The organism is Streptomyces yunnanensis, from assembly GCF_029011865.1.
Lineage (GTDB): Bacteria > Actinomycetota > Actinomycetes > Streptomycetales > Streptomycetaceae > Streptomyces > Streptomyces yunnanensis.
This window is the reverse complement of record NZ_CP095749.1, coordinates 797962-913304: the sequence shown is the minus strand read 5'-3', so window position 1 is coordinate 913304 and position 115343 is coordinate 797962. Positions and strand designations below refer to the sequence as shown.

General features: G+C 72.8%; 78 protein-coding genes and 4 pseudogenes (2 of these 82 only partly in view). 42 read left to right on the top strand and 40 right to left on the bottom strand.

The genetic code is table 11. The annotated features are described in order from the left end of the window. The 6 genes from MOV08_RS03700 to MOV08_RS03675 all read right to left on the bottom strand — a co-directional run. Window positions 1-548 carry the 5' portion of a Type-2Aa cytolytic delta-endotoxin gene (locus MOV08_RS03700; RefSeq protein ID WP_275306207.1) on the bottom strand. The gene continues 49 nt to the left of window position 1, outside the view, so only the first 548 of its 597 coding nucleotides appear in the window; its start codon is at window positions 546-548; the stop codon falls past the left edge of the window. Between the two features lie 146 nt (window positions 549-694). Continuing rightward, complete coding sequence (locus MOV08_RS03695) at window positions 695-1960, bottom strand: MFS transporter (RefSeq protein WP_275306206.1); 1266 nt, start codon at window positions 1958-1960, stop codon at window positions 695-697. After that, a complete protein-coding gene (locus MOV08_RS03690; RefSeq protein WP_275306204.1) occupies window positions 1957-2487 on the bottom strand; it encodes a MarR family winged helix-turn-helix transcriptional regulator in 531 nt (176 codons plus the stop codon). The genes MOV08_RS03695 and MOV08_RS03690 overlap by 4 nt, the downstream gene beginning before the upstream one ends. Before the next feature lie 146 nt (window positions 2488-2633). Further along, window positions 2634-2921, bottom strand: a complete 288-nt coding sequence (locus tag MOV08_RS03685; protein WP_338057130.1) for an HAD family hydrolase — start codon at window positions 2919-2921, stop codon at window positions 2634-2636. A gap of 54 nt (window positions 2922-2975) precedes the next feature. Continuing rightward, window positions 2976-3323, bottom strand: a complete 348-nt coding sequence (locus MOV08_RS03680; protein WP_039629471.1) for a hypothetical protein — start codon at window positions 3321-3323, stop codon at window positions 2976-2978. 156 nt (window positions 3324-3479) lie between these two features. Next, on the bottom strand, window positions 3480-3635 hold the full coding sequence (locus MOV08_RS03675; RefSeq protein ID WP_203232509.1) for a DUF6131 family protein: 156 nt from the start codon (window positions 3633-3635) through the stop codon (window positions 3480-3482). Between the two features lie 510 nt (window positions 3636-4145). Between MOV08_RS03675 and MOV08_RS03670 the strand changes: the two genes are divergently transcribed. Together MOV08_RS03670 and MOV08_RS03665 are read left to right on the top strand one after the other, a co-directional pair. Then, window positions 4146-5162, top strand: a complete 1017-nt coding sequence (locus MOV08_RS03670) for an AI-2E family transporter (protein ID WP_039629470.1) — start codon at window positions 4146-4148, stop codon at window positions 5160-5162. Window positions 5163-5245: 83 nt separating this feature from the next. Further along, window positions 5246-5929, top strand: coding sequence for a hypothetical protein (locus MOV08_RS03665; RefSeq protein WP_275306203.1), 684 nt, complete (start codon window positions 5246-5248; stop codon window positions 5927-5929). Between the two features lie 136 nt (window positions 5930-6065). On the opposite strand, the gene MOV08_RS03660 is transcribed toward MOV08_RS03665, so the two are convergent. The 3 genes from MOV08_RS03660 to MOV08_RS03650 all read right to left on the bottom strand — a co-directional run bounded on the left by MOV08_RS03660 (window position 6066) and on the right by MOV08_RS03650 (window position 8898). Beyond that, the gene (locus tag MOV08_RS03660; RefSeq protein ID WP_275306202.1) at window positions 6066-7244 is read right to left on the bottom strand and encodes a DUF2306 domain-containing protein; all 1179 of its coding nucleotides are present in this window, start codon (window positions 7242-7244) and stop codon (window positions 6066-6068) included. A 228-nt stretch (window positions 7245-7472) separates the two neighbouring features. After that, window positions 7473-8015, bottom strand: coding sequence for a helix-turn-helix transcriptional regulator (locus MOV08_RS03655; protein WP_275306200.1), 543 nt, complete (start codon window positions 8013-8015; stop codon window positions 7473-7475). Window positions 8016-8082: 67 nt separating this feature from the next. Further along, a complete protein-coding gene (locus MOV08_RS03650) occupies window positions 8083-8898 on the bottom strand; it encodes a DMT family transporter (protein WP_275306199.1) in 816 nt (271 codons plus the stop codon). Here MOV08_RS03650 and MOV08_RS03645 point away from each other — a divergent pair. Together MOV08_RS03645 and MOV08_RS03640 are read left to right on the top strand one after the other, a co-directional pair. Next, window positions 8897-9196, top strand: a complete 300-nt coding sequence (locus MOV08_RS03645; protein WP_275306198.1) for a hypothetical protein — start codon at window positions 8897-8899, stop codon at window positions 9194-9196. The two genes, MOV08_RS03650 and MOV08_RS03645, sit on opposite strands and share 2 nt — an antisense overlap. A gap of 31 nt (window positions 9197-9227) precedes the next feature. Next, window positions 9228-10196 carry a LysR family transcriptional regulator gene (locus tag MOV08_RS03640; RefSeq protein ID WP_275306197.1) on the top strand — a complete coding sequence of 323 codons (969 nt, stop codon included), beginning with the start codon at window positions 9228-9230 and terminating at the stop codon, window positions 10194-10196. Between the two features lie 58 nt (window positions 10197-10254). On the opposite strand, the gene MOV08_RS03635 is transcribed toward MOV08_RS03640, so the two are convergent. Then, on the bottom strand, window positions 10255-11475 hold the full coding sequence (locus MOV08_RS03635; RefSeq protein ID WP_275306195.1) for an FAD-dependent monooxygenase: 1221 nt from the start codon (window positions 11473-11475) through the stop codon (window positions 10255-10257). 162 nt (window positions 11476-11637) lie between these two features. Here MOV08_RS03635 and MOV08_RS03630 point away from each other — a divergent pair, with 162 nt between their 5' ends. Further along, window positions 11638-12288, top strand: a complete 651-nt coding sequence (locus tag MOV08_RS03630; protein ID WP_052286462.1) for a PadR family transcriptional regulator — start codon at window positions 11638-11640, stop codon at window positions 12286-12288. Window positions 12289-12593: 305 nt separating this feature from the next. Then, entirely contained in the window at window positions 12594-13100 is a 507-nt protein-coding gene (locus tag MOV08_RS03625) for a hypothetical protein (RefSeq protein ID WP_275306194.1), read from the top strand. Between the two features lie 49 nt (window positions 13101-13149). Here MOV08_RS03625 and MOV08_RS03620 read toward each other — a convergent pair whose 3' ends face one another. Further along, window positions 13150-13758, bottom strand: a complete 609-nt coding sequence (locus MOV08_RS03620) for an N-acetylmuramoyl-L-alanine amidase (protein ID WP_275306192.1) — start codon at window positions 13756-13758, stop codon at window positions 13150-13152. Window positions 13759-14063: 305 nt separating this feature from the next. On the opposite strand from MOV08_RS03620, the gene MOV08_RS03615 reads away from it, so the two are divergent. Then, entirely contained in the window at window positions 14064-14249 is a 186-nt protein-coding gene (locus tag MOV08_RS03615) for a hypothetical protein (protein WP_039629464.1), read from the top strand. Window positions 14250-14330: 81 nt separating this feature from the next. On the opposite strand, the gene MOV08_RS03610 is transcribed toward MOV08_RS03615, so the two are convergent. Continuing rightward, complete coding sequence (locus MOV08_RS03610) at window positions 14331-15593, bottom strand: sensor histidine kinase (protein WP_275306191.1); 1263 nt, start codon at window positions 15591-15593, stop codon at window positions 14331-14333. 297 nt (window positions 15594-15890) lie between these two features. On the opposite strand from MOV08_RS03610, the gene MOV08_RS03605 reads away from it, so the two are divergent. Further along, window positions 15891-16796 (top strand): SCO4651 family lipoprotein, encoded by a 906-nt coding sequence (locus MOV08_RS03605; RefSeq protein ID WP_039629462.1) that lies wholly within the window; start codon window positions 15891-15893, stop codon window positions 16794-16796. Window positions 16797-16847: 51 nt separating this feature from the next. On the opposite strand, the gene MOV08_RS03600 is transcribed toward MOV08_RS03605, so the two are convergent. Further along, window positions 16848-17387: a TetR family transcriptional regulator gene (locus tag MOV08_RS03600; RefSeq protein ID WP_275306189.1), complete on the bottom strand. Its 540-nt coding sequence runs from the start codon at window positions 17385-17387 to the stop codon at window positions 16848-16850. A 233-nt stretch (window positions 17388-17620) separates the two neighbouring features. Between MOV08_RS03600 and MOV08_RS03595 the strand changes: the two genes are divergently transcribed. The 4 genes from MOV08_RS03595 to MOV08_RS03580 all read left to right on the top strand — a co-directional run bounded on the left by MOV08_RS03595 (window position 17621) and on the right by MOV08_RS03580 (window position 21308). Then, a complete protein-coding gene (locus MOV08_RS03595) occupies window positions 17621-18019 on the top strand; it encodes a PPOX class F420-dependent oxidoreductase (RefSeq protein ID WP_275306187.1) in 399 nt (132 codons plus the stop codon). 64 nt (window positions 18020-18083) lie between these two features. Further along, window positions 18084-18908: an SDR family NAD(P)-dependent oxidoreductase gene (locus MOV08_RS03590; protein ID WP_275306185.1), complete on the top strand. Its 825-nt coding sequence runs from the start codon at window positions 18084-18086 to the stop codon at window positions 18906-18908. A 182-nt stretch (window positions 18909-19090) separates the two neighbouring features. Then, complete coding sequence (locus tag MOV08_RS03585) at window positions 19091-20449, top strand: alkaline phosphatase (protein ID WP_275306183.1); 1359 nt, start codon at window positions 19091-19093, stop codon at window positions 20447-20449. Between the two features lie 166 nt (window positions 20450-20615). Continuing rightward, window positions 20616-21308: an esterase/lipase family protein gene (locus tag MOV08_RS03580; RefSeq protein WP_420834122.1), complete on the top strand. Its 693-nt coding sequence runs from the start codon at window positions 20616-20618 to the stop codon at window positions 21306-21308. A gap of 42 nt (window positions 21309-21350) precedes the next feature. Here MOV08_RS03580 and MOV08_RS03575 read toward each other — a convergent pair whose 3' ends face one another. The 4 genes from MOV08_RS03575 to MOV08_RS03560 all read right to left on the bottom strand — a co-directional run bounded on the left by MOV08_RS03575 (window position 21351) and on the right by MOV08_RS03560 (window position 24801). After that, window positions 21351-22208 (bottom strand): DUF2127 domain-containing protein, encoded by an 858-nt coding sequence (locus MOV08_RS03575; protein WP_039629450.1) that lies wholly within the window; start codon window positions 22206-22208, stop codon window positions 21351-21353. Between the two features lie 223 nt (window positions 22209-22431). Further along, window positions 22432-23232: an alpha/beta fold hydrolase gene (locus MOV08_RS03570; RefSeq protein WP_275306180.1), complete on the bottom strand. Its 801-nt coding sequence runs from the start codon at window positions 23230-23232 to the stop codon at window positions 22432-22434. Between the two features lie 198 nt (window positions 23233-23430). Continuing rightward, complete coding sequence (locus tag MOV08_RS03565; RefSeq protein ID WP_275306179.1) at window positions 23431-24129, bottom strand: hypothetical protein; 699 nt, start codon at window positions 24127-24129, stop codon at window positions 23431-23433. Between the two features lie 261 nt (window positions 24130-24390). Beyond that, complete coding sequence (locus tag MOV08_RS03560) at window positions 24391-24801, bottom strand: hypothetical protein (RefSeq protein ID WP_039629446.1); 411 nt, start codon at window positions 24799-24801, stop codon at window positions 24391-24393. 154 nt (window positions 24802-24955) lie between these two features. On the opposite strand from MOV08_RS03560, the gene MOV08_RS03555 reads away from it, so the two are divergent. Beyond that, window positions 24956-25930 (top strand): ALF repeat-containing protein, encoded by a 975-nt coding sequence (locus tag MOV08_RS03555; protein WP_275306178.1) that lies wholly within the window; start codon window positions 24956-24958, stop codon window positions 25928-25930. 69 nt (window positions 25931-25999) lie between these two features. Here MOV08_RS03555 and MOV08_RS03550 read toward each other — a convergent pair whose 3' ends face one another. From MOV08_RS03550 to MOV08_RS03540, 3 genes are all read right to left on the bottom strand, one after another. Next, entirely contained in the window at window positions 26000-28222 is a 2223-nt protein-coding gene (locus MOV08_RS03550; RefSeq protein WP_275311688.1) for a HelD family protein, read from the bottom strand. A gap of 259 nt (window positions 28223-28481) precedes the next feature. Further along, the gene (locus MOV08_RS03545) at window positions 28482-30473 is read right to left on the bottom strand and encodes an elongation factor G (RefSeq protein ID WP_275306177.1); all 1992 of its coding nucleotides are present in this window, start codon (window positions 30471-30473) and stop codon (window positions 28482-28484) included. A gap of 217 nt (window positions 30474-30690) precedes the next feature. Beyond that, a complete protein-coding gene (locus MOV08_RS03540) occupies window positions 30691-30960 on the bottom strand; it encodes a GlsB/YeaQ/YmgE family stress response membrane protein (RefSeq protein WP_039629439.1) in 270 nt (89 codons plus the stop codon). 182 nt (window positions 30961-31142) lie between these two features. Here MOV08_RS03540 and MOV08_RS03535 point away from each other — a divergent pair, with 182 nt between their 5' ends. Next, window positions 31143-31580 (top strand): MarR family winged helix-turn-helix transcriptional regulator, encoded by a 438-nt coding sequence (locus MOV08_RS03535; protein WP_039629436.1) that lies wholly within the window; start codon window positions 31143-31145, stop codon window positions 31578-31580. 34 nt (window positions 31581-31614) lie between these two features. Here MOV08_RS03535 and MOV08_RS03530 read toward each other — a convergent pair whose 3' ends face one another. Continuing rightward, entirely contained in the window at window positions 31615-32214 is a 600-nt protein-coding gene (locus MOV08_RS03530; RefSeq protein ID WP_039629434.1) for a TetR/AcrR family transcriptional regulator, read from the bottom strand. Between the two features lie 109 nt (window positions 32215-32323). On the opposite strand from MOV08_RS03530, the gene MOV08_RS03525 reads away from it, so the two are divergent. The 3 genes from MOV08_RS03525 to MOV08_RS03515 all read left to right on the top strand — a co-directional run bounded on the left by MOV08_RS03525 (window position 32324) and on the right by MOV08_RS03515 (window position 34621). After that, complete coding sequence (locus tag MOV08_RS03525) at window positions 32324-33253, top strand: NAD(P)-dependent oxidoreductase (protein WP_275306176.1); 930 nt, start codon at window positions 32324-32326, stop codon at window positions 33251-33253. A gap of 224 nt (window positions 33254-33477) precedes the next feature. Beyond that, a complete protein-coding gene (locus tag MOV08_RS03520; protein ID WP_275306175.1) occupies window positions 33478-34140 on the top strand; it encodes a VC0807 family protein in 663 nt (220 codons plus the stop codon). A 136-nt stretch (window positions 34141-34276) separates the two neighbouring features. Next, entirely contained in the window at window positions 34277-34621 is a 345-nt protein-coding gene (locus MOV08_RS03515; protein WP_275306173.1) for a hypothetical protein, read from the top strand. Window positions 34622-34777: 156 nt separating this feature from the next. Here MOV08_RS03515 and MOV08_RS03510 read toward each other — a convergent pair whose 3' ends face one another. Further along, window positions 34778-35341, bottom strand: coding sequence for a glycoside hydrolase family 25 protein (locus tag MOV08_RS03510; protein ID WP_275306171.1), 564 nt, complete (start codon window positions 35339-35341; stop codon window positions 34778-34780). Window positions 35342-35961: 620 nt separating this feature from the next. Between MOV08_RS03510 and MOV08_RS03505 the strand changes: the two genes are divergently transcribed. The 3 genes from MOV08_RS03505 (at window position 35962) to MOV08_RS03495 (ending at window position 38540) form a co-directional block, all read left to right on the top strand. Continuing rightward, window positions 35962-36864, top strand: coding sequence for an AfsR/SARP family transcriptional regulator (locus MOV08_RS03505; protein ID WP_275306169.1), 903 nt, complete (start codon window positions 35962-35964; stop codon window positions 36862-36864). Window positions 36865-37123: 259 nt separating this feature from the next. Then, window positions 37124-37456: a hypothetical protein gene (locus tag MOV08_RS03500; protein WP_039629430.1), complete on the top strand. Its 333-nt coding sequence runs from the start codon at window positions 37124-37126 to the stop codon at window positions 37454-37456. A gap of 1 nt (window position 37457) precedes the next feature. Next, window positions 37458-38540 (top strand): M14 family metallopeptidase, encoded by a 1083-nt coding sequence (locus MOV08_RS03495; protein WP_275306168.1) that lies wholly within the window; start codon window positions 37458-37460, stop codon window positions 38538-38540. 72 nt (window positions 38541-38612) lie between these two features. On the opposite strand, the pseudogene MOV08_RS03490 reads toward MOV08_RS03495, so the two are convergent. Both MOV08_RS03490 and MOV08_RS03485 read right to left on the bottom strand, forming a co-directional pair. After that, window positions 38613-39452: pseudogene (locus MOV08_RS03490) on the bottom strand (DUF6424 family protein); the annotation flags it as partial. Window positions 39453-39937: 485 nt separating this feature from the next. Continuing rightward, window positions 39938-40516, bottom strand: coding sequence for a PadR family transcriptional regulator (locus MOV08_RS03485; protein WP_275306166.1), 579 nt, complete (start codon window positions 40514-40516; stop codon window positions 39938-39940). 194 nt (window positions 40517-40710) lie between these two features. On the opposite strand from MOV08_RS03485, the gene MOV08_RS03480 reads away from it, so the two are divergent. From MOV08_RS03480 to MOV08_RS03470, 3 genes are all read left to right on the top strand, one after another. Further along, a complete protein-coding gene (locus MOV08_RS03480; protein ID WP_275306165.1) occupies window positions 40711-41736 on the top strand; it encodes an alpha/beta hydrolase in 1026 nt (341 codons plus the stop codon). 65 nt (window positions 41737-41801) lie between these two features. After that, complete coding sequence (locus tag MOV08_RS03475) at window positions 41802-43100, top strand: aspartate aminotransferase type Ic (protein ID WP_420834121.1); 1299 nt, start codon at window positions 41802-41804, stop codon at window positions 43098-43100. A gap of 248 nt (window positions 43101-43348) precedes the next feature. Then, window positions 43349-43795 (top strand): hypothetical protein, encoded by a 447-nt coding sequence (locus MOV08_RS03470; protein WP_039629423.1) that lies wholly within the window; start codon window positions 43349-43351, stop codon window positions 43793-43795. A gap of 67 nt (window positions 43796-43862) precedes the next feature. Here the strand turns inward: MOV08_RS03470 and MOV08_RS03465 are convergent, their stop codons facing one another. Next, window positions 43863-45422: an ABC transporter family substrate-binding protein gene (locus MOV08_RS03465; protein ID WP_275306163.1), complete on the bottom strand. Its 1560-nt coding sequence runs from the start codon at window positions 45420-45422 to the stop codon at window positions 43863-43865. Between the two features lie 195 nt (window positions 45423-45617). Between MOV08_RS03465 and MOV08_RS03460 the strand changes: the two genes are divergently transcribed. The 7 genes from MOV08_RS03460 (at window position 45618) to MOV08_RS03430 (ending at window position 53003) form a co-directional block, all read left to right on the top strand. Then, window positions 45618-46601, top strand: a complete 984-nt coding sequence (locus MOV08_RS03460; protein ID WP_275306161.1) for an ABC transporter permease — start codon at window positions 45618-45620, stop codon at window positions 46599-46601. 10 nt (window positions 46602-46611) lie between these two features. Continuing rightward, complete coding sequence (locus MOV08_RS03455; protein ID WP_275306160.1) at window positions 46612-47562, top strand: ABC transporter permease; 951 nt, start codon at window positions 46612-46614, stop codon at window positions 47560-47562. Then, window positions 47559-49811, top strand: coding sequence for a dipeptide ABC transporter ATP-binding protein (locus MOV08_RS03450; protein ID WP_275306159.1), 2253 nt, complete (start codon window positions 47559-47561; stop codon window positions 49809-49811). The genes MOV08_RS03455 and MOV08_RS03450 overlap by 4 nt, the downstream gene beginning before the upstream one ends. A 95-nt stretch (window positions 49812-49906) precedes the next feature. Beyond that, complete coding sequence (locus tag MOV08_RS03445; protein ID WP_078875368.1) at window positions 49907-50836, top strand: MetQ/NlpA family ABC transporter substrate-binding protein; 930 nt, start codon at window positions 49907-49909, stop codon at window positions 50834-50836. Beyond that, window positions 50833-51693 (top strand): methionine ABC transporter ATP-binding protein, encoded by an 861-nt coding sequence (locus MOV08_RS03440; protein ID WP_275306158.1) that lies wholly within the window; start codon window positions 50833-50835, stop codon window positions 51691-51693. The genes MOV08_RS03445 and MOV08_RS03440 overlap by 4 nt, the downstream gene beginning before the upstream one ends. Continuing rightward, window positions 51690-52355 carry a methionine ABC transporter permease gene (locus MOV08_RS03435; protein WP_275306156.1) on the top strand — a complete coding sequence of 222 codons (666 nt, stop codon included), beginning with the start codon at window positions 51690-51692 and terminating at the stop codon, window positions 52353-52355. Before MOV08_RS03440 ends, MOV08_RS03435 begins: the two co-directional genes overlap by 4 nt. 123 nt (window positions 52356-52478) lie before the next feature. Then, window positions 52479-53003 (top strand): hypothetical protein, encoded by a 525-nt coding sequence (locus MOV08_RS03430; RefSeq protein WP_275306155.1) that lies wholly within the window; start codon window positions 52479-52481, stop codon window positions 53001-53003. A 3-nt stretch (window positions 53004-53006) separates the two neighbouring features. Here MOV08_RS03430 and MOV08_RS03425 read toward each other — a convergent pair whose 3' ends face one another. The 7 genes from MOV08_RS03425 to MOV08_RS03395 all read right to left on the bottom strand — a co-directional run bounded on the left by MOV08_RS03425 (window position 53007) and on the right by MOV08_RS03395 (window position 58559). Next, window positions 53007-53762 carry a dienelactone hydrolase family protein gene (locus MOV08_RS03425; RefSeq protein WP_039640052.1) on the bottom strand — a complete coding sequence of 252 codons (756 nt, stop codon included), beginning with the start codon at window positions 53760-53762 and terminating at the stop codon, window positions 53007-53009. A gap of 301 nt (window positions 53763-54063) precedes the next feature. Beyond that, on the bottom strand, window positions 54064-54843 hold the full coding sequence (locus MOV08_RS03420) for an NUDIX hydrolase (protein WP_275306154.1): 780 nt from the start codon (window positions 54841-54843) through the stop codon (window positions 54064-54066). Between the two features lie 619 nt (window positions 54844-55462). Further along, a complete protein-coding gene (locus tag MOV08_RS03415) occupies window positions 55463-56164 on the bottom strand; it encodes a hypothetical protein (RefSeq protein ID WP_275306152.1) in 702 nt (233 codons plus the stop codon). A gap of 350 nt (window positions 56165-56514) precedes the next feature. After that, the gene (locus tag MOV08_RS03410) at window positions 56515-56838 is read right to left on the bottom strand and encodes a hypothetical protein (protein WP_039629406.1); all 324 of its coding nucleotides are present in this window, start codon (window positions 56836-56838) and stop codon (window positions 56515-56517) included. Next, complete coding sequence (locus MOV08_RS03405; protein WP_052286454.1) at window positions 56829-57260, bottom strand: TrmH family RNA methyltransferase; 432 nt, start codon at window positions 57258-57260, stop codon at window positions 56829-56831. Before MOV08_RS03405 ends, MOV08_RS03410 begins: the two co-directional genes overlap by 10 nt. Beyond that, window positions 57212-57571 carry a hypothetical protein gene (locus MOV08_RS03400; RefSeq protein ID WP_275306150.1) on the bottom strand — a complete coding sequence of 120 codons (360 nt, stop codon included), beginning with the start codon at window positions 57569-57571 and terminating at the stop codon, window positions 57212-57214. The genes MOV08_RS03405 and MOV08_RS03400 overlap by 49 nt, the downstream gene beginning before the upstream one ends. Before the next feature lie 88 nt (window positions 57572-57659). Continuing rightward, window positions 57660-58559, bottom strand: coding sequence for a LysR family transcriptional regulator (locus tag MOV08_RS03395; RefSeq protein WP_275306148.1), 900 nt, complete (start codon window positions 58557-58559; stop codon window positions 57660-57662). 94 nt (window positions 58560-58653) lie between these two features. On the opposite strand from MOV08_RS03395, the gene MOV08_RS03390 reads away from it, so the two are divergent. Further along, window positions 58654-59418, top strand: a complete 765-nt coding sequence (locus tag MOV08_RS03390) for a CTP synthase C-terminal region-related (seleno)protein (RefSeq protein WP_275306146.1) — start codon at window positions 58654-58656, stop codon at window positions 59416-59418. Window positions 59419-59686: 268 nt separating this feature from the next. Here MOV08_RS03390 and MOV08_RS03385 read toward each other — a convergent pair whose 3' ends face one another. Further along, the gene (locus MOV08_RS03385) at window positions 59687-60121 is read right to left on the bottom strand and encodes a 5-carboxymethyl-2-hydroxymuconate Delta-isomerase (RefSeq protein WP_275306144.1); all 435 of its coding nucleotides are present in this window, start codon (window positions 60119-60121) and stop codon (window positions 59687-59689) included. A gap of 275 nt (window positions 60122-60396) precedes the next feature. On the opposite strand from MOV08_RS03385, the gene MOV08_RS03380 reads away from it, so the two are divergent. Together MOV08_RS03380 and MOV08_RS03375 are read left to right on the top strand one after the other, a co-directional pair. After that, entirely contained in the window at window positions 60397-62166 is a 1770-nt protein-coding gene (locus MOV08_RS03380; protein ID WP_275306143.1) for a hypothetical protein, read from the top strand. 46 nt (window positions 62167-62212) lie between these two features. Then, window positions 62213-62458, top strand: a pseudogene (locus tag MOV08_RS03375) (phosphohydrolase); the annotation flags it as partial. Between the two features lie 76 nt (window positions 62459-62534). Here MOV08_RS03375 and MOV08_RS03370 read toward each other — a convergent pair. Beyond that, window positions 62535-63113 (bottom strand): LppU/SCO3897 family protein, encoded by a 579-nt coding sequence (locus MOV08_RS03370; protein ID WP_275306141.1) that lies wholly within the window; start codon window positions 63111-63113, stop codon window positions 62535-62537. A gap of 151 nt (window positions 63114-63264) precedes the next feature. Between MOV08_RS03370 and MOV08_RS03365 the strand changes: the two are divergent. The 3 genes and pseudogenes from MOV08_RS03365 to MOV08_RS03355 form a co-directional block, all read left to right on the top strand. After that, window positions 63265-63540 (top strand): annotated as a pseudogene (locus tag MOV08_RS03365) (MerR family DNA-binding protein); the annotation flags it as partial. Continuing rightward, window positions 63537-63899: a thioredoxin family protein gene (locus MOV08_RS03360; RefSeq protein ID WP_275306139.1), complete on the top strand. Its 363-nt coding sequence runs from the start codon at window positions 63537-63539 to the stop codon at window positions 63897-63899. The pseudogene MOV08_RS03365 and the gene MOV08_RS03360, both read left to right, overlap by 4 nt. Window positions 63900-64189: 290 nt before the next feature. Then, a complete protein-coding gene (locus tag MOV08_RS03355) occupies window positions 64190-64570 on the top strand; it encodes a peptidase inhibitor family I36 protein (RefSeq protein ID WP_039629389.1) in 381 nt (126 codons plus the stop codon). Window positions 64571-64833: 263 nt separating this feature from the next. On the opposite strand, the pseudogene MOV08_RS03350 reads toward MOV08_RS03355, so the two are convergent. Both MOV08_RS03350 and MOV08_RS03345 read right to left on the bottom strand, forming a co-directional pair. After that, window positions 64834-65598 (bottom strand): annotated as a pseudogene (locus MOV08_RS03350) (TerD family protein); the annotation flags it as partial. A gap of 121 nt (window positions 65599-65719) precedes the next feature. Next, complete coding sequence (locus MOV08_RS03345) at window positions 65720-66370, bottom strand: thiopeptide-type bacteriocin biosynthesis protein (RefSeq protein WP_275311686.1); 651 nt, start codon at window positions 66368-66370, stop codon at window positions 65720-65722. 118 nt (window positions 66371-66488) lie between these two features. On the opposite strand from MOV08_RS03345, the gene lspA reads away from it, so the two are divergent. From lspA to MOV08_RS03330, 3 genes are all read left to right on the top strand, one after another. Beyond that, window positions 66489-67091, top strand: coding sequence for a signal peptidase II (lspA, locus tag MOV08_RS03340; RefSeq protein ID WP_052287335.1), 603 nt, complete (start codon window positions 66489-66491; stop codon window positions 67089-67091). 212 nt (window positions 67092-67303) lie between these two features. Continuing rightward, on the top strand, window positions 67304-68170 hold the full coding sequence (locus MOV08_RS03335) for a dienelactone hydrolase family protein (RefSeq protein WP_275306137.1): 867 nt from the start codon (window positions 67304-67306) through the stop codon (window positions 68168-68170). Window positions 68171-68286: 116 nt separating this feature from the next. Further along, window positions 68287-68583 carry a hypothetical protein gene (locus MOV08_RS03330; protein WP_275306135.1) on the top strand — a complete coding sequence of 99 codons (297 nt, stop codon included), beginning with the start codon at window positions 68287-68289 and terminating at the stop codon, window positions 68581-68583. On the opposite strand, the gene MOV08_RS03325 is transcribed toward MOV08_RS03330, so the two are convergent. The 4 genes from MOV08_RS03325 to MOV08_RS03310 form a co-directional block, all read right to left on the bottom strand. Then, entirely contained in the window at window positions 68571-68837 is a 267-nt protein-coding gene (locus MOV08_RS03325) for a DUF6207 family protein (RefSeq protein ID WP_229922323.1), read from the bottom strand. The two genes, MOV08_RS03330 and MOV08_RS03325, sit on opposite strands and share 13 nt — an antisense overlap. 51 nt (window positions 68838-68888) lie before the next feature. Further along, entirely contained in the window at window positions 68889-69626 is a 738-nt protein-coding gene (locus tag MOV08_RS03320; protein ID WP_275306134.1) for a 4'-phosphopantetheinyl transferase family protein, read from the bottom strand. An 84-nt stretch (window positions 69627-69710) separates the two neighbouring features. Next, window positions 69711-71528, bottom strand: a complete 1818-nt coding sequence (locus MOV08_RS03315; protein WP_275306133.1) for an ABC transporter ATP-binding protein — start codon at window positions 71526-71528, stop codon at window positions 69711-69713. Beyond that, on the bottom strand, window positions 71506-73260 hold the full coding sequence (locus MOV08_RS03310) for an ABC transporter ATP-binding protein (protein WP_275306132.1): 1755 nt from the start codon (window positions 73258-73260) through the stop codon (window positions 71506-71508). The genes MOV08_RS03315 and MOV08_RS03310 overlap by 23 nt, the downstream gene beginning before the upstream one ends. Before the next feature lie 297 nt (window positions 73261-73557). Here MOV08_RS03310 and MOV08_RS03305 point away from each other — a divergent pair, with 297 nt between their 5' ends. The 3 genes from MOV08_RS03305 to MOV08_RS03295 form a co-directional block, all read left to right on the top strand. Beyond that, window positions 73558-74592 (top strand): GDP-mannose 4,6-dehydratase, encoded by a 1035-nt coding sequence (locus MOV08_RS03305; protein WP_039629376.1) that lies wholly within the window; start codon window positions 73558-73560, stop codon window positions 74590-74592. Window positions 74593-74773: 181 nt separating this feature from the next. Beyond that, window positions 74774-103327, top strand: coding sequence for a type I polyketide synthase (locus tag MOV08_RS03300; protein WP_275306130.1), 28554 nt, complete (start codon window positions 74774-74776; stop codon window positions 103325-103327). Window positions 103328-103347: 20 nt separating this feature from the next. Then, window positions 103348-115343: the 5' portion of a type I polyketide synthase gene (locus tag MOV08_RS03295; protein WP_275306129.1), read on the top strand. The gene runs 4309 nt beyond the window's last position; the window shows 11996 of its 16305 coding nt (coding positions 1-11996); its start codon is at window positions 103348-103350; the stop codon falls past the right edge of the window.

Sequence of the window (115343 nt, the reverse complement as noted above, 5' to 3'; positions counted from 1 at the left end):
ATCGCGCACTGCGCGACGTCGTCGCTCGCGAGCGCACCGGCCTTGTCCGCACTCAGACCGATCGTCACGTTCACACAGAACGCGAGGGCGTAGACGAAGCCCTCGGTCTCCTCGTCGTGGAGCGCGAACAGCAGGTTGTAGTAGTAGCCCGTGCTGTCGGGCGCGTCACCGTAGAAGGACAGGTGGGTGCCCTCCTGGCGGCCCAGGCCGACGAAGACCTCGGTGAGCGCGGCCTCGGCCCGCTCCCAGAACGCGGGGTTGCCGAACGGCTGGCCCAGCGCCTGGCGGACGGCCTCCCGGAGCGACATCACCATGACGCCGACGGGCGCGGTCTCCTGGAGCCCCCAGCCCCGGACGATCTTCACGGTGGCACCGTCGGGAACGGCGCTCGCGGCCCGGCTGATCTCGCCGAAGTCGAAGTCGACGGTGGCCGGCGCGATCGCGTACTGGAACTTCTCGGCAAGGGCCTGCGCCTGCTCCAGGACGTCCGGGCGCACCTCGAAGACGGCCTTGAAGGTCGTCTTCGAGGTGGCGGGCTGGTCGGACATGACTGCTCCTCACATACGGGAAATCGCGTCGCGCCGACGGGCAGTATGCACCCGCCGCATCCGGCGGCGGCCACCACCCTCGCCCCGAACCGACCCCGACCGCTCCCGGGACGACCTCGACCGGCCCCGGGAGGAACCCGGCAGCTTCACGAACCGGCCGCCGTCGCACGTCCCCCCGCCGCATCCGCGGAGTCCCGGGAGCGCCATCCCAACCCTGGCGTCACGAGCCCCACCAGCACCACGGCTCCCACACACAACACCCCACCACTCACCAATGCCGCCACGCCCGACGTCGCGTCCGCCACCAACCCGCCCCGCATGTTGCCGAGGTCCGGGCCGGCCTGCCCCACGATCTGCTCGGCCGCACCGACCCGCCCGAGCATCTCGTTCGGGGTGTGCGACTGGACGAGGGTGTTCCGGGACACCACGGAGACCGTGTCGGCCGCGCCCGCCAGGACCAGACAGGCCAGCCCCAGCCACCTGTTGGGCGCGAGGCCGCAGAGCGCCAGCGCAAGTCCCCAGGTCACCGAGGAGCCGAGCATCACCAGGCCGGGTCGCGCACTCCGGGTGAACGTCCCGGAGAAGAGCGACGCACCGACCCCGCCGACCGCGATCGCGGACAGGAACAGACCGAGCGTGCGCGGACCGTCCCCGAACCGCTCGGCATTGATCAGCGGAAACAGACTGATCGGCATGGACAGCACGGTGGCCGCCAGATCCGTCAGCAACGCCCCGCGAACGACCGGCGTGCGGACGAGGAAGGCCAGCCCGTCCCGAACACCCCGCAGCCCCGGACGGCCACTCGCTTCCGCCTCAGCGACCCGCTTCGGCAACCCGAGCGCCCCGTACAACGCCGCGACAAAACTCACCGCGTCGATCGTGTAGCAGGCACCGGCGCCCAACGTGCCCAACACCAGTCCGGCCACCGCCGGCCCGACCAACATCGCACCCTGGAAGGAGATCCGCCGCAACGCCAGACCGGCCGCCAACTGCTCCCGCGGCAACAGGGCCGGAACGAACGTCTTCGACGCCGGCCCGCCCCCGGCCACGCAACAGGACTGCACGGCCACCAGCAGCACCACCACCCCGACCGGCACGCCGCCGACGTACGCCTGCACCGCCAGCACCACCGAACAGACGGTTTGCCCCGCCGTCATCGCCACATAGAACCTCCGCCGGTCCACGCGGTCGACGAGCGTCCCGGCGAAGAGCCCGAGTGCGATGAGCGGTACGGCCTGGGCCAGCGCGACCGCACCCGTCCACGTGGTGCTGTGCGTCAGCTGCCACACCTGGAACATCACGGCGACGACCGTCATCTGGCCGCCGAAGCCGGACAGCGTCTGCCCGACCCATAACCGCCGGAAGGCCGGCGACGCACGCAGCGGCGTGACGTCGATCAGCGCGTGTCTCATTCCCACGCGGGATCCTCCGCCAGCTTCTCCGCGATCCGGTCGTGGAAGCTCTTGCGCTCCAGCGCCCGCTCGATGTCGACGACGACCCGGCTGAGCGGATACGGAATCTCGGCCTCGATCTCGGCGACCGCGGCCTCGGTGGCCCGCCACTCCGCCGCCAGCCGCCCGATGACCCCCCGGGCCTGCTCCGTCAGCGTCACTTCCTTGCTCCGCGCATCAGCACCGGCAACGGTCTCGACCCAACCGGCCGCCCGCATCGCGGCCACCTTCTGGCTGAGCGCCGAATGCGTCCGGCCGACCGACTCCGCCAACGCGCCGATCGTCATCGGCCCACAGGCGTGCAGTCGCAGCAGCTCCCTCACGAAGCTCGGCTTCAGCCCCTCGATCCGCCGCTCCGCGTAGATGCGCGCGATCTCCGCATCCATCCCCTCCTGCAGCACCCGCAACGGCCGCCACAGACTCTCCCGGCTGGGATCACCCACGCCGGCGCCGGGATCTTCTTTCCGCGTCTCGCCCGTCTCAGCCATCCCGCCACAATAACAGCGCTTATGTAAGTGCCGTTATGTCACCGAAGTCATAAGGCAACCACGGCTTGGAGACACCTACGACGTGCGGGGGGCTGTGGCCCTCCGGCGCCGGCGCGGCCCCGGACGGCTAGGGCCTGTCCCCCGGGTCAGGACGCGAGTCGCGCGAGGCGCAGTACGGCCGCCAGCCCACGGTGCGAGCCGGGCACGGCGCCCGCCGGCAGGACGTAGGAACGCAGCCCCGCGCCGGCCGCGCCGCCGTCCTTCGCGGGGTGGTCGCCCACCATCAGCGCGGCTGCCGGCTCGACGCCGAGTTCCTCGCACGCACGGTGGAACAGCAGCGGATCCGGTTTCTCGGTGCCGTGTTCGTAGGAGTGCACCCAGGAGGAGAAGCAGTGGTCCAGCCGGTGGTGGGCACACACGGGGAGGCGAGGCATGCGGACTTTCTACCGCACGTCCCTGTCGGTGGTGGGTGTGCTGCCGGTGGTCGGTCAGCGGTCGACCATGATCTCCACATGGGCCGGCGGGGCGCCCGCCGCCGTGATGGTGAAGGTCGCGGTGCCGGCGGCGTCGCCGGCCGTGAGCCGCGGGCTCTCCGCGTAACCCTGCGGGTCGGTGAGGACGGTCACGGAGATCTCGCCGCCTTCGAACAGCGCCTGCTGGCTCATCGAATCCCAGACGAAGGTCACCGGCAGCTCGGCCACCGGTGCCTGGTCCTGGATGTCCACGACCCGGGCCTTCAGCGTGTGGGGGAAGGTCTGGTGGTGGCCGGCGTGCTGGCCGATTCCGCCGGCCGGCTGGATGGCGTACGTCCGGCCGTAGCCCGCTTCCGTGCTCATACCGTCTCCTACTGGCTACTGGCTACTGGCTACTGGCTACTGGCTACTGGCTACTGGACTACTGGCGACTGACCGTTCCTCTGGGCCCGTGAGCCGCTGCGGACCCGGACCGTGTTCCCGCCCTGCCCCGTTCCTTCGGCCGCCGTCCATGGGCCGCTACCAGTAGTGACGCCGTCCGCCGACCGCGTGCCCCATCACGCCGAGCAGCCACAGGACCGCCCCGACGAGGAGCAGGATGCTGCCGACCGTCACCAGAAAGGAAAGGCCGGCGACCAGGCCGATGACGAGCAGGATGATGCCGAGAACGACCACGATGTGCTCCGATCTCGTTCGAGCGTCCCCTTTCACTGTGTGCCCCGGTTGCAGTAACGGCAACTTCTGCTAGACGAGGGCTGCGGCAGGCGTAAAGGGCCAGGTCAGGGCCCAGATCACGGCTGACGGTCGCGGCCGACGACCGCCGTCCGTGATCGCCGCCCGTGGCCGCCGTCCGGCGACCGTCCACCGGCGCCCCGGGTGACCCGGCCGGGTGCCTTCGGGGGAATACCGGTTGGTTGTGTTCGATCCCCTCCCGGCGGTGATACCGCTCTCTTCGGGGCCCCGTGGCAGGAGGGTCCCCATGAAGGCCCGCGGGCGGGAGGAGGTGGCGGCGCAAACGTGCCGAACCGATCCCGCAGGGCCGGTCCCACCCGCAGACCGCGGGATGCCGCGTCCGCCGCACAGCGAGCCGTCCCGCATCGGCGTCGATGGCTCGTCGTGCGGCGGACCGGTGGGACGTCGGCCCCACGACCGCGCGAGGCCGTCGCCGTACCCAGGTCGCTGCGCATGGCTGCCGCGTACGGCTGGCGGCTGCTGGTCGTGGGCGCCGCCGTCTATGTGGTGTTCGTGGTGCTGGGGCGGTTCCACCTCGTCACCCTGGCGGTGTTCCTGGGACTGGTGCTCACCGCCTTGCTCGAACCTTTGACGAACCTGCTGGGCCGGTGGCTGCCGCGGGCCGGGGCGGTCACCGCCGGGCTGCTGTTAGGGATCCTGCTGCTGTTCGGCGTGCTGAGCCTGATGGGGGCCAACGTGGCCGATGAGTGGCCCGGTCTGCGCCTGGTGTTCACCGGGGGCGTGGCGAGGATCGAGCGATGGCTCGAAGGCCCGCCGTTCCACCTCCAGCCCGGCTCCCTCTCCCACCTCCAGGAGTGGATCTCCCACTTCGTGTCCACCAACCGCGCCAACCTCATCAACACCGCGGTGAGCGGCGTGGGCCGGCTGGCGGAGGTGCTGACGGTCGGTGTGCTGGCCCTGTTCTGCTCGGTCTTCTTCCTGCATTCGGGCGCCCGGATGTGGCTCTGGTTCGGCGGTCAGCTCCCGGAGCGCGGACGCCGGCCGGTCGGTACCGCGGGACGCGCGGCGTGGACCACGTTCACCGGCTACACCCGCGGCATCGTGCTGATCGCCGCCACCAACGCCGTCCTCGTGGGCGTGGCCCTCTTCGTACTGGGCGTGCCGCTGGTACTGCCGCTCGCGGTGCTGGAGTTCTTCGCCGCCTTCGTCCCGCTCATCGGCTCACCGGTGGCGCTGGCGGTGGCCGCGGTGGTGGCCCTGGCGGCCAAGGGGCCCCTGGTGGCGCTGCTCGTCATCCTGCTCATCGTGCTCATCGGACAGCTCGAAGGGCATGTACTGCACCCTGTGGTGATGAGCCGCGCGGTGAGCCTGCACCCGATGGTGGTGGCGCTGGCGGTGGTCTGCGGGGGCGTCACGGCGGGTGTTCTCGGGGCGGTGGTCGCGGTGCCGCTGGTGTCGGTGGTGTGGTCGGTGTACGGGGCGCTGCGGAGCCAGGGGCGACCCGGCTGACCCGCGCCCGTACCGGCGGCACCCTCGTACCGACCGCGGACCCGACGCTGACCCGTCGGACGCGCCCTGGCCAGGCTGTCGCCATGCTGTGCGCATCGGATCGCCAGGCGCTCGTGGACGCGGTGCGGGCCGCCCTGGAGCGCGACTGTCCCGCATCGCGGACGGTGCTGCTGGGCTCACTGGCGGCGGGCACCGCGGACGACTACAGCGACATCGACGTCGAACGGGTCGTCCCGGACCGCGAGTTCGGTGCGTGCCTGGTGCGGGCGGAGCAGGTCCTGCGAGGGGTGCGGCCGGTGGCGGCGCTGCGCTCCGATCCCGACTTCCGGCATTCCGATGGGCGTCGGTTGCTGTTCGTCCGCTTCGCCCAGGTGCCGCTCTTCTGGCGGCTCGACCTGTCCGTACGGGCGGAGTCCGTCGCCGACCACGAGGATGACGACCGGGACAACCCCCGGGCGCGCGCCCGTGAGGGGGAATGGTCGCGGCCGGCCAGTGCGCTGGCCAATGCCACCGGCGCGGTGAAGGCCCTGGCCCGGCACCGCCCCGACGAAGCCCGCGGCCTGCTCGACCGCGGATTCGCCCGCATCGGTGAGGAGCCCGCACAGCTGGAAGTGGCCGAAGGGGGTGCGGCGGGCCGGGCGGACGCGAGGTGGTCCGCGGCGATCGCCCGCCTGGCACGGGCCGCGGCGCGCCAGGAACCGCAGTTGGAGCCGCTGGCCGAAGAGGTCGTCCGGCTGTCCGAGGAATACCACGACGTGGGTCGTTGAGGCCCGGCACGCAGGCCGCCCCGCCCGCTCCCCGGCCTCGCAACCAGTCCCAGTCCCGGTCCCAGCCCCGCCTTGGCCATCTCTTCTCCGCCTCCCGTGTCGTCGCCGGCACCGTGCGTCCGAGGGGCAACGGGCTTCACCCCACCGGCGCCGGATCCCGGACCGGCCGCGGGGCGGCAGCCAGTCGCTCCCGTTTGAGCACCTCGCGTCCGACCATCACCCGCACGCTCACCACCGCGGTCGCCGCGAAGGCCAACATCCCGCAGCCGATGGCGATCCCCGCGGCCAGTGCCGTCGGCCGGTCGAGCCCCGCATAGTGCTCGAACAGCAGCCCCGCGGCGGCGGAGAACGGCGGAGCCAGGCACAGCGCGACCAGATGCAGCCGCCACTCCTCGCGCGCCCAGCTCCTGCCGTCCCGGCCCGCCCGCCGCTGGCAGACGAACATGGTGGCGTAGGCCGCGGCGAAGGGGACCAGATAGGCGGCCATCAGACGGGAACCGCCACTGCCCCACCCCATGGCGGACCTGACGAGCCAGCCGAGCGCCGACGCGCCGGCCACGTGGGCCGTGACCAGCACCGGCGTCGGCACCCAGGTGCCGCGGACCCCGGGTGACGCGTCCCGGTTGTCCATCGTGCGCGAGGCGACCAGGGCTCCGAAGGCGACGACGGCCCCGAGGTGCATGATCGCGACGCGGTTGACGTCCGCCATGGAGAGGCCGGGGAGGAACGCCGGGAGCGCGCCCCATTCCAGGCGCAGCAGCGGCGCGGTCATCAGGTAGGCGTAGCACAGCAGCATCCAACGCTGGTGCAGATCGGGGAAGTTGCCGATCGCCGCGAGGATGCCGAAGGTGACGCTCATGACGGTGCCGACCAGGATGGTGGCGAGCACGATCCAGAACGCCGGCCCGCTGAACGCGTCGCGCGGCGCGGTCCGCGCCAGGTAGATCGCCGCGCCCGCCATCGAGGCGTACACCGTCAGTGCGAACACCACGCCCAGGACGCGGTGCAGCCGCCTGCGCCGCCGGATCGCCGAGATCAACTGCGCGGGCCCGAGCAGCATCAGCACGCCGCCCAGCACCGAATGGAAGATCATCGCGGCCAGGCTGCGGCCGTACGGTCCGATGCGGGTGGCGAGGGCGTCCGCGACATAGCGCGGTGACACCGCCCGGCCCAGCAGCCATTCACCGAAGGCGGGGGCGCCCCGGTGCGCGTACGGCCACAGCTCGGTCATCGCGATCGGCGCGTACCCCACGCAGACGACGACCACGGCGATGGTGGCCGCGCGGCGCCAAGTGGCCCTCCTCGGACGGTTCATGGCGACTCCCTGGATCGCGGCCCTGTCTCCGACGGGCCCGGTGCCCGGCAATGGTCCTAAATGGATGGTCCTAACTGGACTGTCGAGAAGGTAGGGGTGATCCGGTCCGCGGTCAATGGCCGGCGCGGCTTCCGCGCCGCGTGCCGGCGCGAAGCGCATGTCCTTGGTGGGATATGGATGGATGTGCGCAGGGGGAGGGGGTGTGCGGGCGTCGCGCCCCGGCGCGGTCTACTCGCCCCGCTGGTCGCCCCGTTGCTCCACCCACTGCCAGAAGTCGATCATCATCCGCTCGTAGCGGATGCCGAACTCCAGCGCCTCGCGCTGCCCGCGCGTCAGCAACTCCCCTACGCTCTCGGCGAGTTCCTCGTACTCCGCCAACGTGCGGTGGTGTTCGCTGACCTGGACGGGGGAGTGGACCTCCGGCCGGCCGCCGAACCACAGCTTGAGGATGCTGCGCTCCCGCGCCTCGACCGGGACGAAGGTCGAGTCGGCGAGCCACTCCGCCAAGGCCGCCTTGCCCGCCGGAGTCAGCTTCAGCAACCGCCGGTTGCGCCCGCCCGACTGCCGGGATTCGGACAGCAGTCCCGCCGCGACGAGCCGGTCGCACTGCGCGTAGACCTGCGCATGCGGCATCGACCAGAACGGGGCCACCGTGCGGCCGGCCTCGACCTTCACGTCGTAGGGGGTGGCCTCGCCCAACTGGTCGATGAAGCCGAGCACGAGGAAGGACGGTGTGGTCAGGCGGGGATCGGCGCTGTGGGAATCAGCCATGCGGTGACGGTATCGCGGCGGGGCGCCCGCGCGGGCCGCCCCCGGAGGCGGCCGGGCCTCCGCCGCCTCACCCGGCTCCCCGCCGACGCTCCCGTGGCGTCCGGCCGGTGTGCCAGACGGCTGCGACCACCAGGGCGCAGCCCGCGGCCTGGGTCGGGGTGGGCCGCTCGCCGATCGCGACCCCCAACCCGAAGGCCATCACCGGCTGGAGCAGCAGCAGTGCGGCTCCGACGTTCGGTGCCAGCCTCGGCAGTGCGGCCGTGATCAGGAGCCAGGCGAGCACCTGCCCGACGAAGGCGAGCGTGATCAGCCAGCCCCACGCGGGCCAGCCCGGATCCAGATCGATCCCGGTCCACAGGCCGCCCAGCACGGCAGCCGTCGCGGCGGCCGCCGCGGTCGAGACGCACACCGGAGTGACGGTGTGCTCGCGTCCGCCGCCCAGTCGCATCAGGAACAGGTATCCCGCGTACGTCACCCCCGCCGCCGTCCCGAACGCCACCCCGGCGACCGGATCACTGCCGGCCTGCGGACGCCCGAGCGCCCCGCTCGCCAGCGCCACACCGGCCAACATCAGCGGGACCATCAGCACGAACCGTCCCGTCAGCCGCGTCCCCGACACCAGCCGGGCGAGCAACGGGAAGACCACGACCTGGACGTTGAGCAACACCGTGGCGACCGAAGCGCCGACGTCGAGGACGCTGGCCGCCCAGAACACCATGTCCACGCCGAGCAGCACGCCGGCGCCGATGTCCATCAGCTGATAGCGCAACGGCCGGGCGCCGACCCGTCGCACCTCCCGCCAGGCGAGCGGCACCAGCAGGAACAGCGCCAACGCGCAGCGCAGAAAGGCCGCCGTGCCCGCGTTCGTCCCGGAGAGCTTCATGAAGACGGCCGAGGCGGAGATGCACGCCGATCCCGCGATGGCCAGTACGACGGGACGCCCCGCCCGGCCGAACGGCGAAGACCGCCGGCTCGGTGCGCCAACGACGCCCGCCCGCACGCCTGTTGACTTCCCTCCCGATGTCGACCTTGGCGACGCCGGCTTTCCCGATGCCGGCTTTCCCGGTGCCGACTCTCCCGAAGCTGACGATCCTGAACCTGACTGTCCCGATGTCAACGACTCGTTTCCAGGCGTCATGTCATCCACTGTGCCTGGCCGCACCATAAACAAAAAGCAATGATTCAAGCCCAATAATCGGTAGCATCCCTAACGTGTTCAGTATTGATCGGCTCCGCGCGCTCGCCGCCGTCGCCACCCACGGATCGATCGCCCGGGCCGCCCGCGCCCTGCACATGACGCCCTCCGCGGTCTCCCAGCAACTGGCCAAACTGGAACGCGAAGCGGGTCACCCCCTCCTCCAACCGCACGGCCGCAGCGTCCGCCTGACCCACGCCGGCCGCGTCCTGGCCGGCCACGCCGATCGACTGATCGCACAACTGGCGTCCGCACAGGCCGACTTGGCCGACCTCGGCAGCGAGGTGCTGGGCCCCCTCCGCATCGGCGGTGTCGGAAGCGCGGTGCGCACCCTGCTGCCCGACGCGCTCGCCGCCCTCGCCGCCGAGCACCCTCGTCTCACCCCCACGGTCGTCGACGGCGAGGCCGTCGACCTGCTGCCCCGCCTCGTCGACGGTGAGCTGGACCTCCTCCTCGTCGAGAGTTGGACCACCCGCCCCCTCGCCGTCCCGGAAGGCGTCACGCTCCGCACCCTGATCGGCGAGGAGGTCTATGTCGCACTCTCCGCACACCACCCGCTCGCCGGGCGCTCGACCATCGACCTCGCCGCCCACGCCGATCTCCGTGCGCTCGCGGACACCGCCTGGGCCTGCTGCCCGCCCGGTACGGAGCCGCACGACACCCTCGTCCAGACGCTCCGCACCCGCGGCGTCGAGCCCGACATCCGCTACCTCCTCGCCGACCACCTCACCCAACTCGCCCTGGTCTCCCGCAATGTGGCCGCCAGTCTCACCCCGGCCATGTCGCGCCGCCCCGCGCCGCCCGACGTACGCTTCCTCGCCACCCGCCCGGCCCTCCGCCGCGACATCCGGGCCGCCTGGCTCGCCCGCGCGCAGAGCCCGCCGGTCCGCGCCTGCCTGAGCGTGATCGCGGCCGCGGTCGCGACCGCGGTGCCGGAGGTTCCGGAGGTGCCGGAGGTGCCGGACGGCGACGGCGAGGAAGGGTGACCGGCCGCTGCCGCCGCCACCGCGTACCCCTCGCGCGCCGCCGCTCAGCCGTCGCTCGTCACCTGCCGGCCGTCGTCACCGTCTCCTCCCAGGCGATCCGATGGAAGTGCAGCGCGCGGAGCATCTCCTCGGGCGCCCCGATCGCCGGCGCGGGCGCGGCGCTCTTGCCCGCCTTGACCTTGTTGACGGCCGCGGCGTTCTGCCCGATCGCCTCCACGCGCGGGCGCCGCAGTGCTTCGTAGGCGGCGAACGCCTCGCGGTGGGTGGGGAGATCGCGCAGACAGCGGGCCAGTTCGACCGCGCTCTCCATGGCGAGCGAGGCGCCCTGCCCGGAACTGGAGGAGGGCGCGTGCACCGCGTCGCCCACCAGCACCATCCGCCCCCGGTGCCAGTGCGGTACGGACGGCATCTGTTCCATCCGGCCGACGACCATCAGCGCATCGGGGTCGGTGTGCCGCAGCAGCAGCTCACCGGGGACGTGGCCGGCGTACAGGTCGCGCAGCCTGCTCATCCACTCGGTGGTGGGCACCCGCGCCAGCTCGTCCTGGCTCGGCGGGGTGTCCGTGGGCAGTCCGGCGAACCAGATCAGCCGGCCGTCCGCACCCCGCCAGTAGCCCATGAAGGCGCGACCGAACGCGAAGTACATCGTGCCTGGTTCGACCTTGACCTCGCTGTCGATGCCGCAGTCCGCCGCCGCGTAGCCGCCGAAGCTCAGCACGCCGCCGTACTCGGGCGCGGGTGCCTGGGGATCGATCACGGTGCGGACCGTGGAACGTATGCCGTCCGCCCCGATCAGCAGGTCGGCGGTGGCGGAGCTGCCGTCCGCGAAGTGGGCCGTGACGCCCTCGGGCGTCTCCTCGGCGTCGACCAGCCGCTTGCCGTACTCGAACCGGATGCCCTCGCCGGCCGCGTGATCGGCCAGTGCACGGAACAGCCGGTCGCGCGGCATCGTCATCGTCGGGGGCAGCTCGGGGAAGCCGTCGAAACGGGTGAGGTGGTTGCCGGCGCCGTCCGCCATCACCATCCCCGGGACCGGCTCGCCCACCGCGCGCACCGCCGCGTCGGCACCGACCGTCGCCAGCGCCGCCAGCCCGTTCGGCGCCAGGCCCAGCCAGGCCCCGACCCCGTCCGCGGCGGTCGGGTACGCCTCGTAGACCGTCGCCGCGATGCCTGCCCTGCGCAGCGCGAGTGCCGTCACCGGCCCCGCCACCCCACCCCCGATGACCAGTGCCGTCCGCGTCCGGGCGCCGTGGCCGCCGAGCCCGCCGTTGAGGTCCATAACCGCTCCCAGTTGAAGTGCGTGGATCGTTGTGATGTGCGTGGATCGTTCGCGTCGCACCGGCGACGGCGGTGCGTGCGCGCCGCCGTGCCGACGCCCTCCATAGTTGCAAAGCAACTAGTCTCAATGCAACTAGTTACGCCGTTGACTACGATGACCTGCATGACCGCCCCCGTGAAGAGCTCGCCGCTCGGCCTCACCGTGCTGGCGCTGCTGCACCACCGCCCGCTGCACCCCTACGGCATCCAGCAACTGCTCAAGGAGTGGGGCAAGGAGCAGGTGGTCAACGTCGGCCAGCGGGCCGGGCTCTACCGCACCATCGAGCGGCTGCAGACCGGCGGACTGATCACCGTCCGGCACACCGAGCGCGATCAGCAGTACCCGGAGCGGACGGTCTACGAGGTCACCGACGAGGGGCGGGCGGTCACTCGCCAGTGGCTGGAGCAGATGCTGGCGGTCCCCAAGGCGGAGTTCCCGGTGTTCCCGGCCGCGCTGTCGAACATGCTGATGCTCAGCCCGGACGAGGTGGCACCGATCCTGGAGCGGCGCCGGAAACGGCTCGCGGCCCAGCGCGCCGAACTGGAGCGCCAGAACGCCGCGGCCCCGGCCGGACTCCCACGGATCACGCTCATCGAGAACGAATACCTCCTCGCCGTCGTCGGCGCGGAGGAGCGCTGGCTCCAAGGAGTGCTCGACGACCTGCGGGACGGCAGCCTGACCTGGTCCCCGGAGATGCTGGAGGCGTTCCAGGACGCGGCGGAGCCGGGCGCGGACGCCTCCGCAGCGCACGAATCCACCGAGACCGCAGAATAGGGCCGGGAGAACGGCGAGTTGGGCGGACCGAGTCGGGTCCGCCCCGTTGTCCCTGCCGGCCCGATCGCAGCCGACCGTGCCGGACACCGCCCCGCGCCACCGCACGACCATCACCAGCGCACCCACGCAACGGCCGTCCGCACCGTGGCGGAACGAGACTCCGTGCGGTGCGGAGCGCAGCGGTGGCGCGCGACCGGTCGGACCGCGCGCCCGGTGCCATCACGCGCCCCCGCCCGGCCCATTGGACATGCCGCTGGCACAGGGCACTGTGCAGGGGTCCGAGATCGGCTCCGAAGGGATCCCGTATGACCTTGCGCAAGCTCACCGCGGTCGCGTCACTCCTGGCAGCCGGACTGCTCGCGGTCACCGCGCCCGCGGTGGCCGCCGCGCCGGCGAAGTACCCCCACGCCGCCGCGGCACAGCAGTTCCGGGAGGCCGGCGTCGCCTGGACCTCGTCCGGCCGGTGCAGCGACCGGAACAACCGGAGCTGCACGTCCTTCGAGCAGATCAACCGGACCACCGTCGCCGGCGTGATCGCGTTCAAGCGGGCGAGCCGGTGCGCGGTCACCGTCACCGCGGGCACCGAGAAGGGCCACCAGGAAGGCAGGTACAGCCACTGGAACGGCTACAAGGTCGATGTCCATGTGACCCCGTGCGTGGACAGGTACATCGCCGGCCACTTCCGCTACACGGGCCGACGCCCGGGTGACGGCGCCAAGACCTACAAGTCCCCGGCGGGCAACGTCTACGCCCGCGAAGTGGCACGGAGCGGCACCCACTGGGACATCACCTACTTCAACGGCAACCGCTGACCGAGGTGGGCCCGGGCCACCGGGCCCGCTGGCGTCCACCGGGCAGTGGTCAGAAGGCGGCGGCCACCAGCCGCATATAGCGGGGCCAGTCCCACAGCGGGCCGGGGTCGATGTGGTCGGCGCCGGGCACCTCGTTGTGGCCGATGATGTGGCGGCGGTCGACCGGGATGCCGTAGCGGTGGCAGATCGCGGCGGTCAGCGCGGCCGACCGCTCGTAGAGCACGTCGGTGAACCAGCGGGGCTCGTCGACCCGCCCCTCGTGCTCCACCCCGATGCTGCGCCAGTTGTACGTGCTGTTGCCGGCGTGCCAGGCGACGTCGTGTTCCTGCACGCACTGGGCGAGGAAGCCGTCCTGGGACCGCAGGGTGTAGTGGGCGGAGGCGCGGTAGCCGGGACGGCCGAACAGCATCAGGGTGTCGGGGAACGTCTCCTGCGTGACGTGCACGATCACCATCTGTACGGGATGACTGGCCGGCCGGTCGGCGGGGGTGAAGTTGGTGATGCTGGCGGGGACCCACTGCGCCTGCGGATAGCCCGGTGCCGCGCGGCTGGCGCCGGGCCCCGGGGCGCCCGAGCCCGAACACGCCGAGGTCGCGGCGAGCGCGGCCAGCCCCGTCACGAGATGCCGCCGGCCGAGTGCCCGCTCGTCGCGGTTCACCGGGGCCTCCACGGCGATGAGAAGAAGCGCGGACGCATGGTGGGTCGCTCCCTCCGGCCGCAATGCCTGACGCATGTGGAACGCGTGACTGAACGAGTGACTGTCCGTCCCGAAAGCTACCTGCGGGCCGCCGCACGTCCCGGCTTCGACACGGGGAACCGGTGGGCGGGGACGGCGGGCAGGGCGGCGTGGGACGCGGCGGTGTAAGGGTGTTGACAGGATGCGTAAGGTGGAAGCGCAGCACGCACCCCGGTCCGTTGGCCGGCCGGGCGTACCCGAGTGGGGGGAAGAAAGGTGCGTGCCCGATGAGCATCGGGCTCCTGTCTGCTGTTGGTGTCGCCCTGTATGCGGCGACGGTCTCGGTTCTCGCCTTCACCTCCGCCTTCGCGCGGCGCGAGGAACTACGGCGTGAGGCCCGGAGCACACTGTCCATCCTCGTCGCGTCCCGCACCGCGGAACGAGCGCTGCCGGCGGTGCCGGACGATCAGTGAGGCGGGGCGGGCGCGAGCCGGCGAGTCGGTGGCAGGGGGCGTTCGTCCCTGCCACCGACCAGCCGAGGAAGCCCGCGGACATCACGGTGCGTGCGGGAGGACGACGCGCATGTCGAGTCCGCCGCCTTCGCGGGGTTCGGCGGTGATGGTGCCGTCGTGGGCGCGGACCACGGACCGGACGATGGACAGGCCAAGGCCCACGCCCTTGTCGCTGCCGGTCCGCTCCGTACGCAGCCGCCGGAACGGTTCGAAGAGGTTCTCCACCTCGTACGCCGGCACCACCGGCCCCGTATTGGAGACCACCAGCACCGCACACCCCGGCTGCGGCTCCGTGGCCACCTCCACCCAACCGCCCTCGGGCACGTTGTACCGCACCGCGTTCTGCACCAGATTCAACGCGATCCGCTCCAACAGCACCCCATTGCCCTGCACGAACACCTGCTGCCGCACCCCGCGCAGCTGCACCCCCTTGGCCTGCGCCTCCTCACGCGTCTGATCCACCGCCTGCGAGGCCACCTCCGACAGATCCACCGGACGCTTGTCCACGATCTTGTTCTCACTGCGCGCCAACAGCAGCAACCCCTCCACCAACTGCTCACTGCGCTCATTCGTCGCCAACAGCGTCTTCCCCAGCTGCTGCACCTCCGGCGACGCCTGCGGATCCGCCAGCTGCACCTCCAACAACGTCCGATTGATCGCCAACGGCGTCCGCAACTCATGCGACGCGTTCGACACGAACCGCCGCTGCGACTCAAACGCCCGGTCCAACCGGTCCAACATCTCGTCGAAGGTGTCCGCCAACTCCTTCAGCTCGTCATCCGGACCACCCAGCTCGATCCGCCGATGCAGATCCGACCCCGCCACCCGCTGCGCGGTCCGCGTGATCCGCCCCAACGGCGACAACACCCGCCCCGCCATCGCATAACCAAACGCGAACGCCACGATCGTCAACCCCAACAACGCCAACAACGAACGGTTGAAGAACTGGCCCAGCGCCAGGGTGCGTTGGTCCTGGATGCAGGTGCTGATCGCCGTGTTGATCTCGTCGACGCTGCCGGACGCCGGCAGGATGGGGCAGTTGACGTTGCTGACCCTCAGGTTGCTGCCGAAGACCCTGAAGTCCGGAGTGCCTTCTTTGAGGGTGTCGGCCGCGAAGAAGAAGATGATCGTGAGCAGTACGACGCCGGCCATCAGGAACATGCCGCCGTACAGCAGCGTGAGCCGTATCCGGATGGTGGGGCGCAACCACGGCGCGGAGCGGTGGCGCGGATCGGGAAGTGGGCTTGGGACGGGCTTCGAGGGGAGGGGCCCCAGTGTCGCGGTGGATTGTGGGGAGTTCGCCATGGTCGTCAGCTCCGATGCTCCGCCGGGCCGGGTGCGGAGGCTGACATCGGGATGACGGGTGGGCGCACTGGTGGTCCTTTGATTCTTCCTCAGGTGTCCTGAGGCACACGAAAGTTGCCAAGACACACCCATAGTGCTCAAAGGAACCGTAAATCGGCAGTAAGGAAGGCGGCGATAAAGACGCCGGGGAGTCGGCGGGCGCGCACGGTACAGCCGGATCACCTCTTTCGATAAATGTCAGGCCAATGCGTTACGGTGCGTGCGTATTTCCCGGAGGCGGACAAAAAGGGGTGGGGCATGCAGAAGGGGATCGCGCGGCGCACCGGCGTCTCGCTCATGGCGGTGGCCGTACTGGCAGGGGTGGCGGGCTGCCAGCAGGGCGCGAAGAAGGCCGCGGGGGACGGCTCCGGCGGGGGCGCCGAGCGCACCCCGATCCAGGCGCTCACGGTCGCCTACAAGAAGACCGCGGCCGCGAAGTCGGCGAAGGTCACGATGAGCATGTCGATGCCGGCGGGGCTGCCGGACGGCGGCGAGACGAAGATGTCGGGCGTCATGGGATGGGACCCGATGGTCATGGACGTGACCATGAGCGAGAGCCCGCTCGGGGGCCGGGCGGGCGGCGCCGAGACGTCGCACATGGTGTGGCTCGACAACACCGTCTACGTGGACATGGGCAAGCGGACCGAGGCGTTCGACGGCAAGCGGTGGGGCAAGTTCGACCTCCGGGCCGCCGCCGCCGAGTCAGCCGACAACGCCCTCATGCGGCAGGTCACCGCCGGCCTGGACGACATGAACCAGGACCCCTCGCAGCAGCTCGCGATGCTGCTCGGCTCGCCGGACGTCAAGCACCTGGGCAGCGGCGAGGTCGACGGCGAGCACGCCGAGCACTACCAGGGCTCGCTGGCCGTCGAGGCGGGGCTCGGGTCGCTCAAGTCCGTCACCAACCTCACGGCCGAGCAGCGGGAGAAGCTCTTCGCGAACATCAAGAAGTCGGGCGTCAAGGGCTACGACTACGACGTCTGGGTCAACGGCCAGAACTACCCCGTGAAGATGGACGTGGACATCAAGACCCCGCAGGGCACGATCAAGACCAGCACGCGCTACTCCGACTACGGCGCCAAGGCGGCGGTGCAGGCCCCGCCCGCCGACGACACCGCCGACGTGCTGAAGGTGCTCAGGGACCTCATGGCGCAGCGCGACTGACCGGCGGGAACCGAGCGCGGGCGGGGTCGATCGGGTCGGTGCGGACCGGCGTCAGTTCGGCCCCAGCCCGGTGAGCAGGGACCGGGTCACGAGGTCGGCTCCCTGCGCGGGGGTCAGTTCGGGCATCTCGTGGGACGCCATGTTGGTGAGGTGCGTCAGCAGGGTGCGCGCCCAGCGGTCCGGGAGGCCCGGGCGGAGGACGCCGTCGCGGACGGCCCGCGCCATGAACGCGTCGAGGTCTTGGAGCAGCCGCTGAAGGCGTGCGGTTGCGGCCTCGTCCCGCGCCTGTTGGAGATCCACCGGCCATTTCCTGCTCACGGTGATGATGCCCTCGGCGTACCGGTGCAGTGCCACGGTCACGGGCGCCTCGGTCAGCCGGGCCTGCGCGAGGACTTCTTCGCAGGCGTCGAGTTTGGCGGTGTGGACGGCGGCCATCAGGGCCTCGCGGGTGCTGAAGCGACGGTAGACGGTGCGCCGGTCCACGCCCGCGGCGGTCGCGATCGCCGCGATGCTCGTCGCGGGATCGTGCGCCAGCAGGCGTGCTCCGGTCTGCAGGACCGCGTCCAGGTTGCGTGCGGCATCGGCTCTCATCGTGACGGGATCTTAGGCGTTCGCGAGGCCGATTGGCCAGAAAGTGCCACTAGGGGATTGCGATTCTCTCAATAACTGTCACATAGTTGTGTCAACTACTGCGGCCGCCGGTCGGCCGTGGTCGTCGCCGGCCGCCCGGCGTCGAGACCCCTCGGCGGGGTGCCTGGCTTCCCTCCTCACCTCTGGAGCGCTACGTGAGCCCAACCCGCATGCCCGCGAACGAGTCCGCGACCATGTCCGAGAAGTTGACGGGTGTCCTCGACTCCCCGGTCTTCGTGACGGTGGCGACCCTCCAACCGGACGGCAGTCCGCACCAGTCGGTGGTCTGGGTGGGGCGGAACGGCGGCGACCTGTTCTTCGTCACCGGCGTCGACAAGCGCAAGATCCGCAACCTGCGCCGCGATCCGCGGCTGAGCGTGACGGTCAATCCGCCGGACGAGCCCTACGGCTACGCCGTGCTGAGCGGCACCGCGCGGTTGGAGAGCGCGGGAAGTCGACAGCGGATGGACGAACTGTCCCTCAAATACACCGGGTTGACGTATGCCGAGCACAACCCGGAGACATCCGCCCGGCTGCCGGAGCTGGTCACCGTGCACCTCACCCCCGAGAAGATCGCGGCGCGGTTCCTGTGAGCCGGGCGCCGAGGGGTGGGCGAGGCGGCGCGATGACCGACGGCGTCGGAGAGCGAGGACGAGGATGAAGACATACGTCATCACGGGCGGCACGGACGGCATCGGCAAGGCGCTCGCCTTTCGGTATCTGAGGCAGGGGGAGGAGGTGGTGGTCGTCGGCCGCAGCGCGGAGAAGGGGACGGCGTGGCTCGCCGCGGCGCGGGAGCAAGGGGCCGCCGAGCGGGCGCACTTCGTGCCTGCGGACCTCGGTTCGGTGGCCGAGAACCGGGCGGTGATCGACGTCCTGCGCGCGTCCTTGGGCAAACTCGACGCCCTGGTGCTCTGCGCCAGGCACTTCCGGACCACGCGGCTGGTCACCGACGAGGGGTTCGAGAACACCTTCGCGCACTTCTACCTGAGCCGCTTTCTGCTGAGCCATGGACTGGTCGAGCTGCTCGAAGCCGCCGACGCCCCGGTGATCCTCAATGTCGCCGGCCCCGGCGGCACCGGGGAGATCGCCTGGGAAGACCTCCAACTCGCCCGGGCGTACGACGGGCAGCGGGCCCTGGCGCAGGGCGGGCGGCTCAACGACCTGCTCGGCGTCGGCTTCGCGGATGCCTGGCCGGCGGCGCGGACCCGGTACGTACTGGTCAACCCCGGTACGGTCAACACCAGTTTTTCCGGGCAGTACACCCCGGCCGTGCAGGCCCAGGTCGACGCCATCCGACGCTCCGCGCAGCCGGTCGAGGAAGCCGTACGGCCGCTCGCCGCGGTGTTGGACGACCCACCCCAGGCACCCCTGAGCGCCTTGGTGCAGGGGGCGCCGCTCCGGGTCGACGGCCCCGGTTTCGAGGTCGCTTCGGCGCGGCGGCTCCGGCGCGACACCGAACTCCTGCTGGGCGGCGCCTGAGCGAGCGGCGGCGGGCGAGGGGAGGGCCCCGGCCCCGTGCCCCTCCCCGCCTCCGCGCCGTCCCGTTACGCGGCGGCTGCGGCGCTGGCGGCATGACGTCACCTTTGGTTCACCAACGACTGGTGGGCTGGGGCGCGTTGGACCAGACGTCCACGTCCCACGGATCTTTAAGGAGACGTTTCATGCACAGACCCTCCCGCCGTCACGTCATGGCCGCCACCGCCCTGGTCGCCGCCACCGCGGCGGCCGCGGCCGTGACCACCGCGGCCGGCGCCTCCGACACCGTGCAGCAGGCCCAGCACGCCATCAAGGGCGGCAAGGCGAAGAACGTCATCCTGCTCATCGGTGACGGCATGGGGGACTCCGAGATCACGCTCGCCCGCGACTACGTGGTCGGCGCGGGCGGCCGGCTGAACATGGACGGGTTCCCGCTCACGGGCGCCTACACGACCTACGCGGTCCACGCCGACGGCACCCCGGACTACGTGACCGACTCCGCCGCGAGCGGGTCCGGCTGGGCGACCGGCCGCAAGACGGTCAACGGCCGTATCTCCAAGACCCCGGACACCGACAAGGCCGTCCCCACCATCCTCGAACTGGCGCAGCGAGGCGGCTACGCCACCGGCAGCGTCACCACCGCCGAACTCACCGACGCCACCCCGGCGGTGCTCGCCTCGCACGCCACGGACCGCTCCTGCCAGGGCCCCGGCGACATGGCCAAGTGCCCCACCGACACCCTCGCCAAGGGCGGTCCGGGCTCCATCGCCGAGCAGTCCGTCAACCACAAGGTCGACGTCCTCTTCGGCGGCGGGAAGCAGCGTTTCGACCAGAAGGTCACCGAGGGCAAGTACAAGGGCCTGACGGTCACCGAGCAGGCCCGGAAGCTGGGCTACCAGGTCGTCACCGACGGCGCCGGCCTGAAGGGCGTCAAGGCGGGCAAGCCGGTGCTCGGCCTGTTCGCGCCGGGCAATGTGCCGACCGAGTGGACCGGTAGGCCGGCGGCGGTCGGCGGGACCGACCCGCAGCGGTGCGTGACCTCCAACCCCCACCGCCCGTCGTCCACCCCGAGCCTCGCCGATTCGGCGACCAAGGCGATCCAGCTCCTGGAGGCCAAGCAGAAGCACGCCAAGAAGGGCTTCTTCCTCCAGATCGAGGGCGCGTCGATCGACAAGCAGGACCACGCGGCCGACCCGTGCGGTCAGATCGGCGAGACCGCCGCGTTCGACCGCGCGGTGAAGGTGGCCCGCGACTACGCGGCCAAGCACCCCGACACGCTCGTGGTGACCACCGCCGACCACGGCCACACCAGCCAAATCGTGCCGCTGGAGGCCACCCCGCCCGGCCTGAGCTCCACTCTCGTCACCAACGAGGGCCAGCAGCTCAAGGTCAACTACTCGACCAACACCCCGGGTCAGTCGCAGGAGCACACCGGCACCCAGGTGCGGATCGCCGCCCAGGGCCCGCAGGCGTACCGGGTCCTCGGCATCACGAACCAGACCGACCTGTTCACCACGATCCGCCGGGCGCTCGGCCTGAAGTAAGGGTGCACCAGGCGCGCAGGGGGAGACCGGCGATCGGTCTCCCCCGCACGTTTGGACTCCCGCGCACCGGACGAGAATTCCCTTCGCCCGCGCCACCTGTGCCACCCGTGTCGCCGGTGGCGCGCGTACCCGCACCGCCCGTTCGCAACCGTCGCGGAGGTCCCCAGTGCGCCGTATCACCGTGCCCGTCCTGTCAGCGCTGTTGTCCGTCGTCGTGGCGAGCGCACCGGCCGCGGCCGCGCCGGAGCGGGCGCCCGCGGGCGCCGACCGCCCGGTGATCTTCGTGCACGGCCGCAATGCCGGTCCGGGTGTCTGGGACAGCATGATCAGCCGGCTCACCGCGGCCGGGAGGCCGGCGGACCGGCTCTTCGCCTGGGACTACGACACCGCCCAGTCCGCCAACGAGACGCTCGCCCCGCGGTTCCAGGCGTACGTCGAGGAGGTGCTGCGGAAGACCGGCGCGTCACAGGTGGACGTCGTCGCGCACAGCCTGGGCAGCCTCACCACCCGTTGGTACGTCAAGTTCGGCGCCGGCGCGACCACGGTCCACCACTGGGTGTCCCTGGCCGGCCCCAACCACGGCACCCAACTGGCCTGGCTCTGCGCCCCGTACGACCAGGGATGCCGGGACATGACACCGGGCTCGTACGTCGTGAGTCGGCTCGACGAGGGCACCGAGACGCCGGCGCCGGTCCGCTACACCACCGTCTGGTCGCCCTGTGACGAGCAGATCGCCCCCGTGAGCAGCACCGCGCTGAGCGGGGCCCGGAACATCGAGGCGCCGTGCCTGAAGCACAACGAGCTGCTGACGGACGAGACGGTCGCGGCGGAGGTGCGAAGCGCCTTGGACTCCGACTGACGCCGGTGCGGCGGCCGGTGGAGGCACCCGTGCCGGTGGCGGTCAGTCGGCCGTCCGGGCGGGCGGCACCCGCTCCAGCGCTTCCCAACTGACGTCCCGTGCGCGCTCGGCGGCCTCGGCACGGCCGCCGCCGCGCACGCCGAACAGCCGCTTGGCGAAGAGCAGGTAGATCACCACCGCGAGGTTGACGAGCAGGGTGAGGACCTTGGTGACGGTCACCCGGGAGAGCAGCTCGTAGACCTCGGGGGCCAGCAGGACGGTGGTGGCGACGAACGTGAGGTACTCCGCCCACCGTCTGCCGAACCACAGTCCGACCGCCTCGACCCCCTCCAACAGCGCATAGGCGGCGATCACCAGACCGATCAGCCACAACGTCGACGAGCGCACCGCGAACGCCTTGGCCACCTCGCCGAGCAGCCCGCGGTCGGAGACACCCCCGGCCCCGCCCACCCCGTTCTGCAGCAGGTCCATGAACCGGTAGAACGGTGCCTGGAGGCTCGCGCGCTTGTCCGCGAAGACCAGGATGCCGGTGGCCAACGCCCCGAGCACCACGAAGTGCAGAAGCCGGTCCAGCGCGATCAGCCGCAGGACATAGCGGTCGCGCAGGGGCTTGCCGCGCAGCGGGAGGGCGATCTCGTCCCGGTCGGGTGGGTGCGGACGGTCCGGCTGCGGTCGGGGTGTCACCGGAACCCAGGCATCGCACCGCAGGCACCGGTGCCAGCGCAGTCCCGCCGGGTCCTCACGGACCAGCAGGCCGTCGGTCGGCCGCACCCGTTCCGCGCCCACGCCTTCGAGGTGGTGACCGTGCAGCGCGCAGCTCAGCAGTTCGTAACGCAACCGCCGCCGGTCGCCGCCCGTCCCGGGCACCGGAGCCGGTGCGTCGCCGTCCTCCTCCGCCATACGTTCCTCCGTCGCGACCGGGGCCTGGTTCCGCGGGTGCCTGCGCGGCGGTACCGGGGCGGTACCGCGCGGGCGTCCGGGGCCAGTCTGGGTCACGCGGGCCGGCGATCCCGGGAAATGCCGCGGGGCGGCGCGTACGGCAGGGGCGGCGGGCGGCGCGGCGCCCGTCCGCGCAGGACGCCCCACTCCTCGGCCAAGGCGCCCGCCGCTCCCACCGCCGTCCCTACAGCGTGGCGAGGAAGCCCCGGACCGCGGCGGCAAAAGCCTCCGGGACACCGGTGGGCAGCAGATGGTCGCCGTCCAGCCGGACCGCCACGGTGCCGGGGCGGCGGTCGACCATGCCGCGGACCTCGGCGGGCGACAGGTACCCCTTGGTGCCGTGGATCAGCAGGGCGGGGCAGCTGCTGGACGTCCAGTCGTCCCAGTAGACGCCGTGCACCTCCTCCTCGGACCGGAACATGTCGTCGGGATGGAACGGCAGCCGCCAACTGCCGTCCGGGCTCTGCCGCAGCCGGTCGGAGAACTGGGAGCCGGCCGGGCCCAGACCCGCGGCGAGCTCCTCGCGGGTGGCCGCCCGGCGGGGCAGGTCGAGCAGGAACGCGAGCGGGTTGGGACCGTCCAGTTCGAGCTCCACCGGGCCTTCGACGTTGATCAGCGCGCTGACGCGCTCAGGGTGGCGGGCCGTGAACTGGTAGGCGTTGACGGCGCCCATGGAGTGGCCGAGCAGCACCACCCGGTCCAGCGCCAGATGGTCAAGGAGGGCTCGGACGTCGGCCAGATATCCCTCACGGGTGTAGTCGTCGGCGCGTTCGGACTCGCCCTGGCCGCGTTGGTCAGGGGCGATCAGCCGCCACTCGGGCCCCAGTGCCCCGGCGAGGTGGGTGAACATGACGCCCTCGGATATGTGGCCGTGCAGCGCGACCAAGGGACGGCCGTCCCCGCCGAAGTCGAGGTACGACAACCGGCGCCCACCAATGGAGAGTTCGGACCGGACGGTGTGGTTGCCCAAGGTCGAGTCGGACATCGCCATCCCCTCATCTGACTGGCCTCTGCCGAGGCCGGCGCAACGGGACCGTCCCGAGCACCGGGTATCTGCTACCCGCTATTCGATCACCGGTACCCAGTAACCGGGCCTCGCATGGGGCCCGCGCCGGTCCGTCTGTCCTCGGCAGGCCGGGGAACGGCCCCGGCCGACCGCCGCTCGTCAGGCACCCGGCGTCGCTCAGGCATCCCACGCCAGGCGGTATTCGACCGCCCGCCGGGTCGTCGGCGCGAAGCCGAGCGAGACCAGGGCCGCCTCGAAGACCTCGTCCCCCGGCGCCACACACGTCTCGACCGCCGGGATCCCCGGGGCTTCCGCCGTCACCTGGCGCACCGCCAACGACACGAGCGCCGCGAGCGACGCGGCCGTCCCTTCCTCCTGCCGGTCGTGCACCAGCACCGCCCGGCCGTCGTCCACCTCGACATCGCACCAGGCATCGCCCACCCCGACCCGGAAGAGGGCGCCCCCGGCAGTCGGTGACCCGGGGCCCCGGTCGCCGGGCGCGGCGGCCGGTTCCGCCGCCAACTCCCTGCGCCACCAGCGATGGACCTCGTCCCCGGCGACCACACCCAACTGCTCCAGGGCGGCGGCAGCGGAGAGGGACAGCTCGCCCGTCTCCTCGACCCATCGAAGCGTCCGACCCCCGGCGTCCCGCACCACCGGCACCGCCGCCTCCACCAGCGGCACCCGGACCTCCCCCGGACCCGCCACGACTCCCACGAAGCGGAGGTCGGGGTCCGCCGCCCCCAGGTCGAGCACCGCGAACGACCCGACAACCGACCCGGCGTCGCGCCCCACCACCACCGCGAACGTCCGGTCGTCGCACCAGAGGTCGGGGACCGCCCCACGCTCCCGAAAAACCTGCACAGAAACCGACATACCGTGATCATTGCATGCCCTGATACACCGAAGCGAACTACTGTTCGGTTCGGCGTGGTGCGTCATGCACGTGTCTGGGGGCGGTGGGCAATGATGTCGGCCGGTGTCGTCACCGTCGGGGAACGTGTCGCAGATTGCCTGCAAACCTGGCCGGAATGACGAGGGTGGGCACCCGGAGAACTCGACTCGTGGTCCCGTACGACACCGGTGTGGCCCAACTCCCCGCCCTCGGCGACTCAACGCGGGCCGCCGGGCGGCGCCTCAGTGGACCGTGACGGTGATCGGGCGGGAAGTCGAGCGGGTCTTGGGGTGCTGGTCCTGGGCGGAGCGGCCTTCGAAGAGGGCCGCGCGCAGCTGGAGATGGCCGCGTTGCTTCACGCGCAGGGTGACGTTGACTGCGCCTCCGGCGTGCCGCGCGGGCTTGGAGCACGCGGCGTTGTGCCAGGCGGTGGCCGACCAGCGCTGCTGTACGCAGACCTTGTTGAACGTGGCGTTGTCGTCGCTGGCCTTGGCGGCGGCGCGGACGAGACCGCCCAGGCCGACCGAGCGGGGGCCGGCGGTGAAGGAGAGCGAGGACTTGGCCGAAGCCGGCCCCGCGGTGACCCCCAGCGAGGTGACTGCGACGGCGCCGATGAGCGCGCAGTGGAGGGTGCGGCGGTGGTGAGGGGTCATCCTTGTCTCCTCCATGGCCTGTCCGAATGTGAGGGCGTCCGGGGCGGGTCGACTGCCGCACCGCGGGAACACCCGGCTGATCACATCACCTTACGTCTGCTTTACCCTGTCGATGACAGTTTTTGGGTAGTTCTTAGTGAAGTAGGTGTACTGCGTGAAGTTGGCCCGCGTTTCGGCCGTGGTCGCCGCTGCGGCGATAGCCCCGGCCGTGCTGTTCTCCTCGCCGGCGATGGCCGCCGACCGTGGCGCGTCACCGGCCAACTCGGCCCCGGACGCCTCGCCGGAGACGAAGCCGGCGGAGTCGGCGGGGGAGGGCGATGCGGCCGCCGCCGAGCGGGACCGGATGGCGATCCTGCGGATGCTCGCGGACAAGAACATCGGCAAGGGGCTGGAGCGGGAGGCCCAGCGGGCGCTCGACGGCGGCCCGGAGGCCATGCGGCACTTCCTCGACGTCGGCCAGTACGCGGCCCGCGACGAGGACAACCGCTTCGCCATCCTGAAGATCCTCGCGGACAAGGGCATCGGCCGAGGCGTCGACGAAGCGGCACAGCAGGCGTTGAACGGCACCCCCGAAGACCGCGTGCGCTTCCTGGAGTCCGGTTGGCGCGCGGCCCGGGACGACGACGACCGCGTACATGTCGCGCAGCTCCTCAGCTCCGGTGGCCCCGAGGTGAGGGCGGCGGCCAACAAGGCGCTGGACGGCACGATGGCGGACATCCGCCGCTTCCTCGACGTCGGCCAGTACGAGGCCCGCGCCAAGGACGAGGCGAACGCCGAGGCCGAGGCCAAGCGCAAGGCCGAGGAGGAAGCGGCCAAGAAGAAGCCGACCCCCACCACCGGTGACGGTGGCGAGGACGGCCAGCGGGGCGACGGGACGGCCACCACCGCCGAACCCGCCAAGCCCGGCAGCGGCACCGGCGGCTCCGGCGGCGAGCGCACCGGCGGCGTCCGGCCCGCGGTCGCGTCCCCGCTCGGCACCGGCTCCGCCCCCTCGGCCGGCGATCGCCAACTGGCCGCCACCGGAGTCGGCCCGGCCACCCCGTGGGCGCTCGGCGGCTCGGCGCTCGCCCTCACCGCCGGCGCCGGGCTGGTCGTCGCCGCCCGCCGCCGCACCTCCGCAGGTCACTGACACACCGTCGGGCCCTCGTCGTGCCACCCGTACGACGAGGGCCCGCGCGGCTGTCCGCGCGGCTGCCGGTCAGTCCGCCAGCGCGGTCAGCCCGCGCGGCAGCGTCTGCGTGTGGAGCACGCCCAGCCGCTGGGTCGCCCGGGTGAGCGCGACATAGAGATCGCTCGTCCCGAACTCCGCCGGCTCCACGACCAGAACGGAGTCGAACTCCAGCCCCTTGGCCTGGCGCGGGTGCAGGATCACCACCGGGCGGGTCAGGTCGGGCGTGGGGCCGACGGAGGCCGTCGGCAGGGCGGCCGCCAGGGCGGCGCAGTGCTCGCGCGGGGCGATCACGGCGAGACGGCCCTGGCCGTCGCCCGCCGTCTCGCGGGCCACCGCCTCCGCGACGGCCCGCGGCAGGTCGTCGGTGCGCCGGGCCCACGGGGGGACGCCGGTGGAGCGGATCGACTTCGGCGGTACGAAGGACGCGTCGACCATCCGCGGGATCTCCGCCGCGGCCTCCATGATCTCGGTCGGCGTACGGTAGTTGACGCCGAGCCGGACGTGTTCCCAACGGTCCTCGACGTACGGCGCGAGGATGGTCTCCCAGGCACCGCAGCCACCCGGTTCGGAGGTCTGCGCGGGATCGCCGACCAGCGTCATGGAACGGGTCGGGCAGCGCCGCATCAGCAGTCGCCACAGCATCGGCGAGAGCTCCTGCGCCTCGTCGACGATGATGTGGCCGAAGGCCCAGGTGCGGTCCGCCGCGGCGCGTTCGGCGGCGGTGCGGTGGTCGGCCTCCTCCTGGCGGTCGGCGAGCCGGTCCGCGTCGATCAGGTCGTGTGCGGCCAGCACTTCCGAATCCTCGTCCTCCCGGTCCTCGAACTCCTGGGTGCGCGAACCGTAGGAGAGGTCCAGCACGCCCTGCGCGTAGGTGATGAGTTCCTGGCGTTCGGCCTCGGCGGCGGCCCGGGCGGCCGAGTCGTCCTCGCCGAGGAGTTCGGCCGCCTCGTCCAGCAGCGCGACGTCCGCCGGGGTCCAGTCGCCGCCGGTACGGCGGATCGCCGCCGCGTCGGCGTCCGGCAGGTGCACCGGCTCGGAGAGGAAGTCGGCGACCAGCTGCCGCGGGGTGAGCGACGGCCACAGTTCCTCGATGGCGCGGTGCACCTCGCCGCTGGTGGCGATGGCCTTGCCCAGCTGGGCGATGTCGTCCGGGCCGAGGAGGTTGGGGCCGCCGTAGGGGTCGGCGCCGATCCGCTCGGTGAGTTGGGCGGTGAGCGCGTCGATCACATGGAAGGCGAAGTGCGGGCGCGCCAGGTTGTGCGGCAGCAGGGTGGCCCGGGCCTGCCGGCGGGCCTCGTCCGCGATCGCCGCGTCCAGGCGCAGCTCGCCGTCCTCGTGGTCGATGACGAGCTCGGGGTCGGGGAGCAGCTGCTGGTCGGCCACGAAGCGCGCGAGGGCGTCGGCCATCGTCGCGCTGCCCTTGACCTCGGCGGCGCGCGGCGTGTCGGTGCCGGTCGCGGTCACCCCGGGGAACAGCTCGCCGGGCGTCGCCAGCAGTACGCCGGTCTCGCCGAGCGAGGGCAGGACCTGCCCGATGTAGCCGAGGAACGCGGGGTTGGGCCCGACGATCAGCACTGCGCGGCGGGCGAGTTGCTCGCGGTGCGCGTACAGCAGATACGCGGCCCGGTGCAGGGCCACGACGGTCTTGCCGGTGCCCGGACCACCCTCCACGACGAGGACGCCGTGGTGCGGGGCGCGGATGATGCGGTCCTGGTCGGCCTGGATGGTCTGGACGATGTCGTGCATCCGCCCGGTGCGCGCAGCGTCCAGCGACGCCAGCAGGATGGCGTCCGCGTCGGCCCCTTCGTGGCCGTTGCGTTCGGAGTCGGTGAGGTCCAGGATCTCGTCGTGCAGTGCGGTCACCCGGCGGCCCTTGGTGGTCAGATGGCGCCGGCGCCGCAGTCCCATCGGGGTGTGCCCGGTGGCGAGGTAGAAGGGGCGGGCGACGTCGGCCCGCCAGTCGATGACCAGCGGAGTGCGGTCGGCGTCGTCGCGCCGGATGCCGATCCGGCCGATGTGGTGGTCGCGGCCGTCCCCGAACGCCAGGCGGCCGAAGCACAGTCCGTGTTCCCCGGCCTCGAAACCGGCCAGCAGCTCGGCCTGTTCGGCGACCATCACATCCCGTTCCAGGCGTGCCTGGAAGGTTCCCCCGGCCTGCGGAAGGGCCTGTTCCATGGTCGTGCGTGCCCCGGATCGCAGGGTGTCGAGGCGCTCGTGCAGCAGGCCGATGAATTCCTGCTCCTTACGCAATTCCTCGTTTGACAATTCAGCTCCGCTCGAATATGCTGTGCAGCAGTGAGATTCTTTGGGTTGACTTCTTCGCAATATTCAAACGCTCAATATACGCGGAGAAATGCCCCGGTTGTCAAACCCCGTTCGCATCACGATGCGCCGGGGTTTTTTCATTTCCCGGATCCTGCCCGGCCACCGGTCGGAGCCGGCGGACGGACAGGTATTCCCGCCGTTGGACAGCGTTGGACAGCGTTGGACATTGCCCCGCGGCCGTCGATCAGCGCCCCGGTGTCTCGGCGGCCGAGCCGCTGATCGGCCGGTCTCCGCTGGGCCGGGACCACCACAGGGCCTCGCCGCGGGTCAGCCCCGGCAGCCGATGCTCCGCCGACCGCACCCGACTGGCCGGGATCACGCCCTTGACCAGCCACGAAGTCGTTCCGCCCGCGGTCTCCTCCAGGTCCGCCCCCAGGGCGGCGAGACATGAGGTGACGGCCGGCAGCGCGTCGAGCGGGATGTCCACGTCGAAGGCGTGGCAGGGCTCGTAGAGCTGGGTCCCGGCCCGCTCCAGGGCCTGCCCGAGCACCAGCGGGGTCAGGCTCCGGAAGTCGCCGGCGGTGCTGACCGGGCCCACGAAGCCCGAGCGGGTCAGGGTCACGGTGCAGTCGGTGACCGCCCAGCCGCGCGGACCGCTGCGGAGGGCGGAGTGCACGGTCTCCTCGATGGCGGTGTGGAAGGCGTGGGGGAGGGCGCCCAGTTCGGTTTCGTATCGGAAGGCGACCCCGGAGTTCCGTCGCGCGGGCTCGACGCGCAGCCCGACGGTGGCCCAGAAGCCGCTCGGACTCGGCGCCCGCCGCCCGAGCGACTGGTGCGCCTCGCCGACGCCCACCGGCCGCTCCAGGTAGACCGTCCGGCTGGCGGCGAAGACCGCCTCGATGCCGAAGTCGTCGGCGAGGGTCGCCGCGAGGATCTCCTTCTGGATCTCGCCGTACAGCAGGACCGAGGTGCTGCCCTCGGGGCCGGGAGCGGCATGGATGAGCGGATCCTGTTCGGCGAGGTGCCGCAGCGCCGCGTGCAGGCGGGCCGCGGCGCCCGGTACCTGGTCCCGGGGACGGACGAGCGTCCGCAGGGTGGGCGCGGGGAAGTGCGGCGGGCGCGGGCCGTCGTCCCGGCCGGCGGGGTCGGTCAGCCGGTCACCCACCCGGACCTCCGTGAGCCCACTGACCTTCCCGATGGTCCCGGGCGTCAACTGCCGGATGCCCGGGCCGCCGGCGAGCCCCGCGCTGCCGTTGCCGGGCCGGCCGACGACCTGGAGCGCGGTGATCTGGCCGGGGTACGTCAGGCGGCTGCCGTCCGGGCCGTTCCGGTGTAGGGCCACCCGTTGGCGCGCGGCCAGCGTTCCGGAGAACAGCCGCAGATAGGCGGTCTTCTTCCCGGAGGGTTCGCGCTCGACGGCGAAGACCGTGCCCCGTGGGCGCGCCGCGCCGGCCGGGTCCGTGCTGCGGCCGACGGGCGCCGGCCGGAGCAGGCCGGTGATCCCGTCGATGAGCGCTCCGATGCCTTCGCCGCTGCGCGCCGAGCCGAAGTGGACGGGGTGTGTCCGGCCCTGTCGGGTCTGCGCGGCGAGTGCCGCGTGCAGCTCGTCGGGGGAGGGGAAGGGGCCGTCCACGACGCGGGCGAGCAGCGCGTCGTCGAGTTCGGCGAGCGCTTCGGCGACCCGGGTGCGGAATTCCGGCTCGTCGTCGAGGGCGTGCGGGAGCGCGCGGGCGGACGGCGTGCCGAGTTCCCGCACCGACGTCATCGGGACGATGTGCGGGGCCAGCTTGCGCCGGATGTCGGCCAGCAGCGCCTCCCCGCGGGCGCCCGCCCGGTCGATCTTGTTGACGAAGAGCAGGGTCGGGAGCCGCATCTCGCGCAGCGTCCGCATCAGGACGCGGGTGTGTGCCTGGACCCCCTCGACGGCGGAGAGCACCAGCACGGCGCCGTCCAGGACGCCGAGGACGCGTTCCACCTCGGCGACGAAGTCGGAGTGCCCGGGGGTGTCGACCACGTTGACCTGCGTCGCGCCGACCGTGAAGGGGGCGACCGCGGAGCGCACGGTGATACCGCGCTGCCGCTCGATGGTGCCGGAGTCGGTCTGGGTGTCGCCGGCGTCGACGCTGCCGAGCCGGTCGATGGCGCCGGTGTCGAACAGCAGACGCTCGGTCAGGCTGGTCTTACCTGCGTCGACGTGCGCCAGGATGCCGATGTTCAGGGTGTGCTGGATGTGCATGGGTGCCGAAGTCCTCGAAATTCACCGTCCGGTAGGGGCGCTGGGGGTTTTCGAGGAATCGGCGCATGGCAGGCTCCCGCTCTGTTGATGATCGGCCGGATCCCAGGCTGCTGGCTTCCTGCAGACATCGGCAACTGATTTTTTCGATGCGCGGAAAGGGGCCGGCGGAAATGGCCGCCGGCCCCTCACCCGTCGATGCGCGCCCGATCGGGCGCGGTCAGTGCCCGCGGTTCCGCCCCAGGGTGAGGCGGTAGAGGAGCAGGACGATGACGGAACCGACGATGGCGGCGATCCACGTCGACAGGTGGAAGAAGCCGTTGATCGAGTGCACGCCGAAGATGACTTTGCCGAGCCAGCCGCCCAACAGGCCGCCCGCGATGCCGATCAGCATGGTGATCAGGCAGCCACCGGGATCCTTGCCGGGCATCAGGGCCTTTGCGATGGCACCGGCGAGCAGACCGATCAAGGCCCAGGCGATAATTCCCATGTCTGTGCACCCTCTCCGCAAGATCCTCCGATGGGTAAAGACTCGTTCCCGCACCGGGGTCTTTCACGCGGGCCTGCTGCGAACGTGTGACGGGGGCGTCCAGGTGCGGCGTCGGACAGGGGGACGGCGGCGGAGATCGACCTCGGTTGATTGCCTGGATTGGTCAACCTAGGCTTATCACCATGACTCGGAGTGCGGACGTCGACGACGTGGCCGGTGCGCTGTACGACAGCCTCGGCCTGCTGGCGCGTCGGCTGCGCCAGATGCAGGCACCGGGCGACCTCTCGTTGCCCGAGCGTGCCGCGTTGGCGCGATTGGACCGGGGCGGCCCGGCCACGGCGGCGGAGTTGGCGCGGGCCGAGCAGATCACGTCCCAGGCAATGGGGACCACGCTGGGTCTGTTGGAGGAGCGCGGCCTCGTCGAGCGCCGTCGCGATCCCCACGACGGCCGACGGATCATCCTGTCGTTGACCGAGGCCGGCGTCGAGATGCTGCGCCACAAGCGCGACGCCCGTGGCAGGCAGCTGGCGAAGGCCCTCGGCGAGCACTTCACGGACGCGGAACTGGCGACGCTCAAGGCGGCGGCGCCGCTGATCGAGCGGCTGGGCGACAGCCTCTGAAACCGGCGGCTGCCGGGCCTTCGCGCCCGGTCCGTCAGCCCGTCCCGCCCGCGGACTGAGCGGACCCCTCGTACGAGCGGACCAGGCGGGCCAGTTGGCGGCCCACCGTGCGCAGTGGCTCCTCGCTGCGGGTGACTTGCGCGGTGACCTCGGCGCCCTCCAGGGCGCTGATGACGGTGGTCGCCAGCTCCCGGGCGTCCTGCGCGCCGAAGCCGCCGCGCAGCAGCTTGTCCCGGACCAGCTCCTCCCAGTCGCGCAGTGCCGCCGCGCACGCCTGTTGGATCGGGGAGTCGGTCCCGAGCGTCTCCAGGGCCGCCGCGGTGACCGGGCAGCCGTCGATCCAGCCCGACTCGCGGAGTTCTTCGGCGAGTTGGCCGGCGCAGGAGTCCACCGCCGTCGCCGGATCGGCCTCGGCGTCCAGTGCCTTCCGCAGGAGTGCGGCGAACTCCCGGCTGCTGTGCTCGATCGCGGCGACCGCGACGGTTTCCTTGCCGCCGGGGAAGAAGTGGTAGACGGAGCCGAGGGTGGCCTTGGCCTCCTGGGCGATCTGTTTGATGCCTGTGCCGACGTAGCCCTGCCGCTGGAGGAGGCGGGCTGCGGTGATGACGATCCGGTCCCGGGTGCTGGTCTGCATGGTGCCACCGTACCGACTATTGAGTAGAGCGTTCGTTCTAGTGCTGTGGTACGTTCTCGGCATGCGCTAAATAGAGCGCTCGTTTTAGCGATGGATGGAAGGGTTTCCCATGGGCACCAACGCACACACCGGCACGGCCACCGAGACCGCGGGCACGCTCGCGGAGCAGCGGTCGGTCACCGTCATCGGGCTCGGTCCGATGGGCCGGGCCATGGCCGACGCCTACCTGGACCGCGGATACGAGGTCACCGTCTGGAACCGCACGGCCTCCCGCGCGGACGACCTGGTGGCCCGCGGCGCGACGCTCGCCCCCGACGTCGCCCGGGCACTGACCGCCAACGACCTGGTGATCCTCAGCCTCACGGACTACGAGGCGATGTACGCCGTACTGGAACCCGCCACCTCCGCGCTGGCCGGCCGGGTCCTGGTCAACCTCACTTCGGACACGCCGGACAAGGCCCGGGCCGCCGCCCGCTGGGCCGCCGACCACGGGGCCGTCCAACTCACCGGAGGCGTCACCGTCCCGCCGTCGGGCATCGGCCGGCCGGAGTCGTCCACCTTCTACAGCGGCCCGCGCGAGGTGTTCGACGCCCACCGGCCGGTGCTGGAAGTGGTGACCGGCAAGGCCGACTACCGGGGCGAGGACCCGGGACTCGCCGCGCTGTACTACCAGATGGGCATGGTCATGTTCTGGACGTCCATGCTCGGCTACTGGCAGGCCGTCGCCCTCGCCGACGCCAACGGCCTCGCCGCGTCCGACATCCTGGGACACGCCGTGGAGACCGCGAACTCCCTGCCGGGCTTCTTCACCTTCTACGCCGGGCGGATCGACGCCGGCGCGCACCAGGGCGACGTGGACCGCCTGGCCATGGGCCTGGCCAGCGTCGAACACGTCCTGCACACCAACGCCGACGCGGGCGTCGACACCGCACTGCCCGCCGCGGTCGTCGAAATCTTCCGGCGCGGCATCAAGGCCGGACACGGTGCCGACAGCTTCTCCAGCCTGTTGGAGCTGATGAAGAAGGGCGGTGAGAGCTGACCGGGGCGGACGCGACGGGGGCAGGGCCGACGGCTCTCCACCCGGCGGTGGAGCGGGCGGGTGGAGGAGCGGCCCGATGGGTCCGGCCCGGGGGCCGATGCTTCTCCACCCGCCCGGCTCCTAACGTCGGTGCAGGTCACCGTGGTGCCGGAGCGTCCGGCCCCGGACCGTTGGAGGCCGTCGTGGAAACCGTGGGAACGCGTGGTGCGCATCGGTGGCGCGCCGTGGCCGTACCGCTGACCGTCAACATCCTTTTGCCGCTGGTTTTGTACTACGTGTTGCGGGCGCAGGATGTCGCCGAATGGCAGGCCCTGTTGCTGAGCGGCGTGGTACCGGCCGCACACGCGCTGGGCACCGCGCTGGTGCGCCGGCGGATCGACCTCTTCGACCTCCTCGTGGTCGTGCTGCTGGCGGTGTCCGCGGGGCTGTCCGCGATCAGCGGCAGCCCGCGGGTGCTGCTGTTGAAGGACGCGGGCATCCCGGCCGCGCTGGGCCTGTGGATGCTGGGCACCCTGTTCGGGTCCCGTCCCTTCGCGTTCCACTTCGGGCGCCGGCTGCGCGGGTCGGCGGGGGAGGCGGATGTGGAGCGTGCCTGGCGCGAACTGCCGGAATTCCGGGGCGCGTTGCGCGGGCTGACGGCGCTGTGGGGCGGTGCGCAGTTGCTCGATGCCGCGCTGAGCACGGTGTGGGCGTGGGAACTGCCCGTGGACCTGGTGCCGGTGGTCGGCAGGATCCAGTCCTTCGCGATTCTCGGCGCGATGGTGGTGCTGACCGTGCGCCGCAGCCGCGCCTTCCGCGCCGACCACGGCACCCCGCTCTTCGGCCTGCGCACCCAGAACGCCGCGGACGCCCCGGCCCGGACGGTGGACGAGGCGCTGCGGACGTGACACGCGACGAGCCTCCGATGTCGGCTGTCGTTCAGCGGGGTGGGGCGGCGGGTCAGTTGACACGGTCGCCGTCACGGTGCGGCCGGTCCGTCGTTGGACCGGACGACAATTCGCCCCCTCCCCTCTGGAGACCCCGATGAACTCCGTTGTGCGTGACCGCCGTCATGGTCGTGGACGTGTGCCGGCGGCCGTGCTGCTCGCCGTCGGCGCGGTCCTGACGTCGACGGCCGCCGCCGGCGCGGCCGACCTCGGCATGATCACCTACACCACCCCGCACGGTAGGAGCGCCACCCTGAACCAACCCGAGCCCGGCCGTTGCTACACCGTCGCCGGTGCGGGCACCGCCTCCAACCTCTCGCTGGTCGGCAAGACCGCCCACTTCTACGCCCACCCGGGCTGCAAGGGCGTGCCGGTCGCCGACCTCGGTCGCGGCGAGCGGAAGAACCTGCGCTTCGCGTCCCTGCGCGTCGACGCCGACTGAGCCGCGGACGTGGCGATACGGGGGTCCGCCGGCGCGACTCGGGCGCGCCGGCGGCGGTTGCGGGCCGGATCCTTCCGGCGCGCTCAGTGCTCCCGCTGCGTGCGGGGCGCGAACCTCGTCCTGGGCCAGCAGACGCGCCAGGGCGTCGTCGCCGGGTCACGCGGGGATGGCGACGTGGCCGGACCAGGTGTGCAGTGCCGCCTTGTCCTCGAACCTGCCGATGCTGGTGTCGATGGGCCGGTCGGTGTGCTGGTGGAACAGCCACGCGCTGTGGATGTCCGGCTGGCCCGGCTTGTTGTTGTACTGGGCGATCCAGAGGCCGTCCCCGGCGAAGGACGTGGTGTCGCGGTGCAGCCAGAAGTCCCGGTTGCAGTACAGGAGCGTCTTGTGGCCGGGGGTGCGCTGCTGCACCTGCTTGAGCCAGCTGTCCTTCCATGAATTCGGGACGCGGGCGTCCTCCCAGTCGAGGATGAGAATGTCCCCCTCGATCAGATTGATTTTCGAGAGGAAGTAGTCGACCTGGGAGGTGACCGGCCCCGGCCGGGCGAAATGATAGAAGCCGGTCACCAGTCCGGCGTTTCGTGCGGTCTTGCGCTGGGCCACCCATTTGGGATTCGTGTAGGTGGTGCCTTCGGTGACTTTGATGAAGACGAAATCGCTGCCGGCCGTCGGGAACTTCTCCGACTGGGCTGACGACACGTCGATCCCTGTGACGGTCATGGTTGGCTCAATCCTTAATGCCTTGCGTATTTCTTCCCTAGGTCTTTGTGCCTTGGACTCTTCGTGCCTTGAATCCCGGATGTCGTGATGGTTGGCGTCGCAGCGCCCAGCGGGAGGGGCCGCCGAACGGCCTCTCGGAGCAGTGCCGTCGGTGCTGTCGCTGCCGGCAGCACGGGCAGCCTGGGCACCCCTCCGACCTTGCGCAGGGGTCGTTTTCATCGTCTCGCTGTGGGGTGGCTGCGGCATCTGGATCATCTCGGATCGTGCCGTGGCGGATCGCCCGCGACGGCTTTCGTCGCCGTGGGCCTCTGACCCGCCTGTGCGCGCAGGGTGTTTCGGCCTCTCGGGAAGCGGCCTGATGCTGGTTGACGTCGGAAATTATTGCCCGTTCCACTTCTTGGGCTGCTCGGGATGCTTGGGGTTCTTCGGGTGCCGTGGCATTGCGGATTCCGTGGCGGAGGGTGGGGACTTGCGCTGATGTGCGTTGCCGTGGAGCACTCGACAGCGGTCGGAGGTGCGGCGCAGGATGGAAGCAGGGAAGTCGGCGGCATATGACCCTCCTCATATGTCGCCGTGCCCCGATCGGAGCGTGTGGCTGGCCGTCAGGAGATGCGGAGGCGATGAGTCGCAGCACCGGGACGGAACTCGGCGTCGTGCGCGACACCCCGGCGGACCATCCGCCCGAGGCAGGGGGAACGCGGCATCGTCCGCCCCCACCCCGCAGCCGCGGCGCGCGCGTTGAACTGCTCGGCGGCTTCCGACTGGTCACGGATGACGACCCGGCGCGGATCCCCGCGGGATCGGAACGCCTGCTCGCCTTTGTCGCGCTGCGCTACGGTGCGGTGCCGCGGGGCCTCGTCGCGGAGAGCCTCTGGCCGGACGTCTCCGAGTGCCGGGCGTACGCGTCGTTGCGTTCGGCACTCAACCGGCTGCGCTGCGCGGGCTGCGGCATGCTCGACGTGGGCCCTGGCGCGTTGGCGCTCGCCGGCGGTGTGGGGGTCGACTTCCGGGAGTTGAAGCCGCTCGCCCACCTGCTCGTCGATTCCTCGGTGGCGTCCCCGGGCACGTCCGTGTGCCTGGGGTTGGGGGCCTCGGAGATCGACGCGCTGTCCCAGGACCTGTTGCCTGGCTGGTGCGACGAATGGGCGCTGCGCGAGGCCGAGGAGTGGCGGCAACTGCGGATGCACGCCCTCGAAGCGCTCGCCACCCGCTTCATCAGAGCCCAGCACTTCGGCCACGCCGTGTGCGCCGCCGGGGCCGCGGTGCGCGCCGAGCCGCTGCGCGAGACCGCCCGGGCCGTCCTGATCAAGGCGCATCTCGCCGAGGGTAACCAGTCCGAGGCGCTGCGCGAGTTCCAGCGCTACCGGTCCCTGCTCCAGGCCGAACTGGGGTTGCGTCCGACGTCCCGGCTGCTCGGTCTCGTCGCCGATCTGCGGTCGGCCGCGTCGCGGTGTGCCGCCTGTCCGGCGACGTACCGCGAACCGGTCGCCAGCGGGTATGACGCCTCGGTCACGCCGCGGTGACGGCGGAATGGCCATGATGACGTGAAGAGAGCGGGCACGCGTGCCGGTCGTCCGTTCGGCAGCCGGTACGCCGGGGACGGACGGCCCACTATGGGGTGACTGGTGAGGGGCGGAGCCGCCGGTCCCGAGCGTTAGCCGTGTCGGCCGTGCGGGTCGTCGTGCGGCGATGCCCCGCGACGCGGCGGACGCCGAGGGCGGCGCGCCGACGTCACGGCGGGGGTGGCCACCATCGGACGCCGGACACCACGAAGGGGTTGAGATGTCGGAGCGCGAGAACATTCTGCATGTGCGGGTGACCGCCGACGACGCGGAGACGCTGCGGACCCTGCTGCGGGAGGAGCCGCTGGACATCGGCGGACGTCCCCGCGGGACCACGGGGCCCGGGAACGAGATGACCATCGAGGCGTTCGTTCCGCGCGGGAAGGCCGATCGGCTGGCGCGCGAGGGAGTTTCCGTGGACGTCCTCAGGGACGCGACCGAGACCGGGCGGGCCCGCCAGGCGGAGGTCGGACGCGGCAACCGGTTCGCCGATCCGCAGGAAGTGCCGTACGGACTGGGCGAGATGCTCAAGGACAAGGGGCCAGGAGGCTGAGATGCCGTATCTCAACACCACCGAGGTCGACTCGGCGTTGGTGAACCTGTCGAGGGCCTACCCGGCACTCTGTGAGTTGATCGACCTTCCCGAGCCCTCGATCGAGGGCGTCGGCTGCCACGCCGTCCGCCTGGGCGCGGGACCCGCCGGCAGCCGGGACTGCGTGATGCTCATCGGGGGTGTGCACGCCCGGGAATGGGGCAGTTGCGAGATCCTCGTCTACTTCGCCGCCGACCTGTTGCGGGCCCATCACACGCACTCCGGGCTGGCCTACGGTGGCAAGTCGTACTCCGCCGCCCAGGTGAAGACGCTCCTGGACGACCTGGAGATCGTGGTCTTTCCCCTGGTCAACCCGGATGGCCGGAAGTACAGCCAGACCGTCGAGCCGATGTGGCGGAAGAACCGCAACACCGCCTACGGGAACGGCGAGGGTGACTGTGTGGGCGTGGACATCAACCGCAACTACGACTTCCTCTTCGACGCCGCGACGGCCTTCGCACCCACCGCTGGCGTGCGGGTGTCGTCCGATCCGTGCGATCCGCAGCTGTACCACGGGCCCGGTCCGTTCTCCGAACCGGAGACGCGCAACGTGCGGTGGCTGCTGGACGCCTATCCCCGGACCCGCTGGTTCATCGACGTGCACAGCTTCTCGGAGGACATGCTGTATGTCTGGGGCGACGACCAGGACCAGTCCACCGACCCGTCGATGAACTTCCTCAACCACACCTTCGACGGCGTGCGGGGCGACGCGGGGGACACCCAGTACCGCGAGTTCATCCCCAAGATCGACTTCGATCACGAGATCGAACTGGCCCGGGACTTCCGCGACGGATTGCAGGCCGTGCGCGGGAGGAAGTACACCGCCAAGTCGGCCTTCGACCTGTACCCGACCTGTGGGACCAGCGACGACTACGCGTTCGGCAGGCACTTCGTCGACCCGGCCAAGGGGAAGGTCCTCGCCTACACCATCGAGTGGGGCACGGAGTTCCAGCCGCCGTGGAACGAGATGGAGAACATCATCAAGGACGTCAGCGCGGGGCTCGTGCAGTTCTGCATCAACGCACCGTCCACCGTGGCGGCCTGATCCCATCGTGGCGGCCTGATCGCGGGCCCGGTCCGGCCGGAGAGCCGGACCGGGCCCGCATAGCGGCCGGCCCTATGCGGGCATCGGTTGCTGGAGGCGGAACGCCTGTTCGGCCAGGGGGTCGCGGGCGGGCAGCACGGCGCCTGCCGGCTCCGCGGCCAGGCTCTCGATGTCCCGGGCCGTCTCGGGGCGGACCCCGCCGCTGGGGGGAACGAGGTGCTTGGCGTAGCGCGAGCTGGGGTGGGCGGCGAGCACGCGCACCCGGCCGTCACCGGAGCCGCGCGGTGCGACCGGGACGACCGCGACCGACAGTCCCTGGTCGTCCTCGACGAACAGGTTGAAGTCGTCGAAGCGGAAGTGGTCGATGTCCACGATCGGCTTGGGGTAGTGGTGGTAGCCGGCGGCCGTCGGGAGCACCCCGGAGTGAATACCGGCAGGTAGCGGTACCGACGCGTTGAATATCGAGTCCGTCCACTCGGACACCTGGTCGGCGGTCTCGATCCGCGTGTTCAGCAGCCGCTCGCCGTCCTGATAGCCGAACTCCGCATAGCCGGGCAGCGTGTCCGGGAACGCGGCGATCACGCGGGCCGCGAGCAGGCGGATCTGGTCCACCTTGGCCGGGTCCGCGCAGAACTGCGCCGACCACTCGATGCCCAGCGGCAGGAACAGGCATATCCAGCCGCCCTGGTCCTTGACCCAGACTCCGCCGCCGTGGTGGTCCTGATACGGCCCGGGGGCGAACGTCCAGTCATCGATCGTGTCGACGAGCTTCAGCATCAGCGCGCGGCTGTCCTTGTACTGCTGGCTGTCGACGCGCTTGGGGTGGTCCGCGACGGAAATCGTCCATGGGTGGTTCTCGTGCTCGGTGTGCGTGTCCGCCGCGGATTGGTTCCCTGCCGTGGTGTTCATGGTGTTCTCCCTCTGAGGGCCGGAAGCAGGGTGGTCCCGAGGGCCGGAAGAAGCGCCCTGACTCGATCTGACTCAATCCGACTCGATCTGATGCGCGAGGCGGAGAGTAAACGCAAGCGGATCATTCGACCGCTCCGTGCCAACTCCCGGAATGTGGCGACGGTATGAGTCGCCCTCTGTGAGCGATCCTACGCCTGTTCGCCCTGCTGGGACCCGGCAACTTCCCCCAATTCCGGCGGCGATTGCGCTGTCACTGGGGGTAGTTGTCGCCCCGACGCCGGTGCCCGGGCTACCGCGTCCGTGGAATTGCAGAGGTGATGGCGGGGTGCGAGTCGATGTGATGTCGATGTGATGTGGTGCGGTGCGCGGTGAGGCGGGGGAAAACAAGGGGACTTTTTCTTTGGCGCATTCGGGACGGGATCGTCCGAAATTCACGAGCGGTCCGTGCGGTTCGCCCGGAATTCACTGCGCGGAAAGCGCGTCGGGAATCAGGGAGAGGGGCGGGAAGCGGGCCGGGAAACGGGGTCGTCCAGTTGGTCCGGGTCGGCGGCGATCGATTCCCAGAACTCCGCGTGCGCCCTTTCGTGGAGCACCCCGAGCCGGAGCAGTCGGGCCCGGGACCGCTGTCGGGAATCCTCGGCGGGGGCGAGGTCGGCGCGCAGCGCTGTGTAGTGCGCGAGCCAGGTGCGGTGCCGTGCGGCCTGGCGGTTGGCGAGCGCGACGACGTCCGACGGGTCGCCGAGGTCGGCGAAGAAGAGCTTGAGCTGCGCCGGGTCGCGGGTTTCCGCCTCGGGGGTGTCCGGGTCGGCCAGCCAGCGTGCCAGTGCGGCGCGACCGGCGGCGGTGAGGTGGAAGATCCGGCGGCGCCGACCGGTGGTCTCGGCCTCCTCCCGCAGCAGGCCGGCCTGGGCCAACTCGGGCGGAATCCGGTAGAGCTGCGCATGCAGGATCGGCCAGAAGGGCTGGATGTCGTCCTCGACGCGGGCCTTGAGCTCGTACGGCGTCATGGCGCCGTGCCGGGCGATCAGGCCCAGTACGACGTACCTCGCCGGGCTGTACTCCGCCATGTTCCCCTCGCCTGTCCGCTCACTTGACACGGTCTCATTGAGACCATACCTTCCTTCTCGTTGGGACCATATCAATGAGACGGTTTGAGTCGCGGTGGTCATGGTGGCCTCGACGGTCGACGGGCAGTGGCCGGTGGCCGCCGCAGTGGCCGCCACCATGCCGTGGCACGCCGTAGAACGGGGACGGATACCGCATGCACGCCCACTCCCACGCCCACGACCAGGGCGCAACCCGCTCATCGCACCTCGCCGTGCATCCCGAACTGGCAGACGTCTTCGCCGCGTTGCCCGAGCGGCCCGACAATCCCTACGCCGATGTCGCGGGGCTCCGGGCCGGTTTCCGGGCGCTCATGGCGCCGTTGATGTCCGCCGACGACGGTCGCGTCACCATCCGGCGGATGTCCCTGACCGGCCCGGACGGCAACACCATCGACGTCCAGGTGCTCCGCCCGGCCGGCGCGGAGGGCGTACTGCCGGGCGTGCTCTATCTCCACGGCGGCGGCTTCGTCTACGGGGAGCTGGACGGGCCCAGCCCCATGGCGCGTGAGGCGTGCGTCGCGGCCGGCGCGGTCGTGGTCAACGTCCACTACCGGCTGGCCCCCGAACACCGCTATCCCGCCGGTGTCGAGGACTGCTACGCCGCCTTGGTGTGGATGGCCGCCCACGCCGGCGAACTCGGCCTGGACGCCGACCGGATCGCCGTCACCGGGGCCTCCGCGGGCGGCGGCCTCAGCGCCGCCGTCTGCCTCATGGCCCGCGACCGCCGAGGCCCCCGCATCGTCTGGCAAGGGCTCCTCATCCCCTGCCTGGACGACCGTCTCCACACCGCCTCCGCGCGGCGCGTCACCGACCGCCGGATCTGCAACGGCGCCGGCCTGGGGCACACATGGGACACCTACCTCGGCCCCGACCACGGTCCGGACACCCCCGCCTACGCGGCCCCCGCCCGCGCCACCGACCTCTCGGGGCTCCCGCCCGCCTACGTCCTGACCTGCGGACTCGACCCGCTGCGCGACGAGGGGCAGGACTACGCGCGCCGCCTGACGGAGGCCGATGTGCCCGTCGAGACCAAGGACGTGCCCGGTGCCTGGCACTTCTTCGAGGCGTACGCGCCGCACACCGAGGTGGCCCGCCGCACCACCGTGCACTGGCTGGCCGCCCTGCGCGCCGCCCTGACATCCGGCGGCATCGGACAGGCGGAAATGGGCATGTGGTCGTGATCCCCTCCGGGTTACGGTGACGCCGTCCCGCACCTGCTGTGGCCGGCGGGGCGTACGAGGAAAGGATGAGGGAATTGGAACTGCCCGCACTCACACACTCCGCACTGTCCGACCGGCTGATCGCGCTCCGCGACGAGCACCAGCGCCTCAAGGGCCAGGGGCTGCGTCTGGACCTGACCCGCGGCAAGCCTTCCCCCGAACAACTCACGCTTTCACAGCCCCTGTTGGGGATGCCCGGCGCCGACGGCCACACCGCGCAGGACGGTACCGACTGCCGTAACTACGGCGGCCTGCGGGGCCTGCCCGAACTGCGGGCGACGTTCTCCGGGCCGCTCCAGGTCCCGGCCGAGCAGCTGGTCGCCTTCGGCAACTCCAGCCTGGAGTTGATGTACGAGTGCCTGGTGGACGCCGTGCTGTTCGGTGTGCCCGGCTCGTCCGCGCCCTGGCCCCGGGAGGGGCGGACCGCCGTGCTGTGCCCGGTGCCCGGCTACGACCGGCACTTCGCGATCTGCGAGAAGTTGGGCCTTGACATGATTCCGGTGCCGATGACCGAGACCGGTCCGGACATGGACGAGGTCGAACGCCTCGTCGGCGACGAACGGGTCAAGGCGATCTGGTGCGTGCCGAAGTACAGCAACCCCACGGCCGTCACCTTCTCCGCCGAGACGGTGCGCCGTCTGGCCGCGATGGAGACCGCGGCCCCCGACTTCCGCGTCTTCTGGGACAACGCCTATGCCGTGCACGGCGTGGCGGACGCGGACGAACCCCTGCTGGACATCCTCGGCCTGAGCGCCGAGCACGGCCATCCCGACCGGGTGTTCGTCTTCGGCTCGACCTCGAAGATCACCGCGGCCGGCAGCGGCGTCGCCTTCTTCGGCTCCTCGCCCGCCAATGTCTCCTGGCTGCTCGGTCACTTGGCGAAGCGGACGATCGGACCCGACAAGGTCAACCAGCTGCGGCACGCCCGTTTCCTGCCCGACGCGCCGGCCGTGGCGGCCCACATGGCACGCCATGCCGCCCTGCTGCGTCCCAAGTTCGAACTGATCGAGACCGTGTTGGAGAAGCGGCTCGGGGGCACGGGTGTCGCCTCCTGGACCCGTCCCCGGGGCGGCTACTTCGTGAGCCTGGACGTGTTGGACGGCTGCGCGGCGCGCGTGGTCGAGCTGGCCGGGGAGGCGGGCATCGCGCTGACCCCTGCCGGAGCCGCCTTCCCCCACGGCAAGGACCCCCGGGACCGCAATGTCCGTCTCGCCCCCAGCTACCCCGACCTCGACGAGCTGCGCGACGCGCTGGAGGGCCTGGTCCTGTGCGTCGAACTCGCCGCGGTGGAGCGCCTGTTGGCGGCGTCCGACGGGACGGTCTGAGGGGCGGCCCGACGGCCCGCCCGCGCCGGGGCGCCCAGGGTACGCTCCGTGCTCCCCGCCCCACGCTGAGGAACCTCCGCAGGTCCGACCGGTCCGGGTGGCGCCGATGGGGGCCGCGGTCGTAGCCTGCTCCGCAGAGGGGCAGCGACGGCCCTGCGGGGACGTGTATCGGCCCGTGACGACGACCGCACCCTGCGTCGCAGCCGGTGTCCGAGGTGTCCACCCGTGCGAGCGGCTGAGGAGCGGATATGCGAGTTCACAGGGCAACGGCAGCACTCATGGTCTGTGCCGGTGTGGCACTGGCGACGGCCACTGCGCCGGTCTCCGCCTCCGCCGTCTCCGATCCGCCCAGCGGCCAGCGGGTGGCGGTCGTCGACTGCGCCGGCAAGGCACTGGAGCGTCCCGGCAACTTCATCCTGGCCTGCGGTGACGGGAACAACGTCCTGAAGTCGCTGCGCTGGTCGCACTGGACCTCCCCGTCCGCGGTGGCGGTGGGGATGGACATGGTCAACGACTGCCGCCCGTACTGCGCGGCGGGCCACTTCCACGGCTACCCCGTCCGGGTGCGCTTGGACAACCCGCAACCCCGGTCCGGTCACTCCGGTCAACAGCACTACACGCGGGTGACGTTGACCTACCCGGCCGACCGTCCGGCGAACACGCCGCGCGTGGTCACCACCCGGCTCTGGAGCTGACGGCACGTCCGGCGGGTGGGGGGCTGCCACCCCACCCGCCCCCGCCCCTCGTCGACCGCTGCTCCGACTACTTCAACCAGCCCGCGTCGGCGAGCTGTTCGCTCCCGAGGCCGGTCGGACCGAAGTTGGCGAGCCCCTTGCGCACCGCGAAGATCTGCGGACGCTGGTACAGGGGGAGCGAGTGGCCCAGCCGCCAGACCGCGGCATCGGCCTTGTTGTAGAGGGCGATCTGCCGTGCCGCGTCCGTGGTCCGGGACGCTTCCCGCAGCAGCGCGTCGACCTCGGGGGACGACACCCCGCCGTAGTTCGTGAAGGTGTTGTCGCCCTGAGGCGTGCGGTAGCCGCCGTACGCCTCGGAGCGGAAGACCTGGTCGACCTGGCGGAACTGGCTGAGGTCGTAGTTGCTCCGGTGGATGTACTTGTCGAAGTAGTCGTTGGACGGCACCTTGCGCAGCTCGACGGCGACGCCGATCTCGCCGAGCAGCTGCTCGGCACGTGCCGTGTCCCGCTTGCCGAACCCGCCTGAATTGTCCTGGTAGCCCTCCTGGTTGGGCATGAAGAAGTGGTTGTCGAGGACCTTGGGCTGGAACGGCAGGTCCTTGCCGGCCACCTTCGCGAGGGCCGAGCGGTCGACCCCGAGCATCACCGCCTGCCGGACCCGGACGTCCTTGAGCGGGCCGCGCCGGCCGTTGAGGCTGAGGGTCACCTGGTCCCAGCGGGCGCCGATCCGGATGTCGGTGCCCTTGTCGCCCTTCAGCCGCTGGTACGCCTCGGGGCTGGCGGCGCTGGTGTAGTCGATCTCCTTGTTGAGGTAGGCGTCGACATAGCCGGAGCCGTCCAGCGCCCAGTAGATGATCCTGTCCAGCTTGGGTTTCCGGCCCCACCAGTTGGGGTCGGGCACGGCCGTGATGGTCTGTGCGGTCCGGTCGTAGGAACCGATCCTGAAGGCGTTGGCGGTCACCGGGACGGTGCCGGCCCACGCTGTGGCGAAGCTCTCCGGGGTGGCGTTGAGCGAGGCCGGCAGCAGCGGGTCGAACAGGCGCTGCCAGTCGGCGTACGGGGTCCCGAAGGTGACCGTGACCTCCTGGTCGTCGGCGCCGCGGGCCACCTCGGAAATCTGGGCGTAGCCGCTGGTGTCCGCGGCGGCGAACCGCTTGTCCCGCCCGTTCAGCGCCTTCCACTGGGCCGCGAAGTCCCGCCAGCTCAGCGGCTTGCCGTCGGACCACTTCGCCTTCGGGTTCAGGCGGTACCGGACCACCTGCGGGTGGTCGGAGACGACCTCGGCGGAGGTGAGGAAGTCGGGGTTGCGGTGCGGCACGCCCTTGGCGTCGAGGCGGAACAGGTCCGGCTCGACCAGCTCGGTGATGGCGGAGGCGTCGCCCTGGGTGCCGTCGACCTGGTTGGGGTTGTACTGGCCGATCCACTGTTGGATCGTCATCTTGAGGGTGCCGCCCTGTCGGAGGTCCGCGGCCGGGTGCGGATCGAGGTCCTGGGTGCCGACGGCCGGCGCCGAACCGCCCCGCGACGCGTCGACCGAAGCACCCCCGGACCCACCACAGGCAGTGAGCACCGCGGCGGTGGAAAGGGTCGCGACGGCCAGCGCCATGGTTCTGCGGGCCCGGTTCATGCTGCTCTTCCTCTCGGTGGACGGGCGCCGCACGACCACGGCGCACAGGCACCGTAAGTCGGTCCAGACCTTTTAAAAGTCCCAGGTCAGAGCATTTATCAAGGCTGCAATGAAGGGTTTACGCAACAGCCTGGCGGCGGCCGATCGGTGCGATAGCGTCTGGCCGCACCGCCTCCCCGTGAAGGATTCCCACCGGTGATCGCCCACCTCGCCAAACGCCTCGGCTACTACGCTCTGTTGCTGGCCCTGGCCGTCGTCCTCTCGTACGTCCTGTCCTCCCTCGCCCTGTCGCCGCGCGGCTACTTCGAAGGCAGACAGCCACCCCCACCACCCGAAGCGATCGACACCCAACTGACCGCGCTCGGCATCAACGACCGCACACCTCTGTGGGAACGGTTCGGGAACTGGCTCGGCCACGCGCTCCACGGCGACCTCGGCCGCACCCTCGACCCCTCCGACGTCGGCACGGAGTTCGGCCGCCGGATCGGCGTCAGCCTGCGCCTGCTGCTGGCCGGCACGCTCCTCGGCACCGTCGGCGGGGTGCTCCTCGGCACCTGGGGCGCGGTACGCCAGTACCGGTTCTCCGACCGCGCCGTGACGCTCTTCGCGTTCCTGCTGCTCTCCACCCCCACGTTCCTGCTCGCCGTCCTGCTCAAGGTCGGCGCCATCCGCACCAACCAGGCAGTCGGCCACGAACTCATCACCTTCACCGGCGAGAAGACCCCGGGCCTGACCGGGAGCCTGCCCACGCTGTTCGGCGACCGCGCGGTGCACCTGCTGCTGCCGACCCTCGCCATCGCGCTCGGCACCGCCGCCGCATACAGCCGCTACCAGCGCGGCACCATGCTCGACGTGCTCGGCTCGGACTTCCTGCGGACCGCCCGCGCCAAGGGCCTGCGCCGACGCACCGCCGTCCTCAGGCACGGCCTGCGCACCGCCCTCGTACCGATGTCGACGTTCTTCGCCTACGGGTTCCTGGCCCTGTTCACCGGCGCCGCGTTCACCGAGAAGGTCTTCGGCTGGCACGGCATGGGTGCCTGGTTCGTCGACGCGGTCGGCAAGGGCGACATCAACTCCGTCGTCACCGTCAATGTGTTCGCCGCCGTCATGGTGCTGCTCGCCGGTTTCCTGGCCGACGTCCTGCACGCCGCGCTCGACCCGCGCGTCCGCACGAGCTGAGGAGCCGCACATGAACCGCGTCGCCTGGCGCCGCTTCGTCCGCAACCCCCACGCCGTCCTCGGCGCCTCGCTCCTGCTGCTGCTCTTCCTGCTCGCCTTCGCGGGCCCGCTCCTGACGCACTGGAGCCACACCGACATCGATTACACCGCGCTGCGCCAACCCCCTTCGGCGGAGCACTGGTTCGGCACCAACAGCATCGGCCAGGACCTCTACGCACAGGTGCTGCGCGGCCTCCAGAAGTCCCTGCTGATCGGCCTGCTGGTCGCCCTCTTCGCGACCGTCCTGGCGTCGTTCGCAGGCGCCTGCGCCGGGTACTTCGGCGGCTGGGCCGACCGGCTGACCACCCTGCTCATCGACCTGCTGCTGGTCTTCCCCGCGTTCCTGATCATCGCGATCGTCTCGCCGCGGCTGCGCTCGGCGAGCTGGCTCGTCCTCGTCGGCCTGCTGGCCGCCTTCGGCTGGATGCTGACCGCCCGCGTGGTCCGCTCGATGACCCGCTCGCTCAAGGAACGCGACTTCGTCCGCGCCGCCCGCCTCATGGGCGTCCACCCGCTGCGCATCGTCGTCCGTCACATCCTGCCCAACGTCGCGTCCTTCCTCGTCGTCGACGCCACCATCGCCGTGGGCGGCGCGGTGATGAGCGAAACCGGCCTGTCCTACTTCGGCTTCGGCGTGCAGCCGCCGGACGTCTCGCTGGGCACCCTGATCGCCGACGGCACCGGGGCCGCCGTCACCTACCCCTGGATGTTCTTCTTCGCCGCCGGGCTGCTGGTGGTGTTCGTCCTCGCCGTCAACTTCCTCGGCGACGGACTGCGCGACGCACTGGACCCGACCTCGGACCGGGCGCGCGGACGACGCACGAAGCGGGCGCCCGGCCGCCGCGCCGAACGGGCCGCACGGCGGCCGTCGCACCCCGTCGAACAGGGGCACCCCGCCCCGGAAGGGACCGCAGGAGCATGACCGCACCGCGCACAGCCACCGACGGGGGCCGGTCCGCGACCGCACCGCCCGGCATCGCCGCCCCGGCCACCCCGCGCACCGACGCCGTGCTGCGCATCCGCGACCTGCACGTCGAGTTCGACGGCCCCCGCGGCCCGGCGCCCGCCGTGCGCGGCGTGGACCTCACCCTGCACCGCGGGGAAGTCCTCGGCCTGGTGGGGGAGTCCGGCTCGGGCAAGTCCACCGTCGCACTGGCCGCCATCGGCCTGCTGCCGGACACCGCCCGGGTCGCCGGCTCGGTCACGATCGCCGGCACCGACGTCGTCGGGGCGGACGACGCGACCCTCTCCCGACTGCGCGGACGACGCGTCGGCATGGTCTTCCAGGACCCGCTCTCCGCGCTCACCCCCGTCCACCGGGTCGGCGACCAGATCGCCGAGGCCATCCGCACCCACCACGATGTCACCCGGGCACACGCCCGCCGCCGGGCCGTCGAACTCCTGGACCTGGTGGGCATCCCCGACCCCGCGACGCGCGCCGCGGCCTCTCCGCACGAGTTCTCCGGCGGGATGCGCCAACGCGCCCTGATCGCCATGGCCATCGCCAACGAACCCGACGTCCTGCTCGCCGACGAACCGACCACCGCCCTCGACGTCACCGTCCAGGCCCAGGTGCTCGACGTGCTGCGCACCGCACAGCGCGCGACCGGCGCGGCGCTGCTGCTGGTCAGCCACGACCTGGGAGTCATCGCGGGAACGGCGGACCGGGTGGCCGTGATGTACGCGGGCCGGGTGGTGGAATCCGGGCCCGCCACCGCGCTGTTCGCAGCGCCCCGGATGCCGTACACGATGGGGCTGTTGGGTGCCGTGCCCAGGCTCGACGCGCCGGTGGACGCCGCAACCGCCGCGCCCGACGCGCCCGACGCGAAGGAGCCCGCGCACGGCGGCGCGGCCCCGACCCCCGACCGGGCGACCGCCCCCGGCCCGCGCACGCCCCTCATCCCCATACCCGGCGCACCGCCCGAGCCGCACGACCTGCCCACCGGCTGCGCCTTCGCGCCGCGCTGCCCGCTGGCCGACGACGCCTGCCGGGCCGCGGAGCCGGCACTGCTGTCCATCGGCACCGAGGAGCCGGGCCGACACCACGCCGCCTGCCGGCACACGGACCGCATCGTCGAACGCGGCCTGACCGCCACCGACGTCTACCCCCTGCCCGACCCGCCCGCCTCCTCCGCCCCCGCCCCGGACCGGGACACCCTCCCACCCGTCCTGAAGGTCACCGGCCTGACCAAGACCTTCCCCGTCTGCAAGGGCGCGGTCGTCAAGCGCCGGGTGGGCAGCGTCTACGCGGTGAACGGCGTCGAGCTCGACCTCGGACGCGGCGAGACGCTGGGCCTGGTCGGCGAGTCCGGCTCCGGGAAGTCGACGACCCTGATGGAGATCCTCGGCCTGGCCGCGCCCGAGGGCGGCACCGTGGAAGTGCTCGGCCGCGACACCCGGACCCTGGACCGGGCCGCGCGCCGACAACTGCGCGGCACCGTCCAGATGGTCTTCCAGGACCCGCTGTCGAGCCTGGACCCCCGGCTCCCGGTCGGCGAGCTGATTACCGAGCCGCTGCGCGCCCAGGGCGTCGACCGGGCCCGGGCGGCCGCCCGAGTACCCGAACTGCTGCGCCTCGTCGGCCTCTCCCCGGACCACGCGGACCGCTATCCGCACGCCTTCTCCGGCGGCCAGCGGCAGCGCGTCGGCATCGCCCGCGCCCTGTCCGTCCGGCCGCAACTGCTCGTCCTGGACGAACCGGTCTCCGCCCTCGACGTCTCCGTCCAGGCCGGCATCCTCAACCTGCTCACCGCACTGCGCGCCGAACTCGGCCTGTCGTACCTCTTCGTCTCCCACGACCTGTCCGTGGTCCGGCACATCGCCGATCGGGTGAGCGTCATGTACCTGGGCCGTACCGTCGAACACGGGCCGGTGGCCGAGGTGTTCGGTGCGCCCCGGCACCCCTACACCCGCGCACTGCGCTCGGCGGTACCGCTGCCGGACCCGGTGCGCGAGCGCGGACGCGAACGGATCCTGCTCGCCGGCGACCCGCCGAGCCCCACCCGACCGACCACCGGCTGCGGCTTCCGCGGACGCTGCCCGCGCTACGCGGCGATGTCCCCCACGCACGACGCCGACCGGCGCAGCCGCTGCGAACGGGAGACCCCGGCGCTGACCGCACCCGGTCCCGGCCGCGCCGCAGCCGCCTGCCACTTCGCCGGACCGCCGTGACCGGCCCGGCCCACAGCCACCCGACCCGGGGCACGTCCGCTCCACAAGAGCCCGGCGCCCCGCACCCACACCCACCACCCAAGGGAACGAGCACGATGCACCACACCACCCCGTACACCGCCACCCGGCGCCCGGCACCGAGACGCCCCCGGGCACCTCGCCGCCGGGCCCTCCTCGCGGCCGCCGCCGCGACCGCCCTCGCCCTCCTCGTCGCCGGCTGCGGCACGTCCGGGTCCGCGGCCCACCGCATCCGGGTCGGCGTGAGCGGCGACTCCACCGAGTGGGAGGTGCTGGCCAAGGAGGCGAAGAAGCAGGGCCTCGACGTCGAGGTGGTGCCCTTCGACGACTACTCCCTCCCCAACAAGGCACTGGCCGCCGGCGACATCGAACTCAACGCCTTCCAACACCTGGTGTTCCTGGCCCAGTCCAACACCGAGAACGGCACCGACATCGTGCCGCTGGCCCCCACCAGCGTCGTCCCGATGGGCCTGTACTCCAAGAAGGCCAAGAAGCTCGCCGACCTCCCGGACGGCGCACGCATCGCCCACCCCAACGACCCCGCCAACGAAGGCCGGGCCCTGCGGCTGCTGGCCCGGGCCAAGCTGATCGAGCTGAAGAAGGGCACCGGGCTCTACGCCACCGCCGACGACATCGCCGCCAACCCCCACCACCTGCGCCTCACCCCCGTCAACGCCCAGCAGACGCCCCGGCTGCTCGCCGACGTCGACGCGGCGGTCATCAACGACGGAGTCGCCTCGCTGTCCGGCATCCGCGCGGAGACCGCACTGTTCAAGGACGATCCGCACAGCCCCGACGTCCGCCCCTACCTCAACGTCATCGCGGCCCGCGCCGAGGACCGGAACAACCCGGACTACGCCAAGGTGATCAAGCTCTACGCCGGCAAACCGGTCCAGGACGAGGCCCGGCGGACGTCCAACGGCACCGCCGTCCACCTCGACCTCTCCGCCGCCGAGCTGGCCGAGGAACTGGCCCGCGTCGACCGGCAGCTCAAGGGGGCGTCGTGACCACCTCGCAGCAACCCGACACACCCCGACAGCTGATCCAACTCCGCGACCTCAGCAAGGAGTTCGCCGGTGGCACGCGCGCCGTCGACCGGGTGACACTCGACATCGCACCCGGCGGTGTCTTCGGCATCGTCGGCCACAGCGGCGCCGGCAAGTCCACCCTGCTGCGCCTGATCAACCTGCTGGAGACACCCACCTCCGGCACCGTCACGGTCAACGGGCAGGAACTCACCGCACTCGGCAGCCGCCAACTCCGCGCCGCCCGCCGGGACATCGGGATGATCTTCCAACAGTTCAATCTCTTCCGCTCCCGCACCGTCCTCGGCAACGTCGCCTACCCGCTGCGGCAGGCCGGCACCCCCCGGGCACAGGCCCGCGACCGGGCCCACGAGGCACTGCGCTTCGTCGGACTCGCCGACCAGGCTCGCCGCTACCCCGAACAACTCTCCGGCGGCCAGCGCCAGCGCGTCGGCATCGCCCGCGCACTGGCCACCCAACCCCCCGTCCTCCTCTGCGACGAGGCCACCTCGGCCCTCGACCCGCAGACCACCGGGGAGGTACTCGCCCTGCTGCGGCGGGTCAACGACGAACTGGGCGTGACGATCGTGCTCATCACCCACGAGATGGAGGTGGTGCGGGCGCTCTGCGACCGGATGGCGGTGCTGGACGCCGGACGGATCGTGGAGACCGGTCCGGTGCGTGAGGTCTTCGCCGCGCCGCAACACCCCACCACCCGGGCGTTCGTCCGCAGCGCCGTCCAGGCGTCGCCGCTCCTCGACCTGCTCCCCGCGGCACTGCGCAAGCACGGCGTGGACGAGGCCGTCGCCGCGTCGGTACTGGCGGAGGTGAGCGCATGATCCAGCAGGACTGGAGCCTGCTCTGGCCCAAGATCGTCGAAGCCACCGGCGAAACGCTGTACATGGTGCTGGCCACCCTCGCCCTCTCCGGCCTCCTCGGCCTGGTCGTCGGGCTGGCCCTCTACGGCACCCGCAAGGGCGGGATCCTCCAACAGCGGGCCGTCTTCGTCGTCCTGAGCACCCTGGTCAACGTCGTCCGACCGGTGCCCGCCCTGATCGCGATCGTCGTACTGTCCCCGATGACACGGGAGTTGATCGGCACGGCGGTCGGCACCGATGCGGTGATCTTCCCCATGACGGTGATCGCGACGTTCGGCGTGGCCCGCATCGTGGAGAGCAATCTGCTCGCCGTCGAGCCGGGCGTCATCGAGGCGGCCCGCGCGATGGGCACCGGCCCGGTCCGGATCCTGCTGACGGTACTGGTGCCCGAGGCACTGGGACCGCTGATCCTCGGCATGACGTTCATGCTGGTCGCGCTGATCGACTTCTCGGTGATCGCCGGCACGGTGGGCGGCGGGGGAGTCGGCAACCTCGCCATCACCCACGGCTATCTGCGGTTCGACACCCGGGTGATGGTGGTGACCGTCGTCATCCTCATCGTGCTGGTGCAGGCCGCGCAGTTGCTCGGCAACGTCCTGTCGCGGAAGGTGCTCAGACGCTGACACCCACCGGACGCCGACCGCCGGACGCCCCGGCCCCGGCCGCGACCAGGGGCTCGGATACCCTGACCGCTGCCGTGGGGCCGGGGCGGGCCGACGGCCGACCCACAGACCGCAGAGGGAGACATGCGCAACAAGCAGCGCCTGGTACGCACGGGACTGGTGGCGCTCCTCACGGCCTGCCTGGGCGCGTGCGGCGGCGCCGGGAACGGCGCCGCGGGTCCGCACGGCGCCGGTCGCGGCGCCGGCCAGAGCGGCCAGGACACCCCGCCGCAACAGAGCGCGGTCTCCGGCCTGCGGGCCGACGTCCGCCACCTCACCCGGCTGACGACCACCGGCGCCCGCCCGCACATGGTCACCACCTGCACACCCGCCACCAGGCAGGTCAAGCACACCAAGCGCAGCGGCCGGACCAAGAAGACCTGGTACTCCACCGAGCACTACCAGGACTGCCGGAAGACCGCCAGGGGCACCGAGACCTACCGCCGGGTGGTCCGGCCGGAGCGCTGGTGCGTGAAGCTCGACGACGTCAACGGCAACCCGCGCAAGGACGGCGTCTGGTACCGCGTGACCTCCGCCACCTACCACCAGGCGCTCGGCGCGGACGCCCATGCCCGCCTACAGTTCACCCCCGCCGGAAGCGGTTGCTGAACCTCACAGGGCCCGCCCGAAGAGGTCCAGCATCGCCTGCCAATGCCGCTCCGCCGCCTCGGCGTTGTACGCGGCGGTGTCGGTCTGGGTGTACCCGTGGTGGGCGCCCTCGTACAGTTCGCTGCGGTACCGCACCCCCGCGGCGTCCAGCGCCTGCTCCAACGCCTTGATGTGCTCGGTCGACATCGACTGGTCCTCGTCGGCGTGGCCGAAGTACAGCTCCGCCGTGATCCGGTCCACGAGCCGGTGCGGGCTGTCCTCGGCGTCGGTGACCAACCGGCCGGCGTGGAAGGCGCCGGCGGCCGCGACCCGGTCCGGGTACGCCGCGGCGGTACGGACCGCGAGGACACCGCCCATGCAGTAGCCGGCCGTTCCCACCGGACCGTCCGCGACCAGGGGCGAGGCCGCCAGCCAGTCGAGGTAGACGCCGGCGTCCCGCATCGCCACCTCGGGGGTGAGGGCCTGCAGATGGGGACCGAGCTGGGCGAAGAGCTCGGGCCGCTCGCCGGGGTCGATGAACTCCGGCAGTTCCACCACCGGGGCGCGCCCGGAACGGTGGATCACGTTGGGCACCAGCACCGTGTACCCGTGCCCGGCCAGTCGCCGGGCCATCGCCTCCAGCGCCGGACGCAGTCCGAAGGCGTCCATGTAGAGCAGCACACCGGGGTGCGGCGCGCCGTCGTCGGGGTGGGCGAGATAGGCGTCGGCGGTCCCGTCCGGAGTGGTCAGGTCGATCGATTCACCGCGCACGTTGGTCATCTCTCCGTACCTTTCGTCGAGCATCCGGACGGCACGCGTCGCGCGGCCGCCCACCCGCCGACCGCACCCTGCGGCCGGCGGATCCTCACACGGTAACCCCCTGCCTCACACACCTTCCGACAGGGACCGGGACGAGCCCCGGACACGGACCGGGACACGGACCGGGACACGGACCGGGACACGGACCGGGACACGGACCGGGACACGGATTGGGACACGGATTGGGACACGGATTGGGACACGGATTGGGACAGGGCGTCGGGGCGAACCGGGAGTTGGCACGCCTCCCGACAAGCGGTCCTCACGACCCGTCAGGCTTCCGCTCCTCCCCACCAGGCGCCATCCCCGCGTACCGCCGGACGACGGGCTCCAAATGGTCCACGCACGGCCCGCCCAGGCCCGACAGCTCCTCGGGTGCGCGCACCAGGCGAACCCGCTCCAGTTCCGGTTCGCGTCCCTTCGCCCGCTCCGACGCCCCCAGCGCCGCATGGCGTTCGAGCAGCCAGTCCGCCGGCCGACTGGGGGCGCGGAACACCACGCCGACGCTCCCGCGCACACCGCGGGTGACCAGCCACAGGGCCAGGTCGTCCGGAGCCGCATCGTTCCCGGTCTCCTCGGCCAGTTCACGGACGGCATTCCGACGCAGTGCGGCGATGTCGAGAGGCGCGTGGGGAGCGGGCGGCTCGATCGACCCACCGGGCAGCTGCCAACGCCCCGGCGCGGCCGTCCACGAGGACTGCCGCCCCACCAGCACCCGCCCGTCGTCCGAGGGCTGCACCACGGTGACGAACAGGGCCGGCAGCCAAGCCGTCACACCCGGGACACGGCACAGGGCGAAGTGCCGGTAGGTCGTCCGCATCCAGGAGAGGACCACACCGTCCGGCTCCTCCCGCACCATCCCCGCACTCGCCGCCACCGGCCCGTCGAACAGGCTCGGATTGGCCCGCACCGCCGCGTTCCAGGCACGGTCCATGACCAGCCGCTCGTCCTCCGACAGCCCCGGCGCGACCACCTCGACCAGACGCACCCGACGAACCTCCAGGACCTCCACGTCGGAGGACCACGGGCGTGGCGCGGTCATGGCCCCACCTGCGCGCGAGCCGGCCGGTAGGCGTCGGCGCACGCCGGACCGGCAGCACCACAGGACCGGAACCGGCGGAGGAGTCCCAGCGGCTCGCTCCCCGGCAGCTCCGGTGCCGTGAGACGACTGAGGGGATCGGTGATCCGGACGACCTCGACACGCTCGGTCGTGCGGTGGATCGTGGGCAGCAGCATGCTCCCAGGATCGCTCACCGCACCGCCACGACGACCCACTTGTGGGCCGCGGCGTGGCGCCGGAACGCCCGGAGCCGGGGTGATGGGACGGAGCGAGTGCGCTCGACGGACTCGACGGAGTGTCATGTGAGGCCGGGTGCCGGCTACTCGTGGGGGCCTGAAGCTGTGACCGTCATCCTCCGCAGATCACCAACTATGCAGAAACGTAAGGGAGTTGGTAGAGGAAGAGGGAGGAGAGGGGGAAAGGAGGGGCTGCTGCGCGAAGCGTGGGGAACTCGCCCCAGGTGAAGGTGCCTTGGTTCTTGCTTCTTGACTCTTGGTTCGTGGCTGTTGGTTCGTGGTTCTTGGCACTCGGCGCTTGGTGTGCGGGCCCGCCGGTGGCTTGTCCACTCGGCGGGCCCGCACCCACACCGTTTCCGGAGGCGTCAGGCCGCCGCGTAGGTGCCCCGGCCCGGGCGCGTGACCAGGTCCGTCTTCTTCACGGCGCGGTCGAGGGTGTTGCGCACCGACTCGATCTGGCCCGGGGTGGCTTCCCGGCCCAGCGCCTCGTTGATGTCCCGCGGACGCATCGGTGCGCCGGAGTTCTTCAACACGTCGAGCGCGGCGTCCAACAGGCTGCCGGATTCCTTGTCCTGGGCGACCGGCTGCTTCTCGGCCACGGTCCGCTTCGCGGCCGCCTTCTTCGCCTTGGGCTTCGCGGCCGCAGGCTTCTTGGCCGCCGCCGCCTTCTTCGCCGGACGGCGCTTGGTGCGCGGCGACGTCGCAGTCCGCGGCTGCGGAACGACGGACGCCTCAACCGCAGGCTCCGCCTCCGTCTCCGTCTCCGGCCCGGCCGCGACCGGTGCCGCCGCGACGGCGTCCGCAGCCTGGTTGTCGCCGGCCGCCTCCTGCACCGCGGTGCCGGCCGCATCGGCCGCCTCGGCGGAGACCGAACCGGCCGTCACGGGCTGCCTGTCGGCGAGTTCCGCACCGGTCAGCACACGGAGGTGCTCCAGGGCGCTGCGGGCGGAAGTCGCCCGCTGGACCACGTCGTCGAGTTGGTTGCGCAGGTGCCGCTCCTGCTCTTCGAGCGTCGGCAGCGCGCCTTCGAGATTCTGGATCGTCTGATGGAGAACTGAGTCAGTCATGTCTTTCCTAACCTCACGGGGGAATGAGATTCCAGTCACCATACGCCCAACGACCGTGAGGCGGGAGAGGGGACGGCCTTGCAACCACGAACTGACGCATCCGCGACCTGCGGTCCACGGCCGATTCCTGACTGTGGGACGTGCTTCGGGCATAGGACTGTGCACTGTCTGAAAACGCTCGGGCCAGGGCAAATGCCGGCGGGACCGGGTTGCCGGCCGGTGCCTTGGTGCGCGGCGCGGTCAATGTGCCGCCGACGCACGGCTCAGGCGCCAGACGCCAGGCGGTCCCCGCGCCACAGGCGCTCAGGCGTGCGACGCGTACGTCTACGGTGTCCGGGGGCGCCGCCGGCTCAGTCGCCCGCGCGCCGAGCCATGCGCAGTGCGTTGTCCTGCACCCGTCGCAACAGCCCCTGCAACTGGTCGCGTTCGGTCGCGCTGAAGCCCGTGTACAGGGCTTCCTCCGTGCGTTCCTGCACGGCCCACAGGGCGGCGATGGCCTGCTTGCCCTCCGCGGTGATGGTGAGGTCGGCCGCGTCGTCCGCGGCGACGGCCACATAGCCGCGGTCGAGCAGCGGCGCGACCGCCTCCCGCACTTCCGTCGGCCCGACGCCGATATCGCGGCGGAGCTGCTCCAGCGGCGTGCGCTCTTCGCAGGCGAGCACCATCAGCAGCACCGCCTGCGAGCTGTCCAGGTCGCCGATCCGGCGCAGTTCGGCGTCGAAGACCTGCCGGACGAGGTGCGCGGCCGCCCCAGATTCCGTCCCAGGGAGTCGCGGATGCGGTCGGTCAGCATGGTCAGGATCATCCTCATCCGCAGTTCGTAGATGCTGATGCCGGTGGCCACTCCGACGTTCAGGGACTCCACGGCGCCGGCCATCGGAATCTGTACGACCAGGTCGGCCAGTGCCTGGACGGTGTCGCTGACGCCCTCGGTCTCGTTGCCGACGACGAGGGCGAGCCGCTGTCCGCGCAGTGGGGCCATGGCTTGCAGATGCGTCCCGCGCGGACTGGTCACCACGATCTGGAATCCCGCCTCGCGCAGCGCCGTCACCGCGGTCGCCGGGTCGGCGAACCGGCGGGTGCGACAGTCGAGCACGGTGCCGGTAGGTGGGCGACCGCCAGCCAGTCGACCGGCTTCGCCCCACCGGTGATCTTGCGCAGCAGGCCCGCGCGCACCGTGTGGACCGGCATGTGCGCATCGCACAGTTCCGCATGCAGGGACGGGTCGTCGCCGGTGGCGTCCACCGAGGTCAGTACGTACGCCAGGCGTGCGCCGGCGGCCCGCGCCTGGCGGATCAGGCTCGGCCCTTCGACCCGACAGAGGCCGGCGGCGTCCCGACCGGCCCGGGTGGCCAGCGAACGGGCCGTGGCGATCCGCGGGTCCTTGATCGCATCGATGGGCGTCATGACCGGTCAGGGTAGTGCGACGACCGCGCCGGGTCGCTGGATTTCCCGGCCGGGGTGATCGTCGAGTACGTCAGTCAGCCGCCGGCGATCAGGCGTCGGCGCCCGCCCGGCCGGCGATCAGGTCCGCCAACTGCCGTGCGGGAACAGTGGGGTTGACGGGGTGCACGAGCTCGATGCGGTGGACCAGGCGGGGTTCGGAAACCGGGACGGCCGCGATACCGGGGAGGGCTGTGGCAACCGGCAGGGGGAGGGCGGCCAGGCCGTGGCCGGCGGCGGCCAGCGCGGCCAGCCCGTGCAGGTCGGTTCCGCGGTGGCGGATCCACGGTCGGAACCCGTCGGTGCGGCAGACGGTTCGCAGCCGGTCGAGGGGGACGGCGGTGTCGGGGGCGTCGATCCACTGTGCCTGGGCCAGGTCGGTCAGCCGCACCGCGCGGCGCCCCGCCAGCGGATGGCCGAGCGGGAACAGCACCGCCAGGGTCTCCTCGGCCGCCGCGAGGGTGGTGGTGGGGCCGAGGTCCGGCATCGGGAGCGGATCGCTGGTTGCGGCGGCACCGTCGACGAAACCGAGGTCGGCGCGCCCGCCGACCACGTCGGACAGCACCGCCTCCCGCCCCAGGACCCGCACCTCCACGTCCAGTGCGTGGGCGGTGGCGCGCAGTTCGGCGAGGGCCCGGGCCACGGTGGGGCCGAGGGCGGCCGGCGAGGAGGCGAGCGTGAGGTGGGTGGGGCGGGCCTGGTGCAGGCGGGCGATGTCTGCGCGGGCGGCGTCCAGGCGCAGCAACAGGGCCGGGGCGTGTTCCAGCAACCGCGCCCCGGCGGGCGTGGGAGCCACCGGACGGCGCTCGACCAGGCGGCTGCCCAGGTCGGCTTCCAGGGCGGCGATGTGCTGGGAGACCGCGGACTGGGTGTAGCCGAGCGACGCCGCGGCACCGGAGAAGGAACGGTGGTCGAGGACCGCGACGAAGGTGCGCAGCAGATGCGGATCCATGCGCCGCAGTATCGCACGCGCATCAGAAGTGCTTATCCGCAATGCACGAATCATCGTTGGACCTGATCCTGGGGCGCGCAGCAGGATGACTGCCATGAACGACACCACGTCCCCGGCGCACCCCGCCCGTTCCCCGCACGCCGGCCCCACCGCACCCCTCGCCCGTATCGCCCTGATCGGCGACCGTTCCGAAGCCGTCCGCTCGCACGCCCGCATCCCCACCCTCCTCGACGCCCTGCGGGTGCGGGACGGACTCGACCTGGACGCCTACTGGATACCGACCGAAGAAGCGGACGAGGACCTCACCGGATTCGACGCGATCTGGGTACTGCCCGGCAGCCCCTACCGCAGCGAGGCCGGCGTCCTGTCCGCGATCCGCTCCGCCCGCGAGTCCGGTATCCCCTTCCTGGGCACCTGCGGCGGCTTCCAGCACGCGCTGCTGGAGTTCGCCCGCAACGTCTGCGGGCTGGCCCACGCCGGTCACGCCGAGAACACCCCGGGTCTCGCCGACGAGGACGCATTGGTCGTCCCGCTGGCCTGCTCACTGGTCGGCCACGAGGGAACCGTCGACGTCACCCCCGGCTCCCGCGCGGCGAGCCTGCTCGGCGCCGAGCGCACCCGGGCCCGCTACCACTGCAACTACGCCCCCAACCCCCGGCACCTGGACCTGCTGCGCGCACACGGTCTGGCCTTCACCGGTACCGACCCCGCCGGCGAGGTCCGCCTCGCCGAACTGCCCGACCACCCCTTCTTCCTGGCCACCCTCTTCCAGCCGGAGCTGGACGGCGACGGCACCCGTGCCCACCCCCTGATCACCGGCCTGGCCACCGCCGCCGTCGACCACGCCCGAACCCGGTGAACCCGGCGCCCATCCGTGCCTGGCCGAGCACCCTGCTGCACGCCTGGCTGCGCGCATGCACCGTGCCCGATGCCCACGCCGCCAGCCCGCTGGCCACGGTCCCGGACACCGCGCTCGCCGCCCTACGGGTCGACACACGCGCCGGCACGCGCGTGGACGCCTCCGTTGACACACGCGGCGATACACGCGGCGATTCGCGCGGCGATTCGCGCGGCGACACAGACGGTGAGACACGCCTTGACGGTGTCCGTCGGCCCCCGCCGGGCCTCTACCGCGGGGAGTGGTGCAGGCGATAGGACCCGGCCAGATCCCGCACCTCCACCGAGGAGATCACCTCTCGCGCAGTGCCCCCGGGTCGGCCTGGAAGACCGGGAAGCCCGGACCGACCGGGTGCAACTGGTTTACCGGGTGCACCGGGTACATCGGGCAGATGCTTGCCGAGCAGGGCCAGTACGTCCTCCGACAGCCGGCCCTTCAGCTCGTCGGAGCGCCCCGGCAGCAGTCCCACGGCCACATGGACGAAGGCCACCTGCCCCTCCTCCTGGTCGCCGACATAGGTGTCCGAGGCCGGCCGGAAGAAGGTCTTGCACACGCCTGCCGAACCGCTGACGTCGAGCACCATGGGGTGCAGCTCGCGCACGAAGGCGTGCCGGTCGAAGACACCGGCCAGCTCCGCGGAGTAGTCGACGGTGATGTGGGGCATGAGGGACCTCTCGCGTGCGTTTGCTCTATGCAGCCAGTTTCCGTCATGCGCCGGACAGGACGGCGCGGGCCCCGGTCGTCACCCGCGCCGGGCGGGCTGCTACTTCTGGCGCGCTGTCCGGCGCCGCGGCACGCTGGAACGGATCCGGGGCGTGGCACGGTCCGGCTGGAAGGTCCATGCCGGCAGGGGACATGGAGGCGTCGCGCGCGCCGCGGTCCGGCAAATATCCGACAGCCGATCCGTCGTCCGGGCCATCGCATGAGTAGGGTGCATCCATGCAGACCAGCGGGGAGGAGCAGCGCGGCCACGTGCTGTTGATCGCGGGGGCCAGGGCCACGCACCGACGCACCGTCCAGGTGATACCCAGCGCCAATTTGGCCGCGCTGACCGCCGTTCCCGTGTCCGCGCTGCTCGGCAGCACCCTGCCGGCCGACCTCGTCCACCTCGACGGTGCGCGTGACCAGAACACCATGCTCATCAGGTTGCGCACGGCCGCCGCGGCCTCCGGTCCCCTGCTCGTCTATCTCGCCGGCCAGTTGACCGTGGACCGCAAGCACCACCGGCTCCACCTCGCCTCCGCTGGTTCGACCGCCGCCACCACGCGCTACACGGCGCTGCCCTGGGAATGGGTGAGGAACGAGCTGCGCCAGCGGAGCGGCCCCACGACCGTGCTGGTCGACATGGCCGCCGACAAGGGCGCCTGGGCAGTTCTCCACGAAGTCGGCGGCCTGCCGGAAGTGAACGCCGAGGTGTACGGGGTCATCACACCGCCCGGCCTCTCCGGTACGGCCGACGGCATCAGCGTCTACACCCAGCATCTGATCGATGTGCTGCGCACCCAGCCCGACCGGCCGGCGGACGCCCGGCTGCACGCGCTGGCCGTGGCCGCCGCGGCGATACCGCCCGGCACCCTCGTCCTGCCGAACACGCCGCAACCCGCTCCCTCTTATCCGCACCACACCGCAGAAACCCAGCCAAAAGCACCGATCAAGCGTCTGCTGTCCGGAGACCGCGCCTTCCTGCCCGCGCTCCGCCGCCGAGAGCCCGAGCCGTCGCCCGGCCCGGCCGACCCGGAGCCCTTCCCGCCGTTCCCGCCGGCCGTGACGTACGGGGCGCCCCCGTTCGTCGGCGACCATCCTCAACCCCACGCGCAACAGCCCGCCGCGCCGGGCCCGTTCCCCGTACAGGCGTCCCAGCCGGCCCCGCTCCCCGATCCTGGTGCACCCCCCACTCCGGACCAGGGACAGATGTTTCCAGAGCCCTCGGTGCCTCCGGCGTCTCTCGCGTCTCCGGCGTTCCCCCAATACCAGCCCACTCCTGAAGCGCACCAGGCCCCTGCGGGACAGCCGACCCCACTGCCGCAACCCGCACTTCCGCACCAGCCGGCTCCCACGCCGCCGGCGTCGACGCCAACTCCCGTGCCGGCCCCGGAACAGGCGCCGTCGCAAGCCCCGGCCCCGGCCCAGGACGCGGACCGGGACCCTGCCTCAGCCTCGGCCTCAATCCCCACCCTCACTCCTACGCCCACTCCTACGCACGCTCCCGCTCCCACCTCGCCCCCGACCCCTGTCGTCCCGCAGGCGCCGGCTCCTCCCGTCCCGGCAGCCAACGAGCCGGACCCCAAGCCGCTCATCTGGCAGGCGGCGCAGGCCGGTCGGCACGACCAGGCCGCGGAGATGGCGGCCTCGTGGGAGCAGCAGGCATTGCAGCGCTATGGGTATGACTCGCCGCAGGCCACGCAATGGGCTGAAATCCGGGCCGATCTCGCCCGAATCGCCGGTCGTTGGCCACTCGCCACACAGCTGTGGGTGGCCGCTGCGCGCACCCGGCTGGCCCATCAGTCGCCGGACTCCGCCGAAGTCCTCAACGCGGCCCGCGGGGCGCACCATTGCTGGAACCAGATCACCGACATCGGCCAGGCGATCGAGAACGGTCCCGAGCTGATCAATCTGCTGCGTCAGCTGCCCGCGCTCGATCCCCGCCATGTGTCCACGGCGCAGAGCCGTCTCCAGTATCTGCACCAGCAACCCACCGAGCGCGATTGACCCGCCCCGCCGATACACGAAGTGCCCCTTGTCGCCGAACAAGGCCGTCTTCGCCGAACACGTCTTCGGCGGGATACCCGTGCTGTGCCTGGGAACAGAGCGGTACATGCACTACGACGACCCGCAGTTGTGGGACGAAGTCGGGCTCAGCTAGGCGCAGTTCAGTTGGCTGGCGGAGCGACTGGCGTACTGGACGCGGCTGCTGGGGCTTCCGGGGCGCCATCGGGACGTCGTCGTGTTCTGCGGGCACACGCACGGGGACTTGAGGCTGTCCGACTGGTACGTGCGTCGGGACGCCGGTCGGCGTGCCGACATGCGCGAGGCCGCCACTCGCGGCGTGGCGAGTGGCGGCCGGGGAGCAGGTCGGATCAGACCTTGGTGAAGCACATCGTGTAGTCGGCCATGCGCCTGCCGGTCACGCTGATGCTGTAGTCGTAGGACGAGCGGTCGCACTGCTTGTCGGCGCCGATGAGCCGTTCGCCCATCTTGTACTGCGCGCTGGGGGACGTGCAGTCGACGATCGTCGGCAGCGGTTCGCCGTTCGGATGGTCGACCTTGACGCAGTCGCCGACGTGCGGATCGTGTGTCTTGGCCTCCGCGTTCCGCTCGGCCCGCGCGGCCTCCTTCTTGGCCTTGCCGCCGTTGGGGTTGGTGTTGTAGTCCCAGACGTACCAGGCACCGCCGCCGAAGACCGCCAGGATGATCACGGCGGTGATCAGGCCGCGCATCGGACTCCGCTGGGGCTGCCGTTGCTGGCCGGGCGCGGGCTGCTGGTGCGGCGGACCGTAGGGCTGTTGGGGAGCCCCGGCGTAGGGCTGCTGGGGCGGACCGCCGTAGGGCTGTTGCGGTTGTCCGTACGGCTGTTGCGGGGGCCCGGCATACGGCTGTTGCGGCTGCCCGTACGGCTGCTGCGGAGGGTGGTTCTGATACGGCGGCGGTGCGGACATGGTGCGAATCCCCCGGGAACGACGGTAGAAGCGGAGGTCAGCGGCTGCTGACCGGTGAAGCAGGCTACCTGTTGGGCGGCCCATCCTCTGCCCGCACCCCTCTCCTGCCTCTTCTCGCCCCTCTCCTCGTCCCTCTTTTCCTCCCGCTTCCGAAGAGGACCTGTGCCTGGTGACCCAGATCCGCGCCCTTCAGGAGTTCGGGTTCGGGCTCGACGAGACCCGGCCGTTCGTGGAGTGCCTGCAGGCCGGGTACCCGAGCGGGGACTCCTGTCCCGCCTCGCTCGACGGGTACCGCCAGAAGATCGCCGAACTCGACACGTTGATCGGCCAGTTGCAGTCGGTGCGCGACCAGGTGAACACGCAGTTGGTACGGGCCGAGGCGGAGCTGCCAGGTGGGCCCGAACCGCGGTGCGAGATGAGGGGATGACGATGAGCGGGACGACGGCGCCGCACGGAGCGGCGGAAATATCGGAGATCACGGACGACACGTTCGCGGCCGAGGTGCTGACGGAGGGGCTTCCGGTACTGGTGGAGTTCACCGCCGACTGGTGTCCGCCGTGCCGGCAGCTGGCCCCGGTGCTGGCCGCGATCGCCGACGAGGAACGTGGCCGGCTCAAGGTCGTCCAACTCGACGTGGACCGCAACCCGCGGACGATGATCGCCTACGGGGTGCGGTCGGCGCCCACGCTCATTGTGTTCCGTGGTGGGGAGCCGGTGCAGTCGATGGTGGGCGCACGGTCCAAGCGGCGGCTGCTCCAGGAGCTCGCGCCGGTGCTGGAGGCGTAGTCGCCCAGCCAGGCCCAGCAGGACCCCGCAGGCCGCCGACAGCAGCACCGGGCGGTGGCGTCACCGTGCGGTGGCGTCGCCGTGTCGGTGGGTGTGCGGGAGCGCATGGCGGCGTGAGCGCCGGAGCACGCCCGGTACGCACGCCGCCATGCCTCCAACGCCAGGCGTCGAGTTCGGGAAACCGCCCCATGGCGTCCCTGGCGCCGACTGATACTGGCGGCGGTTCGATGACTGGCCGCTGGCATCGCCGGCGGCAGTGGCCTTCCCCGTCTACACCGAGGAGCATTGCCATGCGTCGTATGCGCTCGTTCGCCGTCGCTTCGGCCGCCCTGGCGGTCGTGTTCGGTCTCGCGCCCACCGCAACCGCCGCCTCCGCGGCGCCCGCCCACCGGGCGTCCTATCGCTGCACCCCCGGCTACTTCTGCATCTACAGCAACTGGAACGGCGGGGGGACCCGTTGCCAGTGGTCGCAGCGGAGCAAGGCGAACACCGCTGATGACTGTTCCTTCATCCGACGGGGCCAGAAGGTCCGTTCCCTGTGGAACGGCACCGGTCACCGGGTGCAGTACTACACCCAGACCAACTACCACGGCCGTGTCGGCTCGACCCCGGCCCGTGCGGGCGGCAACCTCCAGGGCAGCTACCAGATCCGTTCCTTCAAGCCGCAGTAGGGGAGTGGAAGGGGGAGAGGAAGAGGGAGAGGAATTGTTGTCTGGCCGTCAGTGGTCCGTTCGCGGCATTGACGCGTCAACCTGAACGAGCGCTGTGGGGCACCACTGTCGGTGCCCCACAGCGCACTTCGATGTCTGCCGTCGTGCGAATACTTCGCACGGAGTCGGGTTCGAAGTCGAGGGCGAGGAAAGCGAGGGGACTAGATTCAAGGAAGGAGGAGAAGGAAGTCCCGTCATGGCCTCGCCGTGGCCAACGATCACAGTCAGGCGGGGATCAGGTCGCGGAGATTTCCCGGGGTGATGACCCGGGAATCCGGGTGCAGCCCCTCGGGGCGTTCCAGGCCGAGGTAGGTGACCGGTTCGTCGGGGAGCGACCCGCCCTCCCACCGCGTGACGGTCGTGGCGGAGTCCGCCATCAGGTCGGCGAGGTAGCGAACGGTGAGGTGGTCGCGGGCGACGATGCCGCGCAGCAGGGTGGCGACGGACACCCGGTTCCCCTCGACCTGGTTGGAGGTCGGTGTGCCCGTCAGGTAGAGGTGCAGCCACTTGGCGCGCCATCGGCCGTCGGTGCCGCGTTGGAACGCCAGCGGCAGCGCGACCCGGCCCGGGCCGCGGAGTTCCGACTTCATGCGCACGGTGCGGGGTTCGAACGGGCGGCCCCGCTGTTCGGCGTCGCGCAGCATGAAGCCGAAGAACGACTCCTCGACCTCGTCGAAGCCCTCGCCGGAGAAGACGTTGACCTGCGGGACGATGAACGTGCCGGGGACGGCGTCCAGGCGCAGGTTGATGAACTCCGAGGCGCCGTCGGGTGCGTCGGTGATGTCGCCGGAGTGCTCGCCGCCGACGCCGGTGAGGGCGGTGTAGGAAAGCCAGGAGTGGGTGGAGTAGTCGGCGTTGAGCATCAGTGCCGACAGGTCGAAGTCCGTGGTGCGGGAGGTCTGCTTCCAGTAGACGAAGAAGCGGAGCAGTTCGCCCTCGACGGGGGATGTCGAGCCGCGCGGGAGGACGCCCAGGCCGGAGGTGGTCGCCAGCATCTCGGCGTAGGTGTGCCGGTGCGCGGTGACGCATGCGGATTTCGGCGACGAGGCCGGGCCGCTTCCCGCGGCCGAACCGGGCGGCCGGGGGTAGGCCAGGCGGGCGCGGTCCCGGTCAGCGGCTCTGCCTCCTGCGGTCGGTGTGTGCCTGGGCCGCGCCACGGGCCACGGCGCGGGCCAGGCGTTCGGACTCCGCGTCGATGCCGATCAGCCGGTTGTGATGCATGTGGAGCAGCGCGTGCAGCACCCGGTCCGGGTGGCTCCAGGAGCGTTCGCCCAGCTCGCGCAGGAGATGCCGGTAGGCGGACACCTGCCGTGCGCGGCGGGCCCAGGCGGTGCGCAGCACATGCCCGCCGGCGGCCGGACCCGGATCGCCGCGGTACGGATCGACCACGGACAGGACGTGGCGCCGTCGCTCGCGGAAGGCCCGGTACGCCCCGTCGTCCCTGGGCACGGACCGCAGCAGCCAGTCCGCACCGGCGCGCTCCTCGCGGCCCGGTGCGGGCGCCGCCGCGCCGTCGGCGTGGAAGGCGCGCGCGAGGTCCGCGAAGCCCGCGGCGGCCAACAGCGGCGGTTCGACGGCCTCCTGCCGTGCGTGGCCGCGGCGCAGATGCTCCAGCACGGTGACGCTGTCGGCGTGGAAGACCCGCTCCGCGGCCGCGATCGCCTCCGGACCGCCGTACCGCTCCCACTCCGGGTCGTAGCCGTCGCAGACGACCCGCCCCAGCAGGCCGCCTTCGCGCAGCCGACCGGTGGTGTCGTGCAGCCACGGTGGTGAACCGCCTGGTCAGCCACCATTCGTCGCCCATGACTACGCCCTGACGCCCCCGCCGAGTTCGCCCTGATTAAGGTGGGCTGCCCAACCGACTTCGAGGTGAGTGAACTTGACGCATTCGGGGCGCACGACAGACGCGGAAGCCGCAGACCCGGGAGATTCCGGAGGCGGCGGAGAGCAGGCGGAGCCGGCACGCGGCAGACGGCGTGTCCTCCTGCTGTTGGCGGTGGCGGGCTGCGCTTACCTGATCGACCTGTGCAGCAAACTGGCAGTGGTGGAGAAGTTGGAGTACCGCGATCCCGTCCCGGTGCTCGGCGCCTGGCTGGAGCTGCGGGTGACGCGCAACTCCGGCGCGGCGTTCGGCATGGGCGGCGCGATGACCATCCTGTTCACCGTGATCGCGGTGGCCGTCGTCGTGGCGATCGTCCGCCTGGCGCGCAAGCTCTACAGCGTCCCGTGGGCGATCGCGCTGGGCCTCCTGCTCGGTGGTGCGCTCGGGAATCTGACGGACCGCCTCTTCCGGTCCCCCGGGGGCCTGCAGGGCGCGGTCGTCGACTTCATCGCCGTCCGCGGCTTCAGCGTGATGAACCTCGCCGACTGGGCGATCGTCTGCGGTGGCGTCCTCATCGTGTTCTGTTCCTTCCGGGGCTGGGAACTGGGCGACACCGGCCGCAAGGCGGACGACGCGACGGCCGGGGCCGCTCCCTCGTGAGGCGGAGCCGTACCGACGGGGGTGGGTGGTCGGGCGGGTCGGTGGGGGCAGGGCACTACGCCCACGGCAAAGACCGGTGACCGCACGGGTGACCGGTGGGTAATGTCGCGTGGCAGCGCACCGGATGAGGGCGAGGCGAGGCGTCCTGGCCCGGCAGGCACATCCGACCCGACCGGTCCCCGACCGGACATCAATCGCAACGGTGGTAATCGATGGCAGACCATGACCTGACCGGGTTCGACCGCGACCACTTCACCCACGACGGCGTCACGCGCCGGATCCTCCGACGTGGCACGGGGCCCGCGGTGGTGGTGCTGGCGGAGGTCCCCGGCATCACGCCGAAGGTGCTGGAGTTCGCGGAGCGTGTCGCCGCCATCGGCTGCACCGCGGTGCTCCCGGTGCTGTTCGGCACCCCCGGTCGCGATGCCGACCCCCACCACGTCGGGTGGCTGAAGTCCACGCTGTACACCGCCTCGACGGCCCGGAAGGTCTGCGTGAGCCGGGAGTTCACACTGCTCGCCACCGGGAAGTCCTCTGCGGTGGTGACCTGGCTGCGGGCCCTGGCCGCGCAGGAGCACGAGCGTTGCGGCGGGCCCGGCGTCGGGGCCGTCGGCATGTGCCTGACCGGTGGCTTCGCCCTGGCCATGGCCGTCGACGACCGGCTGATCGCCCCCGTGCTGTCCCAGCCCTCGCTGCCCCTGGCCCTGACCAGGAGCCGGGCCGGGGGCATCGACATCTCGCCCGAGGACCTCGCCACCGTCCGGGGCCGCTGCGAGCGCGAGGGCCTTTCGGTGATGGGCCTGCGATTCCAGGGCGACCGCCTGGTGCCGGGCGACCGGTTCGCGTTCCTGCGCCGCGAACTGGGCGACGCGTTCACCGCCGTGGAACTGCCCGATTCCGCCGCCAACCCGCGGTCCGCGACGGCGCCGCACTCCGTGCTGACCGAGCACCTCGTCGACGAACCCGGCCAGCCGACCCGCGAGGCCCTGGACGACGTGCTGGACCTCTTCCGCACGCGCCTGCTGCGGGAGTCGCGCGATGCGGACGAGACGGTGCCGTCCGCACAGACCGGGAAGTGACCGAAACGGGCCCCGACACGCCACCGACGCGCGGGGCCCCGACCCCAGGAGATGTGGAGCGGGGAAGCGGGAGGGGGTAGTGCGAGGGCGCGGGGGTGAGCGGGTACGGCCGGCTCGTGGATGACGATCCGGTTGCGATGCGGGTCGTCGCCGAGTCCGCGGCCGGATGTCCTCGTTGGCCGGATATGGGGTCTTCCGTCTTTGAGCCGGAGAGTGCCGGCACGCCGCGGTTGCGCGGCGCGTACTGGGTGGATCAGCAGCGGGTCAGAGCGGATCGCTGTTGCTCGTGGTGTGTGCCGCGGGAAGTGCCGACGGTGCCGTGCGTGAATCGAGGCGTGGTCGCCGTCGCGATCGCGGTGGTGTCGGTGCTGCTCGTGCTGACCGTGGTGGTGGCGACGGCCTACTTGCCGTGAGCCCGGTCCTTGCGCCGCGACCTGGGCAGCGGATGCACCTCTTCGGTCGACGCCAAGGGGCGGTGGCGCAGGTCAAGATAGGCGCGGACGGAGACGCCGGGCTGCCCCGGCGTCTGCCAGGGCGCGGAGGGGCCGCTGGAACGCCACAGGCGGCCCAACTCGGCCGCGGCAAGGGTGGCGGTGGCTTCGTCGGCTGCGGTGACGTCGATGACGACCATGCCGGGTTCGCTGACATGTTCCTCGTGGATATGCACAGTTCTGTATGACCTATTTCGCCCCGTGGCGTAAGGAGTAGCCGGCAGGTTTCATCCGAAGGTGGGGCGCGGGAGCGGCGAGTTGACCGTGAGGTGCGTGCGGTGTTCCCGGTCGCGCCGGGGGGTGGGGGCCGGCAGGTGGACCGCCGTGGTCAGCAGGGCGGGGGTGGTGTGCCAGCGACCGGGGAAGACCGTGACCCGGCGGCCGCCCAGCAGGGGGCCCGGGACCAGGAGGCGGGCGGTGAAGGTGCCCTGTGTCGGGTCGATGACGATCTCGGCCTCGGAGAAGTCCAGTTCGCGTTGGGTCAGCGGATACCACGCCTTGAAGACGCTCTCCTTGGCGCTGAAGAGCAGCCGGTCCCAGTGGACGTCCGGACGATGGGCCGCCAGGGCCACGAGGTGCGGCCGTTCCGAGGGCAGGGCGATGGCCTTCAGGACGCCGGCCGGCAGCGGACCGTTCGGTTCGGCGTCGATGCTCACCGCCGCCGACAGCTCCTCGGGGGAGACGGCGGCGGCGCGGTAGCCGGCGCAGTGCGTCATGCTGCCGACGATGCCGGGCGGCCACTGCGGGGCGCCGCGCCGATTGGGCAGTATGGCCCGGTCCGGGTGGCCGAGCCGACGCAGGGCCCGGCGGGCGAGATGGCGGACGGTGGCGAACTCGCGCTGCCGGGACTCCACGGCCCGGGCGATGACCTCGCGTTCCGAGGAGAGCAGCCGGTCGCCGGGGCGCGGCCGGTCGTCGTACGCCGCCTCGGTGGCGACCGTGGCGGGCAGGATCAGTTCGATCACCGCATACCTCCGGCGAACGGTAAGAACAGGGGGTTGTTTCGGGGCACGGTTCCGTCCTTGACGGGGCGTTGCGGGGCGGCCGGGTCAGCCGGCCGCGGCGCCCGCGGTGGGGGTGTGGGTGCGGGCTGCGTGCAGCCGGGCGTACAGGCCCTGCGCGCGCAGGAGTTGATCGTGGGTGCCCTGCTCGACGATGCGGCCGGCGTCCATCACGACGATCAGGTCCGCGTCGCGGATCGTGGACAGGCGGTGCGCGATCACGAAGCTGGTCCGGCCCGCCCGCAGGGAGTGCATGGCGCGTTGGATCAGGACCTCGGTCCGGGTGTCCACGGAGCTGGTGGCCTCGTCCAGGACGAGGACGGCCGGTTTGGCGAGGAAGGCCCGGGCCACGGTCAGCAGTTGCCTCTCGCCGGCGCTGACGGTGCCCGACTCGTCGTCCAGCACGGTGTCGTAGCCCTGCGGCAGGGTGCGGATGAAGCGGTCGGCGCAGGTCGCGCGGGCCGCCTCCTCGACGTCCGCGCGGCAGGCCCCGGGTGCGCCGTACGCGATGTTCTCCGCGATGGTGCCGCCGAACAGCCAGGTGTCCTGGAGCACCAGCCCGAAGCGGGACCGCAGGTCGTCGCGGGTCATCGTCGCGGTGTCGGTGCCGTCCAGGAGGATGCGGCCGGAGTCCGGTTCGTAGAAGCGCATCAGGAGGTTGCCGAGGGTGGTCTTGCCGGCGCCGGTCGGGCCGACGATCGCCACGGTGCTGCCCGGTTCCACGGTGAGCGAGAGGTTCTCGATGAGAGGCGTGTCGGGGGAGTAGCGGAAGGACACGTCGGCGAACTCGACGCGGCCCTCGGCACGGGCGGGCGTGCCGGGCCGGTGCGGGTCCGGGGCCTGCTCGGGGGCGTCGAGCAGGGTGAAGACGCGCTGGGCGGAGGCGATGCCGGACTGGAGCCGGCCGGCCACCGAGGCGATCTCCACGATCGGCTGGCTGAACTGGCGGGCGTAGAGGATGAACGCCTGCACGTCGCCGAGGGTCAGGGAGCCGTTGACGACCTTCCCGGCGCCGATGACGGCCACCAGCACATAGCCGAGGTTGGCGACGAACATCATGACCGGTTCCATGGCACCGGAGGCGAACTGCGCCTTGGCCGCGGCCCGGTACACCGCGTCGTTGCAGGCGTCGAAGCGCTCCTCGACCGCCGCGCGCCGGTCGAAGCCCTTGATCAGCGCATGACCGGTGCACACCTCCTCCACATGGGCGTTGAGGGTGCCGTTCGCGGACCACTGCGCGGCGTAGTGGGGCTGCGCGCGCTTGCTGATCCGGGCCGCGATCAACGCCGAGACCGGCACGCTCAACAGCATCACCGCGGCCAGCGACGGCGAGATCACCAGCATCAGCACCAGCATCGCCAGCAGCGAGAAGATCGAGGTGATCAGCTCGGCGAGGGTCTGCTGGAGGGTCTGTTGGAGGTTGTCGATGTCGTTGGTGGTGCGGCTGAGCAGCTCACCGGCCGGCTGCCGGTCGAAGTGGCGCAGCGGCAGCCGGGTCAGCTTCTCCCGGGCGTCGCGGCGCAGTTCGTGGATGGTGCGCCACACCGCGGACGCCACCAGCCGGCCCTGCGCCAGCATGAACAGCGACGCCACGACGTAGAGCGCCAGCAGGACCAGCAGCAGCCGGCCGATCGCGCCGAAGTCGATCCCGGGCGCCGGGCCCGGGCCGCCGCCGAGCACACCGCCGGCGATCAGATCGGTGACCCGGCCCAGCAGCAGTGGGCCGAACGCGTTGAGCACGATGCCGCCGACGCCCATCAACACGGCGAGCGCCACGGCGCGGCGGTGCGGACGCAGCAGGCCGACGAGCCGACGTGCCGGCCGGGGCGCGGTCCGCTCCTCCTCAGGGTCGTCCGGCGAGGCCATGGGCGGCTTCCTCCTCGGTGAGCTGCGAGAGCGCGATCTCGCGGTAGGTCGGGCTGGTGCGCAGCAGCACGTCGTGGGTGCCCTGGGCGACCACGCGCCCGCGGTCCAGGACCACGATCCGGTCCGCGTCGCGGCTGGCGGAGATCCGCTGCGCCACGGTGATCACCGTGGCGCCCGCGGTGTACGGCACCAGCGCGGACCGCAGCGCCGCATCGGTGGCCTGGTCGAGCGCCGAGAAACAGTCGTCGAAGAGATAGATATCCGGCCGGCGCAGCAAGGCCCGGGCGAGGGACAGGCGTTGGCGCTGGCCGCCGGAGACATTGCCGCCGCCCTGGGTGACCTCCGCGTCGAGGCCGCCCGGCATCCGCGCCACGAAGTCGGCCGCCTGGGCGACCCGCAGCGCCTCCCACAGCTCCTCGTCGGTGGCGTCCGGCCGCCCGAAGCGCAGATTGCTCGCCACGGTGCCGGAGAACAGGTACGGCCGCTGCGGCACGAACCCGACGGCGGCGGCGAGCGTGGCCGCGGTCAGCGCGCGGACGTCGGTGCCGCCGACCCGGACCGCGCCCTCGGTGGCATCGGCCAGCCGCAGCACCAGGTTCAACAGGGTCGTCTTGCCGCTGCCGGTGCTGCCGAGCACGGCGATCCGCTCGCCCGGCTCGACGGTCAGGTCGATGTCCCGCAGCACGGGCTCCTCGGCGCCCGGGTAGCGGTACCCGGCCGCGCACAGTTCGACCCGGCCGGCGGGTCCCCGTACCGGCTGAGGCACGGCCGGCGGCGCCACGCTCGACCCGGTGTCCAGGACCTCCGCGATCCGGCCGGCACAGACCCGGGCCCGCGGCACCGACAGGAACACGAAGGCGAGCATCACGACGGACATCAGGATGAGCGAGAGATAGCTCAGGAAGGCGCTGAGCGAGCCGATCGGCATCCGGCCCGCGTCGATCCGGTGGGAGCCGGTCCACAGCAGGGCGACGGTGAAACCGTTCATCAGCAGCAGCACGACCGGCAACATCGTCGCGATCAGCCGACCCACCCGCTGCGACACCACGAGGAACGCGTCGTTGGTCTGCGCGAACCGCGCGCGCTCGTGGTCGTCGCGTACGAAGGACCGGACCACCCGCACCCCGGTGATCGCCTCGCGCAGCAGCCGCCCCAGCCGGTCCAGGGTCAGCTGCATCCGCGCGTACAGGGCGCCCATCCGGGCCAGCAGCAGGCCGAAGCAGACCGCCACCACCAGCACCAGCGCCACCAGGAGCAGGGCCAGCGGAACGTCCTGGCGCAGCGCCAGCAGCACGCTGCCCAGGCACATCAGCGGCGCGCAGACGACGATGCCGAAGCCGGACTGGGCGAGGTTCTGCACCTGCTGCACGTCGTTCACCGACCGGGTCAGCAGGGAGGGGGTGCCGAACCGGCCGATCTCGCGGGCGGAGAAGTCCAGGATGCGGCGGAAGATCGCGGACCGCAGATCGCGGCCCATCGCCGTCGCGGTCCGGGCGGCCAGCGCCGCCGCACCCAGCGCGGCGGCGATCTGCACCAGCGCCACCACGCCCATCACCGCACCCAGCTCGGTGATGCGCCCGCCGTCGCCGCGCACCACCCCCTGGTCGATGAGTGCGGCGCCCAGCGTCGGCAGCAGCAACGTGCCCAGGATCTGGACGAGTTGGAGGGCGACGAGAGCGGCGGTGGCCCAGGCATAGGGGCGCAGCTGTGCCCGCAGAAGTCTCAACAGCACGGAGGAACACCCCGGTTGACGGCGGCGTGCGGCCGCGCGGTGGACGGAGTCGGCCGGCCCGCCGACCCGGTCATTGCACCGCAGTCCGCTCCGAAATTTCACTAGTGTTGGGGGTGGCAACGGACTTTTGACGGCCGGGTACTCGTGAATTCCCTAGAAAGCCCGGGATGCGTTGACAGCGTCTTCCGCGGCTTGCGAGCGTGCGGGTGTCTAACGTCCGGACTGCGTATTCGACGCCAGGTCGTGGCCGAGCTCAAGCGTTTGGACGGTCTCTTTCGTGTTCGAGAAGGGTTTGCCATGTCCAAACGAGCGCTGATCACCGGAATCACCGGCCAGGACGGCTCCTATCTCGCGGAGCACCTGCTGTCCCAGGGCTACCAGGTGTGGGGCCTGATCCGCGGCCAGGCCAATCCCCGCAAGTCCCGCGTCAGCCGCCTCGTCTCCGAACTCAACTTCATCGACGGGGACCTGATGGACCAGGGCAGCCTGGTCTCCGCCGTCGACACCGTGCAGCCCGACGAGGTCTACAACCTCGGCGCCATCTCGTTCGTGCCGATGTCCTGGCAGCAGGCCGAGCTGGTCACCGAGGTCAACGGCATGGGCGTGCTGCGCATGCTGGAGGCCATCCGCATGGTCAGCGGACTGTCCACCTCCCGCACGGTCAGCCCGCGCGGCCAGATCCGCTTCTACCAGGCGTCCAGCTCGGAGATGTTCGGCAAGGCCGCCGAGACGCCCCAGCGCGAGACCACCCTCTTCCACCCGCGCAGCCCCTATGGCGCGGCCAAGGCGTACGGGCACTACATCACCCGCAACTACCGCGAGTCCTTCGGCATGTACGCGGTCTCCGGCATGCTCTTCAACCACGAATCCCCGCGCCGCGGTCAGGAATTCGTCACCCGCAAGATCAGCCTGGCGGTCGCCCGCATCAAGCACGGCCTCCAGGACAAGCTGGCGCTCGGCAACCTCGACGCGGTGCGCGACTGGGGCTACGCCGGCGACTACGTCCGCGCCATGCACCTGATGCTCCAGCAGGACGCCGGCGACGACTACGTCATCGGCACCGGGCAGATGCACTCGGTGCGCGACGCGGTCCGGATCGCGTTCGAACACGTCGGCCTGGACTGGGAGGACCACGTCGTCATCGACCCCGACCTGGTGCGGCCCGCCGAGGTCGAGGTGCTGTGCGCCGACAGCGCCAAGGCCCAGGACCGCCTCGGCTGGAAGCCGGACGTCGACCTCCCCGCCCTCATGCGCATGATGGTCGATTCCGACCTGGCGCAGGTTTCCCGGGAAAACCAATACGGCGACGTGCTGCTCGCCGCCAACTGGTAACGGTTCTCAAGCTTTCGAAAACTAGTGAATTCCTGCCGGAATTCCGACGACACTCGCCACATGGATTCCCCCGGTGAGTGGCGAATCCAGGTGGCGAATCCGAACGTACCGCCGAAACGGCGTGGAGAAGTCGGACGCCATTCACGTGCGGCCGTCGGCTGTCGAGATGGGTTGAGTTGAGATGGACAACGAACAAAAACTCCGGGATTACCTCAAGCTTGCGACGGCCGACCTTCGACGCACCCGGCGGCGCGTCCACGAGCTGGAGTCGGCGGCCCAGGAACCGGTGGCCATCATCGGCATGACCTGTCGCTACCCCGGAGGCGTCCGCAGCCCCGAAGACCTCTGGCGCATGGTCGAGGCCGGCGAGCACGGCGTCACCCCGTTCCCCACCGACCGCGGTTGGGACCTGGAGGCGCTGGCCGCCGCGCCGACCGCCTCCGGCGGATTCCTGCACGACGCACCCGACTTCGACGCGGACTTCTTCGGCATCTCGCCGCGCGAGGCGGTCGCCATGGACCCGCAACAGCGCGTCGTCCTGGAATCCGCCTGGGAGGCGTTCGAACGCGCCGGCATCGACCCGACGTCCGTGAAGGGCAGCCGCACCGGAGTCTTCATCGGCGCGATGGCCCAGGACTACCGGGTCGGCCCCGCCGACGGCGCCGAGGGCTTCCAACTCACCGGCAACACCGGCAGCGTGCTGTCCGGCCGCATCTCCTACACCTTCGGCACGGTCGGCCCCGCCGTCACCGTCGACACCGCCTGCTCCTCCTCCCTGGTCGCCGTCCACCTCGCCACCCAGGCGCTGCGGGCCGGCGAGTGCACCCTCGCCCTCGCCGGCGGCGTCACCATCATGTCCGGCCCCGGCACCTTCATCGAGATGGGCCGCCAGGGCGGGCTCTCCGCCGACGGCCGCTGCCGCTCCTTCGGCGACACCGCCGACGGCACCGGCTGGGCCGAAGGCGTCGGCATCCTCGTCCTGGAACGGCTCTCCGACGCCGTCCGCAACGGCCACGAGATCCTCGCCGTCGTCCGCGGCACCGCCGTCAACCAGGACGGCGCGTCCAACGGCCTGACCGCCCCCAACGGCCCCTCCCAGCAGCAGGTCATCCAGCAGGCCCTGGTCAACGCCCGACTCGCCGCCGGGGACATCGACGTCGTCGAGGCGCACGGCACCGGCACCACCCTCGGCGACCCCGTCGAGGCCCAGGCCCTGCTCGCCACCTACGGGCAGAACCGCCCGCAGGACCGGCCGCTGCTGCTCGGCTCGGTCAAGTCCAACCTCAGCCACACCCAGGCCGCCGCCGGCGTCGCCGGCGTGATCAAGATGGTCATGGCGATGCGGCACGGCACCCTGCCGCGCACCCTGCACGCCGAGGAGCCCACCCACCACGTCGACTGGTCGCAGGGCGCCGTGCGGCTGCTGACCGACACCACCGACTGGCCCGCCACCGGGGCACCGCGCCGCGCCGCCGTCTCCTCCTTCGGCATCAGCGGCACCAACGCCCACACCATCATCGAGCAGGCCCCCGAACCGCAGCCCGAGGACGCCGCGACCGCGCAGGCCGACGACGCCGCCGGCAGCACGCCGGCCACCGCCCCCGTGGTGCCCGGCGTCGTACCGGTCCTGCTCTCCGGCCGCACCCCGGACGCCCTGCGCGGCCAGGCCGCGGCCCTGCGCGCCGCCCTCGACACCGGCCGGCGGCCCGACCTGCTCGACCTCGCACACTCCCTCGCCACCACCCGCGCCGGGTTCGAGCACCGCGCCGTCCTCCTCGCCACCGACCACCCCGCCCTGGCCGACGGCCTCACCGCCCTCGCCGACGCCGCCGACCCGGCCGCCGCCCCCGCCTGGATCACCGACACCACCCGGGCCGAGACCCGGCTCGCCGTCCTCTTCACCGGCCAGGGCGCCCAACGCCTCGGCGCGGGACGGGAACTCGCCGCCCGCTTCCCGGCGTTCGCCACCGCCCTCGACGCGGCGCTCGACGCCTTCACCCCGCACCTCGACCGCCCCCTGCGCGAGGTCCTGTGGGGCACCGACGCCGCCCTGCTCGACCGCACCGCATACGCCCAGCCGGCCCTCTTCGCCGTCGAAGTGGCGCTCTACCGGCTGATCGAATCGTTCGGCGTCCGCCCCGACCACCTCGCCGGCCACTCCGTCGGCGAGATCGTCGCCGCGCACCTCGCCGGCGTCCTCTCCCTGGCCGACGCCGCCACCCTCGTCGCCGCCCGCGGTCGCCTGATGCAGGCGCTGCCCGACGGCGGCGCGATGATCGCCGTCCAGGCATCGGAAGCCGACGTCGCCCCGCTGCTCGCCGGGCACGAGGACCAGGTCGCGATCGCCGCCGTCAACGGCCCCTCCGCCGTCGTCCTCTCCGGCGCCGAAGCCACCGTCACCGCGCTCGCCGAACAGCTCGCCGCCGACGGCCGCAAGACCCGCCGGCTGCGCGTCTCGCACGCCTTCCACTCGCCGCTCATGGAGCCGATGCTCGACGCCTTCCGCGCCGTCGTCGAGGGCCTCACGCTCCAGCCGCCGCTGCTGCCGGTCGTCTCCAACCTGACCGGCAAGCCCGCCACCGTCGCCCAACTCACCTCCGCCGACTACTGGGTCGACCACGTCCGGCACGCCGTCCGCTTCGCCGACGGCATCGACTGGCTCGCCCGGCACGACACCACCGCCTTCCTCGAACTCGGCCCCGACGGCGTGCTGTCCGCCATGGCCCAGGACTGCCTGGACGCCGCCGACGCAGGTGCCGTCACCCTCCCCGCCCTGCGCGCCGGGCGCCCCGAGGAGCACACCCTCACCACCGCCCTCGCCGGCCTGCACGTCCACGGCACCACCGTGGACTGGACCGGCTGGTTCGCCGGCACCGGCGCCCGCCGCGCCGACCTGCCGACCTACGCCTTCCAGCGCCGCCGCTACTGGCCCAAGGCCCTCCAGAGCGGCACCGCCGACCTGCGCTCGGTCGGCCTCGGCGCCGCCCACCACCCGCTGCTCTCCGCCGCCGTCTCCCTCGCCGACGCCGGCGGCACCCTGCTCACCGGCCGCCTCTCCCGGCAGACCCACCCCTGGCTCGCCGACCACACCGTCCGCGGCACCACCCTGCTGCCCGGTACCGCCTTCCTCGAACTCGCCGTCCGCGCCGGCGACGAGGTCGGCTGCGACCGCGTCGAGGAACTCACCCTCGCCGCACCGCTCCTGCTGCCCGAACAGGGCGGCGTCCAGGTCCAGTTGTGGATCGGCAACCCCGACGCGTCCGGTCGCCGCACCGTCAACGTGCACGCCCGCCCCGACACCGGCGACGACACCCCCTGGACCGCCCACGCCACCGGCGTCCTCACCACCGCCGACGCCTCCCCCCAGCTCTCGGCCTCGATCGAGCAGGGCGGCACCTCCCTCGACGCGGCCCAGTGGCCCCCGGCCGGCGCCGAACCGCTGCCGCTGGACGGCCACTACGACCGCCTCGCCGACGGCGGTTTCGGCTACGGCCCGGTCTTCCAGGGCCTGCGCGCCGCCTGGCGCAGCGGCGACGCCGTCTACGCCGAGGTCGAGCTGCCCGAGGCCGGCCGGTCCGACGCCGAGGCGTTCGGCCTCCACCCCGCCCTGCTCGACGCCGCCCTGCACGCCGCGCCCTTCACCGGCCTCGGCGAACGCGGCCGCGGCGGCCTGCCGTTCTCCTGGGAGGGCGTCGCCCTCCACGCCGGCGGTGCCACCACCCTCCGCGTCCGCCTGACCCCGGTCGCCGACGACGCGCTCGCCCTGACCGTCGCCGACGGCACCGGTGCGCCCGTGCTGTCCGTCGACTCGCTCGTCCTGCGCAGCGTGGCGACCCAACAGCTCGACACGGCCGCCGTCGTCGCCCGTGACGCCCTCTTCCGCCTCGACTGGACCCCCGTCCGGCCGACCGCCACCGACCCCGGGCCCGTCGCCCTCCTCGGCGCCGACCCCTTCGGCCTGCTCACCCACGCCGGGTTCGCCGACGCCACGGCATACCCGGACCTCGCCGCCCTCGCCGCGGCGGACGGCCCGGTCCCGACCACCGTCGTGCTGTCCCTCGCCGGCACCGGCGACGACGCGGCCGACCCGGCCCGGTCCGCACACCGCTGCGCCGCGGACGCCCTCGCCGCCGTACAGACCTGGCTCGACCACCATGAGCGCTTCGCCGCCGCCCGCCTGGTCTTCGTGACCCGTGGTGCGACGGTCGGGCGTGATGTGGCTGCTGCTGCGGTGTGGGGTCTGGTGCGTTCGGCGCAGTCGGAGAATCCGGGTTGTTTCGGTCTGCTCGATCTGGATCCGGATGGTGTGGTGGGTGCGGGGGTGCTCGTCGCTGCGTTGGCTAGTGGTGAGCCGCAGCTTGCGGTGCGGGGTGATGTGTTGCGGGTTGCGCGTCTGGTGCGGTGGCCGCTCACCGAGGGGGGTGAGGGCACTGATGACGGCTCTGGTGTGTCGTTCTCGGGTGAGGGTGCGGTTCTGGTCACGGGTGGTACGGGTGGTCTGGGTGCGGTGTTGGCGCGTCATCTGGTGGCCGAGTACGGGGTGCGGGATCTGCTGTTGGTCAGTCGCAGTGGTGAACGTGCGGTGGGTGCTGGTGAGTTGGTGGCGGAGCTTGCGGGTGTGGGTGCGCGGGTGCGGGTGGTTGCGTGTGATGTGACCGATCGTGCTGCGGTGGTGGAGTTGGTTGCCGGGCATGGTGTGTCTGCGGTGGTTCATGCGGCGGGTGTGCTGGATGACGGCATGGTGGGTGCGTTGACCGGGGGGCGGTTGTCCGCGGTCCTGCGGCCGAAGGTGGATGCTGCCTGGCATCTGCATGAGGCGACCCGCGGCCTGGACCTGGAGGCGTTCGTCGTCTTCTCCTCCCTCGCCGGTGTCTTCGGCAGCCCCGGTCAGGCCAACTACGCGGCGGCGAACGCCTTCCTGGACGCGCTGATGATGCAGCGCCGGGCGGAGGGTCTGCCCGGCCTGTCACTGGCCTGGGGACCGTGGTCGCTGACCGGTGGCACATCGGGCATGCTCGCGGACGCCGAGTCCGAACGGCTGGCCCGCTCCGGTGTCCCGCCGCTCTCCGTGGCGCAGGGCCTGGCCCTCTTCGACGCTGCCGTGGCCGGGACCGACGCCACCTGCGTGCCCGTCCGCCTGGACCTCCCCGCCCTCCGCGCACGGGGTGAAGTGCCGCCGCTGCTACGGTCGTTGATCCGCGTCCGGGCGCGCCGCGCCGCCGTCGCCGGCTCCGCCACCGCGGGCAACCTCGCCCAGCGCCTGCGCCGCCTGGACCAGGACGGCCGCGACGAGATGGTCCTGGACCTCGTCCGCGGCCAGGTCGCCCTCGTCCTCGGCCACGCGACCGGTGGCGACGTCGACGCCGGCCGTGCCTTCCGCGACCTCGGCTTCGACTCGCTGACCGCCGTCGAACTGCGCAACCGCCTCAACACCGTCACCGGCCTGCGGCTCCCCGCCACCCTGGTCTTCGACTACCCGACCGTCCGGCACCTCGCCAGCTACGTCCTGGACGAGTTGTTGGGCGCGGATGCCGAGGTGGCGACCGTGCAGCGGGCCGCGGTGGCGGTGGCGGACGACCCGATCGTCATCGTGGGCATGGCCTGCCGCTACCCCGGTGGCGTCAGCTCCCCCGAGGACCTGTGGCGCGTGCTCACCGAAGGCACCGACGCCGTCTCGGGCTTCCCGACAAACCGTGGTTGGGACGTCGAATCCCTCTACCACCCGGACCCCGACCATCTCGGTACCTCTTACACCCGCTCGGGTGGGTTCCTGCATGAGGCGGGGGAGTTCGATCCGGGGTTCTTCGGGATGAGTCCGCGGGAGGCGTTGGCGACCGACTCTCAGCAGCGGTTGTTGTTGGAGTCGTCGTGGGAGGCGATTGAGCGGGCCGGTATTGATCCGGTGAGTTTGCGGGGCAGTCGGACGGGTGTGTTCGCGGGGGTGATGTACAGCGATTACAGCGCGATGTTGGCCGGTCCGGAGTTCGAGGGTTTCCAGGGCAGTGGTAGTTCGCCGAGTTTGGCGTCGGGTCGGGTGGCCTACACGTTGGGTCTTGAGGGTCCGGCGGTGACGGTGGATACGGCGTGTTCGTCGTCGTTGGTGGCGATGCACTGGGCGATGCAGGCGTTGCGCAGTGGTGAGTGTGGGTTGGCGTTGGCCGGTGGTGTGACGGTGATGTCGACGCCTGCGGTGTTTGTGGACTTTGCTCGGCAGCGGGGTCTGTCGCCGGACGGTCGGTGCAAGGCGTTCGCGGATGCGGCCGATGGTGTGGGCTGGTCCGAGGGCGTGGGTGTGTTGGTGTTGGAGCGTCAGTCGGATGCGGTGCGCAACGGTCATGAGATCCTGGCCGTGGTGCGCGGTTCGGCGGTCAACCAGGACGGTGCGTCCAACGGCCTGACCGCGCCGAACGGTCCGTCCCAGCAGCGCGTGATCCGTCAGGCGCTGGCGAGCGGCGGCCTGTCCACGACCGATGTCGACGCGGTCGAGGCCCATGGCACGGGCACCACACTGGGCGACCCGATCGAGGCCCAGGCACTCCTCGCCACCTACGGCCAGGACCGCGAACAGGAACACCCGCTGCTGCTCGGCTCGGTCAAGTCCAACCTCGGCCACACCCAGGCGGCTGCCGGTGTCGCCGGCGTCATCAAGATGGTGCTGGCGATGCGGCACGGCGTGCTGCCGCGGACGCTGCATGTGGATGCGCCTTCCTCGCATGTGGACTGGTCCGAGGGTGCGGTGGAGCTGCTGAGCGAGCAGGCTGCCTGGCCGGAGACCGGTCGGGTGCGGCGGGCCGGTGTCTCCTCCTTCGGCATCAGCGGCACCAACGCGCACGTCATCGTCGAGCAGGCACCGGGCGCCAAGGCGATCGCCGCGGCCGGTGCGGCGCGGCGCACGCCGGGTGCCGTGCCGGTGCTGCTCTCGGGGCGTGGCCGGAGTGCCCTGCGGAGCCAGGCCGCCCGGCTGCTCGGACACCTCCAGGCCCGACCCGACGCCGAACTCGTCGATGTCGCACTGTCCTTGGCCACCACCCGGTCCCGCTTCGAGCAGCGGGCCGCCGTCGTGGCGCAGGACCGCGACCAGCTGATCGCCTCGCTGGGGGCGCTGGCCACCGACCGCCCGGACCCTGCCGTCGTCGAGGGCGAGGCCGCCGGACGCGGCCGGACCGCGGTGCTGTTCACCGGACAGGGCAGCCAGCGGGCCGCCATGGGGCGTGAACTCCACGAGGCACAGCCGCAGTTCGCCGCGGCCTTCGACGCGGTCTGTGCCGCGCTCGACCCGCTGTTGGACCGACCGCTGCGCGAGGTGGTGTTCGCCGAGGACGGCAGCGACGAGGCCGCACTGCTGGACGAGACCGGGTGGACCCAGCCCGCTCTCTTCGCCGTCGAGGTGGCGCTGTTCCGGCTCGTGGAGAGCTGGGGCGTCCGTCCGGACTTCGTGGCCGGCCACTCCATCGGTGAGATCGCGGCGGCGCACGTCGCCGGGGTGCTGACACTGGAGGACGCCTGCCGCCTGGTGGCCGCGCGGGCGACGCTGATGCAGGCGCTGCCCGCCGGCGGCGCGATGATCGCGGTCCAGGCGACCGAGGCCGAGATCGCGGCGCACCTCGACGACACGGTGGCGCTCGCCGCCGTCAACGGGCCGCAGTCCGTGGTGATCTCCGGCGACGAGGAGGCGGCCGGGACGATCGCCGCCACGTTCGCCGAACGCGGGCGCAAGACCAAGCGGCTGCGGGTGAGCCATGCCTTCCACTCGCCCCGGATGGACGGGATGCTGGACGCCTTCCGGATCGTCGCCGAGGGGCTGACCTACCGGGCGCCGCGCATCCCGCTCGTCTCCGACCTCACCGGTCGGCGCGCCGACGACGCGGAGGTGTGCACCGCGGAGTACTGGGTGCGGCACGTCCGCGAGGCCGTGCGGTTCGCCGACTGCGTGCGGACGCTGCGCGACGCCGGAGCCACCGCCTTCCTGGAACTGGGCCCCGACGGCCTGCTGACCGCGATGGCCGAGGACACCCTCGGCGACGACCACGACGTCGAACTGGTGCCGATCCTGCGCGCCGGGCGCGCCGAGGAACTTGCCGCGGCCACCGCCCTGGCCCGCCTCCAGGTGCGCGGCGTGGACGTGGACTGGGCGGCGTACCTCGCCGGCACCGGCGCCCGGCGCACCGACCTGCCGACCTACGCCTTCCAGCACGCGTACTACTGGCCGCAGCTGCCGGCCCCGGCCGCCGCCCTCGCCGCCGACCCCGCCGACCAGCAGCTGTGGGCCGCCGTGGAGCGCCGCGACGCCCGCGAACTCGCCGACATCCTCGGCCTGGGCGAGCAGGACCTCACACCGCTGGACTCCCTGCTGCCCGCCCTCACCTCATGGCGGCGCGGCAACCAGGAGAAGCACCTCCTGGACACCCTGCGCTACCGCGTGGAGTGGACGCGACTGAGCAAGCCGGCCGCCCCGGTCCTCGACGGCACCTGGCTGCTGGTCGCCTCCGACGCCACAGCGGCCGACCAGGCAGCCCTCCTCGACGGCCTGGCCGACGCCCTCGGCTCGCACGGCGCGCGGGTGCGTCGCCTGCTCCTGGACGACTCCTGCGCGGACCGCGCGGTGCTCGCCGAACGGCTGGCACGGACCGCCGACGTGGACGCCGCGACCCAGGTGCTGTCCGTGCTGCCGCTCGACGAGCGGGACGCCGACGACTGCCCGCCGCTCACCCGCGGACTGGCGCTGACCGTCGCGCTCGTCCAGGCCCTCGCCGACACCGGCGCCCAGGGCCGGCTGTGGACCGCCACCCGCGGCGCCGTCTCCATCGGCCCCGCCGACCCGGTCACCCACCCCGTCCAGGCCGCCGCCTGGGGCCTGGGCCGGGGCGTCGCCCTGGAGCACCCGCGGCTGTGGGGCGGCCTGGTCGACCTTCCGGAGGTCTTCGACGAGCGGGCCGGACAGCGGCTCGCCGGGATCCTCGCCGTCAAGGACGTACCGGACGGCGAGGACCAGGTGGCGCTGCGGGCCACCGGAGTGTCCGGCCGCCGGCTCGTCCGCCACACCGTCGAAGCGCTGCCCACGGCCGCGGAGTTCACCGCCGCCGGCACCGTCCTGATCACCGGTGGCACCGGTGGCCTGGGCGCCGAGGTCGCCCGGTGGCTGGCCCGCGCCGGCGCCCAGCACCTCGTCCTGACCAGCCGCCGCGGCCCGGACGCGCCGGGCGCCGCGGAACTCCGGGCCGAACTGGAGGGCTACGGGCCGTCGGTGTCCGTCGTCGCCTGCGACGTCGCCGACCGGGACGCGCTCGCCGCGGTCCTCGCCGCACTGCCCGAGGCCGCACTGCCTGAGAAGCTGCCGCTGACCGGTGTCGTGCACACCGCAGGCGTCGGCCACTACGGCCCGCTGGACACCCTGAGCACCGCCGAGTTCGCCGGCCTCACCGCCGCCAAGCTCGCCGGCGCCGCCCACCTCGACGCCCTGCTCGCCGACCGCGAACTGGACTTCTTCGTCCTCTTCGGCTCCATCGCCGGTGTCTGGGGCAGCGGCAACCAGAGCGCCTACGGCGCCGCCAACGCCTACCTCGACGCGCTCGCCCTGCACCGCCGCGCCCGCGGCCTCGCCGCGACCTCCGTCGCCTGGGGCCCGTGGGCCGAGGCCGGCATGGCCGCCGACGACGCGGTCTCCGCGACCCTGCGCCGCCAGGGCCTCGGCCTGCTCGACCCGGCCCCGGCCATGACCGAGCTGCGCCGCGCCGTCGTCCGGCAGGACGTCAACGTCACCGTCGCGGACGTCGACTGGCAGCGCTACGCACCGCTGTTCACCTCCGCCCGGCCCAGCGCCCTGATCGCCGGCCTGCCCGAGGTCCGCGCCCTCGCCGCCGACGAGCGCACCGAGCAGGACGCCGCCGACGCCTCCGAGGTCGTCACCCGCGTCCGCGCCCTGGCCGAACCCGAGCAACTGCGCCTGCTGACCGACCTCGTCCGCACCGAGTCCGCCACCGTCCTCGGCCACAGCTCCGCCGACGCCGTCCCCGAGAGCCGCGCCTTCCGCGACGTCGGCTTCGACTCGCTGACCGCGGTCGAACTCCGCAAGCGCCTGGGCGCCGCGACCGGGCTGTCCCTGCCCAGCACCATGGTCTTCGACTACCCGACACCGCTGGAACTCGCCCAGTACCTGCGGGCGGAGATCCTCGGCGCGGTGCTGGAAGTCGCCGGCCCGGTCGCCACCGGCGGCGCCGACGACGAGCCGATCGCCATCATCGGCATGGCCTGCCGCTTCCCCGGCGGCGTCAGCTCCCCGGAACAGCTGTGGGACCTGGTCGCCTCCGGTACCGACGCGATCAGCGAGTTCCCCGTCAACCGCGGCTGGCACACCGGGCACCTCTTCGACCCGGACCCCGACCGGCCCGGCACCACCTACTCCACCCAGGGCGGCTTCCTCCACGAGGCCGACGAGTTCGACCCCACCTTCTTCGGCATCTCGCCCCGCGAGGCGCTGGTCATGGACCCGCAGCAGCGGCTCCTGCTGGAGACCACCTGGGAGTCCTTCGAGCGCGCCGGGATCCGTCCGGAAACCCTCCGGTCCACCCTGACCGGCACCTTCGTCGGCTCCAGCTACCAGGAGTACGGCCTGGGCGCGGGCGACGGCACCGAGGGCCACATGGTCACCGGCAGCAGCCCCAGCGTGCTCTCCGGCCGGCTGTCGTATGTCTTCGGTCTGGAAGGCCCGGCGGTCACCGTCGACACCGCCTGCTCGTCCTCGCTCGTGGCGCTGCACCTGGCCTGCCAGTCGCTGCGCAACGGCGAGAGCAACCTGGCCGTCGCCGGCGGCGCGACGATCATGACGACGCCCAACCCGTTCATCGCGTTCAGCCGGCAGCGCGCCCTCGCCAAGGACGGCCGCTGCAAGGCGTTCTCCGACGACGCGGACGGCATGACGCTCGCCGAGGGCGTCGGCGTCGTCCTCGTCGAGCGGCTCTCCGACGCGCAGCGCAACGGCCACCCGGTCCTGGCCGTCCTCCGCGGCTCCGCCATCAACCAGGACGGCGCCTCCAACGGCCTGACCGCGCCCAACGGCCCGTCCCAGCAGCGCGTCATCCGCCAGGCCCTCGCCAACGCCCGCCTCGCGCCCGGGGACATCGACGCCCTGGAGGCGCACGGCACCGGCACACCGCTCGGCGACCCCATCGAGGCCCAGGCACTGTTCGCCACCTACGGCCGCGACCGCGACCCCGAGAGCGCGCTGCTGCTCGGCTCGGTGAAGTCCAACATCGGCCACACCCAGTCCGCCGCGGGCATCGCCGGCGTCATCAAGATGGTCATGGCGCTGCGCCACTCCGAACTGCCGCCGACCCTGCACGCCGACGCGCCGTCCTCGCACGTGGACTGGTCGGCCGGGACGGTCCGGCTGCTGACCCAGGCGCGCGCCTGGCCGGAGACCGGTCGCCCGCGCCGGGCCGCGGTGTCCTCGTTCGGCATCAGCGGCACCAACGCCCATGTCCTGCTGGAGCAGGCGCCCGTCGCGGACACCCCGGCCCAGGAGCGGCCCGCCGTGGCACCGGTCCCGATCGCCGCCGGCGTCGTCCCGTGGGTGGTCACCGCCCGCAGCGCCGCCGCCCTGCGCGGCCAGGCCGACCGCCTCCTCGCGTACGCCGAAACCGCCGAAACCGCCGAAACCGCGCCGCCGGCCGCCGGACCGCTCGACATCGGCCTGTCGCTGGTCTCCGCGCGCGCCCGCTTCGAGCACCGGGCCGTCGTCGTCCCGCCCGCGGGCACCGACCCGCTGGCCGCGCTGCGCGCCGTCGCGACGGACGGGCCCTCACCCGTGGTCGCCCGTGGCGTGGCGGACGTCGAGGGTCGGACGGTGTTCGTGTTCCCCGGTCAGGGTTCGCAGTGGGTGGGGATGGGTGCGCGGTTGCTGGATGAGTCGCCGGTGTTCGCGGAGCGGATTGCCGAGTGTGCGGCGGCGTTGGCGGAGTTCGCCGATTGGTCGCTGGTGGATGTGTTGCGCGGTGGTGTGGGTGCGCCGTCGTTGGAGCGGGTTGATGTGGTGCAGCCGGCGTCGTTCGCGGTGATGGTGTCGTTGGCTGCGTTGTGGCGTGATCGTGGTGTCGAGCCGGATGCGGTGGTGGGGCATTCGCAGGGGGAGATTGCTGCTGCGGTGGTGTCGGGTGGGTTGTCGTTGCGGGACGGGGCGCGGGTGGTGGCGCTGCGGAGTCAGGCGATCGGTCGTGCGTTGGCGGGGCGGGGCGGGATGATGTCCGTCGCGTTGTCGGTGGAGGCGCTCGAACCGCGGTTGGAGGGCTTCGAGGGGCGGGTGTCGGTGGCCGCCGTCAACGGCCCGCGGTCCGTCGTGGTCGCCGGCGAGCCCGAGGCGCTGGACGCGCTGCACGCCCGGCTGACCGCCGACGAGATCCGGGCCCGCCGGATCGCGGTGGACTACGCCTCGCACTCGCACCAGGTCGAGGACCTGCACGAGGAACTGCTGGAGGTGCTGGCGGAGCTGGCGCCGCGCACGTCGGAGGTGCCGTTCTTCTCGACCGTGACCGGCGACTGGCTGGACACCGCGCAGATGGACGCCGGCTACTGGTTCCGCAACCTGCGCGGCCGGGTGCGGTTCGCGGACGCGGTGGCCGACCTGCTGGCGGCGGAGTACCGGGCGTTCGTCGAGGTCAGCTCGCACCCGGTGCTGTCGATGGCGGTCCAGGAGGCGATCGACGAGGCCGGCGTGCCGGCCGTCGCCGCCGGCACCCTGCGCCGCGACCAGGGCGGCACCGACCGCTTCCTGCTGTCGGCCGCCGAGGTCTTCGTGCGCGGTGTGGACGTGGACTGGGCGGGGCTGTTCGAGGGGACCGGTGCGTCCCGGATCGACCTGCCCACCTACGCCTTCCAGCACGAACACCTGTGGGCCGTCCCGCCCGCCCCGGAGGCCGTCGCCGCCGCCGACCCGGACGACGCGGCCTTCTGGACCGCGGTCGAGGACGGTGACGTCTCCGCGCTGACCGCCGCGCTCGGCACCGACGAGGACTCCGTCGCCGCCGTGCTGCCCGCCCTGTCCTCCTGGCGCCGGGCCCGCCGCGACCGCTCCACCGTGGACGCCTGGCGCTACCGCGTCGCCTGGAAACCCCTCGGCGGCACCCTGCCCCACCCGTCCCTGACCGGCACCTGGCTGCTGGTCACCGCCGACGGCATCGACGACACCGATGTGGCAGGGGCGTTGGAGACCTACGGCGCCGAGGTGCGCCGGCTGGTCCTGGACGAGGAGTGCGCCGACCGCGTCGTCCTGCGGGAGCGGCTGGCCGGCGTGGAGGACGTGACCGGCATCGTCTCCGTCCTCGCCGCCGCCGAGCGGACCGACGCGGTACCGGGCACCTCCCTGGTGCTCGGCACCGCCCTGACCGTGGCACTGATCCAGGCCCTCGGCGACGCCGAAATCGACGCTCCCGTATGGGCGTTGACCCGCGGCGCGGTCTCCACCGGCCGGGCCGACGAGCTGACCGCGCCCGTCCAGGCGCAGGTCACCGGCATCGGCTGGACCGCGGCGCTGGAGCACCCGCAGCGCTGGGGCGGCACCCTCGACCTGCCCGCCGCCCTCGACGCCCGGGCCGCCCAGCGGCTCGCCGCCGTGCTGTCCGGCGCCCTCGGCGGCGACGACCAGCTGGCCATCCGGCCCTCCGGGGTCTTCACCCGCCGCATCGTGCGGGCCGAGGCCACCGCCGGGCGGCCCGCCGGCACCTGGACGCCGCGCGGCACCACGCTGGTCACCGGCGGCTCCGGCACCCTCGCCCCGCACCTCGCCCGCTGGCTGGCCGAACGCGGCGCCGAGCACCTGGTGCTGATCAGCCGGCGCGGCACGGCCGCCCCGGGCGCCGCCGAACTCGTCGCGGAACTGGCCGAGTCGGGCACCGAGGCGACCGTCGCCGCCTGCGACATCACCGACCGCGACGCGGTCGCCGCGCTGCTGGCCGACCTCACGGCCGACGGCCGCACCGTCCGCACCGTCGTGCACACCGCCGCCACCATCGAGCTGCACACCCTGGACGCCACCACCCTGGCGGACTTCGACCGGGTGCTGCACGCCAAGGTCACCGGCGCCCAGGTCCTCGCCGAACTGCTCGACGACGAAGAGCTGGACGACTTCGTCCTGTACTCCTCCACCGCCGGCATGTGGGGCAGCGGCGCCCACGCCGCCTACGTCGCCGGCAACGCCTACCTCGCCGCGCTCGCCGAGCACCGCCGGGCCCGCGGACTGCCCGCCCTGTCGCTGTCCTGGGGCATCTGGGCCGACGACCTCAAGCTGGGCCGGGTCGATCCCCAGATGATCCGGCGAAGCGGCCTGGAGTTCATGGACCCGCAGCTGGCCCTGAGCGGCCTGCAGCGGGCGCTGGACGACAACGAGAACGTGCTCGCGGTCGCCGACGTGGACTGGGAGACCTACCACCCCGTCTACACCTCCGGCCGCCCCACCCCGCTCTTCGACGAGGTGCCGGAGGTCCGCCGGCTCACCGCGGCCGCCGAGCAGAGCGCCGGGACCGTCGCCGAGGGCGAGTTCGCCGCCGCGCTGCGCGCCCTGTCCGACGCCGAGCAGCAGCGCACCCTGCTGGAGACCGTCCGCACCGAGGCGGCGTCCGTCCTCGGGCTGTCCTCCGCCGAGGACCTCACCGACCAGCGGGCCTTCCGCGACGTCGGCTTCGACTCGCTGACCGCCGTCGGCCTGCGCAACCGGCTCGCCTCCGTCACCGGCCTGACGCTGCCCTCGACGATGGTCTTCGACTACCCCAACCCGGCCGCGCTCGCCGCCTACCTGCACGGCGAGCTGGCCGGCGCCCGGACCGCCGCCGGCGCCGCCGCCGTCCCGACCAGCGTGCCCGCCGCCGACGACCCGATCGCGATCGTCGGCATGAGCTGCCGCTACCCCGGCGGGGTCGGCTCCGCCGAGGACCTGTGGCGGATCGCCCTGGACGAGGTCGACGCGATCTCCGGCTTCCCCGCCGACCGCGGCTGGGACGCCGAGGGCCTCTACGACCCGGACCCCGACCGGCCCGGCCGCACCTACTCCGTCCAGGGCGGATTCCTGCGCGACGTCGCCGAGTTCGACCCGGGCTTCTTCGGGATCTCGCCGCGCGAGGCGCTGTCGATGGACCCGCAGCAGCGGCTCCTGCTGGAGACCGCCTGGGAGGCGTTCGAGCACGCCGGCATCGACCCGGTCGCCCAGCGCGGCAGCCGCACCGGCACCTTCGTCGGCGCCAGCTACCAGGACTACGCCTCCAGCGTGCCCAACAGCGAGGGCTCCGAAGGCCACATGATCACCGGCACCCTCTCCAGCGTGCTGTCCGGCCGGGTGTCCTACCTCTTCGGCTTCGAGGGCCCCGCCGTCACGCTCGACACCGCCTGCTCCTCCTCCCTGGTCGCCATGCACCTGGCCTGCCAGTCCCTGCGCAACGGGGAGAGCTCGCTGGCCCTGGCCGGCGGCGTCAGCATCATGTCCACCCCGATGTCGTTCGTCGGCTTCAGCCGGCAGCGCGCCCTCGCCGAGGACGGCCGCTGCAAGGCGTACGCGGACGGCGCCGACGGGATGACCCTCGCCGAGGGCGTCGGCCTGGTGCTGCTGGAGCGGCTGTCCGACGCCCGCGCCAACGGGCACCAGGTGCTCGCCGTGATCCGCGGCTCCGCCGTCAACCAGGACGGCGCCTCCAACGGCCTGACCGCACCCAACGGCCCGTCCCAGCAGCGCGTCATCCGCCAGGCACTGGCCAACTCCGCGGTGGCGCCCGGCGACATCGACGTCCTGGAGGGCCACGGCACCGGAACCGCCCTCGGCGACCCCATCGAGGCCCAGGCCCTGCTCGCCACCTACGGCCAGGACCGCGCCCCCGAACGGCCACTGCTGCTCGGCTCGGTGAAGTCCAACATCGGCCACACCCAGATGGCGTCCGGCGTGGCCAGCGTCATCAAGCTCGTCCGCGCGCTCCAGGAAGGCGTGGTGCCCAAGTCCCTGCACATCGACCGGCCCACCACGCACGTCGACTGGTCCTCGGGCGTCATCGGGCTGCTCACCGAACGCACCCCGTGGCCCGAGACCGGCCGGCCGCGCCGCGCCGCCGTCTCCTCCTTCGGCATCAGCGGCACCAACGTCCACACCATCCTCGAACAGGCCCCCGCGGACGAGGCGCCCGCGCCCGCCGACCCGCCGCGGGACGGCCTGGTGCCGGTCCTGCTCTCCGGCCGCGGCGAGGCCGCGCTGCGCGCCCAGGCCGCCCGCCTGCTCGCCTTCGTCGAGGAGCGGCCCGAGGCCCACCTCACCGACCTCGCCCACTCCCTCGCCACCTCGCGCGCCGCGCTGGAGCGCCGCGCCGCCGTCATCGCCGCCGACCGCGACACCCTGACCCGCGGCCTGCGCGCCCTGAGCGACGGCCGGCCCGACCCCGGCCTGGTCCAGGGCACCGCAGGACGCGGCCGGACCGCCTTCCTGTTCACCGGACAGGGCAGCCAGCGCGCCGGCATGGGCCGCGAACTCCACGACCGCTACCCGGTGTTCGCCGACGCGCTGGACGAGGTGCTGGCCCGGCTCGACGACGGACCGGACCGGCCGCTGCGCGAGGTGCTGTTCGCCGCGCCCAACTCCGCCGAGGCCGCGCTCCTGGACCGGACCGGCTACGCCCAGCCCGCGCTGTTCGCCGTCGAGGTCGCCCTGTTCCGCCTGCTGGCGTCCTGGGGCCTGGCCCCGGACTACCTGGCCGGCCACTCCGTCGGCGAGATCGCCGCCGCGCACGTCGCCGGCGTGCTGTCGCTGGACGACGCCTGCACCCTGGTCGCCGCCCGCGGCCGGCTCATGCAGGCGCTGCCCGAGGGCGGCGCGATGGTCGCCCTGGAGGCCGCGGAGGACGAGGTCCTGCCGCTCCTGGAGGGGCTCACCGACCGGGTGTCCGTCGCCGCCGTCAACGGGCCGCGGTCCGTGGTCGTCGCCGGCGTCGAGGAGGACGTGCTCCTCCTCGCCGACCTCTTCGCCGCCGACGGGCGCCGGACCAAGCGGCTGCGGGTGAGCCATGCCTTCCACTCGCCGCTGATGGACGCCATGCTCGACGACTTCGCCGCCGTCGCCCGCGGGCTGACCTACCACCCGCCGACGATCCCGTTCGTGTCGAACGTCAGCGGCGGCCTGGCCACCGCCGAACAGGTCTGCACGCCCGACTACTGGGTCGGGCACGTCCGCGCAGCGGTCCGCTTCGCCGACGGCATCGACTGGCTCGCCACCCAGGGCGACGTCCACACCTTCCTGGAGCTCGGCCCGGACGGCGTGCTCAGCGGCATGGCCCGGGAGAGCCTCACCGACCCGTCCCGCACGGCCCTGCTGCCGACCCTGCGCGGCGACCGGCCCGAGGAAGCGGCCCTGGTCACCGCCGTCGCCGCGGCCCACGCGCACGGCGCCCGCGTCGACTGGAGCGGGTACTTCGCCGACCACGGCGCGCGCCGGACCACGCTGCCGACCTACGCGTTCCAACGCGAGCGGTACTGGCCCGACACCACCGCCGCCGCGACGGCCCGCACGCCCGGATCCGCCCTCGACGCCGAGTTCTGGGCCGCCGTCGAACGGGACGACGTCGCCGCCCTCGCCGCCTCCCTGGACCTGGACGACGCCACCGTCAACGCGATGGTCCCCGCGCTCACCGCCTGGCGCCGGCGCCGCGGCGAGCAGAGCGAACTGGACTCCTGGCGCTACCGCGTCACCTGGAAGCCGCGCGGCGGCGCCACCGCACCCGCCGCCCTCACCGGCCGCTGGCTCGTGCTGGTCCCGCACGACCACCAGGACCGGCAGGACGCCGAGACCGCGGCCTGGGCCGCCGACGTCGAGACCGCCCTGGGCACCACCACCGTCCGGCTGCCGGTCACCACCACCGACCGCGCCGCGCTGGCCGCCCGGATCACCGAAGTCGCCAGCGACCAGGGCCCGTTCAGCGGTGTGCTGTCCCTGCTGCCGCTCGCCACCGGCGACGCCGGCCACCCCGGTGCGCCCGCCGCCCTCACCCTCACCACCACCGCCGTCCAGGCCCTCGGCGACGCCGGCATCGACGCGCCGCTGTGGAACGTCACCCGCGGCGCCGTGGCCGTCGGCCGCGCCGAACAGGTCACCGCGCCCGAACAGGCCGCCGTCTGGGGCCTGGGCCGCGCCGTCGCCCTGGAACTGCCGGCCCGGTTCGGCGGCACCCTCGACCTGCCCGCCACCCTGGACGGCCAGGCCGCCCGCCGGCTGCGCGCCGTGCTCGCGGCCACCGACGGCGAGGACGCGGTAGCCCTGCGGCCCTCCGGCGTCTTCCTCCGCCGCCTGGCCCACGCCCCGGCCGGCCCCGACACCGCCCGCACCGCCTTCGACCCGGCGGCCGGCACCGTACTGATCACCGGCGGCACCGGCGGCATCGGCGGCCACGTCGCCCGCCGCCTGGCCCGCGACGGCGCCACCCACCTGCTGCTCACCAGCCGCCGCGGCCCGGCCGCCCCCGGCGCCGACGCGCTCCGCGCCGAACTGGAGGAACTGGGCGCCCGGGTCACCCTCGCCGCCTGCGACGCCGCCGACCGCGACGCGCTGGCCGCGCTCCTGGCCGAACTGCCCGACGACGCCCCGCTGTGCGCGGTGTTCCACACCGCCGGCGTCGTCGAGGACCACGTCGTGGACGCGCTCACACCGGAGAGCTTCGCCGCGGTGCTGCGCGCCAAGACCGTCGCCGCCCACCACCTGCACGAGCTGACCGCCGACCTGGACCTCGCCGCGTTCGTGCTGTTCTCCTCCACGGCCGGCGTCCTCGGCGCCGCCGGACAGGGCAACTACGCCGCGGCCAACGCCCACCTGGACGCCCTCGCCGAGCACCGCCGCTCCCGCGGCCTGACCGCGCTGTCCGTCGCCTGGGGCCCGTGGGCCGACTCCGGCATGGTCGCCGACACCGCCGAACTCACCGACCGGGTACGGCGCGGCGGCTTCGAACCGCTCGCCCCCGAACCGGCCGTGCGCGCCCTGCTGCGCGCCATCGAGAACGACGACACCACCGTCGCGCTCGCCGACATCGACTGGGAGCGCTTCCAGCGCGCCTTCGCCGCGGTCCGCCCGCTGCCGTTCGTCGCCGACCTCCCCGAGACCGGCCGGGCCACGGCCGCGACCGCCACCGGCGCCGCCACCGGCCTGCGGCAGCGACTCGCCGAACTGCCGGAGCACGAGCGCCCGGCAGCGGTCCTGGACCTGCTGCGCACCCAGGTCGCCGCCGTCCTCGGCCACGCCGACCCGCGCACCGTCGAGGACGACCACGCCTTCCGCGACCTGGGCTTCGACTCGCTGACCATCCTGGAACTGCGCAACGCCCTCAACGCCGCCACCGGCCTGAGCCTGCCCGCCACCCTGGTCTACGACCTGCCCACCCCGCGCGAGATGGCGGACTTCCTGCTCGCCGAACTCCTCGGCACCCTGCCCACCGACACCGCCGGGACCTTCGCCACCACGTCCCCCAAGCTCTCAGCTTCGTTCGAGCAGGGCGGTACCCCCTTCGACGACGACCCGATCGCCGTCATCGGCATCGGCTGCCGCTTCCCCGGCGGCGTCACCACCCCGGAGGAGCTCTGGCAGCTCCTCGACGAGGGCCGCGACGGCATCAGCCACTTCCCCGACGACCGCGGCTGGGACCTCGCCGCGCTGGGCGCCGGCGCCTCCGACACCCTGGAGGGCGGCTTCCTCTCCGGCGTCGCCGACTTCGACGCCCGGTTCTTCGGCATCTCGCCCCGCGAGGCGCTGGCCATGGACCCCCAGCAGCGGCTGCTGCTGGAGACCACCTGGGAGGCGCTGGAGCGGGCCGGCATCGACCCGGCCGCGCTGCGCGGCTCCACCACCGGCGTCTTCGTCGGCACCAACGGCCAGGACTACCCGACGCTGTTGCGCCGCTCCGCCTCGGACGTGGCCGGCTACGTCGCCACCGGCAACACCGCCAGCGTGATGTCCGGCCGGCTGTCCTACGCGCTCGGCCTCGAAGGCCCGGCCGTCACCATCGACACCGCCTGCTCCTCCTCGCTCGTCGCCCTGCACTGGGCCGGCCGGGCGCTGCGCGCCGGCGAGTGCGACCTCGTGGTGGCCGGCGGCGTCTCGGTCATGGCCAGCCCGGACTCCTTCGTCGAGTTCTCCACCCAGGGCGGCCTGGCACCCGACGGGCGCTGCAAGGCGTTCTCCGACGCCGCCGACGGCACCGCCTGGTCCGAAGGCGTCGGCATCCTCGTCCTGGAACGCCTCTCCGCCGCCCGCCGCAACGGCCACCAGGTCCTCGGCCTGATCCGCGGCACCGCCGTCAACCAGGACGGCGCGTCCAACGGCCTGACCGCGCCCAACGGCCTCTCCCAGCAGCGCGTCATCGCCCAGGCACTCGCCGACGCCCGCCTGCGCCCCGCCGACATCGACGCGATCGAGGCGCACGGCACCGGCACCACCCTCGGCGACCCGATCGAGGCCCGCGCCCTGATCACCGCCTACGGCCGGGACCGGGACGCCGAACGACCGCTGCTGCTGGGCACCGTCAAGTCCAACATCGGACACACCCAGGCCGCCGCCGGCGCCGCCGGCGTCATCAAGATGCTGATGGCGATGCGCCACGGCACCCTGCCCAGGACGCTGCACGTGGGCACCCCGTCCAGCCACGTCGACTGGAGCGGCGGCACCGTCGCGCTCCTCGACGACGCGCGGCCCTGGCCACAGACCGGGCAGCCGCGGCGCGCCGGCGTCTCCGCCTTCGGCGTCAGCGGCACCAACGCCCACGTCGTCGTCGAGCAGGCCCCCGAACCCGAAGCCCCCGCCGCCGACGCCCCGGCCGCCGAGCCGGCACCGGAGGCCACGCCCACCGTCGTCCCCTGGATCGTCTCCGGACGCAGCCGGGAAGCGCTCCAGGCGCAACTGGACCGTCTCACCGCGCACACCGCCGCCCACCCCGCGCGCTCGACGGCGGACGTCGGCCGCTCGCTGGCCACCGACCGCACGCTCTTCCCGCACCGCGCCGTGCTGCTCGCCGGCCCGGACGGGGTGCGCGAGGCCGCCCGCGCCACCGCGCCCCGCACCCCCGGCCGCACCGCGTTCCTGTTCTCCGGGCAGGGCGCCCAGCACGCCCTGATGGGCCACGACCTGTACCAGCGCTTCCCGGTCTACGCCGACGCACTGGACACCGTCCTCGCCCAGTTCGACACCGTGCTGGACGTCCCGCTGCGCGCCGCGCTGTTCGCCGCGCCCGGCACCCCCGAGGCCGCGCTCCTGGACCAGACCGGCTTCACCCAGCCCGCGCTGTTCGCCGTCGAGGTCGCGCTGTTCCGGCTCGCCGAGTCCTGGCGGCTGACGCCGGACTTCGTCGCCGGCCACTCCATCGGCGAGATCGCCGCCGCACACGTCGCCGGGGTGTTCTCCCTGGAGGACGCCTGCACACTGGTCGCCGCCCGCGCCTCCCTCATGCAGCAACTGCCGCAGGACGGCGCGATGGTGGCCCTGGAGGCCACCGAGGACGAGGTCGCGCCGCTGCTCACCGACGGCGTCGCGGTCGCCGCGGTCAACGGCCCCCGCTCGGTGGTCGTCGCCGGCGCCGAGGACGCCGTCCGCGCGGTCGCCGACCGGCTCGCCGCCGACGGCCGCCGCACCCGCCGGCTGACGGTCAGCCACGCCTTCCACTCGCCGCTGATGGACCCGATGCTCACCGAGTTCGCCCGGGCCGCGGAGGGCCTGACCTACCACGAGCCGCGCATCCCCCTCGTCTCCACCCTCCTCGGCGCCCCGGCCGGCGCCGAACTGCGCACCCCCGGCTACTGGGTGCGGCACGTCCGCGAGACCGTGCGGTTCGCCGACGGCGTGCGCGCCCTGCACGACGCCGGCGCCGGCACCTTCGTGGAGATCGGCCCGGACGGCGTGCTCGCCGCCCTGACCCAGCAGACCCTCGACACCGTCGAGGCCGGCGCGCCCGCCGTCGTCGTGCCGCTCCAGCGCCGCGACCGCGCCGGCGACCTCGCCCTCCTGGAGGGCCTGGCCACCCTGCACACCCACGGCACCGGCCCGTCCTGGCCCGCCTACTTCGAGGCCACCGGCGGCCATCGGACCGATCTGCCCACCTACGCCTTCCAGCGGGAGCGGTACTGGCCCGAGCCCGGCGCCCCCGCGGACGCCCCGCAGGACCCGGCCGACGCCGCCTTCTGGACGGCCGTCGAACGCGCGGACCTGGAGGGCCTGGCCGCCTCCCTCGGCCTGGACGGCGACACCGTCACCGCGATGGTGCCGGCGCTGTCCGCCTGGCGGCGCCGCCAGGGCGCCCGGTCCGCCGCCGCGCAGTGGCGCTACCACGAGACCTGGGCCCCGCTGCCGGCACCCGAGACGACCGCACCGGCCGGCCGCGCCCTGGTCCTCGTCCCGGCCGGGAACCGCGACACCGCCTGGATGACGGCCGTCGCCGACGCACTCGGCGCCGACACCGTCACGACCGAACCCGACGCCCTGGCCGAGCAGTTGACGGCCGCCGGCGACACACCCTGGCGCGTCGTGGTGTCGCTGCTCGCCGCCGCGTCCGAGGAGCTGCCCGCGGACGGGGCCTGGCCCGCCGCCCTCCTCGCCACCCTGGACGAGGCCGGCGTGCACGCGCCCCTGTGGTGCGTCACCCGCGGCGCCGTCGCGGTCGCGGGGGAGTCCCCGACCGCCGTCGGCCAGGCCGCCCTGTGGGGCCTGGGCCGGGTCGCCGCGCTGGACCACCCGGACCGCTTCGGCGGCCTGGCCGACCTGCCCGCCGACACCGACGCGCACGCCGCCGGGCTGCTCGCCGCACACCTGGCCGCGCCGGGCACCGAGGCCGAGATCGCGGTCCGCGCCACCGGCATCCACGCCCGTCGCCTGGTCCGTACGCCGGCCGCCGCCGACGGCGCCACCTGGCTGCCGACCGGCACCGTCGTGGTCGTCGGCGGCACCGGCGGCACTGGCACCATGGGCGGCCGGGCCGCCCGCTGGCTGGCCCGCGAGGGCGCCCGCCACCTCGTCCTGACCGCCCCCCACGGCACCGCGACCGCCGCGGACACCGAGGCCCTGACGGCCGAACTGGCCGCGTTCGGCGCCCGGATCACCGTCGTGGACCACGACCCCACCGCCCCGGACGGCTTCGCCGCGCTCCTCGACGGACTGCCCGACGACACCCCGCTCACCGCGGTCGTGTACGCGCCGGAGGCCGGCGCCGCCCCTGACACCGCGGCCGAGCTGTCCGCCGCGCTCGCCCCCGTCACCGCCCTCGGCGCCGCCCTCACCGGCCGGCCGCTGGACGCCTTCGTCCTCTTCGGCTCCATCGCCGGCGTCTGGGGCGTGCGCGGCCGGGCCGCCGAGGCCGCGTCCGGCGCCTACCTCGACGCCTTCGCCCGCGCCTGCCGCGACCGCGGCACCCCGGCGCTGGCCGTCGCCTGGGGCGCCTGGTCCGGCCTGGCCGACCGGTCCCTCGCCGCCCACCTGCGGATGAACGGCCTGCCGGTGATGGACGCGGACACCGCACTGGCCGCCCTCGGCCGGGCCGTCGCCGACGGGCCCGCAGCCGAGACGGTCGCCGACGTCCGCTGGGAGACCTTCGCGCCCCTCCACCACGAGGCCCGCCGCACCGCCCTGTTCGACGCCCTGCCCGAGGCCCGCGGCGCGCTCGCCGAGGCCGCCCGGGACCGCGCCGACCGACAGACCGCCGCCGGCGACTACGGCCGGTGGCTCGCCGAGCAGCCCGCCGCGGACCACGACGCCGTCCTGCTGGCACTGGTCACCGAGAAGGCCGCGACCGTCCTCGGCCACGCCGACCACGACCTGCTCGAACCCGATCTGCCCTTCCGCGACCTGGGCTTCGACTCGCTGACCGCGGTCGACCTGCGCAACCAGCTCACCGCGGAAACCGGCCTCGCCCTGCCCGCCACCCTCGTCTTCGACCACCCCAACCCGGCCGCCCTCGCCGCCCACCTGCGCGCCCAACTCCTGGGCGAGGCGGTCGACTCCGCCGCACCGGTGACCGCCCCCGTCGCCTCCGGCGCCGACGACGACGCGATCGTCATCGTCGGCATGGCCTGCCGCTACCCCGGCGGGGTCACCTCGCCCGAGGACCTGTGGCAGCTGGTCGGCGACGGGATCGACGCGGTCGGCGACTTCCCGACCGACCGCGGCTGGGACCTGGCCGCGCTCGCCGGCGACGGACCGGGCCGCAGCGCCACCGCCCAGGGCGGATTCCTCTACGACGCCACCGACTTCGACCCCGGCCTGTTCGGCATCTCGCCGCGCGAGGCCCTGGTGATGGACCCGCAGCAGCGGATCCTGCTCGAAACGTCCTGGGAGGCCCTGGAGCGGGCCGGCATCGACCCGGCGACGCTGCGCGGCAGCGGCACCACCGGCGTCTTCGTCGGCGGCGGCTCCGGCGACTACCGGCCGCCGGAGGAGGCCGGGCAGTGGCAGACCGCCCAGTCCGCCAGCCTGCTCTCCGGTCGCCTCGCCTACACCTTCGGCATCCAGGGCCCCACCGTGTCGGTCGACACCGCCTGCTCCTCGTCGCTGGTCGCGCTGCACCTGGCCGCGCAGGCCCTGCGCGCCGGCGAATGCTCGATCGCGCTGGCCGGCGGCGTGACCGTGATGGCCACCCCGGTGGGCTTCGTCGAGTTCAGCGCCCAGGGCGCCCTGTCGCCGGACGGCCGCTGCCGGGCCTTCTCCGACGACGCCGACGGCACCGGCTGGTCCGAAGGCGTGGGCATGCTCGTCGTCGAACGGCTCTCCGACGCCCGCCGCAACGGTCACCGCGTCCTCGCCGTGCTCCGCGGCTCCGCCATCAACCAGGACGGCGCGTCCAACGGCCTGACCGCCCCCAGCGGCCCCGCCCAGCAGCGCGTCATCCGCCAGGCCCTCGCCAACGCCCGCCTGCGCCCCGCCGACATCGACGCCGTCGAGGCGCACGGCACCGGCACCAAGCTCGGCGACCCCATCGAGGCCCAGGCCCTGCTCGCCACCTACGGCCAGGACCGCGAACGGCCCGTGCTGCTCGGCTCGCTGAAGTCCAACATCGGCCACACCCAGGCCGCCTCCGGCGTCGGCGGCGTCATCAAGATGGTCCTCGCCATGCAGCACGGCGAACTGCCGCGCTCCCTGTACGCCGAGAACCCCTCGTCGCACGTGGACTGGACCGCCGGCCGCGCCCACCTGCTCACCGCCAGGACCCCGTGGCCCGACTCCGGTCGGCCGCGCCGCGCCGCCGTCTCCTCCTTCGGCGCCAGCGGCACCAACGCCCACGCCATCCTGGAGCAGCCGCCGCGCGAGGAACTGCCCGCGCGCCCCGCGGACGACGGCGCCCCGCTGCCGTTCCTGCTCTCCGGCCGCTCGCAGAACGCCCTGCGCGCCCAGGCCCGCCGACTCCTGGCCCGCCTCACCGCCCACCCCGACACCCGGACCGCCGACCTGGCGTACTCCCTGGCGACCACCCGGGCCGCCTTCGAGCACCGGGCCGCGATCACCGCCACCGACCACGACGGCCTCCGCACCGGCCTGACCGCCGTCGCCGAGGGCACCACCGCCCCGCACACCGCCGAACACCACCTCCAGCGCACCGGAAAGCGCGCCGTGCTCTTCTCCGGCCAGGGCTCCCAGCGCCTGGGCATGGGCCGCGAACTGTACGAGCGCCACCCGGTGTTCGCCGAGGCGTTCGACGCCGTACTGGCCCGCCTCGACGACCGGCTCGACACCCCCCTGCGGGACGTCGTCTGGGGCACCGACGAGGAGGCGCTGCACGCCACCGGGAACACCCAGCCCGCCCTGTTCGCCGTCGAAGTCGCGCTCTACCGCCTGATCGAATCCTGGGGCGTGCGGCCCGACTTCGTGGCCGGCCACTCCGTCGGCGAGCTCGCCGCGGCCCACGTCGCCGGGGTGCTCTCCCTGGACGACGCCTGCCGCCTGGTCGCCGCCCGCGCCGCCCTGATGCAGCGCCTCCCGGCCGGCGGCGCCATGATCGCCGTCGAGGCCACCGAGGACGAGGTCACCCCGCTCCTCACCGACGGCGTGTCCCTCGCCGCGGTCAACGGCCCGACCGCCGTGGTCCTCTCCGGCGCGGGCGACGCCGTGACCGCCCTGGCCGAGACGCTGGCCGAACGGGGCCACCGCACCACCCGGCTGCGGGTCAGCCACGCCTTCCACTCGCACCTCATGGACCCGATGCTGGCGGACTTCCGCACCGTCGCCGAGGGCCTGGAATACCACCCGCCGCGCATCCCGGTGGTCTCCAACCTCACCGGGGACGTCGCCGACGCGGCCGACCTGTGCTCCGCGGACTACTGGGTGCGCCACGTCCGCGGCACCGTACGGTTCGCCGACGGCGTGCGCACGATGGCCGACCGCGGCGTGCACCTCTTCCTCGAACTCGGCCCGGACGCCGTGCTGTCGGCCATGGCCCGCCAGTGCGCACCGGACACCGTCGTCGTCCCGGCCCTGCGCCGCACCCGCGGCGAGGACGAGACGCTGGTCGGCGCCGTCGCGCACCTGCACGTCCACGGCGCGGGTCCGCGCTGGGACGCGTACTTCGCCGGCCGCGGCGCCCAGTGGCTGGACCTTCCGACGTACCCCTTCCAGCGCGGCCGCTTCTGGCCGGAGTCCCTTCCGGGCGCCGCATCGGTCGCCCCGGCAGCCGGACAGCCGGCCGAGACCGACGCGGCCTTCTGGGACGCCGTCGCACAGGAGGACTTCACCGCATTGGAATCCGTACTCGACGTCGAGAGCGACGCACTGTCCAAGGTGCTGCCGGCCCTGATGGACTGGCGCAGCCGCCAGGCCGACGAGTCCCAACTGGCGAGCTGGCGCCACCGCATCGTCTGGAAGCGGCTCACCGGCGCCGCCCTGGCACACCGCAAGGCGCTCAGCGGCACCTGGCTCGCGGTGGTCCCCGAGGGCCTCGCCGACGACCCCTGGGTGACCACCACCCTCGACGGCCTCGGCACCCACCTCGTGCGTCTGGAGGTCGCGGAGGCCGACCGGGCCGCGCTGGCCGACGCGATCGCGGCCCGCACCGCCGACGGCACCCGCTTCGGCGGCGTGGTCTCCCTGCTGGCCCTGCGCGACACGCTCACCGGCGCGGTGCCCGAGGGCACCGCCCTGACCACCGTCCTCCTCCAGGCCCTCGGCGACGCCGGCGTCGCCGCACCGCTGTGGTGCGTCACCCGCAGCGCCGTCTCCGCCGGCCGCACCGACCGGCCGCACCGACCGCTCCAAGGCGCCGTCTGGGGCCTGGGCCGGGTCGCGGCCCTGGAGCACCCGCAGCGCTGGGGCGGCCTGGTGGACCTGCCGGAGGAGCCCGACGAGCGGTCCGCGGCCGGCCTCGCCGCCGTCCTGGCCGGTCTGGACGGCGAGGACCAGGTCGCCGTGCGCGGCACCGCGGTGCTCGCCCGCCGACTGGTGCCGGCCCCCGGCCGCAAGTCGTCCCGGCCCTGGCACCCGTCCGGCACCGTCCTGGTCACCGGCGGCACCGGCGCCCTCGGCGCGCACGTCGCCCGCCGCCTGGCCAAGGACGGCGCCCAGCACCTCGTCCTGCTCAGCCGCCGCGGCCCGGACGCCCCCGGTGCGGCGGAACTGCGCGCGGAACTCGACGCGTTGGGCACCGGCGTCACCGTCGCCGCCTGCGACGTCGCCGACCGCGACCAGCTGACGGCCGTCCTGGACGCGCTGCCCGCCGACCGGCCGCTGACCGGCGTGGTGCACACCGCCGGCGTCCTCGACGACGGCGTGCTGGACCGGCTCACCCCCGAGCGGTTCCAGGAGGTGTTCCGCGCCAAGGTCACCTCGGCCCTGCTGCTGGACGAGCTGACCCGGGACCGCGAGCTGGCCGCGTTCGTCCTCTTCTCCTCCGCCTCCGCCGCGGTCGGCAACCCGGGCCAGGCCAACTACGCCGCCGCCAACGCCGTCCTGGACGCGCTCGCCGAACAGCGCCGGGTGCTCGGCCTGCCCGCCACGTCGGTCTCCTGGGGTGCCTGGGGAGGCGGCGGCATGGCCGATGCCGACGGCGCCGACGAGGCCGCCCGGCGCGCCGGGGTCGGCGCCATGGACCCGCACCTCGCCGTGGAGGCCCTGCTGCGCCTGGTCGCCGAGAAGGAGCCGACCGCGGTGGTCGCCGAGGTGGCCCTGGACCGGTTCGCCGGCGCCTTCGGCGGCAGCCGACCCAGCGCCCTGCTGCGGGAGTTCCCCGGCTACCGCGAGGCGCTCGCCGCCCAGGCGGAGCAGGCCGCGGACGGCGGCGGGCTCGCCGCCCGACTGGCCGCGCTGCCGCTCGCCCGCCGCCTGGACACCGTCGTGGACCTGGTGCGCACCCGCGCCGCGCAGGTGCTCGGCTACCCCGACACCGAAGCGGTCGCCGCCGAACGGTCCTTCCGCGACCTGGGTGTCGACTCCCTCGGCGCCGTCGAGCTGCGCAACCAACTGAGCGCGGCCACCGGCCTGAACCTGCCGGCGACGCTGGTCTTCGACCACCCGACCCCCCTGGCCCTGGGGGAGCACATCCTCGGCGGGCTCTTCCCGGACGAGCCGGCCGGGTCCGACGACGAGACGGAGATCCGGGCCCTGCTGGCCTCCGTCCCGCTCGACCAACTGCGGGAGATCGGGGTCCTGGAGCCCCTGCTCCAGCTCGCCGGACGCGGCGGCCGGGCCGCGGACGACGACGGCGAGTCCGTCGACTCGATGACAGTGGCAGACCTGGTGCGGGCCGCGCTCAACGGCCAGTCCGACCTGTAGCGCGATTGATGGAGCAGACGATGAACGCGCCCGAGAACCCCGAGAACAACGTAGTCGCCGCACTCCGCGCCGCGGTCAAGGAGACCGACCGGCTCCGGCGGCAGAACCGGATGCTGGTCGCGGCGGCCAAGGAACCGATCGCCGTGGTCGGCATGGCCTGCCGCTTCCCCGGCGCCGTCGACTCCCCCGAAGCGCTGTGGGAGATGGTCGCCACCGGCACCGACGTGATCTCCGGATTCCCCGACGACCGCGGCTGGGACCTGGACGCGCTGCGCAACAGCGGCACCGACGCCCGCGACACCGACGTCAGCCAGCGCGGCGGATTCCTGGACTGCATCGCCGACTTCGACCCCGGCTTCTTCGGGATCTCGCCGCGCGAGGCGGTCACCATGGACCCGCAACAGCGGCTCCTGCTGACCACCGCCTGGGAGGCCGTCGAGCGGGCCGGTATCGACGCCGGCACGCTGCGCGCCACCCGCACCGGCGCGTTCATCGGCACCAACGGCCAGGACTACGCCTACCTGCTCGTCCGCTCCCTGGACGACGCCACCGGCGACGTCGGCACCGGCATCGCCGCCAGCGCCGCCTCCGGCCGGCTCTCCTACACCCTCGGCCTCGAAGGCCCCGCGCTCACCGTCGACACCGCCTGCTCCTCGTCGCTGGTCGCCCTGCACCTGGCCGTGCAGGCGCTGCGCAACGGCGAGTGCGGCATGGCGCTGGCCGGCGGCGTCAACGTGATGGCCACACCGGGCTCGCTGGTCGAGTTCAGCCGCCAGGGCGGGCTGGCCCGGGACGGCCGTTGCAAGGCGTTCGCGGACGCCGCCGACGGCACCGGCTGGTCCGAGGGCGCCGGCGTGCTGCTGCTGGAACGGCTCTCCGACGCCCAGCGCAACGGCCACCCGGTGCTCGCCGTGGTCCGCGGCTCCGCCGTCAACCAGGACGGCGCCTCCAACGGCTTCACCGCCCCCAACGGCCCCTCCCAGCAGCGCGTCATCCGCCAGGCCCTCGCCAACGCCGGCCTGGCCACCGGCGACATCGACGCGGTCGAGGCGCACGGCACCGGCACCCCGCTCGGCGACCCCATCGAGGCGCAGAGCATCCTCGCCACCTACGGCCAGGACCGCGCCCGCCCGGTGCTGCTCGGCTCGATCAAGTCGAACATGGGCCACACCCAGGCCGCGTCCGGCGTCGCCGGAGTGATCAAGATGATCATGGCGATGCGGCACGGCGTCCTCCCGCAGACCCTGCACGTCGACCGGCCCTCCACCCATGTCGACTGGACCAGCGGCAGCGTCGAACTCCTCACCGACGCCCACCCGTGGCCGGAGACCGGCCGGCCGCGCCGCACCGGCATCTCCTCCTTCGGCGTCAGCGGCACCAACGCCCACGTCATCGTCGAACAGGCCCCCGACACCCCCGCCCGGACCGCCGCCGACGACACCCCGCCCCGCACCCCGCAGACACTGCCGTGGCTGCTCTCCGCCCGCACCGGCGCCGCCCTGCGCGACCAGGCCACCGCGCTGCTCGACCACCTCGACCGCCCCGACGGCAACCGCGCGCCCACCGCCCTGGACACCGCGTTCTCCCTCGCCACCACCCGCGCCGCCCTGGAGCACCGGCTCGCCGTCGTCACCGGCACCGACGGCACCGCCGGACGGGACGCCCTGACCGCCTGGCTGGCGCACGGCACCGCCCCCGACACCCACGAAGGACATGCCGCCGGACGCACCCGCTGCGCGGCCCTCTTCTCCGGCCAGGGCGCCCAGCGCCCGGGCATGGGCCGCGAACTCCACGCCCGCTTCCCGGTGTTCGCCCGGGCCCTCGACACCACCGTGGACCTGCTCGACGCCGAACTGGGCTGCTCCCTGCGGGAGGTGATCTGGGGCACCGACGACGCGCCGCTGAACGAGACCGGCTTCACCCAGCCCGCCCTGTTCGCCGTCGAGGTCGCGCTGTACCGCCTGATCGAATCCTGGGGCGTCGCCCCGGACTTCGTCGCCGGCCACTCCATCGGCGAGATCGCCGCCGCACACGTCGCCGGGGTGTTCTCCCTGGAGGACGCCTGCACACTGGTGGCCGCCCGCGCCGGGCTGATGCAGGCGCTGCCGCGCGGCGGGGCGATGGTCGCCATCGAAGCCACCGAGGACGAGGTCGCCCCGCTTCTCATCGACGGCGTCGCGATCGCCGCGGTCAACGGTCCCACCTCGCTCGTCGTCTCCGGCGACGAGACCGCCACCCTCGCCGTCGCCGCCCGCCTCGCCGAACAGGGCCGCCGCACCACCCGGCTGCGGGTCAGCCACGCCTTCCACTCGCCGCTGATGGACCCGATGCTCGCGGAGTTCCGCGCGGTCGCCGAGGGCCTGTCCTACGGCGAACCGCAGATCCCGGTGGTCTCCAACCTCACCGGCGCGGTCGCCGACGGCACCCTGCTCGGCACCGCCGACTACTGGGTCCGGCACGTCCGCGAGGCGGTCCGCTTCGCCGACGGCATCCGCGCCCTCGCCGACGCCGGCGTCGGCGCCTTCCTCGAACTCGGCCCGGACGGCACGCTCGCCGCCCTGGCCCAGCAGTCCGCCCCCGACACCCTCTCCGTCCCCGTCCTGCGCAAGGACCGCGACGAGGAGCCCGCCGCGGTCGCCGCACTGGCCCGGCTGCACACCGCCGGCGTCCCGGTGGATTGGACGGCGTTCTACGCCGGCACCGGCGCCCACCGCACCGACCTGCCGACCTACGCCTTCCAGTACGAGCGCTACTGGCCCAAGGCCACCTACCGGCCCGCCGACGCCACCGGCCTCGGCCTGACCGCCGCCGACCACCCGCTGCTCGGCGCCGCCATGTCCGTCGCCGGGTCCGACGAACTCCTGCTCACCGGCACCCTGTCGCTCGCCACCCACCCCTGGCTCGCCGACCACGTCGTCGGCGGCATGGTCTTCTTCCCCGGCACCGGCTTCCTGGAACTGGCCGTCCGCGCCGCCGACCAGGTCGGCTGCGACCGGGTCGAGGAACTCATGCTCGCCGCGCCGCTGATCCTGCCCGCCACCGGCACCGTCCAGATGCAGATCGCGGTCGGCGCCGCGGATGACGACGGCGGCCGTGACCTGCGCTTCTTCACCCGGCCCGGGGACGACCCGGACGCCGCCTGGACCCAGCACGCCACCGGTCGGATCACCGAGGGCGAGCGCGTCCTCGCCCTCGACACCACCACCTGGCCGCCCGGCGACGCGGAGCCCGTCGACATCGACGGCCTCTACGACCGCTACCGCGCCAACGGCCTCGACTACGGGCCCGTCTTCCGCGGTCTGCGCGCCGTATGGCGCCGCGACACCGAGATCTACGCCGAGGTCGCCCTGCCCGAAGGCACCGCCGACGCCGACGCGTTCGGCCTGCACCCGGCCCTCTTCGACGCCGTCCTGCACAGCACCCTCTTCGCCTCCGCCGACGGCGACGACCGCAGCCTCCTGCCGTTCGCCTGGAACGGCGTGTCCCTGCACGCCGCGGGCGCGGACGCGCTGCGCGTCCGGATCACCAGCTGCGGCCCCGACGCCGTGGAGATCACCGCCGTCGACCCGCAGGGCCGCCCCGTCGTCTCCGTCGAATCGCTGACGCTGCGCGCCGCCGGCCCCGACGCCGGCACCGCCGACCAGCGCACCGACGCCAACTCCCTCTTCCGCATGGACTGGACGCCCCGCACCGTCCACGCCCCGGCCACCCCCGCCACCTGGGCCGTCCTCGGCACCGACCCGCTCGGCCTGACCGAGGCGCTCACCGCCGCCGGCCCCGACACCGTCGCGGAGCTCCACAACGGTGTGGACGCCCTCGGCGAACTCGCCGCCGGCGACGACCGGCCGGTGCCCGACGTGGTCGCGGTACCGCTGCGCGGCGCCACCGACCACGGGCCGGCCGGCGCCCACGACCTGACCCGCACCGTCCTGGCCCTGCTCCAGGAATGGCTGGCCGAGGACCGCTTCGCCCGCTCCCGGCTGCTGCTCGTCACCCGCGGCGCGGTCGCCGACGGCGAGCGCGGCCCGCTCGACCTGGCCGCCGCCCCGGTCTGGGGCCTGGTGCGCTCCGCCCAGTCCGAGAACCCCGGCCGACTGCTGCTCGTCGACCTCGACGACACCGCCGAGTCCGCCGCCCAACTCCCCTTGCTGCCGGCCCTCCTGGACGCCGACGAGCCGCAGGCCGTGGTCCGCGAGGGCACCGTCCGCGTCGGCCGGCTCGCCCGCCTGGACTCCGGCCGCGGCCTCGTCCCGCCGCCCGGCACCCCCTGGCGCCTGGGCAGCCGCGCCAAGGGCAGCCTCGACGGCCTCGCCCTGCTGCCCCACCCCGAGGCCCGACGACCCCTCACCGGCCACGAGGTCCGCGTCGGCATCCGCGCCGCGGGCCTGAATTTCCGTGACGTGTTGAACGCGTTGGGGATGTATCCGGGGGATGCGGGGCTGTTCGGTTCGGAGGCGGCCGGTGTGGTCGTCGAGGTCGGGCCGGACGTCACCGGCCTGGCACCCGGCGACCGGGTCATGGGCATGCTCTTCGGCGGCTTCGGACCGCTCGGCATCGCCGACGCCCGGCTGCTCACCCCCGTCCCGGCCGACTGGTCCTGGGAGACGGGTGCCTCGGTGCCGTTGGTGTTCCTCACCGCGTACTACGCCCTGAAGGAGTTGGGTGGTCTGCGGGCGGGGGAGAAGGTGCTGGTGCACGCCGGTGCCGGTGGTGTCGGTATGGCGGCGATCCAGATCGCCCGGCATGTCGGTGCCGAGGTGTTCGCCACGGCCAGTGAGGGCAAGTGGGACGTGCTGCGCTCGCTGGGCGTGGCCGACGACCACATCGCCTCCTCCCGCACCCTCGACTTCGAGGCGGCATTCGCCGAGGTCGCCGGCGACGGCGGCCTGGACGCGGTGCTGAACGCGCTGTCCGGTGAGTTCGTCGACGCCTCGATGCGGCTGCTGGGCGACGGCGGCCGGTTCCTGGAGATGGGCAAGACCGACATCCGCGCCGCGGACTCCGTCCCCGACGGCCTCACCTACCACTCCTTCGACCTCGGCATGGTCGATCCGGAACACATCCAGCGGATGCTGCTCGACCTCGTCGAGCTGTTCGACCGCGGCGCGCTGGCCGCGCTGCCGGTCCGCAGCTGGGACGTGCGCCGCGCCGGCGAGGCGTTCCGCTTCATGAGCCTGGCCCAGCACATCGGCAAGATCGTGCTCACCGTGCCGCAACCCCTCGACCCCGACGGCACCGTGCTCCTCACCGGCGGCACCGGCGGCCTGGCCGGCCTGCTCGCCCGCCACCTGGTCACCGAGCACGGCGCCCGCCACCTGCTGCTGGCCGGCCGGCGCGGCCCCGACGCGCCCGGCGCCGCCGCACTCCACGCCGAACTGACCGCCCTGGGCGCCGAGGTCACCCTCGCCGCCTGTGACGTCGCCGACCGCGCCGCGCTCGCCGCGCTGCTCGCCACCGTGCCCGCCGACCACCCCCTCACCGCCGTCGTGCACACCGCCGGCGTCCTGGACGACGGCACCCTCACCGCCCTGACCCCCGACCGCCTCGCCACCGTCCTGCGGCCCAAGGTGGACGCCGCCTGGCACCTGCACGACCTCACCCGCGACCTCGACCTGGCCGCTTTCGTGCTCTACTCCTCCACCGCCGGCGTCATGGGCGGACCGGGCCAGGCCAACTACGCGGCCGGCAACACCTTCCTCGACGCGCTCGCCGCCCACCGACACGCCCTCGGCCTGCCCGCCACCTCGCTGGCCTGGGGCGCCTGGGAACAGGGCGCCGGCATGACCGGCGCACTGACCGACCACGACCTGCGCCGGGTCAGCGACGCCGGCGGCCAACCGCTGCTCACCGCCGAACGCGGCCTCGCCCTCTACGACGCCGCCACCGCCGCCGACGAACCCCTGATCGTCCCGCTCGGCCTCACCGGCGGTGCGCTGCCCGCCGGGGTCGGCGTTCCCGCCGTGCTGCGCGGCCTGGTCCGCACCGCGGGCCGCCGGGCCCGGGCCGGCACCGCCGGCGTCTCCCGCGCCGGCCTCGCCGAACGCCTTGCCACCCGGCCCGAGGAGGAGCGCACCCCCTTCCTCGTCGAGCTGGTGCGCACCGAGGCCGCCACCGTCCTCGGCCACGGCTCCACCGACCCCGTGGACGCCCGCCGCGAGTTCCGCCAACTCGGCTTCGACTCGCTGACCGCCATCGAACTGCGCAACCGACTCGGCAAGGCCACCGGCCTCACCCTGCCCGCCACCCTTATCTTCGACTACCCGACCCCCGACCGCCTCGCCGTCTACCTGCACGACGAACTCCTCGGCGCGGACGCCCCGGTGACCGTCACCGCCGCCGCACAGGCCGCGGACCCGGAGCACGACCCGGTCGTCATCGTCGGCATGAGCTGCCGCTTCCCCGGCGGCGTCAGCTCCCCCGAGGAGCTGTGGGACCTGGTGGCATCCGGCACCGACGCGATCACCGGCTTCCCCGCCGACCGCGCATGGGACCGCCACCCGCCGCTCGGCGGCGCCCCCGGCGCACGCACCGGCCAGGGCGGATTCCTCCGCGACATCGCCGACTTCGACGCCGCCTTCTTCGGCATCTCGCCGCGCGAGGCCCTGGCCATGGACCCGCAACAGCGCATCCTCCTCGAAGTCGCCTGGGAGGCCGCCGAGCGCGCCGGCATCGACCCGCAGACCCTGCGCGGCAGCCACACCGGCGTGTTCATGGGCGTCAGCGGCCAGGACTACGCCGGCCTCGTGATGCGCTCCCGCGACGACATCGCCGGCCACGCCACCACCGGCCTCGCCGTCAGCGTCGTCTCCGGCCGCCTCGCCTACGCGCTCGGCCTGGAGGGCCCGGCCCTGTCCGTGGACACCGCCTGCTCCTCCTCCCTGGTGTCGCTGCACCTGGCCGCCCAGGCGCTGCGCGCGGGGGAGTGCACCATGGCCCTGGCCGGCGGCGTCACCGTCATGACCACCGCCGCCAACTTCACCGGCTTCTCCCGGATGGGCGGCCTCGCCCAGGACGGCCGCTGCAAGGCGTTCTCCGACTCCGCCGACGGGACCGGCTGGTCCGAGGGCGCCGCCGTCCTCGTCCTGGAACGCCTCTCCGACGCCCGGCGCGCCGGCCACCGCGTACTCGCCGTGGTGCGCGGCTCGGCGGTCAACCAGGACGGTGCGTCCAACGGTCTGACGGCGCCCAACGGCCCCGCCCAGCAGCGCGTCATCCGGCAGGCCCTGGCCAACGCGGGCCTGAACCCCGCCGACGTGGACGCCGTCGAGGCGCACGGCACCGGCACCCCGCTCGGCGACCCCATCGAGGCCCAGGCCCTGATCGCCGCCTACGGCACCGACCGCGACCCCGAACACCCGCTGCTGCTCGGCTCGGTGAAGTCCAACATCGGCCACACCCAGTCCGCGGCCGGCGCGGCCGGGCTGGTCAAGATGGTCATGGCCATGCGCCACGGCACCCTGCCGCAGACCCTGCACCTCACCGAACCGTCCTCGCACGTGGACTGGTCGGCGGGCACGGTGCGGCTGCTCACCGAGCGGACCGCCTGGCCGCAGACGGACCGTCCGCGTCGGGCCGGGGTCTCCTCGTTCGGTATCAGCGGCACCAACGCCCACGTCATCCTGGAGCAGCCGCCCGCCGAGCCCACCCCCACCCCCACCGCCGACCCGGGCCGGCCCGCGCCCACCGTGGTGGCCTGGCCCGTCTCCGCGCAGACCCCGGCCGCCCTCGACGCCCAACTGGACCGGCTGCGCACCGCCGCCGCCCTGGCGCCGCTCGACACCGCCCACACCCTCGCCACCGGCCGCTCGCTCTTCGAACACCGCGCCGTCCTGCTCGCCATCGTCGGCGACCCGGCGACCGGAGCCCTCGACCTGCCCGAGGTCGCCAGGGGAGCGGCGACGCCGCACCGCACTGCGTTCCTCTTCTCGGGGCAGGGTGCTCAGCGGTCGGGGATGGGGCGTGAACTGCATGCTGCTTTCCCGGTGTTCGCGGAGGCGTTCGACGAGGTGGTGGCTGTGTTGGACGCGGAGTTGGGCTCTGTTGCCGGTGGGGGTGTGTCGTTGCGGGAGGTGATGTGGGGCGAGGGGTCGGAGTTGTTGGATCGGACGCGTTTTACGCAGCCGGCTTTGTTTGCGGTGGAGGTGGCGCTGTTCCGGTTGGTGGTCTCGTGGGGGGTGGGGCCGGAGTTTGTGGCGGGGCATTCGGTGGGTGAGATTGCGGCGGCGTATGTGGCCGGGGTGTTCTCGTTGGTGGATGCGTGTCGTTTGGTGGTGGCGCGGGCTGAGTTGATGGATGCGTTGCCGGTGGGTGGCGTGATGGTTGCGGTGGAGGCGGCTGAGGCGGAGGTGGTGTCGCTGTTGGTCGATGGGGCGGCGATCGCTGCGGTCAATGGTCCGGTGTCGGTGGTGGTCTCCGGTGTGGAGGCGGCTGTTGGGCGGGTTGTGGATCAGTTGGTGGGGCGGGGGCGGCGGGTCCGTCGGTTGGCGGTCAGTCATGCTTTCCACTCGCCGTTGATGGATCCGATGGTGGATGCTTTCCGGGTCGTCGCGGAGGGTGTGGACTACCGTCGGCCGCGTATCCCGGTGGTGTCCAATGTGACGGGTGAGGTGGCCACGGCGGAGGAGCTGTGCGTGGCCGACTACTGGGTGCGGCACGTCCGGGCGACCGTGCGGTTCGCCGACGGCGTCCGGGCACTGGCCGGGCGCGGTGCCACCGCCTTCCTGGAGATCGGCCCCGACGGCGTACTGTCCGCGCTCGCCCGCGGCGTCCTGCCCGCCGAGGCGCTCGTGACGCCCGCCCTCCGCAAGGACCGCGACGAGGAGAGCGCCCTGCTGGCCGGACTGGCCCGGCTGCATGTCGCCGGCGTGACCGTCGACTGGAGCGCCGCCCTGACCGGCACCGGGGCGCGCGGCACCGACCTGCCGACCTACGCCTTCCAACGCGAACGGTACTGGCCGGAGTTGGCCGCCGATCCCGCGGGCGGCGGCGCGGATGCCGCGGACGCGGAGTTCTGGGCCGCAGTGGAGCGCGCGGACGCCACCGCGCTCGCCGCCCACCTGGACATCGACGGCGACCAGCTCGGCGCCGTGCTGCCCGCACTGTCCGCCTGGCGCACCCGGCGCCGCACCGCCTCGGCCACCAACGCCCTGCGCCACCGGGAGAGTTGGGAACCGCTGTCGCTCGTCGGCACGCCGCACACCGGCGGCGTCCTGGTGCTGGTGCCCGCCGCCGCGACCACCGACCCCTGGGTCGCCGACGTCGTCGCCGCCCTCGGCCCGGACGCCCGCCGGGTGGACGTCCCGGCCGACGGCACCGACCGGGCCGCGCTCGCCGCCCTGCTCACCGAAGCGGTCCACGACACCGCCCCGACCACCGTGGTCTCCCTGCTCGCGCTCGACGAGACCAGCGGCGACGACGCGGTACCGGCCGGCACCACCGCCACCGCCGCGCTCGTCCAGGCCCTCGCCGACACCGACCTCCCGGCCCCGCTGTGGGCCCTGACCCGGGGCGCGGTCGCCGCGCTCCCCGACGAGCGGCCGACCGCCCCCGCCCAGGCCGCCGTCTGGGGCCTCGGCCGGATCGCCGCCCTCGAACTCCCGCGCCACTGGGGCGGACTGATCGACCTGCCCGCCGACCTCGACGAGCGCACCGCACGCCGACTGCCCGCCGCACTGGCCGATGCCGGCGACGAGGACCAGCTCGCGCTGCGCGCCACCGGCGCCTACGGCCGCCGGATCATCCCGGCGCCCGCACCCGACGACGCCCCCGGCACCGGGTGGCAGCCGACCGGCACCGTCCTGATCACCGGCGGCACCGGAGCCCTCGGCCGGCACACCGCCCGCTGGCTCGCCGCCCACGGCGCCGAGCACCTGCTGCTGCTCAGCCGCAGCGGCCCCGACGCGCCCGGCGCGGCCGAACTCACCACCGAACTCACCGCTCTCGGCGCCCGCGTCACCCTCGTGGCCTGCGACGCCGCAGACCGGGAGCAGCTGACGCGGGTCCTCGCCGAGGTACCGCAGGACTGCCCGCTGACCGGCGTGGTGCACACCGCCGGAGTGCTCGACGACGGCGTGCTCACCGGCCTCACCCCGGACCGGTTCGCCACGGTCTTCCGCGCCAAGGTGGCCTCCGCCGCCCTCCTCGACGAGCTGACCCGGGACACCGACCTGGCCGTCTTCGCGCTGTTCTCGTCCGTCGCCGGCGCCGTCGGCAACCCCGGCCAGGCCGGCTACGCCGCCGCCAACGCGGTCCTCGACGCCCTCGCCGCCCGCCGCCGGGCCCAGGGCCTGGCCGGCACCTCGATCGCCTGGGGCGCCTGGGCCGGCGACGGCATGGCCGCCCGCCACACCCGTCCCGGCACCGACCCCGTCGGCCTGCTCGCCCCCGACCTCGCCGTCCCGGCCCTGGCCCGCGCCGTGACCGAGCCGCAGCCCACCCTCGTCCTCGCCGACCTCCAGCAGCCGCGGCTCCTGGAATCCCTGCTGGCCCTGCGCCCCAGCCCGCTCCTGAGCCGGCTGCCCGCCGCCCGCAGCGCGGCCCGCGCGGTCCAGGAGGCGGACCGCCGCCGAGCCGACGCCGCGGCCGACCTGCGCGACCAACTGGCCGGCACCGCACCCGCCGACCGCCACGCCGTCCTCCTCCGCCTGGTGCGGACCACGGCCGCGACGGTCCTCGGCCACACCGGTGCCGACGCCATCCGGGCCGACAAACCCTTCCGCGACCTCGGCTTCGACTCGCTGACCGCGGTGGAACTGAGCACCGCTCTCGCCGCCGCCACCGGCCTGGCCCTCCCGCCCAGCCTCGTCTTCGACCACCCCTCCCCGCGGGCGCTCGCCGACCACCTGCGCGCCGAACTCACCGGCGACCGGCCGGAATCCGCCCCCGCGGCCCCGCCGGCACCGGTCCCCGCTGCGGACGACGACCCGATCGTCGTCGTCGGCATGGCCTGCCGCTTCCCGGGCGGCGTCACCACCCCCGAGGAGTTCTGGCAGCTGCTCGCCGAGGGCCGGGACGGCATCGACGCGTTCCCCACCGACCGAGGCTGGGACCTCGACGTGCTCGCCGGCGACGGCCAGGGCCACAGCGCCACCGAGGTCGGCGGCTTCCTCTACGACGCGGCCGACTTCGACCCCGGCTTCTTCGACATCTCCCCGCGCGAGGCGCTCGCCATGGACCCGCAGCAGCGGCTGCTGCTGGAGACCGCCTGGGAGGCCGTCGAACGCACCGGAACCGACCCGACCCAGCTGCGCGGCAGCCGCACCGGCGTCTTCGTCGGCACCAACGGCCAGGACTACGCCGGCCTCGTCCTGCGCGCCCAGGAGGACGTCGAGGGGCACGCCGGCACCGGACTGGCCGCCAGCGTGATCTCCGGCCGCCTCGCCTACGCCTTCGGCTTCGAGGGCCCGGCCGTCACCGTCGACACCGCCTGCTCCTCGTCGCTCGTCGCCCTGCACTGGGCCGTCCAGGCGCTGCGTGCGGGGGAGTGCTCCCTGGCCCTGGCCGGCGGCGTCACCGTCATGACGACCTCGACGAGCTTCGCCGGCTTCACCCGGCAGGGCGGCCTGGCGCCGGACGGGCACTGCAAGGCGTTCTCCGACTCCGCCGACGGCACCGGCTGGTCCGAGGGTGTGGGCGTCCTCGTCGTCGAACGCCGCTCCGACGCGCTCCGCAACGGCCACCGGATCCTCGCCGTGGTGCGCGGCTCGGCGGTCAACCAGGACGGTGCGTCCAACGGCTTGACGGCGCCCAACGGCCCTGCCCAGCAGCGGGTCATCCGGCAGGCGCTGGCCGGCGCCGGGCTGTCCACGGCCGACGTGGACGCGGTCGAGGCGCACGGCACCGGCACCGTCCTCGGCGACCCCATCGAGGCCCAGGCGCTGCTCGCGACCTACGGCCAGGACCGGCCCGCCGACCGGCCGTTGTGGCTCGGCTCGGTGAAGTCCAACATCGGCCACACCCAGGCCGCCGCCGGCGCCGCGGGCCTGATGAAGATGGTGCTGGCCCTCCAACACGGCAC

Coding starts and splice junctions, on each gene's coding strand:
- MOV08_RS03415 (WP_275306152.1), bottom strand. CDS start 56,164: ATGACTGACTCAGTTCTCCATCAGACGATCCAGAATCTCGAAGGCGCG.
- MOV08_RS03300 (WP_275306130.1), top strand. CDS start 74,774: ATGGACAACGAACAAAAACTCCGGGATTACCTCAAGCTTGCGACGGCC.
- MOV08_RS03515 (WP_275306173.1), top strand. CDS start 34,277: ATGAACTCCGTTGTGCGTGACCGCCGTCATGGTCGTGGACGTGTGCCG.
- MOV08_RS03470 (WP_039629423.1), top strand. CDS start 43,349: ATGCGAGTTCACAGGGCAACGGCAGCACTCATGGTCTGTGCCGGTGTG.
- MOV08_RS03680 (WP_039629471.1), bottom strand. CDS start 3,323: ATGAGCACGGAAGCGGGCTACGGCCGGACGTACGCCATCCAGCCGGCC.
- MOV08_RS03560 (WP_039629446.1), bottom strand. CDS start 24,801: ATGACCCCTCACCACCGCCGCACCCTCCACTGCGCGCTCATCGGCGCC.
- MOV08_RS03540 (WP_039629439.1), bottom strand. CDS start 30,960: ATGGGAATTATCGCCTGGGCCTTGATCGGTCTGCTCGCCGGTGCCATC.
- MOV08_RS03420 (WP_275306154.1), bottom strand. CDS start 54,843: ATGACCGCGCCACGCCCGTGGTCCTCCGACGTGGAGGTCCTGGAGGTT.
- MOV08_RS03665 (WP_275306203.1), top strand. CDS start 5,246: ATGCTGTGCGCATCGGATCGCCAGGCGCTCGTGGACGCGGTGCGGGCC.
- MOV08_RS03655 (WP_275306200.1), bottom strand. CDS start 8,015: ATGGCTGATTCCCACAGCGCCGATCCCCGCCTGACCACACCGTCCTTC.
- MOV08_RS03385 (WP_275306144.1), bottom strand. CDS start 60,121: ATGCCCCACATCACCGTCGACTACTCCGCGGAGCTGGCCGGTGTCTTC.
- MOV08_RS03535 (WP_039629436.1), top strand. CDS start 31,143: ATGACTCGGAGTGCGGACGTCGACGACGTGGCCGGTGCGCTGTACGAC.
- MOV08_RS03315 (WP_275306133.1), bottom strand. CDS start 71,528: ATGGCCTCGCCGGACGACCCTGAGGAGGAGCGGACCGCGCCCCGGCCG.
- MOV08_RS03500 (WP_039629430.1), top strand. CDS start 37,124: ATGTCGGAGCGCGAGAACATTCTGCATGTGCGGGTGACCGCCGACGAC.
- MOV08_RS03390 (WP_275306146.1), top strand. CDS start 58,654: ATGAACGACACCACGTCCCCGGCGCACCCCGCCCGTTCCCCGCACGCC.
- MOV08_RS03455 (WP_275306160.1), top strand. CDS start 46,612: ATGAACCGCGTCGCCTGGCGCCGCTTCGTCCGCAACCCCCACGCCGTC.
- MOV08_RS03305 (WP_039629376.1), top strand. CDS start 73,558: ATGTCCAAACGAGCGCTGATCACCGGAATCACCGGCCAGGACGGCTCC.
- MOV08_RS03505 (WP_275306169.1), top strand. CDS start 35,962: ATGAGTCGCAGCACCGGGACGGAACTCGGCGTCGTGCGCGACACCCCG.
- MOV08_RS03450 (WP_275306159.1), top strand. CDS start 47,559: ATGACCGCACCGCGCACAGCCACCGACGGGGGCCGGTCCGCGACCGCA.
- MOV08_RS03475 (WP_420834121.1), top strand. CDS start 41,802: ATGAGGGAATTGGAACTGCCCGCACTCACACACTCCGCACTGTCCGAC.
- MOV08_RS03430 (WP_275306155.1), top strand. CDS start 52,479: ATGCGCAACAAGCAGCGCCTGGTACGCACGGGACTGGTGGCGCTCCTC.
- MOV08_RS03590 (WP_275306185.1), top strand. CDS start 18,084: ATGAAGACATACGTCATCACGGGCGGCACGGACGGCATCGGCAAGGCG.
- MOV08_RS03685 (WP_338057130.1), bottom strand. CDS start 2,921: ATGCCTCGCCTCCCCGTGTGTGCCCACCACCGGCTGGACCACTGCTTC.
- MOV08_RS03355 (WP_039629389.1), top strand. CDS start 64,190: ATGCGTCGTATGCGCTCGTTCGCCGTCGCTTCGGCCGCCCTGGCGGTC.
- MOV08_RS03585 (WP_275306183.1), top strand. CDS start 19,091: ATGCACAGACCCTCCCGCCGTCACGTCATGGCCGCCACCGCCCTGGTC.
- MOV08_RS03485 (WP_275306166.1), bottom strand. CDS start 40,516: ATGGCGGAGTACAGCCCGGCGAGGTACGTCGTACTGGGCCTGATCGCC.
- MOV08_RS03425 (WP_039640052.1), bottom strand. CDS start 53,762: ATGACCAACGTGCGCGGTGAATCGATCGACCTGACCACTCCGGACGGG.
- MOV08_RS03380 (WP_275306143.1), top strand. CDS start 60,397: ATGCAGACCAGCGGGGAGGAGCAGCGCGGCCACGTGCTGTTGATCGCG.
- MOV08_RS03630 (WP_052286462.1), top strand. CDS start 11,638: ATGACCGCCCCCGTGAAGAGCTCGCCGCTCGGCCTCACCGTGCTGGCG.
- MOV08_RS03495 (WP_275306168.1), top strand. CDS start 37,458: ATGCCGTATCTCAACACCACCGAGGTCGACTCGGCGTTGGTGAACCTG.
- MOV08_RS03335 (WP_275306137.1), top strand. CDS start 67,304: ATGGCAGACCATGACCTGACCGGGTTCGACCGCGACCACTTCACCCAC.
- MOV08_RS03525 (WP_275306176.1), top strand. CDS start 32,324: ATGGGCACCAACGCACACACCGGCACGGCCACCGAGACCGCGGGCACG.
- MOV08_RS03600 (WP_275306189.1), bottom strand. CDS start 17,387: ATGAGAGCCGATGCCGCACGCAACCTGGACGCGGTCCTGCAGACCGGA.
- MOV08_RS03605 (WP_039629462.1), top strand. CDS start 15,891: ATGCAGAAGGGGATCGCGCGGCGCACCGGCGTCTCGCTCATGGCGGTG.
- MOV08_RS03670 (WP_039629470.1), top strand. CDS start 4,146: ATGGCTGCCGCGTACGGCTGGCGGCTGCTGGTCGTGGGCGCCGCCGTC.
- MOV08_RS03695 (WP_275306206.1), bottom strand. CDS start 1,960: ATGAGACACGCGCTGATCGACGTCACGCCGCTGCGTGCGTCGCCGGCC.
- MOV08_RS03635 (WP_275306195.1), bottom strand. CDS start 11,475: ATGGACCTCAACGGCGGGCTCGGCGGCCACGGCGCCCGGACGCGGACG.
- MOV08_RS03570 (WP_275306180.1), bottom strand. CDS start 23,232: ATGTCCGACTCGACCTTGGGCAACCACACCGTCCGGTCCGAACTCTCC.
- MOV08_RS03465 (WP_275306163.1), bottom strand. CDS start 45,422: ATGAACCGGGCCCGCAGAACCATGGCGCTGGCCGTCGCGACCCTTTCC.
- MOV08_RS03690 (WP_275306204.1), bottom strand. CDS start 2,487: ATGGCTGAGACGGGCGAGACGCGGAAAGAAGATCCCGGCGCCGGCGTG.
- MOV08_RS03530 (WP_039629434.1), bottom strand. CDS start 32,214: ATGCAGACCAGCACCCGGGACCGGATCGTCATCACCGCAGCCCGCCTC.
- MOV08_RS03660 (WP_275306202.1), bottom strand. CDS start 7,244: ATGAACCGTCCGAGGAGGGCCACTTGGCGCCGCGCGGCCACCATCGCC.
- MOV08_RS03650 (WP_275306199.1), bottom strand. CDS start 8,898: ATGAAGCTCTCCGGGACGAACGCGGGCACGGCGGCCTTTCTGCGCTGC.
- MOV08_RS03615 (WP_039629464.1), top strand. CDS start 14,064: ATGAGCATCGGGCTCCTGTCTGCTGTTGGTGTCGCCCTGTATGCGGCG.
- MOV08_RS03610 (WP_275306191.1), bottom strand. CDS start 15,593: ATGGCGAACTCCCCACAATCCACCGCGACACTGGGGCCCCTCCCCTCG.
- MOV08_RS03595 (WP_275306187.1), top strand. CDS start 17,621: ATGTCCGAGAAGTTGACGGGTGTCCTCGACTCCCCGGTCTTCGTGACG.
- MOV08_RS03625 (WP_275306194.1), top strand. CDS start 12,594: ATGACCTTGCGCAAGCTCACCGCGGTCGCGTCACTCCTGGCAGCCGGA.
- MOV08_RS03510 (WP_275306171.1), bottom strand. CDS start 35,341: ATGACCGTCACAGGGATCGACGTGTCGTCAGCCCAGTCGGAGAAGTTC.
- MOV08_RS03435 (WP_275306156.1), top strand. CDS start 51,690: ATGATCCAGCAGGACTGGAGCCTGCTCTGGCCCAAGATCGTCGAAGCC.
- MOV08_RS03395 (WP_275306148.1), bottom strand. CDS start 58,559: ATGGATCCGCATCTGCTGCGCACCTTCGTCGCGGTCCTCGACCACCGT.
- MOV08_RS03575 (WP_039629450.1), bottom strand. CDS start 22,208: ATGGCGGAGGAGGACGGCGACGCACCGGCTCCGGTGCCCGGGACGGGC.
- MOV08_RS03445 (WP_078875368.1), top strand. CDS start 49,907: ATGCACCACACCACCCCGTACACCGCCACCCGGCGCCCGGCACCGAGA.
- MOV08_RS03545 (WP_275306177.1), bottom strand. CDS start 30,473: ATGCACATCCAGCACACCCTGAACATCGGCATCCTGGCGCACGTCGAC.
- MOV08_RS03360 (WP_275306139.1), top strand. CDS start 63,537: ATGACGATGAGCGGGACGACGGCGCCGCACGGAGCGGCGGAAATATCG.
- MOV08_RS03565 (WP_275306179.1), bottom strand. CDS start 24,129: ATGTCGGTTTCTGTGCAGGTTTTTCGGGAGCGTGGGGCGGTCCCCGAC.
- MOV08_RS03480 (WP_275306165.1), top strand. CDS start 40,711: ATGCACGCCCACTCCCACGCCCACGACCAGGGCGCAACCCGCTCATCG.
- MOV08_RS03400 (WP_275306150.1), bottom strand. CDS start 57,571: ATGACGCCCATCGATGCGATCAAGGACCCGCGGATCGCCACGGCCCGT.
- MOV08_RS03645 (WP_275306198.1), top strand. CDS start 8,897: ATGAAGACGGCCGAGGCGGAGATGCACGCCGATCCCGCGATGGCCAGT.
- MOV08_RS03370 (WP_275306141.1), bottom strand. CDS start 63,113: ATGTCCGCACCGCCGCCGTATCAGAACCACCCTCCGCAGCAGCCGTAC.